105 protein-coding genes (2 of these 105 cut by a window edge) are annotated in these 114126 nt (G+C 64.7%); 26 read left to right on the forward strand and 79 right to left on the reverse strand.

The annotated features are described in order from the left end of the window. Positions 1-342, reverse strand: partial view of an ABC1 kinase family protein gene (locus H1D44_RS06490; RefSeq protein WP_181514028.1) — the start only. Its footprint begins 903 nt before the window's first position; only the first 342 of its 1245 coding nucleotides appear in the window; it begins with the start codon at positions 340-342; its stop codon lies beyond the left edge, outside the window. A gap of 152 nt (positions 343-494) precedes the next feature. On the opposite strand from H1D44_RS06490, the gene H1D44_RS06495 reads away from it, so the two are divergent. From H1D44_RS06495 to H1D44_RS06505, 3 genes are all read left to right on the forward strand, one after another. After that, a complete protein-coding gene (locus H1D44_RS06495; protein WP_181514029.1) occupies positions 495-2423 on the forward strand; it encodes a DNA topoisomerase III in 1929 nt (642 codons plus the stop codon). A gap of 68 nt (positions 2424-2491) precedes the next feature. Continuing rightward, positions 2492-3382 carry a ketopantoate reductase family protein gene (locus tag H1D44_RS06500; protein WP_181514030.1) on the forward strand — a complete coding sequence of 297 codons (891 nt, stop codon included), beginning with the start codon at positions 2492-2494 and terminating at the stop codon, positions 3380-3382. Positions 3383-3558: 176 nt separating this feature from the next. Next, positions 3559-4236: a hypothetical protein gene (locus tag H1D44_RS06505; RefSeq protein WP_238984421.1), complete on the forward strand. Its 678-nt coding sequence runs from the start codon at positions 3559-3561 to the stop codon at positions 4234-4236. A 57-nt stretch (positions 4237-4293) separates the two neighbouring features. On the opposite strand, the gene ppc is transcribed toward H1D44_RS06505, so the two are convergent. From ppc to cysM, 5 genes are read right to left on the reverse strand one after another with little or no spacing between them, the layout of a single operon-like run. After that, positions 4294-6942, reverse strand: a complete 2649-nt coding sequence (gene ppc, locus H1D44_RS06510; protein ID WP_181514032.1) for a phosphoenolpyruvate carboxylase — start codon at positions 6940-6942, stop codon at positions 4294-4296. Further along, positions 6939-7835 carry a nucleoside triphosphate pyrophosphohydrolase gene (gene mazG / locus H1D44_RS06515; protein ID WP_181514033.1) on the reverse strand — a complete coding sequence of 299 codons (897 nt, stop codon included), beginning with the start codon at positions 7833-7835 and terminating at the stop codon, positions 6939-6941. The genes ppc and mazG overlap by 4 nt, the downstream gene beginning before the upstream one ends. Beyond that, positions 7832-10108, reverse strand: coding sequence for a GTP diphosphokinase (relA, locus tag H1D44_RS06520; protein WP_181514034.1), 2277 nt, complete (start codon positions 10106-10108; stop codon positions 7832-7834). Before relA ends, mazG begins: the two co-directional genes overlap by 4 nt. A 4-nt stretch (positions 10109-10112) precedes the next feature. Continuing rightward, on the reverse strand, positions 10113-11531 hold the full coding sequence (locus H1D44_RS06525) for a TRAM domain-containing protein (RefSeq protein WP_181514035.1): 1419 nt from the start codon (positions 11529-11531) through the stop codon (positions 10113-10115). 1 nt (position 11532) lies between these two features. After that, positions 11533-12429: a cysteine synthase CysM gene (gene cysM / locus H1D44_RS06530; protein ID WP_181514036.1), complete on the reverse strand. Its 897-nt coding sequence runs from the start codon at positions 12427-12429 to the stop codon at positions 11533-11535. Between the two features lie 116 nt (positions 12430-12545). On the opposite strand from cysM, the gene H1D44_RS06535 reads away from it, so the two are divergent. Next, positions 12546-15275: a response regulator gene (locus tag H1D44_RS06535; protein WP_181514037.1), complete on the forward strand. Its 2730-nt coding sequence runs from the start codon at positions 12546-12548 to the stop codon at positions 15273-15275. Positions 15276-15364: 89 nt separating this feature from the next. Here H1D44_RS06535 and pdxJ read toward each other — a convergent pair whose 3' ends face one another. From pdxJ to rpoE, 10 genes are all read right to left on the reverse strand, one after another. After that, a complete protein-coding gene (pdxJ, locus tag H1D44_RS06540) occupies positions 15365-16153 on the reverse strand; it encodes a pyridoxine 5'-phosphate synthase (protein WP_181514038.1) in 789 nt (262 codons plus the stop codon). Between the two features lie 32 nt (positions 16154-16185). Next, positions 16186-16887: a DNA repair protein RecO gene (gene recO / locus H1D44_RS06545; protein ID WP_181514039.1), complete on the reverse strand. Its 702-nt coding sequence runs from the start codon at positions 16885-16887 to the stop codon at positions 16186-16188. A 27-nt stretch (positions 16888-16914) separates the two neighbouring features. Further along, positions 16915-17814 carry a GTPase Era gene (gene era / locus H1D44_RS06550; protein ID WP_181514040.1) on the reverse strand — a complete coding sequence of 300 codons (900 nt, stop codon included), beginning with the start codon at positions 17812-17814 and terminating at the stop codon, positions 16915-16917. After that, positions 17811-18503 carry a ribonuclease III gene (rnc, locus tag H1D44_RS06555; RefSeq protein WP_181514041.1) on the reverse strand — a complete coding sequence of 231 codons (693 nt, stop codon included), beginning with the start codon at positions 18501-18503 and terminating at the stop codon, positions 17811-17813. The genes era and rnc overlap by 4 nt, the downstream gene beginning before the upstream one ends. Positions 18504-18527: 24 nt before the next feature. Continuing rightward, positions 18528-19331: a signal peptidase I gene (gene lepB / locus H1D44_RS06560; protein ID WP_181514042.1), complete on the reverse strand. Its 804-nt coding sequence runs from the start codon at positions 19329-19331 to the stop codon at positions 18528-18530. Between the two features lie 13 nt (positions 19332-19344). Continuing rightward, entirely contained in the window at positions 19345-21162 is a 1818-nt protein-coding gene (gene lepA, locus H1D44_RS06565; RefSeq protein WP_181514043.1) for a translation elongation factor 4, read from the reverse strand. A gap of 195 nt (positions 21163-21357) precedes the next feature. Continuing rightward, entirely contained in the window at positions 21358-22776 is a 1419-nt protein-coding gene (locus H1D44_RS06570; protein WP_181514044.1) for a DegQ family serine endoprotease, read from the reverse strand. A gap of 125 nt (positions 22777-22901) precedes the next feature. Next, positions 22902-23894 carry a MucB/RseB C-terminal domain-containing protein gene (locus H1D44_RS06575; protein ID WP_181514045.1) on the reverse strand — a complete coding sequence of 331 codons (993 nt, stop codon included), beginning with the start codon at positions 23892-23894 and terminating at the stop codon, positions 22902-22904. Beyond that, the gene (locus tag H1D44_RS06580) at positions 23894-24601 is read right to left on the reverse strand and encodes a sigma-E factor negative regulatory protein (RefSeq protein ID WP_181514046.1); all 708 of its coding nucleotides are present in this window, start codon (positions 24599-24601) and stop codon (positions 23894-23896) included. Before H1D44_RS06580 ends, H1D44_RS06575 begins: the two co-directional genes overlap by 1 nt. Before the next feature lie 178 nt (positions 24602-24779). Next, complete coding sequence (gene rpoE, locus H1D44_RS06585; RefSeq protein ID WP_181514047.1) at positions 24780-25385, reverse strand: RNA polymerase sigma factor RpoE; 606 nt, start codon at positions 25383-25385, stop codon at positions 24780-24782. A gap of 298 nt (positions 25386-25683) precedes the next feature. On the opposite strand from rpoE, the gene H1D44_RS06590 reads away from it, so the two are divergent. Beyond that, complete coding sequence (locus H1D44_RS06590; protein ID WP_181514048.1) at positions 25684-26760, forward strand: 3-deoxy-7-phosphoheptulonate synthase; 1077 nt, start codon at positions 25684-25686, stop codon at positions 26758-26760. Positions 26761-26835: 75 nt separating this feature from the next. Here the strand turns inward: H1D44_RS06590 and dinG are convergent, their stop codons facing one another. Together dinG and rhlB are read right to left on the reverse strand one after the other, a co-directional pair. Further along, entirely contained in the window at positions 26836-28989 is a 2154-nt protein-coding gene (gene dinG / locus H1D44_RS06595; protein ID WP_181514049.1) for an ATP-dependent DNA helicase DinG, read from the reverse strand. Positions 28990-28994: 5 nt separating this feature from the next. Next, positions 28995-30269, reverse strand: a complete 1275-nt coding sequence (rhlB, locus tag H1D44_RS06600; RefSeq protein ID WP_181514050.1) for an ATP-dependent RNA helicase RhlB — start codon at positions 30267-30269, stop codon at positions 28995-28997. Between the two features lie 143 nt (positions 30270-30412). Between rhlB and H1D44_RS06605 the strand changes: the two genes are divergently transcribed. Further along, entirely contained in the window at positions 30413-30673 is a 261-nt protein-coding gene (locus H1D44_RS06605) for a hypothetical protein (protein WP_181514051.1), read from the forward strand. Then, positions 30670-31503, forward strand: coding sequence for an exodeoxyribonuclease III (gene xthA, locus H1D44_RS06610; RefSeq protein ID WP_181514052.1), 834 nt, complete (start codon positions 30670-30672; stop codon positions 31501-31503). Before H1D44_RS06605 ends, xthA begins: the two co-directional genes overlap by 4 nt. Positions 31504-31531: 28 nt before the next feature. Here xthA and H1D44_RS06615 read toward each other — a convergent pair whose 3' ends face one another. From H1D44_RS06615 to H1D44_RS06640, 6 genes are read right to left on the reverse strand one after another with little or no spacing between them, the layout of a single operon-like run. Further along, complete coding sequence (locus tag H1D44_RS06615) at positions 31532-32611, reverse strand: tetratricopeptide repeat protein (protein WP_238984420.1); 1080 nt, start codon at positions 32609-32611, stop codon at positions 31532-31534. Between the two features lie 4 nt (positions 32612-32615). Beyond that, the gene (locus H1D44_RS06620) at positions 32616-33377 is read right to left on the reverse strand and encodes a TonB family protein (protein ID WP_181514053.1); all 762 of its coding nucleotides are present in this window, start codon (positions 33375-33377) and stop codon (positions 32616-32618) included. Beyond that, positions 33374-33781 carry an ExbD/TolR family protein gene (locus tag H1D44_RS06625; protein WP_181514054.1) on the reverse strand — a complete coding sequence of 136 codons (408 nt, stop codon included), beginning with the start codon at positions 33779-33781 and terminating at the stop codon, positions 33374-33376. Before H1D44_RS06625 ends, H1D44_RS06620 begins: the two co-directional genes overlap by 4 nt. Beyond that, positions 33774-34322, reverse strand: a complete 549-nt coding sequence (locus H1D44_RS06630; protein ID WP_181514055.1) for a MotA/TolQ/ExbB proton channel family protein — start codon at positions 34320-34322, stop codon at positions 33774-33776. Before H1D44_RS06630 ends, H1D44_RS06625 begins: the two co-directional genes overlap by 8 nt. Further along, positions 34306-35685 carry a MotA/TolQ/ExbB proton channel family protein gene (locus H1D44_RS06635; protein WP_181514056.1) on the reverse strand — a complete coding sequence of 460 codons (1380 nt, stop codon included), beginning with the start codon at positions 35683-35685 and terminating at the stop codon, positions 34306-34308. Before H1D44_RS06635 ends, H1D44_RS06630 begins: the two co-directional genes overlap by 17 nt. Then, positions 35682-36455, reverse strand: a complete 774-nt coding sequence (locus tag H1D44_RS06640; protein ID WP_238984419.1) for a DUF3450 domain-containing protein — start codon at positions 36453-36455, stop codon at positions 35682-35684. The genes H1D44_RS06635 and H1D44_RS06640 overlap by 4 nt, the downstream gene beginning before the upstream one ends. 187 nt (positions 36456-36642) lie before the next feature. On the opposite strand from H1D44_RS06640, the gene H1D44_RS06645 reads away from it, so the two are divergent. Together H1D44_RS06645 and H1D44_RS06650 are read left to right on the forward strand one after the other, a co-directional pair. Continuing rightward, on the forward strand, positions 36643-37047 hold the full coding sequence (locus H1D44_RS06645; RefSeq protein ID WP_181514057.1) for a hypothetical protein: 405 nt from the start codon (positions 36643-36645) through the stop codon (positions 37045-37047). 163 nt (positions 37048-37210) lie between these two features. After that, a complete protein-coding gene (locus H1D44_RS06650; protein ID WP_181514058.1) occupies positions 37211-39343 on the forward strand; it encodes a TonB-dependent receptor domain-containing protein in 2133 nt (710 codons plus the stop codon). Between the two features lie 137 nt (positions 39344-39480). On the opposite strand, the gene H1D44_RS06655 is transcribed toward H1D44_RS06650, so the two are convergent. From H1D44_RS06655 to H1D44_RS06665, 3 genes are all read right to left on the reverse strand, one after another. Beyond that, positions 39481-40092 carry a superoxide dismutase gene (locus H1D44_RS06655; RefSeq protein ID WP_181514059.1) on the reverse strand — a complete coding sequence of 204 codons (612 nt, stop codon included), beginning with the start codon at positions 40090-40092 and terminating at the stop codon, positions 39481-39483. A 187-nt stretch (positions 40093-40279) separates the two neighbouring features. Continuing rightward, positions 40280-41206, reverse strand: coding sequence for an electron transfer flavoprotein subunit alpha/FixB family protein (locus tag H1D44_RS06660; RefSeq protein WP_181514060.1), 927 nt, complete (start codon positions 41204-41206; stop codon positions 40280-40282). 68 nt (positions 41207-41274) lie between these two features. Beyond that, entirely contained in the window at positions 41275-42024 is a 750-nt protein-coding gene (locus tag H1D44_RS06665; RefSeq protein WP_181514061.1) for an electron transfer flavoprotein subunit beta/FixA family protein, read from the reverse strand. 358 nt (positions 42025-42382) lie between these two features. Between H1D44_RS06665 and H1D44_RS06670 the strand changes: the two genes are divergently transcribed. After that, a complete protein-coding gene (locus tag H1D44_RS06670; protein WP_181514062.1) occupies positions 42383-44053 on the forward strand; it encodes an electron transfer flavoprotein-ubiquinone oxidoreductase in 1671 nt (556 codons plus the stop codon). Positions 44054-44123: 70 nt separating this feature from the next. Here the strand turns inward: H1D44_RS06670 and H1D44_RS06675 are convergent, their stop codons facing one another. The 7 genes from H1D44_RS06675 to H1D44_RS06705 all read right to left on the reverse strand — a co-directional run bounded on the left by H1D44_RS06675 (position 44124) and on the right by H1D44_RS06705 (position 52328). Next, positions 44124-45212: a DegT/DnrJ/EryC1/StrS family aminotransferase gene (locus tag H1D44_RS06675; RefSeq protein ID WP_181514063.1), complete on the reverse strand. Its 1089-nt coding sequence runs from the start codon at positions 45210-45212 to the stop codon at positions 44124-44126. Between the two features lie 15 nt (positions 45213-45227). Next, positions 45228-46202 carry a Gfo/Idh/MocA family oxidoreductase gene (locus H1D44_RS06680; protein WP_181514064.1) on the reverse strand — a complete coding sequence of 325 codons (975 nt, stop codon included), beginning with the start codon at positions 46200-46202 and terminating at the stop codon, positions 45228-45230. Between the two features lie 91 nt (positions 46203-46293). Beyond that, entirely contained in the window at positions 46294-47115 is an 822-nt protein-coding gene (locus tag H1D44_RS06685; RefSeq protein ID WP_181514065.1) for a sulfurtransferase, read from the reverse strand. Beyond that, entirely contained in the window at positions 47112-49340 is a 2229-nt protein-coding gene (locus H1D44_RS06690; RefSeq protein WP_181514066.1) for a UvrD-helicase domain-containing protein, read from the reverse strand. The genes H1D44_RS06685 and H1D44_RS06690 overlap by 4 nt, the downstream gene beginning before the upstream one ends. Then, positions 49337-49894, reverse strand: coding sequence for a DUF1285 domain-containing protein (locus tag H1D44_RS06695; protein WP_181514067.1), 558 nt, complete (start codon positions 49892-49894; stop codon positions 49337-49339). The genes H1D44_RS06690 and H1D44_RS06695 overlap by 4 nt, the downstream gene beginning before the upstream one ends. Positions 49895-49928: 34 nt before the next feature. Further along, positions 49929-50774 (reverse strand): TatD family hydrolase, encoded by an 846-nt coding sequence (locus H1D44_RS06700; protein WP_181514068.1) that lies wholly within the window; start codon positions 50772-50774, stop codon positions 49929-49931. Between the two features lie 99 nt (positions 50775-50873). Then, positions 50874-52328, reverse strand: coding sequence for an anion permease (locus tag H1D44_RS06705; RefSeq protein ID WP_181514069.1), 1455 nt, complete (start codon positions 52326-52328; stop codon positions 50874-50876). 265 nt (positions 52329-52593) lie between these two features. Here H1D44_RS06705 and frdA point away from each other — a divergent pair, with 265 nt between their 5' ends. The 4 genes from frdA to frdD are packed head-to-tail and all read left to right on the forward strand — an operon-like array spanning position 52594 to position 55893. Beyond that, positions 52594-54396: a fumarate reductase (quinol) flavoprotein subunit gene (gene frdA, locus H1D44_RS06710; protein ID WP_181514070.1), complete on the forward strand. Its 1803-nt coding sequence runs from the start codon at positions 52594-52596 to the stop codon at positions 54394-54396. Continuing rightward, on the forward strand, positions 54393-55112 hold the full coding sequence (locus H1D44_RS06715) for a succinate dehydrogenase/fumarate reductase iron-sulfur subunit (protein ID WP_181514071.1): 720 nt from the start codon (positions 54393-54395) through the stop codon (positions 55110-55112). Before frdA ends, H1D44_RS06715 begins: the two co-directional genes overlap by 4 nt. A 20-nt stretch (positions 55113-55132) precedes the next feature. Continuing rightward, positions 55133-55528, forward strand: coding sequence for a succinate dehydrogenase/fumarate reductase transmembrane subunit (locus tag H1D44_RS06720; protein ID WP_181514072.1), 396 nt, complete (start codon positions 55133-55135; stop codon positions 55526-55528). After that, entirely contained in the window at positions 55525-55893 is a 369-nt protein-coding gene (gene frdD / locus H1D44_RS06725) for a fumarate reductase subunit FrdD (protein ID WP_181514073.1), read from the forward strand. The genes H1D44_RS06720 and frdD overlap by 4 nt, the downstream gene beginning before the upstream one ends. A 21-nt stretch (positions 55894-55914) precedes the next feature. Here frdD and H1D44_RS06730 read toward each other — a convergent pair whose 3' ends face one another. The 12 genes from H1D44_RS06730 to H1D44_RS06785 form a co-directional block, all read right to left on the reverse strand. Beyond that, complete coding sequence (locus H1D44_RS06730; protein ID WP_181514074.1) at positions 55915-56250, reverse strand: PilZ domain-containing protein; 336 nt, start codon at positions 56248-56250, stop codon at positions 55915-55917. Positions 56251-56272: 22 nt separating this feature from the next. Further along, positions 56273-57274, reverse strand: a complete 1002-nt coding sequence (locus H1D44_RS06735; RefSeq protein WP_181514075.1) for a DNA polymerase III subunit delta' — start codon at positions 57272-57274, stop codon at positions 56273-56275. Next, a complete protein-coding gene (gene tmk / locus H1D44_RS06740; RefSeq protein WP_181514076.1) occupies positions 57265-57918 on the reverse strand; it encodes a dTMP kinase in 654 nt (217 codons plus the stop codon). Before tmk ends, H1D44_RS06735 begins: the two co-directional genes overlap by 10 nt. 51 nt (positions 57919-57969) lie before the next feature. Further along, positions 57970-58974, reverse strand: coding sequence for an endolytic transglycosylase MltG (mltG, locus tag H1D44_RS06745; protein ID WP_181514077.1), 1005 nt, complete (start codon positions 58972-58974; stop codon positions 57970-57972). A gap of 53 nt (positions 58975-59027) precedes the next feature. Then, complete coding sequence (gene pabC, locus H1D44_RS06750; RefSeq protein ID WP_181514078.1) at positions 59028-59846, reverse strand: aminodeoxychorismate lyase; 819 nt, start codon at positions 59844-59846, stop codon at positions 59028-59030. A 9-nt stretch (positions 59847-59855) separates the two neighbouring features. Then, positions 59856-61097 carry a beta-ketoacyl-ACP synthase II gene (fabF, locus tag H1D44_RS06755; protein WP_422671655.1) on the reverse strand — a complete coding sequence of 414 codons (1242 nt, stop codon included), beginning with the start codon at positions 61095-61097 and terminating at the stop codon, positions 59856-59858. Between the two features lie 186 nt (positions 61098-61283). Continuing rightward, positions 61284-61517, reverse strand: coding sequence for an acyl carrier protein (acpP, locus tag H1D44_RS06760; RefSeq protein ID WP_008956801.1), 234 nt, complete (start codon positions 61515-61517; stop codon positions 61284-61286). Positions 61518-61638: 121 nt separating this feature from the next. Continuing rightward, positions 61639-62382 carry a 3-oxoacyl-ACP reductase FabG gene (fabG, locus tag H1D44_RS06765; RefSeq protein WP_181514080.1) on the reverse strand — a complete coding sequence of 248 codons (744 nt, stop codon included), beginning with the start codon at positions 62380-62382 and terminating at the stop codon, positions 61639-61641. Positions 62383-62478: 96 nt separating this feature from the next. Further along, positions 62479-63432, reverse strand: a complete 954-nt coding sequence (gene fabD / locus H1D44_RS06770; RefSeq protein ID WP_181514081.1) for an ACP S-malonyltransferase — start codon at positions 63430-63432, stop codon at positions 62479-62481. 30 nt (positions 63433-63462) lie between these two features. Continuing rightward, complete coding sequence (gene plsX / locus H1D44_RS06775; RefSeq protein WP_181514082.1) at positions 63463-64476, reverse strand: phosphate acyltransferase PlsX; 1014 nt, start codon at positions 64474-64476, stop codon at positions 63463-63465. A gap of 34 nt (positions 64477-64510) precedes the next feature. Continuing rightward, a complete protein-coding gene (gene rpmF, locus H1D44_RS06780) occupies positions 64511-64681 on the reverse strand; it encodes a 50S ribosomal protein L32 (protein WP_021820795.1) in 171 nt (56 codons plus the stop codon). A gap of 31 nt (positions 64682-64712) precedes the next feature. Then, a complete protein-coding gene (locus tag H1D44_RS06785) occupies positions 64713-65240 on the reverse strand; it encodes a YceD family protein (protein WP_181514083.1) in 528 nt (175 codons plus the stop codon). A 117-nt stretch (positions 65241-65357) separates the two neighbouring features. Here H1D44_RS06785 and H1D44_RS06790 point away from each other — a divergent pair, with 117 nt between their 5' ends. Continuing rightward, positions 65358-65954, forward strand: coding sequence for a Maf family protein (locus H1D44_RS06790; RefSeq protein WP_181514084.1), 597 nt, complete (start codon positions 65358-65360; stop codon positions 65952-65954). Here H1D44_RS06790 and sppA read toward each other — a convergent pair. Genes sppA through H1D44_RS06805 form a run of 3 tightly spaced genes read right to left on the reverse strand, consistent with a single transcriptional unit; the run spans position 65939 to position 68721 of the window. Beyond that, entirely contained in the window at positions 65939-67057 is a 1119-nt protein-coding gene (gene sppA / locus H1D44_RS06795) for a signal peptide peptidase SppA (protein WP_181514085.1), read from the reverse strand. The two genes, H1D44_RS06790 and sppA, sit on opposite strands and share 16 nt — an antisense overlap. A gap of 23 nt (positions 67058-67080) precedes the next feature. Beyond that, positions 67081-67731 carry an HAD-IA family hydrolase gene (locus H1D44_RS06800; RefSeq protein WP_181514086.1) on the reverse strand — a complete coding sequence of 217 codons (651 nt, stop codon included), beginning with the start codon at positions 67729-67731 and terminating at the stop codon, positions 67081-67083. 42 nt (positions 67732-67773) lie between these two features. Beyond that, the gene (locus H1D44_RS06805) at positions 67774-68721 is read right to left on the reverse strand and encodes an RluA family pseudouridine synthase (protein ID WP_181514087.1); all 948 of its coding nucleotides are present in this window, start codon (positions 68719-68721) and stop codon (positions 67774-67776) included. 569 nt (positions 68722-69290) lie between these two features. Between H1D44_RS06805 and rne the strand changes: the two genes are divergently transcribed. After that, a complete protein-coding gene (rne, locus tag H1D44_RS06810) occupies positions 69291-72389 on the forward strand; it encodes a ribonuclease E (protein WP_181514088.1) in 3099 nt (1032 codons plus the stop codon). Between the two features lie 81 nt (positions 72390-72470). Here the strand turns inward: rne and murB are convergent, their stop codons facing one another. From murB to H1D44_RS06855, 9 genes are read right to left on the reverse strand one after another with little or no spacing between them, the layout of a single operon-like run. After that, positions 72471-73490 carry a UDP-N-acetylmuramate dehydrogenase gene (gene murB / locus H1D44_RS06815; protein WP_181514089.1) on the reverse strand — a complete coding sequence of 340 codons (1020 nt, stop codon included), beginning with the start codon at positions 73488-73490 and terminating at the stop codon, positions 72471-72473. Beyond that, positions 73487-73966: a low molecular weight protein-tyrosine-phosphatase gene (locus H1D44_RS06820; RefSeq protein ID WP_181514090.1), complete on the reverse strand. Its 480-nt coding sequence runs from the start codon at positions 73964-73966 to the stop codon at positions 73487-73489. The genes murB and H1D44_RS06820 overlap by 4 nt, the downstream gene beginning before the upstream one ends. A gap of 9 nt (positions 73967-73975) precedes the next feature. After that, entirely contained in the window at positions 73976-74749 is a 774-nt protein-coding gene (gene kdsB, locus H1D44_RS06825) for a 3-deoxy-manno-octulosonate cytidylyltransferase (RefSeq protein WP_181514091.1), read from the reverse strand. Then, positions 74749-74958, reverse strand: coding sequence for a Trm112 family protein (locus H1D44_RS06830; protein WP_181514092.1), 210 nt, complete (start codon positions 74956-74958; stop codon positions 74749-74751). The genes kdsB and H1D44_RS06830 overlap by 1 nt, the downstream gene beginning before the upstream one ends. Positions 74959-75010: 52 nt before the next feature. After that, a complete protein-coding gene (gene lpxK / locus H1D44_RS06835) occupies positions 75011-76012 on the reverse strand; it encodes a tetraacyldisaccharide 4'-kinase (RefSeq protein WP_181514093.1) in 1002 nt (333 codons plus the stop codon). Continuing rightward, the gene (gene msbA, locus H1D44_RS06840) at positions 76009-77766 is read right to left on the reverse strand and encodes a lipid A export permease/ATP-binding protein MsbA (RefSeq protein WP_181514094.1); all 1758 of its coding nucleotides are present in this window, start codon (positions 77764-77766) and stop codon (positions 76009-76011) included. Before msbA ends, lpxK begins: the two co-directional genes overlap by 4 nt. Continuing rightward, a complete protein-coding gene (locus H1D44_RS06845) occupies positions 77763-78191 on the reverse strand; it encodes a biopolymer transporter ExbD (RefSeq protein ID WP_181514095.1) in 429 nt (142 codons plus the stop codon). Before H1D44_RS06845 ends, msbA begins: the two co-directional genes overlap by 4 nt. Continuing rightward, entirely contained in the window at positions 78188-78856 is a 669-nt protein-coding gene (locus H1D44_RS06850; protein WP_181514096.1) for a MotA/TolQ/ExbB proton channel family protein, read from the reverse strand. Before H1D44_RS06850 ends, H1D44_RS06845 begins: the two co-directional genes overlap by 4 nt. 33 nt (positions 78857-78889) lie before the next feature. Beyond that, entirely contained in the window at positions 78890-81169 is a 2280-nt protein-coding gene (locus H1D44_RS06855) for a DNA internalization-related competence protein ComEC/Rec2 (protein ID WP_181514097.1), read from the reverse strand. A gap of 133 nt (positions 81170-81302) precedes the next feature. On the opposite strand from H1D44_RS06855, the gene H1D44_RS06860 reads away from it, so the two are divergent. Beyond that, entirely contained in the window at positions 81303-81842 is a 540-nt protein-coding gene (locus H1D44_RS06860) for a DUF2062 domain-containing protein (RefSeq protein WP_181514098.1), read from the forward strand. A 30-nt stretch (positions 81843-81872) separates the two neighbouring features. Here H1D44_RS06860 and H1D44_RS06865 read toward each other — a convergent pair whose 3' ends face one another. Together H1D44_RS06865 and H1D44_RS06870 are read right to left on the reverse strand one after the other, a co-directional pair. Further along, entirely contained in the window at positions 81873-82607 is a 735-nt protein-coding gene (locus H1D44_RS06865) for an ABC transporter ATP-binding protein (protein WP_181514099.1), read from the reverse strand. Further along, a complete protein-coding gene (locus H1D44_RS06870; protein WP_181514100.1) occupies positions 82600-83841 on the reverse strand; it encodes a lipoprotein-releasing ABC transporter permease subunit in 1242 nt (413 codons plus the stop codon). Before H1D44_RS06870 ends, H1D44_RS06865 begins: the two co-directional genes overlap by 8 nt. Positions 83842-84149: 308 nt before the next feature. Between H1D44_RS06870 and H1D44_RS06875 the strand changes: the two genes are divergently transcribed. Further along, entirely contained in the window at positions 84150-85211 is a 1062-nt protein-coding gene (locus tag H1D44_RS06875) for an agmatine deiminase family protein (protein ID WP_181514101.1), read from the forward strand. Next, entirely contained in the window at positions 85208-86110 is a 903-nt protein-coding gene (locus H1D44_RS06880) for a carbon-nitrogen hydrolase (protein ID WP_181514102.1), read from the forward strand. The genes H1D44_RS06875 and H1D44_RS06880 overlap by 4 nt, the downstream gene beginning before the upstream one ends. A gap of 177 nt (positions 86111-86287) precedes the next feature. Here H1D44_RS06880 and H1D44_RS06885 read toward each other — a convergent pair whose 3' ends face one another. From H1D44_RS06885 to H1D44_RS06900, 4 genes are all read right to left on the reverse strand, one after another. Beyond that, entirely contained in the window at positions 86288-87247 is a 960-nt protein-coding gene (locus H1D44_RS06885) for a Nudix family hydrolase (RefSeq protein WP_181514163.1), read from the reverse strand. An 88-nt stretch (positions 87248-87335) separates the two neighbouring features. Next, positions 87336-88565, reverse strand: coding sequence for a bifunctional glutamate N-acetyltransferase/amino-acid acetyltransferase ArgJ (gene argJ / locus H1D44_RS06890; protein ID WP_181514103.1), 1230 nt, complete (start codon positions 88563-88565; stop codon positions 87336-87338). Between the two features lie 93 nt (positions 88566-88658). Continuing rightward, on the reverse strand, positions 88659-91391 hold the full coding sequence (gene secA / locus H1D44_RS06895) for a preprotein translocase subunit SecA (RefSeq protein WP_181514104.1): 2733 nt from the start codon (positions 91389-91391) through the stop codon (positions 88659-88661). A gap of 76 nt (positions 91392-91467) precedes the next feature. After that, positions 91468-91842 (reverse strand): hypothetical protein, encoded by a 375-nt coding sequence (locus H1D44_RS06900; RefSeq protein WP_238984418.1) that lies wholly within the window; start codon positions 91840-91842, stop codon positions 91468-91470. 97 nt (positions 91843-91939) lie between these two features. Here H1D44_RS06900 and H1D44_RS06905 point away from each other — a divergent pair, with 97 nt between their 5' ends. Further along, positions 91940-92368, forward strand: a complete 429-nt coding sequence (locus H1D44_RS06905) for a DUF721 domain-containing protein (RefSeq protein ID WP_238984417.1) — start codon at positions 91940-91942, stop codon at positions 92366-92368. A 36-nt stretch (positions 92369-92404) separates the two neighbouring features. Here the strand turns inward: H1D44_RS06905 and H1D44_RS06910 are convergent, their stop codons facing one another. Beyond that, positions 92405-92671: a hypothetical protein gene (locus tag H1D44_RS06910; protein ID WP_181514106.1), complete on the reverse strand. Its 267-nt coding sequence runs from the start codon at positions 92669-92671 to the stop codon at positions 92405-92407. Positions 92672-92855: 184 nt separating this feature from the next. Between H1D44_RS06910 and H1D44_RS06915 the strand changes: the two genes are divergently transcribed. Beyond that, a complete protein-coding gene (locus tag H1D44_RS06915) occupies positions 92856-93158 on the forward strand; it encodes a winged helix-turn-helix domain-containing protein (RefSeq protein WP_181514107.1) in 303 nt (100 codons plus the stop codon). Continuing rightward, complete coding sequence (locus tag H1D44_RS06920) at positions 93155-94165, forward strand: alpha/beta hydrolase (RefSeq protein WP_181514108.1); 1011 nt, start codon at positions 93155-93157, stop codon at positions 94163-94165. Before H1D44_RS06915 ends, H1D44_RS06920 begins: the two co-directional genes overlap by 4 nt. A 111-nt stretch (positions 94166-94276) precedes the next feature. Here the strand turns inward: H1D44_RS06920 and H1D44_RS06925 are convergent, their stop codons facing one another. From H1D44_RS06925 to H1D44_RS06945, 5 genes are all read right to left on the reverse strand, one after another. Continuing rightward, on the reverse strand, positions 94277-96088 hold the full coding sequence (locus H1D44_RS06925) for an acyl-CoA dehydrogenase C-terminal domain-containing protein (protein WP_181514109.1): 1812 nt from the start codon (positions 96086-96088) through the stop codon (positions 94277-94279). Positions 96089-96266: 178 nt separating this feature from the next. Further along, positions 96267-96719, reverse strand: a complete 453-nt coding sequence (locus tag H1D44_RS06930) for a MarR family winged helix-turn-helix transcriptional regulator (RefSeq protein ID WP_181514110.1) — start codon at positions 96717-96719, stop codon at positions 96267-96269. Positions 96720-96810: 91 nt separating this feature from the next. Further along, positions 96811-97578 carry an SDR family NAD(P)-dependent oxidoreductase gene (locus tag H1D44_RS06935; protein ID WP_181514111.1) on the reverse strand — a complete coding sequence of 256 codons (768 nt, stop codon included), beginning with the start codon at positions 97576-97578 and terminating at the stop codon, positions 96811-96813. Between the two features lie 55 nt (positions 97579-97633). After that, positions 97634-99304 (reverse strand): AMP-binding protein, encoded by a 1671-nt coding sequence (locus H1D44_RS06940; protein ID WP_181514112.1) that lies wholly within the window; start codon positions 99302-99304, stop codon positions 97634-97636. A 218-nt stretch (positions 99305-99522) separates the two neighbouring features. Further along, complete coding sequence (locus H1D44_RS06945) at positions 99523-100104, reverse strand: TetR/AcrR family transcriptional regulator (RefSeq protein WP_181514113.1); 582 nt, start codon at positions 100102-100104, stop codon at positions 99523-99525. Between the two features lie 160 nt (positions 100105-100264). Between H1D44_RS06945 and H1D44_RS06950 the strand changes: the two genes are divergently transcribed. Both H1D44_RS06950 and H1D44_RS06955 read left to right on the forward strand, forming a co-directional pair. After that, positions 100265-101452, forward strand: a complete 1188-nt coding sequence (locus H1D44_RS06950; RefSeq protein WP_181514114.1) for an acetyl-CoA C-acyltransferase — start codon at positions 100265-100267, stop codon at positions 101450-101452. Beyond that, the gene (locus tag H1D44_RS06955) at positions 101452-102228 is read left to right on the forward strand and encodes an alpha/beta fold hydrolase (RefSeq protein ID WP_181514115.1); all 777 of its coding nucleotides are present in this window, start codon (positions 101452-101454) and stop codon (positions 102226-102228) included. Before H1D44_RS06950 ends, H1D44_RS06955 begins: the two co-directional genes overlap by 1 nt. A gap of 51 nt (positions 102229-102279) precedes the next feature. Here H1D44_RS06955 and H1D44_RS06960 read toward each other — a convergent pair whose 3' ends face one another. Further along, positions 102280-103083: an ABC transporter permease gene (locus H1D44_RS06960; protein ID WP_181514116.1), complete on the reverse strand. Its 804-nt coding sequence runs from the start codon at positions 103081-103083 to the stop codon at positions 102280-102282. Further along, positions 103074-103691, reverse strand: a complete 618-nt coding sequence (locus H1D44_RS06965; RefSeq protein WP_181514117.1) for an ABC transporter ATP-binding protein — start codon at positions 103689-103691, stop codon at positions 103074-103076. Before H1D44_RS06965 ends, H1D44_RS06960 begins: the two co-directional genes overlap by 10 nt. A gap of 189 nt (positions 103692-103880) precedes the next feature. On the opposite strand from H1D44_RS06965, the gene arsB reads away from it, so the two are divergent. Both arsB and H1D44_RS06975 read left to right on the forward strand, forming a co-directional pair. Continuing rightward, on the forward strand, positions 103881-104957 hold the full coding sequence (gene arsB, locus H1D44_RS06970) for an ACR3 family arsenite efflux transporter (protein ID WP_181514118.1): 1077 nt from the start codon (positions 103881-103883) through the stop codon (positions 104955-104957). A 55-nt stretch (positions 104958-105012) separates the two neighbouring features. Continuing rightward, positions 105013-106218, forward strand: a complete 1206-nt coding sequence (locus tag H1D44_RS06975) for an MFS transporter (RefSeq protein ID WP_181514119.1) — start codon at positions 105013-105015, stop codon at positions 106216-106218. 27 nt (positions 106219-106245) lie between these two features. On the opposite strand, the gene H1D44_RS06980 is transcribed toward H1D44_RS06975, so the two are convergent. From H1D44_RS06980 to H1D44_RS07010, 7 genes are all read right to left on the reverse strand, one after another. Continuing rightward, positions 106246-106590 carry a metalloregulator ArsR/SmtB family transcription factor gene (locus H1D44_RS06980; protein WP_422671656.1) on the reverse strand — a complete coding sequence of 115 codons (345 nt, stop codon included), beginning with the start codon at positions 106588-106590 and terminating at the stop codon, positions 106246-106248. A 103-nt stretch (positions 106591-106693) separates the two neighbouring features. Then, positions 106694-107452: a phosphate ABC transporter ATP-binding protein PstB gene (gene pstB / locus H1D44_RS06985; protein ID WP_238984416.1), complete on the reverse strand. Its 759-nt coding sequence runs from the start codon at positions 107450-107452 to the stop codon at positions 106694-106696. Positions 107453-107575: 123 nt separating this feature from the next. Then, positions 107576-109252, reverse strand: coding sequence for a phosphate ABC transporter permease PstA (gene pstA, locus H1D44_RS06990; RefSeq protein ID WP_181514121.1), 1677 nt, complete (start codon positions 109250-109252; stop codon positions 107576-107578). Positions 109253-109267: 15 nt separating this feature from the next. Beyond that, positions 109268-111556 (reverse strand): ABC transporter permease subunit, encoded by a 2289-nt coding sequence (locus H1D44_RS06995; RefSeq protein WP_181514122.1) that lies wholly within the window; start codon positions 111554-111556, stop codon positions 109268-109270. Positions 111557-111690: 134 nt separating this feature from the next. Beyond that, entirely contained in the window at positions 111691-112647 is a 957-nt protein-coding gene (locus tag H1D44_RS07000; protein WP_181514123.1) for a PstS family phosphate ABC transporter substrate-binding protein, read from the reverse strand. 149 nt (positions 112648-112796) lie between these two features. Continuing rightward, positions 112797-113531 (reverse strand): sulfite exporter TauE/SafE family protein, encoded by a 735-nt coding sequence (locus tag H1D44_RS07005; RefSeq protein ID WP_181514124.1) that lies wholly within the window; start codon positions 113529-113531, stop codon positions 112797-112799. After that, on the reverse strand, positions 113524-114126 hold the 3' portion of the coding sequence (locus H1D44_RS07010) for a multidrug effflux MFS transporter (protein WP_181514125.1). 582 nt of this gene lie beyond the right edge of the window; 603 of the gene's 1185 nt are visible here — the last part of the coding sequence; its start codon lies beyond the right edge, outside the window; it ends in the stop codon at positions 113524-113526. The genes H1D44_RS07005 and H1D44_RS07010 overlap by 8 nt, the downstream gene beginning before the upstream one ends.

The following is a 114126-nucleotide window of genomic DNA, read 5'->3' on the forward strand; positions in this document are numbered from 1 at the left end:
GGAGGCACTGGCGAACGGATGCTGCTCGATCTCGCTGAAGCGTGCATCGAGGTCGCCGTATTGTTCGACCAGGGACCGGCGTATGCCTTCCCATGGCATGGGTTGTGCCTGGCGCTGTAGGCGAGCCAGTTCTTCGGCGAGATCCGCCGGCAGCAGGTCATCCCACTGGGCCATGATCTGGGCCAGCTTCATGGCGGGCCCCTTGAGTTCGGAGAGCCCCTCGAACAAGGCCTCGCCGAGTGCACGCCAGTCGGCCTCGCCACCCAGGCGGCTGCGCAGCAGGGTGCCACCAGCGCGGGCACCCAGGCCAAACAGGCGCCTTGTCCTTCCTCGTTCTCGCATGGGGATGCTCTCCTTCTCCCTGCGGGTCATGGACTGCTGAACTCACTTTGATATAGGGATTGTACAGCTTTTCCAGGCCGCGGCATCTGGCCTTGAGCCAGGATTACTGTAAGAATATCCACTTACCGAGTGCCACGAGGCCCACTAGCGTCATGCGTCTGATCGTTGCCGAAAAGCCCAGCCTGGCCCGCGCCATCGCCGATGCCCTGCCGGGCAGCATACGTCGCGAGGAGGGCGCCCTGCACGCGGGCGACAGCGTCGTGACCTGGTGCCTGGGCCATTTGCTGGAACAGGCGCCGCCCGACGCCTACGACCCAGCCTACAAGCAGTGGCGCCTGGATCACCTGCCGATCGTGCCCACCCGCTGGCAGCTTGCCCCACGGCCCAAGGCCAGGGGTCAGCTCAGCGTGATCCGCAGGCTACTGAAGCAGGCCGGCGAAGTAGTGCACGCCGGCGATCCGGACCGGGAGGGCCAGTTGCTGGTGCAGGAGGTCATCGAGTACCTGGGCTGGAAGGGTCCGGTGGCGCGCCTGCTGATCAGCGACCTCAACCGGCCCGCGGTCCAGCGGGCACTTGGCAGGCTCGAAGACAACGCCCGCTACCAGCCCCTCTATCGCGCCGCCGAGTCGCGCTCTCGTGCCGACTGGCTGTATGGCATCAACCTGACGCGGGCCTGGACTCTGACCGGACGCCAGGCCGGCCATGACGGCGTGCTTTCAGTAGGCCGGGTGCAGACCCCGGTGCTGGGCCTGGTAGTGCGCCGCGATGCCGAAATTCGAAACTTTTCACCCTACCCCTTCCATGTGCTGTGGGTGGACCTGGCGGTGGCCAACGGCCAGCTGCGCGCCTGGTGGCAGCCGGGCGAAACGCAGCGACTCGACGACCAGGGGCGCCTGCTGGAGCGCGCTCCGGCCGAGGCGCTGGCTGCACGTCTGCCCGGCGCCGAGGGGCAGCTCAGCGCCCTCGAGAACCGCCAGAAGCGCCAGTCCGCTCCGCTGCCCTACTCCCTGTCGGCACTGCAGGTGGACGCTGCGAGACGTTTCGGGCTCTCCGCCCAGGCGGTGCTGGACATCTGCCAGCGCCTCTACGAGCGCCACAAGCTGATTACCTACCCACGCTCGGATTGCCGCTATCTCCCCAAGGAGCACCTGGCCCAGGCGCGCAGCACCTTGACGAGCGCCTGTGGCCAGGACGAGACCCTGCGCGGCTGGCTGGCCGGCGCCGACTTCACGCTGCGCTCCAGGGCGTGGGACGACAAGAAGGTCGGCGCCCACCACGCCCTGGCACCTACCGGCAAGCCGGCCGAACCTGGACGGCTGGAGCAGGCAGAGGCGGACGTGTTCCGCTTGATTGCACGCAATGTGCTGGCACAGTTCTACCCGCCGCTGGTCGCTCGCGAGGTGAAAGCGGAGTTCACGATACTCGGCGAGCGCTTCCGTTCCAGCGGGCAGGAGTTGCTGCAACCCGGCTGGAAACCGCTGTTCACCACCCGCGACGAGGCGCCTGCGCTGCCCAGCATGACCGAGGGCGAGGCGTGCCGGGTCGTCGACTGCGGCATCGAGGACCGCGAGACCCGCCCACCGGAACCCTTCACCGACGCCAGCCTGATCAAGGCGATGATGAACATCGCCCGCTACGTCGATGACCCCGAGGTCAGGCGTACCCTGCGCGAACACGACGGGCTGGGCACCGAGGCTACCCGGGCCGGTATCATCGAGACGTTGATCGATCGCGGCTATCTGGTGCGGCAAAAGAAAACGCTGCGTGCCACCCGCCTGGGCGGCGGCCTGATCGCCTCGCTTCCCGAGGCCGCCTCGCGCCCAGAGCGCACCGCGCTGTGGGAGCAGCGACTGGCAGACATTGCCGAGCGCGACGAAAACCCCGCGCCCTTTCTTGCCTCTCTCATCGAGGATCTTGCGGGGCTTCTGGCCAGCGCCGATGCCGACCGCCTGCGCCAGGCCCTCTCGGCAGCCCAGGGGGAAGCCGCCGCAGCGCCTATGCCGAGGCGACGCAAGACAACCGGCAAGCGCAGGCGAAGCCCTGCCGGTCGCACTCGTCGCAAGCCGCGAACCAGCGGTTGATGACATGAGGTCTGGCAACCGACGGGCAGGCATCGCTATGCTATTCGTGTTTTCTCCCAGGGCATCCCATGAACAGTCATACCCACCTCATCGTCGGCCCCGGGGCGCTGGGCCGTCTGCTGGCCCTGTCCCTGATGGAGCATGCCCCTGTGCTGCTGGCCGGCAGACGTAAGCTGCCTGCGGAGCAGCGCTTGACCACACCGGAGGGCAGCCGCCTGTCCCGACGCCCCGAGATGGCACTGACTGCCACGCTGCCGCCGGTCACACCGGCCTTCCTGCACCTGACCACCAAGGCCTATGCGACCACAGCCGCCTACACGGCGGTCATGGACCGGCTATCCGTAGCGCCAGTGCTGGTGCTGTGGCAGAACGGCTACCAGGTCCAACCCGAACTCACTGCCTGCCATCCCGCAGCGGTGCTGTGTGCTTCCACCACCGAGGGTGCCTGGCTGGAGAGCGATGCCGGGGTCGTGCATGCCGGCCGCGGCATGACCCATATCGGCGATATCGGCAACCGTCACCGCCACCAGAGTGACGCATTGGCGGCCCAGCTCAACCGAGCGGGCCTGGCCGCCGAAGCAAGCGCGGATATCAAGACCCGACTGTGGTACAAGCTGGCGGTAAATGCGGCGATCAACCCGCTGGTGGCTCGCTTTCGTATTCGTAACGGCCAACTCCGCGACCGTCCTTTCCGCCCCATGGTAGAGCGCATCATCAAGGAAGTGGCGGCGATCATGGCCGCCGAGAACATCGCTCCGCCGCAGGAAGGTTGGCATGCGCTGGTTTGGCAGGTAGTGGCGGCGACTGCCGGCAATCGCGCCTCGATGCTACAGGACGTCCTGGCCGGAAGACCGACGGAGCGCGAGGCCATTCTCGGCCCCCTGCTGGCCGCCGCCAGGCATCATGGCATTCCCGCGGATCGACTCGCGGAACTCGATGACCAGCTCTCCCGCGCTTGACCGGGCGGCGTTGGACGAGCGCCTGGCGGGCGGCGTGACGGGCTGCTAGGCTAGAGGGAGCCTTAAGCACTTGGAATGACGCTAAGCTGCAGGTCGCGTTCCTTGCTTCACTACAAGCCAGACGCAACGCAGCATAACGCACAGGGACCACGGGTCAGGGGACAATGAATGCTTGCATGAGGTATGCCTTGGGTATGGTAGCCAGCCTTACGCTATTGCCGCACTTGGCCATGGCGGAGGAGGTGGCGCCGCATGCGCTTCATGACAGTCTTCACGCCAGCCTCCGGGACAGCCCACCACTGGATTACACCGAGGCGCCGCGCCAGTATCTGGTTGCCCTGACCCCGGCCTACCTCGATCCCCCCTCCTATGCCAGCAAGACCAGTGACCTGATGCATCTCGACAATGGGCTGATTCTCGAGGGCAGTGACCTGCAGACACCCGATGGCTACACTTCCGGGTTTCGCGTCACGGCTGGCTTTTCACCGACCAACATGCCACGTGTCGACCTCGGCGCAGAATTTACCTATCGCGAAAGCGAGGAAGTCCCCACGCGCCTGGCCGACCAGGCGCTGCTGGTCAATACGACCACCCTGGGCGGCAGTCTGCTGGCCGGGGTTCGCCTGGGTCAGTTCGGCCTGTACGCCAAGTCGGGTTTCGCCGAATGGGAAGGCGATCCTGTGACCCAGGGCGAAGCACTCTACATGGCAACGGCGGGCACCGCTCGCATCCAGGGCTTTGGTGCCCGGTTGCAGCATAACCGTCTGGTGAGCCGGCTGGAGTTCGAGGAAATCGATGCTCCCAACATGGCCCACCTCAATCTGGTGACCGCTTCGCTTCACTTCGCCTTCTAGATTCCCCACCCTGACCCGCCTGGCCATGGCGCCCTGGCAGGCCTGCGGAGTTCAGGCTCAGCCGGTATTGCGCAAGCCCGCTGCAATACCCGCCATGGTCACCATCAACGCGCGTGACAACTCTCCGCTGATGGCGCCATCAGCATCACGATTACGCTGCAGCAGTTCCGCCTGGAGGCCGTGCAGCGGGTCGATGTAGGGGTTGCGCACCTCGATGGCCTGGCCAATCAGCGGGGTCTTCTCGAGCAGCTCGGGCTGGTCGAGGATGCTCAGGAGTACCGACTGCAACCGCGTGAACCGCTGGCGCAGCTGCGTGCCCAGCTCCTTGAGCGCGGGCTCGTCGACCAGGCGCTGCTCGTAGTACGAGGCGATGCCCACGTCGGCCTTGGCCAGCAGCATCTCCAGCATGTCGAGGTAGGTGCCGAAAAACGGCCAGCGATCGCGCATCTCGCGCAGCACCTCCAGCCCACCCTCCTCTTCCATTCGCAGGGAGAAAGCTTCGCCGCTGCCCAGCCAGGCCGGCAGCATCAAGCGAATCTGGGTCCAGGCGAAGATCCAGGGGATCGCACGCAGCGTCTCCACTCCACCGTCCTGACGCCGCTTGGTCGGACGCGACCCCAGCGGCAGGTGCCCCAGCACGCCCTCTGGCGTCACCGCACGGAAATAGGGTACGAAGTCCGGATCTTCGCGCACCAGGCCGACGTAGGCGCCATGTGCGATCTCGGCCAGTCGATCCATCTCCTCGCGCCAGTGCGGCTCCGGTGCCGGCGGCGGCAGAAGGCTCGCCTCCAGCACCGCGCAGGCATAGATCTCCATGGAGCGCAGGGCGATATCGGGCTGGCCGAACTTGAAGCGGATCATCTCGCCCTGCTCAGTCACCCGCAGGCTGCCGTTCACCGAGCCCGGAGGCTGCGACAGGATTGCAGCATAGGCCGGGCCGCCGCCGCGGCCGACTGCCCCGCCACGACCGTGAAACAGGGTCAAGGCCACGCCATGACGGCGACACACCTCGACCAGGCGCTCCTGAGCGCGGTATTGCGCCCATGCCGCGGCGAGCTGTCCGGCATCCTTGGCCGAGTCGGAATAGCCGATCATCACCTCCTGGCGATCGCCCGCCAACTCCCGATACCCTGGCAGCGCCAGCAGGCGGTCAATGACATCTCCGGAGCGATTGAGGTCGTCCAGGGTCTCGAACAGCGGCGCGATGGGCAATGACACGGCCCCCCCGACTTCCTTCATGAGCAGCGCCACCGTCAACACGTCGGAAGGCTGGGCAGCCATCGATATGATGTAAGTACCGAGCGCCTCGGACTGCTCGCTGGCAATGACCATGAAGGTGTCGAGCACCTCGCGAGTCTCGGCCGAGCACTCCCAGCGGCGTGGGATCAGCGGCCGGCGGGACTCGAGCTCGGCAAGCAGGAACGCCTGGCGTTGCTCTTCGCTCCAGTCGCGGTAGTGGCCGAGCCCCAGAGCGTCGGTGAGCTCTTCCATGACCAGCGCGTGCCGGCTCGCCTCCTGGCGGATGTCGAGCTTGGTCAGGGTCACGCCAAAAACCGCGACCCGGCGCAGGGTGTCGAGCAGTGCACCGTTGGCGATGGTGTCGAGGCCCACGTCGCACAGCGAGCGGTAACAGGTCAGCAGCGGTGCGTAGAGCTGATCGCTGTTCTCGATGATCGGCCCGCCCTCGTAGCTCCTGCCGTCGAGCTGGGCCTTGGCCCAGTCGCGAGTGGCCTCGACCCGCTGAAGCAGCCGCTTGAGCAGCTCACGGTAGGGCTCGGCCACGCTGCCGACTTCGGCCCGCAGCGCGCTGTTGCACTTCCACATCGAGAGCTCGGCCTTGAGCTGTTCCAGGTCGCGCAGGTAGAGGTCGGCTGCCATCCAGCGCCCCAAGAGCAGCACTTCACGGGTCACCCGGGAAGTGACGTTGGGGTTGCCGTCACGGTCCCCCCCCATCCAGGAGGCAAAGACGATCGGCGCAGCATCCAGCGGCAGGCGCTCGCCGGCAGACTCGAGCAGCAGGCTGTCGAGGTCGCGGTGAAAGGCCGGTACCGCCTGCCACAGCGAGTTCTCGATGACCGCAAAGCCCCACTTCGCCTCGTCCACGGGGGTGGGGCGTTCGTGGCGAATCTCGTCGGTATGCCAGGCCTGGCTGATCAGCTCCTCGAGGCGGCCGCGAGCCCGACTGGCCCGCTCGGGATAGTCAAGGGAGGACTCGATGACGGTAAGGCACTCGTCGATGGCGTCGTATTTCTGAATCAGGGTTCGACGAATGACTTCGGTCGGGTGAGCGGTCAGCACCAGCTCGACGCGCATGTCGGCCAGGCTCTCGACCAGCTTGCGCGGCGCGTGACCGGCGTCGCGGGCACGCTGCAGCAGCTCCGAGAGCACCGGCTGGGAACCGGGTTTGTAGTCCTCGACCCGGCGGAAGCGAGCCCGGTAGTGCTGTTCGGCGATATTGGCCAGGTTGAGGAACTGGTTGAAGGCACGGGTCACCGGCAGCAGGTCGCGGTCGGGCAGCTTGCGCAGGTAGTCGATCAGCTCACGACTGCTCTGTACGTCGCCCTGACGGCCACGCTTGGCCAGGCCGCGGATGGTCTCGATGCGGTCGACGAAGCCCTCTCCCAGATCATCGGCAATGGTGCGCCCAAGGCTGTCGCCGAGGATGCGTACGTTGTCGCGTAGCGATTCGTGCAGGTCGCCGCTCATGGCCGATCTCCTCCTGAAGGCGCTTCGGAATGTCCTGATGATATTGGGGAAACTTGACGCTCCAGCCGCTTGGCCTCCTGCCAGTGGAACTCCATGGTGTCCAGGTCGACGTCGCGGGTGGTCATGCCACGCTGGGCAAGGGCCTGCTCGACATGGCGAAAGCGGCGCTCGAACTTGGCGTTGGTATTGCGCAGGCACTGCTCGGGATCGGCCTTGAGGGTTCGCGCGAGATTGGTCACGGCGAACAGCAGATCACCCACCTCGCTTGCGGCATGCTCGCGATCGCCCGCGTCCAGCGCCTGCTCGACTTCATCGAGCTCCTCGCGGATCTTGGCAATTACTCCCCTGGCATCGGGCCAGTCAAAGCCGACCCGGGCGGCACGCTTGGAGAGCTTGGCCGCGCGCGACAGCGCCGGCAGTGTACGCGGCACGTCATCGAGCACCGAGGCGGGGCTGGCGTCGTCGGCACGCTCGGCACGCTCCTCGGCCTTGAGTGCCTCCCAGCGACTGTTGACTTGCCGCGTCTCGACCTGTTCGGCGCTGACGCCGACGGGTCGGCGTGACGCCAGGGTGCCGTCGGGGAAGACATGCGGATGACGACGCAACATCTTGGCGGTCAGGGTATGCACCACGTCGCGAAAGTCGAAGCGCGCCTCTTCGTTGGCAAACTGGCTGTAGTAGACCACCTGGAACAGCAGGTCGCCGAGCTCGCCCGGCAACTCGTCCCAGGCGCGCCGTTCGATGACATCGGCAACTTCATAGGCCTCTTCCAGGGTATGCGGCACGATGCTGTCCCAGCCCTGCTTGAGGTCCCACGGGCAACCCTGCTCGGGATCGCGCAGCACCGCCATCAGTGTCAGCAGGTCGTCGATGCCGTGGCGGGTCTCGCTCATGTGCTGCTCCCCTTGCGCTTCATGCCCTTGGCTCCCGTCCTCAGGCGCTGGACTTCGATCACGTTAGACAATTGCTGGATGCGGGAAAAGAGCCTGCCCAGGGTTTCAAGGCCATCGACTTCCACGGTAATGCGCATGCGGGCAATGCCGTCGCTGGTATCGGTCAAGGTATTGACCGACAACACGTTGACCTTCTCGTTGCTCAGGATGCCGGTAACATCGCGCAGCAGCCCTGAGCGATCCCAGGCCTGGACTTCGATGTCCACGGGGTACTGGGTGCGGGCGCGCTGGCCCCACTCCACCTCGATCACCCGCTGCGGCTCGTCCAGGCGAAGCTGCAGGATATTGGGACAGTCCTGCCGGTGAACGGTGACGCCGCGCCCCTGGGTGATGAAGCCGACGATCGGCTCACCGGGCACCGGGTGGCAGCAGTTGGCCATGCTGGTCTTCAGGTTGCCCACGCCAAGCACGGTGATATCGCTGCTGCCGCCCTTGCCCTGGTCGCGCCGCGGCTTGGCCAGCAGGCGGTCGAGCTGTTCCTGGTCATCGGTCTCGCCAAACAGCTGCTGAGCCTGGTGCAGCACCTGGCCAATGCGCAGGTCTCCGGCCCCGAGAGCGGCGTACATGTCCTCGGGGTTGGTGTAGTTGACCTTGCGTGCCAGGGTGTCGAGATCCATGTCTTCCACGTCGAGGCGGCGCATCTCACGTTCGAACAGCGCCTTGCCCTCCTCCACGTTCTGCTCGCGAGCCTGGTGCTTGAACCAGGACTGGATCTTGGCTCGCGCCCGCGAGGTGCGTACGTAACCGAGACTGGGGTTGAGCCAGTCGCGGCTTGGGCCGCCCTTGCTGGCGGTGAGAATCTCGACCTGCTGGCCGGTCTTGAGCTTGTAGGTCAGCGGCACGATGCGGCCGTCGACCTTGGCTCCGCGACAGCGATGGCCGACCTCGGTATGCACGCGGTAGGCAAAGTCGATGGGTGTGGCAATACGCGGAAGATCGATGACATGACCGTCCGGCGTGAAGACGTAGATACGGTCCGGCGCCACATCGCTGGAGAGCCCTTCGCGCAGGTCGCCGAACTCGCCGACCTCGTCCTGCCACTCGAGAACCTGACGCAGCCAGGCAATCTTCTCCTCGTAACTGGAGCTCTTGCCGCCAGTGTCGTGCCCCTTGTAGCGCCAGTGGGCACAGACGCCCAGCTCGGCCTCGTCGTGCATGGCGAAGGTGCGGATCTGGATTTCCAGTACCTTGTTCTCGGGCCCGAGTACGGCAGTGTGCAGCGACTGGTAGCCGTTCTTCTTGGGGTTGGCGATGTAATCGTCGAACTCGTTGGGCACATGGTGCCAGCGCGAGTGCACCAGCCCCAGCACGGTATAGCAGTCGGTCACTTCCGGCACCAGGATGCGGACGGCGCGCACGTCGTTGACCTGGGAGAAATCGATGCGCTTGCGCTTCATCTTGCGCCAGATCGAGTAGATATGCTTGGCGCGGCCGTTGACCTCGTACGGGTCGATGCCCTGGGCCTCCAGCATGCCCTTGAGCACCTCCACCACGTCGTGGATCCAGCGGTCGCGATCCAGGCGCTTCTCGGCCAGCTGGCGGGCAATCGCCTTGTAATCATCCTCATGCAGATAGCGGAAGGAGAGATCCTCGAGTTCCCACTTGACCTGGCCGATGCCCAGGCGGTGCGCCAGCGGCGCATAGATATCGAAGACCTCCCGTGCCACCTGCATACGCTTTTCACGCGGCGCATCCTTGACCTGCCGCAGGGCGCAGGTGCGCTCGGCAATCTTGATCAGCGCCACGCGCACGTCGTCGATCATGGTAACCAGCATCTTGCGCAGGTTGTCCTGCTGATCATGCTGTACCAGGCCCTGGCTCGGCGTCTGGATGTTGCTGATGGCGGCCATCTGCAGCACGCCTTCGATCAACTCCGCCACTTCCTTGCCGAACCTGCGGGCAACGGCATCACGGGAGATCAGCCCCTCGCGCACGGCGCGATAGAGTACGGCTGCCTCGAGCGCGGACTGATCGAGCTTGAGCAGGGCCAGGATATCGGCCATCTCAAGGCCCATGCGGTAGGTGGTATCCTTCGGCAGCCAGGCCTTGTGGGGGCGGTCGGCATCCATCACCAGTCGCTTGGCAAGCTCGCAGGCCTCACGCATCTCGTCGGGGTCGCGCAGCTTGACGTCTTCCTGCAACCGTTCCAGCCAATGGGAGATATCGACGTCACCATTGTCGGTCAACGGCTGATCGTCGCGGACTTTGACCATCTTTCTAGACTCCTTGAAATGACGGCTGCCCTGCACCATGTTCGAGCAGAAGCGCGCACTCCAGGTGCGAGGTGTGCACGAACATGTCGGCTACCGCCACCCGGACGATTCGATAACCACCATGCACAAGACGTGCCGCATCACGTGCCAGCGTGGCAGGATCGCAGGCGATGTAGACCAGCTTCGATACGGGCCGCTCGACCAGCGCTCGAGATGCGGCATCGGCACCGTCGCGGGGCGGGTCCAGCACCACCGCAGCGGGATGGGATGTCGCGAGCAGCGCCGTCACGGCCACCTGGTCGGTGAGATCGGCCTGCCGTCCCGAGACGGCGAGCGCATTGGCACGTGCATTGGCTTCGAGTCGCCGCACCATGGCGGGACTCCCCTCCACCGCCATGACCCGGGCACCGTCGGCGGCCAGCGGCAGGCTGAAGTTGCCGATCCCGGCGTAGAGGTCAAGGATATCGATGCCGGAAGCCGGAGACAGCCACTCTCGAACCGTCCTCACCAGCTCACGATTGATGGCTTCATTGACCTGTACGAAATCGCCGGGGGCAAAGCCAAGCTGCAAGTCAGCGTCACGCCCAGGCAGCCGGTAATGCAACGCCGGGGCCTCGCCCAGCCATTCGAGGACAGGCTCATCACGCCCCAGCAAACAGGCCACGGCAACGCCGTTGGCTTTTCCGAACCGGCGCCAGCGCTGCAGGTCCGCAGGGTTTTCGCGCAATTGACGCACTACCACCGCGCGATTCGCCTCGGCGGCAATCAACTCCAGGTGCCCAACGTGGCGCGGTGCATCGAGAAGAGACAGCTGCTCGCGCAGCGGTTCGATCAGGGTCGACAGCTCGGGCAGCATCACCGCGCAGGCCTGGATATCGATCAGGCGACTGGTATGACGGACACGAAAGCCAAGGTGGACATTGCCTTCGGCGTCGACCTTGACGCCAAGCCGCGCACGGCGCCGATAGCCTAGCGGCTCACCCGTCAGCAGCCTTGGGGGCTCGCTGAGCTCGATACCTTCACGAAAAAGCAGGTCCACCAGGACTTCACGCTTGTGCTCGCGCTGAGCCGCAACGTCGAGATGCTGCAGGTCACACCCGCCGCACTGACCGTAGTGCCTGCAAGGGGGGGCGCTGCGCTCGGCCGCGGGCTCGAGCAGGGTACGCACATGCCCCTCGTCGAAGCGCTTGCGCGTACGGTGAAAGGCTACCTCGACCCGCTCTCCCGGCAGCGCCCCTTCCACGAACAGGGTCTTCCCGCTGGCAGCGCGAGCCACCCCGCGCCCGTCGTGGGCCAGGCGCTCGATGGTGACCGCCTCTTCACCGGACGGAGAGGCGACGGGATGCCCTTCCCCGCGCTGCCGGTGCAGCCCTGAGACGCCGGAACGCTGGCGCGCCGGCCGTCGTTTGCCAAGCATTGCCACCTCAAGCCTCCGGGGCGAACAGCCCGGTCGAAAGGTAACGATCGCCACGGTCACAGACGATGAAAACGATCACCGCGTCCTCGACCTCCTCGGCAATACGCAGCGCACCGGCCAGGGCGCCACCGGACGACACCCCAGCGAGAATACCCTCCTCGCGCGCCAGGCGACGCATGTGCTCTTCCGCTTCGAACTGGCCAATATCGAGCACCCGGTCGACACAGGTGGCATCGAAAATGCTCGGCAGGTACTCCTTCGGCCAGCGCCGGATACCGGCAATGCTGGCACCGTCCTCCGGCTGCAAGCCGATGATCTGGATCGCCGGGTTGCGCTCCTTGAGATAGCGCGACACGCCCATGATGGTGCCGGTGGTACCCATGGAACTGACAAAATGGGTCACGCTGCCGCCGGTCTGCTCCCAGATCTCCGGGCCGGTGCCCTGGTAGTGGGCGAGGGGATTGTCAGGGTTGGCGAACTGGTTGAGGGGCTTGCCCTCGCCGCGCGAGATCATCGCCTCGGCCAGGTCGCGCGCCTCCTCCATGCCACCCTCCTTGCTGACCGTAATCAGCTTGGCACCGAAGGCGGCCATGGCCTGCTTGCGCTCGCTGGATGCGCTTTCGGGCATGATCAATACCATGCGATAGCCCTTGATTGCCGCCGCCATGGCAAGCGCAATGCCGGTATTGCCCGAGGTGGCTTCGATCAGCGTATCGCCGGGGGCAATATCGCCGCGGGCTTCCGCCCGCTCCAGCATCGACAGCGCCGGGCGATCCTTGACCGAGCCGGCAGGGTTGTTGCCCTCCAGCTTGGCGAGCAGGGTGTTGTTGCGCCCGGCCGTGATACGCTTCAGGCGTATCAGCGGCGTGTGGCCGATGATGTCCTCGATGGTGGGAAACTGCATGTAGCCGTCCTTAGGGAAACTCTTTTCGATAGTATATCCGTGCCACCATTCACTGGACAGGCATGCCCAGCCAATGTGGCATACTCGGCGGTACGGCTCGTGACCAAGGATTACCAATGTCGCTCGGAAATCGCCTGACGCTATGGATTCTGTGTTTCCCCCTGCTGGTGCTTTTTGTCGCGGTGGTGTTCGTTCTCCAGCAGGACACCGAGTGGCGCAAGTCGGCACTCCGTGAGCGCGTCATCACCGCCGCCGAGCAGCAGGCCCCCGAGCTGGCACGTGCCATGGCAGAGGAGGCCGAGGGCAGGCTCGACAGCATGGCCAGACGGCTGCTGGAAATCGATGAGGCGCATGGCGTCGGGATCTATACCGACAACGGCATGTTCCAGCTTGAACTGGGGCGCAATCGCGCCCAGGTCGCCACCTCGCCGCCGAACGACACCGTACTGGATACCCGTGGAGACTTGTGGCGTCTGATGGTGCCCCTGGCCCCAGCCGAAGGCGCCTGGCCAGGGCAGGCCTGGCTGGAACTCGACATCGACAGCCGTGCCTTGACCCTGGACTATTACCGGCGCCTGGCCACGGCAGGGCTGGGGTTGTTGCTGCTGGGGCTGCTGCTGTTCCTGATCGGCTCGACCCTGGGTCGGCGCGTGGATGCCAGCTTGAACGATACTGCCGAGGCGTTGAGACGCCTTCGCAGCGGTGACCTGGAGGCCCGCGTACCGGAGGAAGGGGCACCCGAACTGCGCCGCCTGGCGCGCCATGTCAATGCGCTGGGCGACGAAATGCAGCAGTCGCGCGAGAACATGCGGCGCCAGATCGAGCAGACCACCGCCGAACTGGAAGAGTCGATGGAAACCATCGAGATCAAGAACATCGAACTCGACCTGGCACACCGCAGGGCGCTGGAAGCCAACCGTATCAAGTCGGAATTCCTGGCCAGCATGAGCCATGAGATCCGTACGCCGCTCAACGGTATCGTCGGTTTCTGCCGCTTGCTGGGACGCTCGCGCCTGGAGCCTCGACAGCGTGAGTGGCTCGACCAGGTGCATGTTGCCTGCGACAACCTGCTTGCCCTGGTCAACGACGTGCTCGATTTCTCGCGCATGGAGGCTGGCAGGCTCGAGCTGGACCGTGCCGAGCTGGACATGGTTTCACTGGTGGACGAGGCGCTTGGCCTGCAGGCACCGCTGGCCCACCAGAAGGGGCTGCACCTGCTGGGCCTGGTCTACGATGACGTACCGTCACCCCTGAGAGGCGACCCGCTGCGTATTCGCCAGGTCCTCACCAACCTGACCCACAACGCCCTCAAGTTCACCGAAAAGGGTGAGGTCATCGTGCGTGTCATGGTCGAAGAACAGAGCGAGCAGGGCCACGTCCTGCTGCGTATCAGCATCAGCGATACCGGCATCGGACTCACGACACAGGAACAGCACAACCTGTTTCAGGCCTTTCGCCAGGCCACCGCCAGCCACTCCCGCCAATACGGTGGGTCCGGGCTGGGCCTGGCTATCAGCCGCCAGCTGGTGGAGCAGATGGGGGGACAGATCACCGTCGAAAGCGAGCCATCCCAGGGCTCCACGTTCTCCTTCACCCTACCTCTGGATGTCGTCGGTAGCGGCGAAGTCATCCCCGAAGTCATCTTCGATGGCGACCGGGTGGCACTCTACGAGCCTCACGCCCCGACTCGCCACGCTCTCAGCCACCTGCTGACGCTGTGGGGCGGGGTGGTAGAAGAGGCTTCCCAGCCAGACCTGTCGCCACCCTATCCTGCCCTCTGGGTGGCTGCGCTGCCCGCCGAGCTGAACGACACGGTAATCGAGGAGTGGCGTGAGCGGCTCCAGGCCTGCCCATGCCCGGTACTGCTGCTGGTCAACGTGGCGCCCTTGGAGGTGCCCGAACTGAACCTGCCCAGCGGCTGCGAGATCCTCAGCAAGCCTGCCTCACGCCAAGCGCTGGCCGACGCCCTGCGCCGCTGCAACTCGGCGAAACGACGCCCTGCCCCCATGAAGGAGCGCACCTCATGCGCTCGTGTCATGGTGGTAGACGACAACGCAATCAATCGCCGATTGCTGCAGGAACTGCTGCAGCGCCCCAACCTGGAGGTGGTCGAAGCCGAAAGCGGCGAAGAGGCCCTGGCGCTTGCAGAAGGCGCCCCGTTCCAGCTCGTGCTGATGGATATTCGCATGCCCGGCATGGATGGCATCGAAACCACCCAGGCGCTGCGACGGCTGGATGAACGCTGGAAGCACTGCCCTATCGTCGCGGTAACCGCACATGCTCACGACAGCGAACGACAGAAACTCTACGCTGCCGGCATGCAGGAGGTACTGGTGAAACCGGTGGATTCCAACCAGCTCGAAGCCCTGCTGCAACGACATCTAGGCCAGGTGGCGCCATTGCCGGCTCCCTCGCCTGCGCTGGCAGCGCCAGCGAGCCGGGAAAGTGTCGTGGCAAGCGACCTGGCAGTAGTGGACATGGCCCTAGGGACCAGGCTGGCGAACGGCAACGAGAGCCTGGCACACGAACTGTTGGAGGAACTCGTGGCCTCACTGCCGAAAACCCTGGAGGAACTGCGTTCGGCCATCGCCACAGAGGATCCCGAGGCGCTGCTGGACGCCGTACACGCGCTTAACGGCGCCTGCCGCTACTGCGGTGCGCCGGAGCTCGCATTGACGGCGGAAACCCTGGAAACACGGCTGCGCTCGCGCGGCATGGCGAAAGTCGATCCGCTGATCGATGAGCTGTTCCAGGCCATCGAACGACTGCGCGAATGGCACGCCCAAGGGCAGGACGAACTTCCCGGCCAGAACCATGCCGGCTCTGCTTCGTCACGCAGCGATTAAGGCATTCCCCGCGCCCGCTGCGGGATCTGAGCGTCAGACTCCGAAGGCGGGCGCGAATGAAGCTGAGGCAAGCCGGTCGCTGCCCAGGTTCAATCGAACTCCTCGTGGGAGTGATCGTGCTCCTCCAACGAAGCAATGAACCCAGCCTCCTGGCCGGCAATGACCAACCGCTTCATCTCGGCCACGGCCTCCTTGAGTCCCACGAACAGTGCCCGGGCAATGATCGCATGGCCGATGTTGAGCTCATGTAGCCCCGGGATAGCCGCTATCGCCTCGACGTTGTGGTAGTGCAGGCCATGACCGGCATTGACCGTCAGGCCCAGCTCGAGGGCCATTTCCGTCGCAGCCGCAAGGCGTGCATGCTCCTCGCGGGCAGCCTGGCCGGTCTGCTCGGCATAGGCCCCGGTATGCAGCTCGATCACCGGCGCCCCGGCACGCTTGGCGGCCTCGACCTGTACCGGCTCGGGGTCGATGAACAGTGAAACTTCGCAGCCGGCAGCCGCCAGACGCCGGCAAGCCGTGGCAATCGCCTCGAAATTGCCGGCCACATCCAGACCGCCCTCGGTGGTCAACTCCTCGCGCTTTTCGGGCACCAGGCAGACATGCGCCGGACGCACCTCCTCGGCCAGCGCCAGCATCTCCTCGGTGACCGCCATCTCCAGGTTCATGCGAGTATTGAGCACGTCGGCGAGGATGCGCACGTCGCGCATCTGGATGTGACGTCGATCCTCACGCAGGTGCACGGTAATGCCGTCGGCTCCCGCCTCCTCTGCCAGCAGCGCTGCCTGGACCGGATCGGGATAGCGAGTGCCACGGGCCTGACGCAGCGTGGCAATGTGGTCGATATTGACGCCAAGCAGAATGCGCGGGGGATGCATGAGGGTCTCCAGCTGCGAATGAGAAAGGACAGTCAGTGTGAGGGGGAGCGGCGCCGTTCGGCAAGCTGGCGCATCAGCTCCCGTGAGCGCAGCGGGCGGGCGCCCAGCAAGGGGGCCAGTGCGGCACGTGCCACGGCCTTGGCCGGCCCTGCCAGACCCGGTGCCGCCCAGTCGCCGCCGGCCAGCAGGCGCAGGGTGCGCCCGTCGAGGCCCGCCTCGCCGGGGACGAAGGCCCGCGACGCGGACTCGAAGCGATAACGTGCCTGCGGGTCCAGCTCTCCCCCCTCCGGAGTGGTGAAGCGCGGCGCAGCGTCCAGCAGTTCGAGCAGTGCGAACTCCAGGCGACGCAGCGCCAGGGCGCGACCGTCAGGCCGGGGCAGGTCGTCGAGCAGCGCGGTATAGAAGGCGAATACCTCGCCTGCAGGCAGCTCGACCGGCAAGGTGCGGGTCAGCAGTTCATTGGCATACAGCCCACAGAGCAGCCCCTCGCCCGCCAGCAGGGCCGCGGCCCCGCGGCTCTCCATCAAGCGCAGGCGCTTGAGCTCACCCTCTCCCACCCAGGTAACATGCAATGGAGCGAAGGGCTGCAGCCTTCCGCGCGAGCGTGAGCCGGGACGCTGCACGCCCTGGGCCACCGCACGCACCCGGCCATGCTCGAGGGTCAACAGCTCGACCAGCGCGCTGGTTTCGCGATAGGGACGCTTGTGCAGGAGAAAGGCCGGCTGTGGCTGCATGGTCAGGTGCCTGACAGAGAGAAACGGTCAGTCGAGATCGTATCCCAGGCTCTTCAGGGCCCTCTCGTCGTCCGACCAGCCGCGCTTAACCTTGACCCACAGGTTGAGCATGACCTTGGCATCCAGGGCGCGCTCCATGTCGAGCCTGGCTTCACGGCCAATGTTCTTGATCCGCTCGCCCTTGTCGCCGATGAGGATCTTCTTCTGACCGGCGCGCTCCACCAGGATCAGGGCACTGATATGAATCACCTTGCCCTCGTCGCGAAACTCCTCGATCTCGACCGTGACCTGGTAGGGGAGCTCGTCACCGAGCTGGCGCATGATCTTCTCGCGTACCAGTTCGGCCGCGAGGAAACGCTGGCTTCTGTCCGTGATCTGGTCTTCGGGAAAGTGGTGCATGCCTTCGGGCAGGTGCTTGGCCACTTCGGCTTCCAGTTCCGGCACGTTGATACCGTGCTTGGCGGAAATGGGAATGATGGCCGCAAATTCGCGACGCGCCCCGACCTCTGCCAACCAGGGGAGCAGCGTGCTCTTGTCCTCCAGCCTGTCCACCTTGTTGACGGCCAGAATCACCGGCGCCTGGACATGCTCCAGGCGCGTGAGCACCACCTGGTCTTCTTCGCTCCAGCGCGTCCGGTCGATGATGAACACCACGCAATCCACATCGCGCAGCGCCTGGGTCGCGGCCTGGTTCATGAAGCGATTGATCGCCTTGTTGCGATCGCGGCCGAGGATATGAATGCCAGGCGTATCGACATAGATGAACTGTGCGTCACCTTCGGTCTTGATGCCCATCACCTGATGCCGTGTGGTCTGCGGACGACGCGAGGTGATGGAAACCTTCTGGCCGAGGATCCGGTTCATCAGGGTCGACTTGCCAACGTTGGGACGTCCGACGATGGCGACGAAGCCACAGGTCTCGCTCATGATATTTTGCCCTTGCGGTTTTCCAGCTGAAGCAGCGCCAACTCGGCGGCCTGCTGCTCGGCATGGCGACGACTGGAGCCGCTGCCCAGGGTATGTGAATCGAGCAGTTGGATGTGGCATTCGACCGTAAACGTCTGGTCATGGGCCTCGCCCTCCACCGACACCACTTCGTAGCGCGGCAGTGGGGACTGACGCGACTGCAGGAACTCCTGCAAGCGTGTCTTGGGATCCTTCTGGGTGTCCTGAAGGTCGATCGACTCCAGGCGTTCGGCATACCAGGCCAGAACCCTGGCTCGCGCCACGTCCATGCCGGCATCCAGATATATCGCGCCAAGCACGGCTTCGACAGCATCGGCGAGGATGGAATCGCGCCGATGCCCGCCGCTTTTCATCTCGCCGGAACCCAGGCGGAGACACTCGCCAAAGGCCATCTCCCGAGCCAGTTCGGCCAGGGTCTGGCCTCGCACCAGACGCGCCCTGAGACGAGAAAGCTGCCCTTCTCGGGCCTGCGGGAAGCGCTCGTAGAGCGCCTCGGCAATCACGAAATTGACGATGGAGTCGCCGAGAAACTCCAGCCGCTCATTGTTCTGCCCTCCGAAGCTGCGGTGGGTCATGGCCAGCTCCAGCAGGGATATGTCACTGAAGGCATGGCCGATGCGGCGGCTGAAAGTGGTAAGGGTTTTACTCACGAAATTCCTGTTATTTCTGTTCCATCAATGGATGCGGCGAGCCTGGGTAAAGCTGGGCAAGCCTCCGTCCCAGTGCATCCACACGGCGAAAGCCCTGCCGACGATGTTCTCCTCGGGCACGAAGCCCCAGTACCGGCTGTCGTTCGAGTGGTCGCGATTGTCACCCATGGTGAAAAAGTGCCCATCGGGCACGACGATCTCACGCACTTGGGGACCGGGGTCACGTGGATTATTGTAGATACGATGGCTGACCTCGCCCAACTGTTCCTCCAGCAGCCACTCGCCTGGCGCCGTGGCAGGCGCTTCGTCCAGCAGGCGCTTGGGCACAGGCTCGCCGTTGACGTAGAGTTGCTTGTCCTCGTAGCGCACGGTATCGCCCGGCAGGCCCACCACCCGCTTGATGAAGTTCACCGAGGGCTCGCTGGGAAAGCGGAAGACCATGACATCGCCGCGCTCGGGCTCGCCCAGTTCGACGAACCGGGTATGCGTGACCGGCAGACGCAGGCCATAGGCATACTTGTTGACCAGAATGAAATCGCCCACTTCCAGGGTCGGGCGCATGGAGCCGGAGGGAATCTGGAACGGCTCCACCAGAAAACTGCGCAGCACGAGTACGACCAGCAGCACCGGGAAAAAGGAGCGAGCGTAATCGACCGGCCAGGGCTCCTTCATGGCACGCTCGCGAGTGGCCTCGTCGACCCCCTCCGTGGTGCCCGATTCGATGGCAACCAGTTTCTGGCGACGCGCCGGGCGCCACCAAACCAGATCGAGCAGCCAGATCAATCCTGTGATGGCCACGGCCACCACAAGCAAAAGTGAGAAATCCATAGTATCGCCGGTCCTAGTCGTTCACCTTGAGTACGGCCAGGAAAGCGTCCTGGGGAATCTCCACCCGACCGACCTGTTTCATGCGCTTCTTGCCTGCCTTCTGTTTCTCGAGCAGTTTCTTCTTGCGCGTGATATCACCACCGTAGCACTTGGCGGTAACGTTCTTGCGCAGCGCCTTGACCGTGGAGCGCGCCACGACCTGACCGCCGATGGCGGCCTGAATCGCCACGTCGAACATCTGCCGCGGGATCAGCTCCTTCATCTTCTCGACAAGCACTCTGCCACGTCCATGGGCATGATCCCGATGGATAATCACCGCAAGCGCATCGACCCGGTCACCGTTGATCAGCACATCCAGGCGCACCAGCTTGGCCGCTTCAAAGCGCTCGAAGTTGTAGTCCAGCGAGGCGTAGCCCTTGGAAATCGACTTGAGACGATCGAAGAAGTCCATCACCACTTCGCTCATCGGCAGCTCGTAGGTAAGCTGGATCTGGCTGCCGAGGAACTGCATGTCGAGCTGGTTACCGCGACGGTTCTCGCACTCCATGATCACGTTGCCGACGAACTCCTGGGGCACCAGGATGCTGGCCCGCACGATGGGCTCGCGCATCTCCTCCACGTCGGCCATGTCGGGCAGCTTGGAGGGGTTGGAGACATAGCGCACGTCGCCGTTCTTCATCGCCAGCTCATAGACCACGGTGGGAGCCGTGGTGAGCAGGTCCAGGTCGTACTCGCGCTCGAGCCGCTCCTGGATGATCTCCATGTGCAACGTGCCGAGGAAACCGACGCGGAAGCCGAAACCCAGGGCATCGGAGTTCTCGGGCTCGTACTCCAGCGAGGCGTCGTTGAGCGCCAGCTTCTCCAGCGCGTCGCGGAAGTCTTCGTAATCGTCGGCGCTGACCGGGAACATGCCGGCGTAGACCTGAGGCTTGACTTTCTGGAAGCCTGGCAGGCGCTCGACGTCCGGCGTCTTGGCGTGGGTGATGGTATCCCCCACCGGGGCACCATGGATGTCCTTGATGCCGGCCACAACGAAGCCTACCTCGCCGGCGCGCAGGATGTTGGTCTCCTTGCGCAGCGGCGTGAAGATGCCCACTTCGTTGGCCTGCCAGTCACGGCCAGTGGACTTGATGCGGATCTTCTCGCCCTTCTTCAGGGTGCCGTCGAAGATGCGCACCAGCGACACCACGCCAAGATAGTTGTCGAACCAGGAGTCGATGATCAGCGCCTGCAGCGGCGCCGCCGGATCGCCCTTGGGCGGGGGAATGTCGCGCACCAGGCGCTCCAGGAGCGCGTCGATGCCCAGCCCGCTCTTGGCCGAGACCTGGCAGGCATCGGTGGCGTCCAGGCCGATGATCTCCTCGACCTCATGGGCGACCTTGTCCGGGTCGGCCTGGGGCAGGTCCATCTTGTTGAGTACCGGCAGCACCTCGAGCCCCTGCTCGATGGCGGTGTAGCAGTTGGCCACCGACTGCGCCTCGACGCCCTGTGCGGCGTCGACCACCAGTAGCGCGCCCTCGCAGGCATAGAGCGAGCGCGAGACCTCGTAGGAAAAGTCCACGTGGCCGGGGGTATCGATGAAATTCAGCTGGTAGGTGTTGCCGTCCTGGGCGTGATAGTCCAGGGTCACCGACTGAGCCTTGATGGTGATGCCGCGCTCGCGCTCGAGGTCCATCGAATCGAGCACCTGCTCCTTGAGTTCGCGCTCCGTCAAGCCTCCACAGCTCTGGATCAGACGATCTGCCAGAGTCGACTTGCCGTGGTCGATGTGGGCGATTATCGAAAAATTCCGAATGTGATTCAGTTTTCCGTTGCTTGCTTCGTTGCTCATCTAGCCCAGTCCGGTGTTCGACACGAGCGCGGCGGCGGCATGACCGGCAGCCGTTCACGTCATATGAATTCAATGGCCGGTATTGTACCGGCATGGCCGAGGGTTGGACAGCACAGCCGCAGATTACCGGAAAACGAAGACACCCCCCGCCATCGACGGGGGGTGCCTCGACCCTTGATCGCTTGTCGAGTCGCTCTAGCTCTGACCCAGCCGCAGCGCTACGAACAGCGAGCGACCTTCGCGATACAGCCGCACCGGCACGGCACGATCCGTCGGCAGCTCCTCGATGAGCTCGCGAAGCTTGCTGGCGCTTTCGACGGCATGATGATCGATACTCACGATGACATCGCCGCCGCGAATACCGGCCTCGGCCGCCGCCCCTTGGGGATCGACCTCACGCACCATCACTCCACCGTCGATGCCGAGACGCTGACGCTCAGCCTCTTCGAGCTCGGCCACCGCGATCCCCAGGCGAGCCTGGGCATCTGTCTCACCGGGGCGATCCTGTTCCGGCTGATCGGAGTCGGGCCAATCGCCAATGGTCACGTCAATGGTCTGGCGCTCGCCGTCGCGCATGATGGTCAGCCCGGCCTCGTCACCCGGTGCGATCCGGCCGATCAGCCGCGGCAGGTTGCGAGAACGCTCGACTTCCTCGCCGTCGACCTCGAGCACGATGTCGCCCGCACGCAGGCCGGACAGAGCCGCCGGCCCCTCGGGATCGAGATCCGCGATCAGGGCACCGCTGGCGCTGTCCATGCCGAAGGATTCAGCCAGGTCGCGAGACACCGGCTGGATCATCACGCCCAGCCAGCCGCGACGGACGCGGCCGTCATCGCGTAGCTGGCTGGCCACATCCATGGCAACGTTGATGGGGATGGCGAAAGACACCCCCATGAAGCCGCCGCTGCGGGTAAAGATCTGGGCATTGATACCGACCACTTCACCATCGAGATTGAACAACGGACCGCCCGAGTTGCCCGGGTTGATGGCTACATCGGTCTGGATGAAGGGTACATAGGCATCGCGTGGCAGGGTGCGGTTGATGGCGCTGATGATGCCGGCGGTAACCGAATGCTCAAAGCCGAACGGCGAACCGATGGCAGCCACCCACTCGCCAACGCGAAGCTGATCGGAATCACCCATCCTCAGCGTAGGCAGGTCGGTTGCTTCTACCTTGAGCAGCGCCACGTCGGTCTGGGTATCGGCACCAATCAGCTCGGCTTCGAGTTCACGCCGATCATTGAGGCGTACGAGGATCTCGTCTGCCCCATCGACCACATGCGCGTTAGTCAGGATATAGCCATCATCACTGATGATGAACCCAGAGCCCAGCGACTGCCGCTCCTGCCCACGCCCAGGTCCACCACCAGGTGGCGCCGGGAAGCGGTCGCCGAAGAAGTGGCGGAAAATATCCGGGATGTCCTGCCCACCGAAGCCCTCGAAGGACTGGGAGCGTTCCGGCATCACTCGTGTGGTGGAGATGTTGACCACTCCAGGCGCCGCCTGCTCGACCAGTTCGGTGAAGTCAGGCAGGTCGCGAGCATGGGCACTCTGCCATGACAGCATCATGGCCAGCAGCAACGCCCAGAGAGAAACCCGTCTCGTCAATGGCATAATAAAAGCTCCTGCATCAGCGTGTCGTTCGTTCTCGGCAATTCACGGCCCACCAGGCTAAGCTCGGGGCTCTTGCGTCGTTCTTCAAGTTGCTGCCCTACCGGTTCGCTCAGGATCGCCGCCCGTCACTCCCGGCTATCCCCTGCCCCCTCCCAGGCCATGCTTTCCGCCACCTGGACGAGCACCCGGGGAGGCAGCTCACCCATGGTCACGACCTGCATGGGGCGGCCCTCGACCATGACATGACGTACCACGGCCAGCGAGATCCCCAAGCGATGCAACCCCGGAATCAATCGTTCGCGGCCTTCCTCGATGGGGTCGACGAACAGGCTCAGCGTCGAAAGACCATCACTGTACAGGCGATGTGCGACCTCCTGCTGGTCACCAGGCGTAGCGACCGGCTGTTCCAGGAAGCCGTTGGGCAGCCACTCTGGCCCCCAAGTCTCCGGTGGCAGCGAGCGATTGACATCCATCACTACCCCACCTTCATGGAGTTGCGGTGATTGAATCTCGGTCAGTTGGAAGGTCTCGACCACCCTCCCGCGGTCGTCGATCAGTTCACGCTTGAGCGCGAGGGCCGTTTCTTCGTCAAGCCACAGGCGGTGGCCAAAGCGGAGTCCGTCGAGCGGCTCGATATCGAGACGTACTGCGCTGCGATTGGCAATGCGTTCGCCGCCCCCGATGGAAAGACGATAATGCTGCGCGACATGCTGGGAGATGCCCGCTGGGGAGACAGGCAGCTCACTCTCTTCGCTGGACCAACTCAGACGGCCGATACGCCCTTGGCGCTCGAACAGCACGGGAGGGCCATCGAGAAAACGTGCCATTTCACGCTCGACACCGTCATGGATATCACGGGAAAGTGCCAGGGTGCGCACACCATCGATACCGATGCGAACGGCGCGGGCCTGGAAAACGTGGCAGTGGCCTGCCCAGAGGCTGCGCTCGAACCAATCCAGCGGTGTTTCAGGCGGATCCCACTCGGCCATAAGCCGACAGTCGAGTTGCTCGGCCTCCGCCTGTCCAACCTCGGTTTCGGCAAATCCAGGAGCGGCCAGCACCATCAGTGCAATTCCGCCAAAGGCCGCCAGGCGCACTGCAAGACGCCTGCCCGCCATCAACGCTGCCCCAATGTCTCGTTACCCGAAGCCCGCAGCAGCGGCATCCAGACATCGCCACTCAGGTAGGTGGCACCCTCGGAGTGACGGTCCAGATAGGATTGCAGCAGGCGAGCCTGTTCCTGATCGGAACTGCGGGACTGCCGCGGGTTGGGCGTCAGGAACAGAGGGCTGTCGATACTGGCTCCTACCGGCATCATTCCCGACTGGCCACCGGAAACGACGGGAGAGAACTGCGGCATGCCCACGGTGGCGGCCTGTCCACCACCCAGGTTTTGCGTGGCAAGGCTGCGCTGCGGCTGGGCGGAGGTGGAGCGCGTATCGCCATCGGCCAGTTGGGTGGCATCACCCGAGCGGGTAAAGTTGTTGCCGTTGTAGAACTGCACGCCGGTGATCACCATCAAGGTGACGGCGGCGGCCACTCCTGCACTGCGGGCCATGGAGTGAGAGCGACGCGGTGCGATACGTGACTCTTCCACGCCGGGTGCCGGCTCATCCTGCAGTCTCGCCATGATACCGGCAGAGAGGTCCGTGCTGACATCGACGTCATGATCCCGATGCATCAAACTGCGTATCAGATGATAGCGCCGCCAGGCATCCGCCGTGTCAGGCTCATCATCGAGCGATTTCAGCGCCCGGCGCAGCTCGAGATCATCACCTTCGTTGTCCATCAGGGCAGAAAGCGATTCCCGTGCATTCTGACTCATTCTCACACCCCCACATCGACAAGGCACCCTGCCTTGCAACCAATGTTTTCCGACATTCCCGAACGCACCCAGTCGGGATGTCGACAGCCCAAGTTGTCCGCCAATACGCAGCGGTCATTGCTTCAGACGTCATCGGCGCAAGACAGTTCAGCGCCGAGGCGAAAAGTTGTCGAAAACTTCACTCAGTGACCGACTCCCGGGTCCGGGAGGTCGCCACCAAGGGTTGAATGTGCTGGTCCACTGCCTCCCGTGCGCGAAAGATTCTCGAGCGCACCGTGCCCACCGGGCACTGCATGATATTGGCGATATCTTCGTAGGAAAGCCCATCGAGTTCACGCAGGGTAATCGCCGTACGCAGGTCATCGGGCAGATTCTCGATAGCTTCGAAAACCGCTGTCTCCAGCTGGTCTCGGGCCAGCGAGGCTTCAGGCGTCTCGATGTCGGAGAGCCGACCGCTGTGATCGAGCACCTCGGCATCGACGATGTCGAGGTCGCTGCCGGGTGGGCGCCTGCCCCTGGAGACCAGGTGATTCTTCGCCGTGTTGATGGCAATGCGATACATCCAGGTATAGAAAGCGCTCTCGGCGCGAAACTTGCCCAGCGCTCGATAAGCCTTGATAAAGGCTTCCTGGGCTACGTCCTGCACCTCGGCATGATCCTGAATATAACGCCCAATCAGCCCGATGATCTTGTGCTGGTACTTCTTCACCAGCAAGTCGAAGGCGCGCGTATCGCCCTTCTGAGCCCGTTCCACGAGCTGCTGGTCGGTTTCCCGGTTGCCCATTCACACCCTCCCCGTCCGGGCATCGCCCAGAAGCGGGATGAGAGAAGAATGCGTCATTGAATAATCTGCCTGCATGGTATCAACCTGGAGCCCGTTGGCCGTTGTATGTCCTTGGGCGATCTCGCCCTTTGCGCTAAGTGTTCCCGTTTCTTCGCCGCGCATCAAGCTGACCGCCATGCCGCCGGCGCTGTGACAAGCCAGTCAGCGTCGGGTTCCGTTGCGATTGCCGTTTTATCCCTCGGCGGGTGTATAGTAGTTCATTCTCTTGCCATCAACGCATCACGACACGGGTAGCAACATGTCAGACCAGCAGGTCAGCAACCTCAACGTCCTCTCCCAGGACGTACTGATCACCCCTGAAGCGCTCAAGAACGAGATCCCCCTCAGCGAAACCGCAGAGAAGACGGTGATCGAAGGGCGCCGCACGATCCAGAACATCCTCGACGGCACCGATCCACGACTGCTGGTGGTGATCGGGCCCTGCTCGATCCACGATGTCGATGCCGCCATGGACTATGCTCGTCGCCTTCGCTGCCTGGCCGACGAGGTAAAGGACAGCTTGTTCATCGTGATGCGTGTCTACTTCGAAAAACCCCGCACCACAGTGGGCTGGAAGGGCTTGATCAACGACCCGCACCTCAACGGTTCTTTCGAGATCGAGGAGGGCCTGCACATCGCCCGCAAACTGCTGGTGGATCTTTCCGAGCTCGGCCTACCGCTGGCCACCGAGGCACTGGACCCGATCTCGCCGCAGTACCTCCAGGACTGCATCAGCTGGTCGGCGATCGGTGCGCGCACCACAGAGTCCCAGACTCACCGCGAAATGTCCTCCGGCCTGTCCAGCCCCGTCGGCTTCAAGAACGGCACCGACGGCAGTCTCGACGTGGCCATCAACGCCCTGCAGTCCGTTTCTCACCCGCACAATTTCCTGGGCATCAATCAGAGCGGCCAGGTGGCGATCATCCGCACCCGCGGCAACGCCTATGCCCACGTCGTGCTGCGCGGCGGCAATGGCAAACCCAACTACGACAGCGTGAGCGTGGCCCTGGCCGAACAAGAGCTCAGGAAAGCCGGAATCCAGCCCAACATCATGATCGACTGCTCACACGCCAACTCCAACAAGGACCCGGCGCTGCAGCCGCTGGTGATGGACAATGTCACCAACCAGATCCTCGAAGGCAACCGTTCGATCATGGGCCTGATGGTCGAGTCCAATATCGGCTGGGGCAGCCAGAAAATTCTCGATGACCACAGCCAGATGCAGTACGGGGTCTCGGTCACCGATGCCTGTATCGACTGGCCGGCCACCGAGGAAACCCTTTCCCGCATGGCACAGAAGCTCGCCCCGGTGCTTGCCGAACGCCGCCAGGATTAAGGCCAGACGATGACCGGAAGGCCCTCGGTGGCCTTCCGCTCGCCGCTGTGCACTTGCGGCGTACACCTCACGAACTCACCCTCGCGCAGGAATCTGGACCCCGTCGATCTCCCTGACGAAAGGCGGCAGTGAATCAAGCAATGCCTGACCGTAGCGCCGCGTGAGCACTCGGCGGTCAAGCAGTGTAATACGCCCCTGGTCGGCCTCCTTGCGGATCAAGCGCCCGCAGGCCTGCACCAGCTTGATCGAGGCATCCGGTACGCTGATCCGCATGAAGGGGTTGCCGCCACGGCTCTCGATCCACTCGGCCAGGGTCACACCCACGGGATCATCGGGCACGGCAAAAGGCAGTCGAGTGATGACCACATGGGTCAGGTAGTTGCCGGGCAGGTCGATGCCCTCGGCGAAGCTTGCCAGGCCGAAGATCACGCTACCCTCGCCGCCATCCACTCGGGCCCGGTGGCGTTCGATCAACTCGCGCTTGGGCAGCCTGTCCTGCGCCAGCACCCGCTCGCGCCACTTCGCCGGCAGCGCCTTCTCCACCGCGCGCAGCTGGGCCCGGGAAGAGAACAGCATCAGCACGGCCTCCCCGTCATCCAGCCCGGTGACAAAATCGACAATGGCCCGCTCATGGGCGTCGCGATCACCGGGATCGACGGCCAGGCTCGGCACGCTGAGCACGGCGCGAGAGTAATCGAAGGGGCTTGGCAGACGCTGGTAGCGGTAGCGATTGGCCAGCCCGGCACGCTCCTGCAGCCGCTCGAAGCGCCCTAGCGCTGTCAAAGTGGCCGAGGTCACCACCGCCCCGAAGCAGCTGCCCCACAGGGTCCTGGCCAGGGTCGGCGCCGCCGAGACCGGACTCGCCGAGAAGGTCAGTTCGGGCTCGGAGCCGAAGCGTTCGAGCGTGAGCCAGCGCGCTCGTGGCGCTTCTCCCTCTACATCGCTCTCGGCGTAGGCCTCCCACAACCCGTGGGCCTCCAGCGCGCGGCCGTGCAGCAGCGCCAGCAACGGCAGCCAGGCCTCTGCCTGCTCCCGGGGGAGGCCGGTATGCTTGTCGGGGTCGAGACTCTCGCGCAGGATATCGCTCATGGTCTCCAGCGTTCGGGAAAGCTCGGCAAAGCCGACAAGCAGGTTACCGGCATGCTCGCGCAGAGCCTCTGGCACACGCCCCATCTCGAAGCGGAACTGGTGGTTCTCCTCGCCTTCCTCCAGCCCATGCTGCCGCCCACCCAGCTGATGTCCCAGCGAGAAGGCCTCGCCCAGGCGCGGTTCGAGCGCAGCGATGGCTTCAGGCAGGCCCGCCAGCAGCCGCGCCAGGGTCGGCTGGACGGCCAAGGCCTGGTTGAGCTCGGTCAGCGATTTCTTCAAGTTGCCCAGCCAGCGCAGCGTGCCGTTGATGCCCACGCGATGGGCAAAGTGGTTCAACGCCTTGTCCGGCAGGTGATGGCCTTCGTCGAACACATAGATGCAGTCGCCGGGCGGGGGCAACACCACGCCGCCGCCCAGCGACAGGTCGGCCAGCACCAGGTCGTGGTTGGCGACGATGATGTCGGCGCTCTCGAGGTCGCGGCGGGCGCGAAAGAAGGCACAGGCGGCGAAGTGCCCACAGCGGCGATTGGTGCACTGACGGTGGTCGATGGTCAATCGCCGCCAGTCACCTTCGTCAATGGCCGCAGGCCAGCTCTCGCGATCTCCCTCCCAGCGGCCGCTGCCGTAGGCCTCGGCCATCTCCTGAACCAGCGCCTGGAAGTGATCGCCGGCGCCCTGGGTCAGGCTCTGCTCGAACAGCGACAGCGTCGGGTTTTCCTCGATGCCATCGAGGGCCTGCTCCAGCCGCGTCAGGCACAGGTAGCGACCGCGCCCCTTGGCCAGGGCATAGTCGAAGTCGAGGCCGCTGTGGGCCTTGAGCGTGGGCAGGTCCTGCAGTAGCACCTGCTCCTGCAGGGCAATGGTGGCCGTGGCAACCACCAGGCGCTTGCCCCTGGCCTTGGCCACAGGCAGCGCTGACAGCAGGTAGGCCAGCGTCTTGCCGGTACCGGTGCCCGCCTCGAGCACGCAGACATGCTCGTCGGAGACCCGCTTGCCAGCATCGTCGGCCTCGATGCCGGCAAGGGTGCGGGCGATCTCGGCGATCATCAGCCGCTGGCCGTAGCGTGGTGTCAGGCCCTGGGCCTCCAGCACACGACGGTAGGCGGCCTGTATCTCACCCTTGAGGGCCTCGTCCAGCATGGGCGTTACAACAGCCCCTCGGGCGGGTGCTCGCAGGGCAGCTTGTCCTGGATGTAGCGCTCGATCTCGGGCAGCGAGAAGGCGTCCTCCTCGCCGACGAAGCTGATCGATACCCCGGCGGCCCCAGCACGGCCGGTACGGCCGATACGGTGGACGTAGTCCTCCGGGTCCTCGGGCAGGGTGTAGTTGATCACGTGGCTGACATCCTCGATATGGATGCCGCGGCCGGCCACATCGGTGGCCACCAGCACCTGTACCTCACCTTCGCGGAAGCGCTCGAGGGTCTTGATACGCTGATTCTGTGGTACGTCGCCGGAGAGCATGGCGACGTTGATATCGGCCTTCTTCAGCAGGCCCTCGAGCTTGCGCACCAGGTCGCGGCGATTACCGAACACCATCACCCGGTCGAAACTCTCCTGCTTGAGCAGGTTGACCAGCAGACGCTGCTTGTCGTCATCGCCGACCATGTAGACGCGCTGGTCGATGTTGGCCTTGTTGTCCACCGTGACTTCGATCTCGACGTGGGTCGGCTGGTGGGTCCACTGGCTGGCCAGGTTGAGGATGTCCTGGGAGAAAGTGGCCGAGAAAAGGAAGGTCTGGCGCTCCTCCTTCTTCGGCGTATGGCGAATGATACGCTTGACGTCGGGAATGAAGCCCATCGACAGCATGCGATCCGCCTCATCGAGCACCAGCACCTCGACCTGGGTAAGGTCGACGTCGCGCTTCTCGTGGAAGTCGAGCAGGCGACCGGGAGTGGCCACCAGAATGTCAACCCGCTTGCCCAGGTGCTCGCGCTGCTTCTGATAGTCCATGCCGCCGACCACACTGGCCACGTTGAGTTCGGTGAAACGCGCCAGCGCCTTGGCGTCCTTCTCGATCTGCAAAGCCAGCTCACGTGTCGGCGCCACGATCAATGCCCGCGGGGCGCCAGGCTTCTGACCATCCGGGACTTCCTCTTCGAGGAAATAGGCCAGGATCGAGATCAGGAAAGCGGCCGTCTTGCCAGTTCCGGTCTGGGCCTTGCCTACCACGTCGCCACCCAACAGGGTGTGAGTCAGCGCCTCGGCCTGGATCGGTGTGCAGTACTCGAAGCCCAGGGCATGGATGGCGCGCATCAGCGGCAAAGGCAGGTCAAAGTCGTGAAAGCGCCACTTGCCCGCCTCGACAGGCACCTGAAACTGGCGCAGATCCCAGTTCGACTGACGGCGACGCGGCTTGCGGCGACGACGCTTGGGCTTGCGGTTCTCGGCCGGGGCTGTGGTCTGTTCCGACTCGCTCATAGGCTGTATGTCTTGTCCGTTGCAATGGGGTGAACTTCGTACAGCCGCATATTGTACCAGCCTATGGCGCCGAGGGCGCGCCTCTTGCATCGGACTGGTAGAATGCCCACTCATACAGTTCAGAAAGATCAGGAGTCCGGCCAATGACACGCCGCAAGAAGACCCGCTCGCTGGCCGACAAGGTGACCATTCGCACCGGCAAGCGCAAGGATTACAAGAAGTGGCGCCACGAGAATCCCGACCAGGTGGCCTCGTCACGCCGCTTCACTCAGAAGAAGCGCCAGCAGCGCAAGCTGCAGGCGGCACGCAAGCTGGCCCGCCAGGAACAGGGCGCCGGCATCGCCATCCATCCCGCCCCTGCCTCGAAACAGAGTGCAACGACTCGCGAGGAGCATGACGAGTGACACGCCTTGTCTCGTTCAACATCAATGGCCTGCGCGCCCGGCTGCACCAGCTCGAGGCGCTGATCGAAGCCCACCAGCCGCTGGTGATCGGCCTGCAGGAAACCAAGGTGCATGACGACGAGTTTCCCCGCGAAGCGGTCGAGGCCATGGGCTATCACGTCCACTACCACGGCCAGAAGGGCCACTATGGCGTCGCGCTGATGTGCCACAAGACGCTCTGCCCGAACGGGCCGGAGGAAGTCTTCTTCGGCCTGCCTGGAGATGGCGAGTCGTCCCAGCGCCGCCTGATCGGTGCGCGCCTGCGAACCGCCGACGGCGAGACGCTGACCGTGTGGAACGGCTATTTCCCCCAGGGCGAGAACGTCGACCACCCGACCAAGTTTCCCAACAAGCGCGAATTCTACGCGCAGTTGATCGAGCTGTTGCGGGAGCGGCATCGCCCCGACGAGCGGCTGGTGGTGATGGGGGATTTCAACATCTCTCCCGAAGACATCGACATCGGCATCGGCGAGGCCAACCGCAAGCGCTGGCTGCGCGAGGGCAAGACCAGCTTCCAGCCGATAGAGCGTGAGTGGCTCGGCACGCTCAAGGCATGGGGACTCAGCGACAGCTATCGGACACGTTACCCAGAGGTAGACGACCGCTTCAGCTGGTTCGACTACCGCTCCCGTGGTTTCGAGCGCGAGCCCAGGCGCGGCCTGCGCATCGACTATATCCTGGTCACGGCACCGCTTGCCGAGCGCGTGCGCGACGCTGGTATCGACTACGACCTGCGTGGCATGCAACGCCCCTCCGACCATGCGCCAGTGTGGACCGAGTTCGAGTTCTGATGCTTTTTGATCTCTGGCTCTTGGCTCGCTAACGAGTGGAGAGCCAGCGTGGGTCGATTTCAACTCCACGGCGCTGGGCTTGCCGCATGGCCTCCCGCGCCAGCTCCGCCCGCCCCCAAGCGTGAGCCAGCAATCCCAGACGGCGCCAGTCTGCGCCCTCCTCGCTGCGCTGTGCCACCTCGCGCCAGGCAGCGAGCGCCCGTTCGCGGTCGCGGGCCTGCTCCCAGGCACGGGCCAGCAGGCGCCGGTTGTCCAGGGTATCGGGCAGCGCTTCGTCGACCAGTGCCGCTTCGAGATGCTCCGCGGCCCGGGCCGGCGTGCCGGCAATCAGGTGCAGCTCGATGCGCTGACGTAGGTCCGCCTCTTCATTCAGCACTCCCAGCCGCCAGCCGGCCTCCCAGATGGCCGCGGCCCGCTGCGCATCGCCCGCCCCCTGAGCCAAGGACGCCGCCCGCCGCCAGGCCTCGGGCGGTGCCTCGGCCCCCAAGGCAGCCTCCAGCCTGGCCAACGCCTGCTCGCCGCGCCCGGCGTGCTGGAACACGCTGGCAGCCAGCATCTGACGTCGCTCGTCGGGAGCGGGGTCGTCCGCCAGGGCACGCTCGACCCAACCCGCGGCATCTTCCCAACGCTCCAACTCTGCCAGGGCACGGGCCAGGCGCCAGCGGTCATCGGTACTGCCGTCGTGGCGTTCATGCCAGTCGAGCCACAGCGCCACCGCCTCTTCGGTATGCCCTGCCGCCAGACGCAGGCGTGCCTCTTCACGAAGCCAGCGATCACGCTGACGCGACGGCGCCTCCTGCACCCGGCGTGCCTGACGCAGCTGATCGGCAGCAGATTCGCTGCGCCCCATATCAGCTTCGGCCCCCGCCGCCAGCTGGCGATACAGCGCACCGGCCCAGCGGTCGGCGGCATTGCCGCCCTCCAGGCGCTGCGCCTGAGAGCGTGCGTGCTCGGCGACTCTGTCATGCTCGCCCTGCTGCAGCTGACGCTGGAGCTGCTCCAGGTCGGCAATGATGTCCCCGGGAAGTGCCGGCGCATCGGCATGGGCAACGACGGTCAGCAGCAGGCCGGCACAGGCGATCAGACGAATTGCAGCGCGCATCCTCATGGCCTCACCTCAGTTGGAACTCGAGACGCTGCCGCGCCCGACGCACGCCGCTAGCCGGCTCGAACTGCCAGCGCGCCACGGCCTGCTCGGCGGCAGCATCGAAGACGTTACGCGGCTGCGACTCGACCACACGAATGGACGAACGATCGACGCTACCGTCGGGACGGATCAGGAACTGCAGCTCCACATGCCCTTCCAACCCTCGACGCTGGGCGCGGGAGGGATATTCCGGCGGCACGCGGCTGGTCGGCGCTATTTCACCCACATCCACCGGGCCCGACTCGGCAGGCGCCGCCTGCTCGGTGGTCGGCCCCTCCTGCGCAGCGCTGGGCGCTGCCGCAGGCGGGCTCGGAGCAGGTGCTGGTTCGGGAGCCGGCTGTGGCGCCGGCTCGGGTCGCGGCTCCGGCCTCGGCTCAGGCGGCGGTTCAGGCTGCACCTCGGCAAGCTCGGGCAGGGTGGTGTCGAGTTCCACCGTCTCCTGCGGCTCTGGCGGCAACTCCGGCTCCGGCATGGCAATCGAACTCTCCAGTGGCGGCAGCGGCTCCGGCTGCGGCGGTGGAGTGGCCTCCACCTGCGGCGGCGGCTCGGCGCTGGACTCGACCGTCTCCTCCTGCACCGGCTCCGGCGCCTCGACCATGCTCATGGTCATGCTGACATCGGCGACGTCGAACTCCTCCTCTGGAGGTGTCACCAGCAGCGCCAGCAGCCAGAACAGCAGCAGCGCCAGCGCCACGCCACCCAGCGAAGAAAAAGGGATGCGCGTCACGACCGACTCCGGCTGGCGGCGACGGCCACCTGCTCCACGCCGGCCTCGCGAATGCGGTCCATCACTTCGATCAGCAGCCCGGTGGTGGAGTCGCGATCGGCCTGGATCACCACCGAGCCGTCTTCGCTCACCAACCCAGCCACCTCGTTACCCACGCGGTGCAGGTCGACGGCACGGCCATCGACCCATACCGCGCCTTCGGGCGTGATGGCGACCATCACCTGGGCATCGGGTCGCGGCGTAGCGGCGCTGGATTCGGGCCGCTCGATCTCCACCCCGCTCTCCTTGATGAAGCTGGTGGTGACGATAAAGAAGATCAGCATGATGAAAACGACGTCCAGCATCGGGGTCAGGTTGACCTCGCTGGCCTCGCCGTCTTCTGTGCCCACTCGGCGTCTACGCATCGGACTCCTCCACGGCGCGGGCCAGGCGGTCGTGCAGCCGCTGGTCTTCGCGCCGAATGATCTGCTCGAGGCGACTGGTGAACAGCAGCCCCACTACCGCCACGGCCATGCCGGTCAAGGTCGGCAGGGTCGCACGTGCCACCCCATCCGCCATGGCGCGGGCCTGGCTGGTATCGGTCATCGCCAGGCTGTCAAACACGGCGATCATGCCGGTCACGGTGCCCAGCAAACCGAGCAGTGGGCACAGCGCCACCAGCAGCTTGAGCCAAGGCAGCGGGCGGCGCAGCCGTCCGATCAGCTCACGTGCCCAGGCCTCGCGCAGGGTCAGGGCGCTCCAACTCAGGTGGTCCTGGCGCGCCGCCCAGCGTGCGATAAGGGCACGCCTGGCCCGGCGATAGGTGAGGCGGAAATACCACACCCGCTCCAACGCCAGGCTGAACAGCACCATCGCTACCAGGGCAATCACCACCAGCACCGAGCCGCCGGCCTCGACCAGGCGCTCCAGCGGTTCAAGGCCTCCTATCTCAAGCCAAGGCGGCATCGCGACGCGCGCTCCCTGTGACGCCGGAGGGCCCCTGTGGGCGCTGTTCGAGCTGCTCGGCCAGGGCCGCACTGGCCTGTCCCTCGACCAGACCCGCCAGATGACGGCTGCGACCGGCAAGAGCGGTGTATGCGAAGAGTAGCGGCACGGCGGTGATCAGCCCCAGCACTGTCGTCACCAGCGCCTGGCTGATACCGCCCGCCATCAGCTGCGGGTCGCCGGTGCCGAACACGGTAATGGCCTGGAAGGTGACGATCATGCCGGTGACGGTGCCAAGTAATCCCAGCAGCGGCGCCACCGCTGCTAGTAGCTTGACCAGCGGCTGGCCACGCTCCAGGCGCGGCAGCTCGGCCAGCACCGCTTCGTCGAGGCGCGCTTCCAGCGCTTCCGGCACGGGATCGTCGTGCAGCGCACGGAAGCGCTGCAGCACGCGGCCGAGCGGGTTGTCCTCGCGCAATTCGGAGAGGTCGCGCAATTGGCGACGCATGGCCAACGTGACCCGCAACAGGTAGGCGTACTGCAGCAGCGCGACCAGCAGGCCGAGAGCGCCGAGCCCCACCACCACGTAGCCGACTGCTCCACCCTGGTGGAAACGCTCGATCAGGCTCGGACGTTGAGCCAACGCCGAGATGACCTGCCCACGGGTAGGATCGAGCGCCAGCAAGCGCGACTCTCCGCCATGGAACGCCGCCAGGCTGGCAGCTACTTCCCGCGGCGTGCGCTCGATCACCGACAGCGTCTGGCCATCGGCGCCGCGGCGCAATAGCTCACCCTCGGTGAAGGCGGCAAAATCCCCCAGTCGCACGACGCTTCGTGACTCGAGCTCACCGCTGACCGACGCCACCGGCGCCTCGAAGCGGACCACTCGAGCGGTATCGGCGGTCAGCGCCACTAGGCGGTCGGCGAACACTTCAAGGTGCTCGAGTTCGAGCACCTCGGCATCGTCGAGCCGCGGCGGCAACGCCGCGCCCCCTACCGTCAACCAGCTATCGGCCAGGTCGTCGCGCAGCTCGCCGCTGTGGCGGGCAAGCGAGGCCAGCACGGCTTCGAGATCGTTGCCCTGCTCCTGCTGGCGGGCTTCAAGCTCGGCCTGGCGCTCACCCAGCGCCTGGGCCTCGGCCTGCAGCTCGGCGTGGAGAGCCTCCGCCTGATCGTGGGCAGCTCGCGCCTCCTCGAGGGCAGCTTCCAGAGCCCCGCGGTCATCGAGAAGCTCGGCCAGTCGCGCCCGGTCCCGGGCTTCGGCGGCTTCACGCTCGGCACGCAGGGTGGTCAGCGGCTCGGACTGAGCCATGACCGGGGCTGTCAGAAAGATGGCGATAAGCAACCCCGCCGTGAGAGAAACCCAATAGCGCAGCGCCTTCATGCGTCATCCTCCCGACTCTGTTCGACCGGCTGCGAAATTGGCAGCGTAAGCAGCTCAGGCGAACGGCGATCCCGGGCGATGCGCAGACCGTTGCGCACTTCACGACGCTCGGCCTCTTCGAGCGGTGCCCAACTGCCGCTGTCGGCACGCCAGACTCGGCCTGCACGGCCGTCAGGCGTCAGGTAGTAGAAGCCCACGCGCCCAAGACGCAGGTAGTCCACCTCGCGGCGCGAGTCGCCCTCGCCGAGATAACCGCGCCAGGCATCGACCTCACGACCGTAATCCAGCTCGGCACGCCATGCAGAGACGATCCGCTCCCAGCGCTCGGCACTGGATAGCTCATCGCCCTGGGAGCGCAGGCTGGCGACCCGTGCCAACCGCTCTTCGCGCAGGAACGGCATGTCGCCATCGACCCACTGCTCGAGCCGCTCGATCAAGCGCTCCTTGAGCACCGGCAAGGCCTCGCGGGTTTCCGCCAGGGTATCGAGTGCCGCCTCACGGCGATCCAGCGTCTCGACCAGGCGCTCATTGCGCGGTGCGAGTTCGGCGTTCTCCCGCGTCAGGCGGCGCTCGGCACGCTCGAGCTCGCGCAGCTCCTCGAGCATGGCACGGGCTTCGTCATCGGCGGCGCCGATGCTCGCCTGAAGCTCGGCCTGGCTGCGCTGGGCCTCACGCGACTCCTGGTACAGCTCGGGGTCGGCGGACGCCGAGGCGACGAGACCCAGCCAGAGAATGGCTCCCAAGAGGCATTGTTGGCGAAACGATCTCACGTATGAACTCCCAATTCCTGAAGGCCACCAAGTCGTGGTGACGCCGCTTGACGATAGCATGAATGATAAGCGTTATCGAAAGAGAAACCCACCCTGTCGCGCCGAATGGGTCACTGGTCGTTTGACGACGTCACCGAAAACACATAATAATGCTAATTCTTCTCATTAACATCCGTCAGGTGACGTCATGAACGCAGAACGCTCTCAGCTGTACTATTCGTGCGTCTTTCTGCATGTCTCCTTCCAGGCCATCCAGCACAAGGTGGCCATGTCCCGCACCCGAGACGACACCCCTTGCTGGCTGGATGCGCAGATGCTGCGAATGCTGCTCAGCGAGCTTAAACGCTGCCGCTGGGAAGCCTCTCCCTACAAGGAGGCGAGCCGAGCGCTGGACACTGCCGTCTACCACTGCGGCCTGCTCATGGCTCAATGCCCGGCCGGGCTCAACCGCCAACTATGCCAGCACCATCTCGACGCCATCATGACGCCCCTCAAGGAGGCGTCTGCACAGCTCTCGGGCAAGGCGGCTCGCACCCTGGCGGGAAAGGGACCAGCGCCCGCGCAACGGCTGCGCAGCTGGTTGGGCTGGTGACTTGGCACCGACGCCTGACCACTCCCCCAGGTCGTAGCCAGACGCACTCCAGACGATAACGATTACCAATTGCAACAACTGTCGCAATAGGGCATCATCTCTCACGAGATAATCGTAATACCAATACTTCTCATTAAAATCAGAATTACTAGGGATCATCACCATGCAACACCCGCGTCAAGTGCTACGTCGTACGCCTCTGGTCGCTGCCCTCGCTGCCCTCGCTGCCGCCATGGCCCTGCCAGCCCACGCCGAAGAGCTGGATACGCTGGTCATTTCTGCTAGCGGCTTCGAACAGACCATCGAATTGGCGCCTGCCAGTATTTCGGTCATCACTCGTGAACAGCTCGAGGAGCGCAACGTCACCAACCTGGCCGACGCCGTGCGTGGTATCGAAGGTGTCAACAGCCGACCGCTGGACGCTCGCTCCGGCAAGACCGGCAACCAGACCGTCAGCCTGCGCGGCCTGCCCAGCGAATACACGCTGGTATTGATCAACGGCGTGCGCCAGAACGTCTCGGCCACGGTCGCCCCCAATGCCTTCAACGACTCCCAGTCCACCTTCATCCCGCCGATCGCCGCCATCGAGCGCATCGAAGTCATTCGCGGCCCCATGTCGACATTGTACGGTTCGGATGCCATCGGCGGCGTGATCAACATCATCACCCGCCGCCCGGGTGACGAGTGGCGTGCTTCCGGCTCTGTGCAGACTGAGTATTTCCGTGATGCGGATTTTGGCGGCACGACCATCACTGAGGGCTATGTCAGCGGGCCGGTCTCTCAGCATGTCGGCGTGCAGTTTTACGGTCGCCTGCTGGAACGTTCCGCGTCCAATATCGACATCCCGGGTACCGAACCCAGCCTGACCGACAACCGCACCATGGGTCAGAATCCGAGCAAGGCCAATGTCGAGACCTTCGGCGGCGAGCTGGTATTGGCACCGGTCGATGCTCACGACATCAGTTTGCGCTTCGATACCAGTCGCCAGACGCTGGACAATCGCCAGGGTCAAGTGGGACGTCTGGAAGGCACCGGCACGACGCCGGCGGACTTCACCCGCGGCTATGGTAGAGAACTCGAGTTCTCACGCGACCAGTTCCGCCTCAGCCATCGCGGCGACTTCCTGTTCGGCCAGCTCGACACCTCGCTGACCCGGGACATCGTCGAAACCGAGGGCCGCACCATCAATGCCGGGGCGGTACCCGATGCCGACCGCTTCGGCACCCCGCGTCAGCTCAAGCTGACCACCGATATCCTCGACACCCGACTGACCAACGTTTTCGGCGATCACCTCGTGACAGTAGGTGGTCAGTACATCGATGCCACCTTCGAGGACGGCATCCTGCCCGATGATGTGACCCGCGATCAGTACAGCCTGTTTGCCGAAAATGAGTGGCAGACAACCGAGCGCCTGGCGCTGACCGGCGGCCTGCGCTACGACAAGTACCAAGGCATCAGCGGCGAATTCACACCCCGCGCCTATGCAGTGTTCGAGGCCACCGACGAGTGGACCTTCAAGGGTGGCGTCGGTCGTGGCTTCCGCGCGCCGCTGATGGAGCAGACCTTCGACGGCGTCGTCGCCTTCGGAGATGGTGGCAGCACCCCACTCTTCGGCGACCCCGACCTCAAGCCGGAGCGCAGCACCAACTATGAACTCTCGGCCCGCTATGACAACCGCCAGGGCTTCATGACCCAAGTCACCGTGTTCCACAACACCCTGAAGGACAAGATCGAGCGCGCCACGGGCGCCAGTGATCGCACCAATGCCAATATCGGCGAGTCGCGCATCCAGGGTCTCGAGTTGGCAGCGGCCTACGACCTCACCCGCGATATCACCCTGTCGGGCAATTACACCTATACCGACAGCGAAGTGAGAGAGGGTGAGACAACCGCCAGCTTCATCGGCGACCCGCTGGTCAGCGTGCCGGATCACATGCTGAATGCGCGCCTCGATTGGCAGGCCACTCCTCAGCTGAATACCTTCCTGGGCGCCGAGTATCGCAGCAGTGCCTTCCGTCCGCGCAACTTCCACGAACCACAAAACGGTGGCAGCTCACAGGGCGCCTACGATGCACTGGGCGACTTCCACAGCACCACCATGATCAACCTGGGCGCACGCTATCGGGTCAGCGAGCACGTGTCGGTCAACGGCGTAGTCAATAACCTGCTCGACCGAGACTTCAAGGACTATCGCCCCTATGTCCGCGAAGACGATGGCAACATTGCCTATAGCAATGTCTACAACAACCTTTATGGGCCCCGTTCGTTCGTGGTCTCACTGAACGTCGATTTCTAACGCATCGCCCTTCGCGAGCTAGCTGTATCGATCCTTATTGAGCCGACGTCATGCCGGCTCTTTTTTGTTCGTGCCTGGTGCGAAAAAAAACCGCAGCCCAGAGGCTGCGGCACTAACGCATGCTATTGGCTTGAGCCTCAGGAGGCGGCCTGCTGGTAGCGACGCTCCACGTCCTCCCAGTTGACCACGTTGAAGAACGCCTCCACATAGTCGGGGCGCTTGTTCTGGTACTTCAGATAGTAGGCGTGTTCCCACACGTCCAGGCCCAGCACGGGGATGTTGCCATGCATGTGCGGGCTGTCTTGATTGAGGGTATTTTCCACCACCAGCTTCTTCTCCGGCGTCACACTGAGCCAGGCCCAGCCGCTACCGAAACGCCCGAGAGCCGCTTTGGTGAAGGCTTCCTTGAAGGCATCGAAACCGCCCAGTTCGCTGTCGATGGCCTGGGCCACTTTGCCTTGAGGCTTGCCACCTCCGTTGGGCGACATCATCTGCCAGAACTTGGCGTGGTTGGAGTGGCCGCCTCCATTGTTGATGACCTCTTGCCGCTTCTCTTCCGGCACACGGTCGATGCTGGCCATCAGCTCATCCACCGGCACGTCTTCCAGTCCGGTCCCCTCGAGAGCAGCATTGAGCTTGTCGACATAGGTCTTGTGGTGACGCGAGTGGTGGATCTCCATCGTCATCGCGTCGATGTGGGGTTCCAGCGCATCGTAGGCGTAGGGAAGCTCGGGCAGTGTGTGCGGCATGTTTACTCCTCCATGAAATGAGTCGACCTTGGGGAACGATTCCCCGTTACTGCATCCACCCAGCATGGCAAACAGAGTCGAATCACGCTAATAGCCATTACGCAGCAGCCATATAGCCACTGACGATGATGCCGCATAAAAGCGGAAGCCGGCCCTAGGGCCGGCTTCCGCTGGTGCACTCGCGTGCTTACAGCTTGCTCTCGAGCTCCGGCAGGATCTCGAACAGGTCACCCACCAGGCCATAATCCGCGACCTGGAAGATCGGCGCCTCCTCGTCCTTGTTGATGGCAACGATCACCTTGGAGTCCTTCATGCCGGCCAGGTGCTGGATGGCACCGCTGATGCCCACGGCAATGTAGAGCTCCGGCGCGACGATCTTGCCGGTCTGCCCCACCTGCATGTCGTTGGGCACGAAGCCGGCGTCCACCGCCGCCCGCGAGGCGCCGATGGCGGCACCCAGCTTGTCGGCGATGCCGTCGAGCAGCTTGAAGTTCTCGCCGCTGCCCATGCCGCGACCACCGGAAATGACCACCTTGGCGGCGGCAAGCTCGGGACGATCGCTCTCGGCCAGTTCCTGCTTGACGAAGGTGGATTGGGCGTTGTCGGCGACGAAATCCACCGCTTCGATGGCGGCACTGCCGCCCGCGGCAACCGCATCGAAGCCGGTGCTGCGCACGGTGATCACCTTGAGGCTGTCGGCACTCTTCACCGTGGCGATGGCGTTACCGGCGTAGATCGGACGCTTGAAGGTGTCGGCATCGACCACTTCGACGATCTCGGAGATCTGGCTGACGTCCTTCAGCGCGGCGACGCGCGGCAGCACGTTCTTGCCGGTGGTGGAGGCAGCGGCCAGCACGTGGCTGTAGTCGCCGGCCAGCTCGGCCAGCAGCGCGCCCATCGGCTCGGCCAGCTGGTGGGCGTAGACGGCGTGGTCGGCCACGCGGACCTTGGCCACGCCGTCAAGTTTGGCGGCGGCTTCGGCCACCGCACCGACGTTCTCGCCGGCGACCAGGATATCGACGTCTCCACCGATGGCCTTGGCGGCGGCAACCACGTGGGCGGTGGCGCCGACCAGAATGCCGTCGTGATGTTCGGCAAGGACCAGTACGCTCATGGATTCCACTCCTATCAAAGCTCTGTCTTCAAAGAACCGTTGTCAAAGGTCTGCTGGCAAAAGCTGCGTTACAGAACCTTGGCTTCGTTCTTCAGTTTGTCCACGAGCTCGTCCACGGAGCCCACCTTGATGCCGCCCTTGCGCTCGGCCGGCGATTCGACCTTGAGCAGCGTCAGCTTGCTGGCCACCTCGACGCCGAGATCGGCCGGCGACTTGACGTCCAGCGGCTTCTTCTTGGCCTTCATGATGTCGGGCAGCTTGGCGTAGCGCGGCTCGTTCAAGCGCAGGTCGGTGGTGACGATGGCCGGCAGGGTCAGCTCGACGGTCTGCAGGCCGCCATCGATCTCGCGGGTCACCTGCAGCTTGTCTCCCTCGACCGCCACCTCGGAGGCGAAGGTGCCCTGGGGCAGGCCCGCCAGCGCGGCCAGCATCTGCCCGGTCTGGTTGTTGTCGGTATCGATCGCCTGCTTGCCGAGAATGACCAGCTGCGGCTGCTCCTCCTCCACCACCTTGGCCAGCAGCTTGGCCGCGGCCAGCGACTCGACGCGCTCCTCGGTCTCGACGTGAACGGCCCGATCGGCACCCAGCGCCAGTGCGGTACGCAGCTGCTCCTGGGCGGCCTTGGGACCGATGGTCACGGCCACCACCTCGGTGGCGACCCCGCGCTCCTTCAGGCGCACGGCCTCTTCCACGGCGATCTCGCAGAAGGGGTTCATGGCCATCTTGACGTTGGTCAGGTCGACGTCGGAGTGATCCGCCTTGACCCGGATCTTGACGTTGTAGTCGATGACGCGTTTGACCGCGACAAGTACTTTCATGGTGTCCTCGCTTGGTTCGATGGGTGAACCTATTAGTTAGGGAGTCGTTGACGCTGCCCTGCGGCAGGCAAGGTCAACGCCTCCTCGGAACCGGTGGCATGCCCCTGTTCATCTAATGCAAGCCGTTTCATGCAAGCGTTTGATAGGTGTCGCATCAAAAAACCCTGCCAATGTGCCACAGGCCTACCGGAAGCAACAATCCCTTCTTCGCTTCGCGGCGTCATGGAACATTGCCATCGTAGGGGTGTCCTGAGTCGTTTATTATGCCTATCATGGAGAATATCGAGAAGCAAACGACCGTTTTATTTTCATTCGACGTTGGTGACAACGACGCCGAAGCCGAGGGAGGAGCAACTGGATGTCTGAGCAAGTAGAACGCGATTCGATGGACTTCGACGTAGTGATTGTCGGCGCCGGCCCCTCGGGCTTGTCAGCGGCCTGCCGGTTGATGCAGCAAGCGACCGAGGCCGGCCAGGAGCTCACGGTGTGCGTGGTGGAGAAAGGCTCCGAGGTAGGTGCCCATATTCTTTCGGGTGCCGTGTTCGAACCCCGAGCCCTGCAGGAGCTGTTCCCCGATTGGGAAGAGCGCGGCGCACCGCTGAGCACTCCGGCCACCCGCGATGAGGTCTACCTGCTCAAGGACGCCCAGAAGTCACAGAAGCTGCCCAACGCCCTGGTGCCCAAGAGCATGCACAACACCGGTGGTGACATGCCGCGCTACGTGATCAGCGCCGGCAACCTGTGCCGCTGGCTGGCCGAGCAGGCCGAGGCACTCGGCGTCGAGGTCTTCCCCGGCTTCGCCGCTCAGGAAGTGATCCACGACGAGGATGGCACCGTTCGCGGCATCCTCATCGGCGACATGGGCGTGGCAGCAGACGGCTCCCCCAAGGACAGCTTCATGCCGGGCATGGAGCTGCGCGCCAAGTACACGCTGTTCGCCGAGGGCGCTCGCGGCCACCTCGGCAAGGGCCTGATCTCGCGTTTCAAGCTCGACGAGGGCAAGGATCCCCAGCACTACGGCATTGGACTCAAGGAGCTGTGGGACATTCCGGCAGAGAAGCATGAGCCGGGACTGGTGCTGCACGGCTCGGGCTGGCCGCTGGCCAAGGATACTCACGGCGGCTGGTTCCTCTATCACGCCGAGAATAATCAGGTAGTGGTCGGCCTGATCATGGACCTCTCCTACCAGAACCCCTGGCTCTCCCCCTTCGACGAGTTCCAGCGCATGAAGCACCATCCGGTGCTGGCCAAGCACCTGGAAGGTGGCAAACGCGTGGCCTACGGCGCGCGGGCCATCACCAAGGGCGGGTTGAACTGCCTGCCGAAGATGACTTTCCCCGGCGGTCTGCTGATCGGTTGCGATGCCGGCACGCTGAACTTCTCCAAGATCAAGGGCCTGCATACCGCGATGAAATCGGGCCTGGTGGCGGCCGAGGCGGTGTTCGAGGCGATCGCCGCCGGCGACGAGGGCGGCCAGGAGCTCACCGCGTTCAGCGACAAGTGGGAGCAGAGCTGGGCCTATGCCGAGCTCAAGGAGAGCGCCAGCTTCGGTCCGGCGATCCACAAGTACGGCACCGTCGGCGGCGGCGCCTACAACTTCGTCAACCAGCTGCTCGGCGGCAAGCTGCCCAACCTGCATGACACCACCGCGGACCACGCTGCCCTCAAGCCGGCCAGCGAGTTCGAGAAGATCGACTATCCCAAGCCCGACGGCAAGCTATCCTTCGACAAGCTCTCCTCGGTGTTCCTGTCCAACACCAATCACGAGGAGGATCAGCCGAGCCATCTGAAGCTGCTGGACCCGGAGATCCCCATCCAGGAGAACCTGCCCAAGTACGCCGAACCGGCACAGCGCTACTGCCCGGCCGGGGTCTACGAGGTGGTCGAGGACGACGACGGCAAGCCGCGTTTCCAGATCAACTTCCAGAACTGCGTGCACTGCAAGACCTGCGACATCAAGGATCCGGCGCAGAACATCCAGTGGGTGGCACCGGAAGGCGGCGGCGGCCCCAACTATCCCAACATGTAACGACCACGCGCTCTAGCAAGAAGGGCATGCCTTGCGGCATGCCCTTTTGCGTAGGGGCAGGTGCGAAAGATCAAGTCAGGGCTTTCACCAGGGCAGCGACCACCTGCTGCTGCTGCTCTTCCTGCAGATAGGGATGCATGGGCAGGCTGATGATTTCCCGACACACGGCTTCGGTAACCGGCAACTGGCAGGCCGGATCTGCCATGGCGGGCTGCCGGTTGAGAGGTATCGGGTAGTGCACGGCGGTCGGTACGCCTGCCTCGGCAAGCCGCGATTGGACCTTGTCACGGTTCGCCACGCGGATGCTGTATTGGGCGTAGACGCTGGTGTTGCCAGAAGCGATATGAGGCGTGCCGACGATCCCGGCGTCGCCCAGCAAGCGGTCATAGCGTTCCGCAACCTGCCGGCGCAGCTCCACCTCTTCGTCGAACAGTTCGAGCTTGGCCAGCAGGATGGCGGCCTGCAGCGTATCCAGGCGGCTGTTCATGCCGATTCGGGTGTGATGATAGCGGCTCGCCTCGCCGTGGCGCGCCACCAGCCGAACGGCCTCGGCCAGGTCGTCATCGTCGGTGAACACCGCGCCGCCATCCCCGTAGGCTCCCAGCGGCTTGCTGGGAAAGAAGCTGGTGCAGGCGATGCGCGACAGGCTCCCTGAGCGGCGCCCATGGCGGGTGGCACCAAAGCTCTGGGCGGCATCTTCCACCACTGCCAGGCCGTGCTCGATCGCCAAGGCTTCGATCGCCTGCATATCGGCACACTGGCCGAACATCGATACCGGCATCACGGCGCGAGTACGCGGGCCTATTGCCGCCTCGATTCGTTCCGGGTCGATCAGGTAGGTCTGCGGATCGATGTCGACGAACACCGGCGTGGCGCCAGCCAGCACCACGCTCTCGGCGCTGGCGATGAAGGTGAAACCGGGCACGATCACTTCGTCGCCGGGCCCGATGTCCAGCGCCATCAGCGCGATCTGCAGGGCATCGGTACCATTGGCGCAACCGATACAGTGCGCCACGCCGACATAGTCCGCCAAGCGGCGCTCGAGCTCGGCCACCTCCGGCCCCATGACGTAGCGGCCGTGCTCGAGCACGGTCTGGATAGCGGTGTCCAGCCGCGGCCTGATACGCGCCTGCTGGGCAGCAAGATCGATGAAATGCATGTATCTATCCTCTGCTCAGCGGCTCGCCGCGGCGCGGGTCGGGACCGACTCGATACGCGACAGCTGCGGGTGGGCCTCGCCTTCACGCGGTGCCTCCGGCGTCGCCATGCCCAGCTGGTAGACGGTCTCGACACAGTGACGAACGGTTTCGATACCAAATCCACGACCGGCGAGTATCTCGCGATAGCTGACGGTGTGGAGGTCGGAGAAGCCACTCGAGAACTCGAATTCCTCGCCGTCGCAGGTGATGTTGCGATAAGTGGAGTGCTGGCCGCGCACACGCTCCGGAAGATCTTCGGCATCAATGGAAAGGAACCAGCGCACCCTGGCCTTCTCGTATTCCAGATAGCCGGCCGCCTTGTGCTCGTCGTGGTAATGCAACACCTGGTGCTTCAGTTCCCCGAAGATGACATGCAGCATGTCGAAGAAATGAATGCCGATTTCCGCCATCACCCCGAACGACTTGCGCGGATCCCCCTTCCAGCTGGCCAGGTACCAGGGACCGCGGGCGGTAATGTAGGTCAGCTCGACGTCGTACTGCCCTTCACGCTGCTCGGCAAGCACCTTGTCTCGCAGTTCGTGGATGGCCGGGTGATGCCGTAACTGCATGATGCTGTACACACGCCGGCCGGTCTCCTCCTCGACGCTGCGCAGTTCATCGAGCTGAGCCGGGTTCGACACCAGCGGCTTTTCGCATATTACGTCGCAGCCCAGATGCAGACCCGCGGTGATATGGGCGCTATGGAAGTGGTTGGGGGAACAGACGACCCAGTAGTCGATGGCTCTCTCCCGCTCCCGCTTCAGGCGCCAGGCGTGTTCCAGAAAATATTCAAACTGGGTGAAGAAGGAACAATTCGTCGAAATGGAGTCGATGATGCCCACCGAATCGTTGATGTCGTAGGCCGACACCAGGGCATGCCCCGTATCCTTGATGGCCTGCATGTGACGAGGCGCGATATACCCGGCTGCTCCGATGAGCGAAAAATTCATGCGTTCTCCCCTAGATTCCCTTGCGTGACATTTCCATGAACCCAGCGGCTGAAATTACCTTCGACTCACCAGGCGATTCAAGCCTCTCTAGTCAAGCACGTGCCACCGGTCTTGACGGATCGCGAATCCATTCGCTCCATGAACCCGGGTAGAGCCTCGGCAAGGCTCGGCCGGCAATGGCGTAAGCCAGGATATTGTGACAGGCCGTGACACCAGAGCCGCAGTAGGCGATGACGGCATCGCTGCGCGGCAGCTCTGCATCGAGTGCTTCAGCAGACTTGAAGCGTCCTGCCTCGGTCAGGTTGGCGGCACTGGGGCGACACACCGCACCGGGAATATGACCGGCTACCGGGTCGATGGGCTCGGCCTCACCGCGAAAGCGCTCCTCGCTGCGGGCATCCACCCTGAGCTCCCGGCCGGAAAAGATCTGGTCAGCATCGACCCAGGCACCGTCGTCGAACACAGGCTGCCACTGGCTCGGCTCAAGCGCCACTTCCCGTCCCAGCATCAGCTCACCACCGGCCTCCTGCCAGGCGCTCAACCCACCGTCCAGCATGCGCACGTCGGGATGCCCCGCCCAGACAGCGAGCATCCACCAGGCCCTCGCCGCGGCCAGCTGTCCGCCCATGTCATCCAGCACCACGATCGGCTCGTCGGGTGTGATGTCAAGACGACACAATGTAGCGGCAAACGCCTCAGTCGAAGGCAGCGGATGACGACCTCCTTCACCGGGAGCCGCTGCCAGATCGCGGTCGAGATCAAGATGCACGCTATCCGGCACATGACCTGCTTGCCAAAGGCGGCGACCGGCATCCGGGTCGCCCAGCCGCGCTCGGCAGTCAAGCACCCTGGGTGGGCGGTTGCCTTTGAGTGACTCGGCCAATTCATCAGCCGCGATCAGCAATTCGGTCATGCTTGTTCTCCTTGGACAGGCTCATGGAGCGTCTCGCCCGGCAGCAGTTCGATGGGGGCACGGCAGGCCAACAGACGCCGGCGGCCGGCCTGAGTGAAGTTTACCTCGATCACTGGATCGGCGGGGTCTCCTTCCACTACCACGACTTCGCCCTCACCAAAGACCGCATGACGCAGCTTCAGACCGGGGCGATAGGCCACGGAAACGTAGCCGGGAGAGGCCTCGCCAACCGCTTGGACCCGCTGCGTCGGCCGCATCGAATCATGGCCCACTGCCGACAGGTAGCGTGAGATCAGCTCGGGCGACTCCACCACCACGGTCGCTTCCGACTCCCCGACGTCCTCCAGGCGTGCCGCGATGCAACGACAGTCCTGCCAGGCCGTCTCGGCCAGGAATCGGCTGGGACGGTGCTCACCGCTGTCATGCAGTAGCAGAAGGCGGTCCCGGGCGCGGGTCACACCGACATAGAAGAGCCGTCTCTCCTCTTCCAGGCGTTCCGCGGTAAGCGGGTTGTCGCGACTGTAGTGAGGAAAGTCCTCTTCGTTGACCCCGGCGACAATCACCAGCGGCCACTCCAGCCCCTTGGCGCCGTGCACGGTGGTGATCAGGATGCCGCCGGCATGATTCTCTACCGGACGCTCGAGCAGCTCGATGAAGGTGTCGATGTGTCGGGTCTCGTCGGCTTGCTCTATCAGCACGTCGAGCAGGCGCACGTCCTCTTCCCCCTTCTCGCGACGGGCGGCGGCACGCTTGAGCACTTTCTCGGCATCCAAGGCATCGACGATATGGGCCAATAGCCGCGCCGGAGGCCAACCGGCGAGACGAGGTAGTTCGCACAGCAGTGACCAGCGCCGCTTCAGGTTGCGCCGCTGGATGGGCTTGAGCCCGGCCAACAGGGGGTCGTCACGCTCGGGGTAGTGCTGTGTATGGGCCAAACGCTGGGCCAGAGCCGCCAGGCGTTCGCGAGCGACGAAGGGGGTCGGCTGCTCCAGCAGACGCAACAGATGACCCGGGTCGTGCAGCAGCGCCGGGGTTTGCGAGAGCCGTAGGTAACCCGCCAGCGCCTGCACCAGCGGCAGACGAAAGACGAAGCGATCCTCCCGGGACAGGCGAAACGGGATTCCGGCCTGCAACAGCTGCAGCTGAACGGGTACCGAGAGCGCCCAACTGCGTACCAGCAGACACGCCTCGTCCAGTCTCCTGCCCCCACGCTGCCACTGCTCCAGAGTCGCCAGCAGCGCGGCACTGCCCTGCTCGACGGCAAGCTCGGTGCGTGGATTGCCTGGGGCGGCCAGACACAGCTGGTCCGGGCGGCGGCGATTGGCGGCAATGGCATGATTGGCCAGCAGTGCCAGCGAGTGACCGTGGCGAAAGGTGATCGAGAGCGGGTAGTCGGCCGCTGCGCCGAAGGTGGCGTTGAAGTGTTCCCGCATGGTATCCGGGTGAGCACCGCGCCATTCGTAGATGCACTGGTTGGCGTCCCCCACCGCCATCACCTCGGCACTGCGTCCGGCGAGCAGCGCCAGCAGGCGCAGCTGGGCCTGGTTGATGTCCTGATATTCATCGACGATGGCATGGTCAAGATAGCCCTGCACTCGCCCCGCCAGCGCTGCGTCTGCCTCCAGCGCACGCAGCGGTCGGTAGAGCAGGTCCGAATAGGTCATCAGGCCATGCTCCTCCAGCAGCGACTCGAGGCGTTCGAAGGCTGCGGCAAAATGTTCGCTGCCTTCGGCCAGATCCAGCCGCTCCAGCAGGCTGGCCGCCGGCACCATCTCGGCCTTCACCAGGCCACAGAAATGCGCCAGCGACTCCAGGGTATCGGTTTCCAGCGCCATGTCACGATGCTCACCATCCTCGAGCACTTCCAGCGTCGCTTGTCGCAGCAGGCGTTCCACCTGCCAGTCAGCGGAAATCAGTCGGCGCGGGGCCAGCGCGCCCCAGCGGGTGAGGCTCTGGGTCAGGCGATGCCCCAAGGAGTGGAAGGTACGCACGTCGGGCATGCGCTGACCGGCGGGAGCCATATCCAGCAGGCGCCGCTGGAAATCCTCGCGAGCGGAGCGGTTGAACATGAGCACCAGAATACGCTGCGCCGGGACGCCGCGCTCCAGCAGGTGCAACACGCGTGCGACCAGGGTGGTGGTCTTTCCAGCGCCCGCCACGGCTGCCACCCGGGCGTGTCCGTCGCCGTGCTCGACGACGGCACGCTGCTCCGCCGTCAGCCTCACGACCCCTCGGCGGGCAGCTCGCCCAGCGGATGCCAGCTGCCGGCACTGGTCAGGCCGAGTTCGACGGTGTCGTCGCCCCTCGGGCGCTGTTCGGCGGCTTCCACCAGACGGTAATAGACGTTACGGCCCAGGCGAGCCGCGAGACCGAAGCGCACCGGCACCTCGGGCACCTGCACGCCATCGGGAGTGGTGCTGAGCCGTAGCCGATGCGCTTCGTCCAACCGCAGGCGATCGCCGGCATTCGTGGTCAGCCACCAGCAGCCCGCGGCATCGTCGAAGTCGGCATCCACCACCACGAAGGGGCGGTCGACCACGCGAATGCGCTGCTTCTCCACCGGCGTCACCAGGTAGTATTCACCGTCGTCCTCACGCCGCAGCAGCGTCGAGAGCAGGCGAACCAGGCGCGGCCGCGTCATTTCGCTGCCTTCATGAAACCAGCGCCCGTCGGCGGAGATCTCCAGCTCCATCACGCCTGACTGCTGCGGCTGCCAGCGATCGACCGGTGGAATCTCGCCATCGGACTCGACGTGATTGAGCAGTGGGTCCAGGTTCATGTTCGCCCCTTTGCCATGGAATTCGCCTTGCTGGCTACACCAGCCCGGCTCGCGCCAGGATATCGCGCGTCTCGGCGCTGGGCTCGGGTGCGGCACCGCGAAACAGATGATAAAAATTGGCCGTCGTCTGCATCGCGACCTCATCCACGCTGATACCACGCGCCTGGGCGATACACTGCGCCACTTCCACCACCCAGGCCGGCTCGTTGGGCTTGCCGCGATGCGGCACCGGCGCCAGATAAGGGCTGTCGGTCTCGATCAGCAGTCGGTCGAGGGGCACACGACGGGCGACCTCGCGCAGCGACTCGGCATTACGGAAAGTCGCGATACCCGACAGCGAAATATAGAAACCGTGACGCACCGCCTCCCGCGCCATCTCGAGATCCTCGGTGAAACAGTGCAGCACCCCGCCGATGGCCGGATCGCTGTGCTCACGTATCAGCTCCAGCGTCTCCTCGCGAGCATCGCGGGTATGCACGATCACCGGCAGTTCGAGCTCGGCGGCGGCCACAAGCTGACGCCGGAAACGCTCGCGCTGCACCTCCCGCGACGGCACCCGGTCAGGGGTCTTGTCGAGATAATGATAGTCCAGGCCACACTCGCCGATGGCGACCGCGCCGTAGCGATCGGCAGCCTCCTTGATCGCCTCGACATCCGGTTCGGAGTCCAGCACGTGAAGTGGGTGCACACCGGCGGAGATAGCCACGTCGTCGTGCTCGCGGGCTATGGCGGCGAGAGTCGGCAGGTCATCCAGCGTGACGGCAACGGCGAGGAATTGGCCTACGTCGCGAGCCCGGGCTGCCTCCAGCGTAGCGGCAATGCTGCCGTCGTGGGTGTTGGGGTCGAGGCGGTCCAGGTGGCAGTGGGAATCGACGAACATGAGCGGCCGGATCTTCCTCTGGGATGTCAGGGGAGAACGAGAGTATACGAAAACGCCACTCCACGTCGATGTGGAGTGGCGCGAGCATGGCCAGTCAGGTCACAGGATCAGCAGCAGCCAGGGTACGCCCACCGCCAGCCAGACCAGCAGGAACAGCAGGCCGAAGATTGCTCCGAGGCGCCACCACAGCGGACCCGGCAGATAGCCGCTGCCGTAGTAGACCGGACTCGGCCCGGTGCCGTAAGGCGTCAGGATCCCCATGAAGCCCAGGGTCGGCAGCAGCAACAGGACGAACATCTGCATGTCGAGACCCGGGATACCGGACGCCGCAGCCAACATGACGGGCAGCAACGCCGTGACATGGGCCGTGATGCTGGCGAAGAAATAGTGCAGTACGTAGAAAATCACCGTCAGAGCCAGCATCGCCATCAGCGGATCGAAGTGGCTGATGCGTGCGCCCACCAAATTGCCGAACCAGCCGACGAAACCGACCTGACTGAGGCCACCGGCGAGCGCCACCAGGGTCGCGAACCAGACGAAGGTGTTCCAAGCCGGCTTGTTGGAGAGGATATCGTTCCAGCTCAAGACTCCGAGCAGCAGCATGGCACAGATCACCACCAGCCCCACCAGGGAGGCCGAAATCACGTCACCGCCGAAGATCCACAGCATCAGGGCCATCAACACCAGTACCACCAGCACCACCTCGTTGCGCGTCAGCCGCCCCAGACCTTTGAGCTCGCTTTCGGCCCAGTCGGACACCGCGCTGCCCGACTTCACCTCCGGTGGGCAAAGCCAGTAGCACAGCAGTGGCACCACCAGCAGCAACAGCACCCCGGCAGGCGCCGCGGCAAGGAACCACTGCCCCCATCCGATGCGTACCCCGGTGGCGGTTTCGGCCAGGGCGACAGCCAGCAGATTGGGCGCCATGGCCGTGAGGAAAAGCGAGCTGGTGGCACAGGTCGAGACGATGGCAGTCCACATCAGGAAGCTGCCCATTCGCTTCATGCTGGGATCGTTGGGCTGCGAATCGTAGAGAGGCGGCAAATTCTGCAGCACCGGATAGATAGTGCCCGCGCTGCGTGCAGTATTGGAGGGAGTGAACGGGGCCAGGATGGTGTCGGCAATCATCACCGCATAGCCCAGTGTGAGGGTGCGACGCCCCATGCTCTTGACCAGCCATAGCGCGATACGCCGGCCAAGCCCGGTCTTCTCGTAACCCAGCGCGAACATGAAGGCGCCGAAGATGAGCCAGACCACCGAGTTGTTGAAACCCGAAACGGCCCAGGCAAAAGCACTGTTGGGCACGTTGAAGCCGGGGGCGGCCATCTGCTCCGGCGAGAACAGCACCCACGGCGCCAGCAGTGCCGCCACCGTCACGCCGATCAGGCCAATCACCGCTCCCGGCAAAGGCTCGAAGATGAGTCCGACCACGCAGCCAAGAAAAATGGCAAAGAAGTACCAGGCGTGGGGTGCCAGGCTCTCCGGCGCCGGCAGCAATGCCACCAGCAAGGCGACCAGCAGCGGCGCCAGGGCCTTCCACGAGAAGTAAGACATCCATTCAGGCATCGTGAGTCGCCCTCGGTATCGTTGTAGTGAATAATTTGCACCGCGCATGACGGCGTGGCCGTGAGGTTAATCGCCGGCCGAAAAATAGCATAGCAACTACGGAAGCTTTCGAAGTTTCGGTTGATGTGAGTCAAGCAATATTGCAGGCCTGTTTCGAGGCGCTGGCCGCTCCTGGTGGCGAATGCTAGGCTGCTACGCAAACGAGCGTTTCGGCAGCCCTCAAGCCGGCTCAGGTACAACCACGGAAGCGTCCATGCAGGAACGAGATTTCGATATCGTCATCGTGGGCGGCGGCGGCGCCGGATTGCGCGCCGCCATTGCCGCCGCTGAACAAGCCCGGAAGAACGGCACCCATCAGCGCATCGCCCTGCTCTCCAAGGTCTACCCCATGCGCTCGCACACGGTCGCCGCCGAAGGGGGAGCCGCGGCGGTAACCAGCGCCGAGGACAGCCTGCAGGCACACTTCGACGACACTGTGGCCGGCAGCGACTGGCTGGCCGAACAAGGCGTGGTCGACTACTTCGTGCACCATGCCCACCGCGAACTGGTTCAACTGGAGCGTTGGGGCTGCCCCTGGAGCCGCCAGCAGGACGGCAGCATTCAGGTGCGCCGCTTCGGCGGCATGAAGACGGCACGCACCTGGTTCGCCGCCGACAAGACCGGTTTTCACCTGCTGCATACGCTGTTCCAGACCTCGCTCAAGTATGCCGAGATCGAGCGGCTGGATGAGTACTTCGTGCTCGATATCGCCGTGCACGACGGGAGCGTGATCGGCGTGATTGCCCTGCAGGTCGCCAGCGGCGAGCTGACCCTGCTGCGCACCAAAGCCGTGGTACTCGCCACGGGCGGTGCCGGACGCCTGTTTCGCTTCAACACCAACGCCGGAATCGTCACCGGCGACGGCATGGCCATCGCCTACCGCCACGGCGTGGCGCTGCGCGACATGGAGTTCGTGCAGTACCATCCCACCGGCTTGCCGGGCTCGGGCATTCTGATCACTGAAGCGTGCCGAGGGGAAGGTGGCATTCTGCTCAACAAGGATGGCTACCGCTACCTGCAGGACTACGGCCTTGGCCCGGAAACCCCGCTGGGGCAGCCGCAGAACAAGTTCATGGAACTTGGCCCGCGGGACAAGCTGTCTCAGGCCTTCTGGCAGGAGCAACAGGCAGGCCGTACCGGCACCTTTGCCGGCAGCGACGTGGTCTATCTCGATCTTCGCCATCTCGGCGAGGCCGTGCTCAAGGAGCGACTACCCTTCATCTGCGAGCTGGCCAAGTCCTACATCAACGTCGACCCGGTGCGCGAGCCGATTCCGATTCGCCCGGCGGTGCACTACACCATGGGCGGTATCGAAACCGACGCCGAGTGCGAAACGCGGATCAAGGGGCTGTTCGCCGCCGGCGAGTGCGCCTCCGTGGGGCTGCACGGGGCCAACCGGCTCGGTTCCAACTCGCTCACCGAGCTGCTGGTGTTCGGGCGTCTGGCGGGCGAACGAGCCAGTCAGCAGGCCGCACAGCGCGACTTTGCCGACCCGCACCTGATACAGGAGCAGGCCCACAGACAGCAGAGGAGTCTGGCCACGCTGTGCCAGGGCAAGAGCGAGGAGAACTGGGTCGCCGTCAAGCGTGAGCTGATCCAGACCATGGAGAGCGGCTGCGGGATCTACCGCACCGAAGCAGGCATGCGAGCCGCCCTGGACAGCGTGCGCCGGCTCCGCGAGCGCTATCGCCAGGTGCGGGTCAACGACAAGAGCCGCATCTACAACACCGAGCTGCTCGAGTGCATCGAACTGGGCTTCGGTCTGGATATCGCCGAGGCAACCTGTCTCGGGGCCCTGGAGCGACGTGAATCCCGCGGTGCCCACCAGCGCCTCGACCAGGACATGCAGCAGCGTGACGATACACGCTTCCTCAAGCACAGCCTGGTCTTTCATCACGGCGACGCTACCGCGGAGCTGCAATGGCAGGACGTCGACGTGCGCTTCTCCGCGCCCGCCGAGCGTGTCTACGGCGAGGCTGGCAGCAACACCGAGGGTCAACGAGGAGCGCGTTCATGAGCACCAAGTCGATCCGTATCAAGCGCTATTTACCGGAGCAGGCGGAGGAAGCGTTCTGGCAACGCTACGAGGTGCCCGTCGATGACAGCACCTCGCTGCTCGATGCCCTTAACCACGTCAAGGAGGAACTGGACAGCAGCCTGAGTTACCGCTGGTCCTGCCGCATGGCGATCTGCGGCTCCTGCGGGGTGATGGTCAACGGCATTCCGAAGCTCGGCTGCAAGACCTTCCTGCGCGATTACCCGGACGAGGTTCGCATCGAGCCGCTGGCTCACTTCCCGGTTCGTCGCGACCTGATGGTCGACATGGAAATCTTTCTGGAACATCTGGCCGCCGTCAAACCCTGGTTGATCGACGAGGCTTCGAACGCAGCGGAACCCAACCGCCAGACGCCAGCCCAGTTGGCCCGTTACAAGCAGTTCGCCAACTGTATCAACTGCGGCCTGTGCTATTCCGCCTGCCCCCAGTTCGGGCTCAACCCCGAGTTCCTGGGGCCTGCGGCCATCGCCCTCGCCCATCGCTACAACCTCGACAGCCGCGACCACGGCAAGGCACAGCGCATGCCTGAGCTAAACCGACACGAGGGCGTGTGGAGCTGTACCTTCGTCGGCTTCTGTTCCGAAGTGTGTCCCAAGCACGTGGACCCGGCGGCAGCGGTGAATCAGGGCAAGGTCGAATCGGCCAAGCACACCCTGATTGCCCTGTTCAGGGGTTAGGAATGAGGTTAGGAGACGGTATGCACCCAAACGAACGATTGCCCCCGCTACCCCGCAGCTGGTGGCTCAAGCATCGCTATTTCATCGCCTACATGGTGAGAGAGGCAACGGTGCTTCCCTTGCTGTTCTTCGCCGTCTGCCTGCTGGCGGGATTGATCGCGCTGCTGCGGGGTGAGGCCAGTTGGATGAACTGGCTCGCCTTCATGGGCAGCGCTCCCGTGCTTCTGCTCAACGGGCTGGCCCTGGCAGCAAGCCTCTATCACGCCTGGACCTTCTTTCAGCTCTTCCCCCGCGTGATGCCGCTGCGCATCGCAGGACGCCCATTGCCCCATCAGGCCGTGGTGGCCGCACAGTGGGCCGGCGTGGCGGTCGTCACACTGATATCGCTGTGGTTGTTCATGGGAGGTGCACGATGAGCGACAAGCCGTCACGCCGACAGGCATTCGACGAGCCGCTGTGGTGGGGGCTGTTCAGTGCCGGCGGCGTCTGCTTCGCCGTGTTCGTGCCAGCCGCGATCCTGTGTCTGGCCCTGCTGGCACCGCTGGGAGTCGTTCCGCTCGATGCCGAGCGTGCACGATCAATGCTGTTCAGCCTGCCCGGCTTGCTATTCGTCGGCGCCGTGATCTGCCTGCCGCTGTTCCATGCCGCCCACCGCATCCGCCATGGCTGTTTCGACCTGCGCCTGGGGCACGACGGGGTCAACAAGTGGCTGACCTATGGCAGCGCCGCCTCGCTGAGCGCCGCTGCCTTGACGGGTGTGCTGATCGGTATGCTGATGTAGCGGTACGAAATACAGCCACGCTTAGAGCGTGTAGGTCGATGTACCCTTGCCCAGTTGCCCGGCCAGCAGCGTCTCGATACGGTCGCGTACGGCCTGGTCCTCGGGGCTGAAGTGAATGCCGATACCTGGGACCCGGCGCCCTGCCACGCCGTCGGGTGAAACCCACACCACCTGGCCCGTGACCGGAACCCGATCGCTTTCGCCGGGCAGGGTCAGCAACAGGTAGACCTCCTGGCCCAGCTCGTAGCGCTCACGGGTCGGAATGAAAATACCGCCCCGTTCGAGCAGCGGCATGTAGGCGGAGAGCAGGGTCTGCTCGTCCTGGATCGTCAGCGACAGGGCCTTCTGCGGTGCCATGTTGTCTCCTCCCTTCCCTGCCTCAAGAGCGCAGCAAGGTCGACCAGCGTACCAGCCAGGCCTCGAGGACCAGCTGTGGGTTGGGGTTGCCGCCCGCCGCCAACAGGCGACGCTGCTCGCGGGCGAAGTCCAGCAGCCGAAACCAGTCCTGCACCCTTGCGTTCTTTGCCGCCTGGCGATAAAGCGGCAGCAGATCGGGGTTGCGAACCTGGCCAGCCGCTCCCGAAAGTCCCAGGCGAATCAGGTCCTCGAGCCAGGCAATACCGTACCACAGTATCGCTTCCAGCGACTGGCGGTCGAGGCGGGCCGCCTCTGCCACCGGCTCGGCCCCGCGCACCAGGGCATCGAAGGTTTCATGCAGCTGCTTGCGCAGCGACCTGGCTTCGGGCGCGGCCAGTTCGACGGCAAGCAAGGGCAAGCCGCCCGAGACCTGGAACCAGAACTCGGCCTCTTCCCGGCTTCCCAGTGAGCTGGCCAACCACTCGATGCTCTGCTCGTGCTCGGGCAGCGGCAGGTTCCAGTGCTGACAGCGTGAGCGGATGGTAGCCAACATGCGCGAAGGGATATCCGCCAGCAGCAGGAACTGAGTGCGTGCGCCCGGCTCCTCCAGGCTCTTGAGCAGCGCATTGCCCGCCGCCACGTTCATTGCTTCGGCCGGCGAAAGCAGGATGACACGATGGCCACCCTGCTGAGCGGTCTGGCCAACGAAGGCGTTGACCTCACGAATCGGATCGATGCGAATCTGGCGCTTGCCCTCTTCCGGGGAGATGCGCAGCAAGTCGGGGTGGTAGCCGGAAGCCAGCATGCGACAGCCGTGGCACTCCCCGCAGGCTGTCTCCCCGGGATCGGCACACAGCAGGTAACCCAGCAACGCCTCCGCGAAGCGCTGCTTGCCGACGCCGTGGGGGCCTGACAGCAGCAGCGCATGGGGTAGTCTTCCGCTGGCATGCAGGGCCAGGAACTGGCGCCACAGCGGGGCCTGCCAGGGTAGTGGGGTCGCCGGAAAAGGCTCGTTCACCGCCATGCCCGCGTCCGCTCGTCGAGGCACGCCGTGAGCTGCGCCTGCACGTTGGCCAGCGGCGCATCGGCGTTGATGACCGCCACCCGCCGAGGCGCCGCGGCAGCGCGTGCCAGATAGGCTTGCCGAACCGCCTCGAAGAAGGCCAGGTGCTCTCTCTCGAAACGATCACGACTCTGCCCTCCGGCCGCCAGCCGGCCCTGAAGTCGCCGCTGCGCGGCCTCGACCGGCATATCGAGCAGCAGGGTCAGGTCGGGCTCGAGGCCGCACTGGACGAAACGTTCCAGCTCGCCGATGCGGCTGGCGTCGATGCCGCGGCCACCACCTTGATAGGCATAGGTGGCATCGGTGAAGCGATCACACAGCACCCAGGCACCGCGCTCCAACGCCGGGCGTATCCGCTGAGCCAGATGCTGGGCGCGGGCGGCAAATACCAGCAGCAGCTCGGTATCGCCATCGAGGGGCTCATCGCACTCCGTAGAGAGCAGCAGTTCCCGTATGGCCTCGGCCCTCGGCGTACCGCCCGGCTCACGGGTCCGAACCACCTCGATACCCTGCGACGTCAGCCAATCGGCCACCCACTCCAGGTTGGTCGATTTGCCCACGCCCTCCCCGCCTTCCAGGGTGATGAAGCGTCCTCGCTGTTGCATCCAGGCTCCTGTGCGTCCGGCCGCGCCCGCCTTCCACTCGGCGAGTGTCGCTCAACGGTTACGGATGTAGCGGTTCACGGCATTGTTGTGCTCGCGCAGTGTACGCGAGAAGTGATGAGTCCCGTCGCCGCGCGAAACGAAGTAGTAGGTATCACCGGGCAGCGGGTCGACCGCTGCCTCGAGCGAGGCACGCCCCGGCATGGCGATAGGCGTCGGCGGCAGACCGTTGATCACGTAGGTGTTGTAGGGCGTGGCTTCCTGCAGGTCCGCACGGGTGATGCGACCCTCATAGCGTTCGCCCATGCCGTAGATCACCGTGGGGTCGGTCTGCAGCCGCATGCCGGTTTGCATGCGACGCTTGAACACCCCGGCGATCTCGCGACGCTCCTCGGGGGCGCCGGTTTCGCGCTCGATCAACGAGGCCATGATCAGCGCCTCGTAGGGAGACTCGATGGTCAGGTCGTCGCTGCGCCCCTCCCACACTTCCTCCAGCACTCTTTCCATGCTAACCAGCGCCTGGCGCAGGATATCGAGGTCGCTCATGCCCTTGTGATAGCGATAAGTATCGGGAAAGAACCAACCTTCAGGGTGCCGCCCTTCACGATCCAGCAGCGCCATCACCTCTTCGTCACTGAGGCCTGCGGTCAGGTTCTCGAGCTTGGGGGCACTATCGATCCGCGCGCGCATCTGGCGGAAGGTCCATCCTTCAGGGATGGTGAGGGGATAGGTAACGACACGATCGCTGCCGAGCAACTCGATCAGCTCACGCCCGCTCATGCCCGGCTCGAGCATGTACTCGCCGGCCCTGAGCCGGGGGATCGCTTCCGGCTCGATTCGCGTCAGCAGGCGAAACGCCCATTCGTCGTCGATCAGGTCACGCGAGGCCAGGTCCGCGATCACTCGGTTGTAGCCTGCCCCTCGCGGCACTTCATAGAGGGTCTCTTCCTCCACCGCAATGGGTGCATCGAGCCGGGATTCCCAGTAGCGATAGCCGGCGAAGGCCGCCACGGCTGCCACGATGATCAGGAGGAACAGAAACTTCATCAAACGCAGCATACGCCTACCTCGTCACATGCTCTCTCTACGTACGCAACGTTACGCTGCGACAGTCAGCTCTTGGGTACCACCGGGTAGCCCAGCAGTTCATGAGCGATATCCTGCAACGCTCGATGCTCGCGCTTCAGCTGCCAGCGATACTGCAGGTTGCCTTCGGCATCATCCAGCCGTACCACCGGCCATAGCCCCTGGACGGAGTTACCCAGCCAGACGCACTCGGCTTCGGCGAGAACCTCGGTCCCCATGCTGACTTCCTCGATGCGCAACCGCTCCATCAGGGCATCTCGCAGGGTACCGGCAACGCCGCAGCGGTCCAGCCGCGGCGTTTCCCAACGTTCCTGGCGCCACCAGAACAGGTTCATGCTGGTGGCCTCGACCAGATCGCCCTGGCTATCGCAGAGCAACCCTTCGGCCACATCGGGGTCATTCCACTCGCTGCGCGCCAGCACGTTCTCGAGCCGGTTGAGATGCTTGAGCCCCGCCAAGGCTGGCTGAATACCCAGACGCAGCCGGCACAGCCGCACCTTGATCCCTCGCTCCCAGCGCACCGGCTGGGGCGCGAAGTGGGACAGCTGCCACAGCAGCCTGGGCTTGGCCGGGTACGGCGCCGCATAGCCTGGCCCGCCGCTGCCACGGGTCAGGATCAGCTTCAGCACCTTGAGCCCCGCGCCGGCCATGCCGGGCAGCCGGTCGAGCTCGGCGTCACTGGGGACGGGCAGGCCGAGAATCTCGGCCCCACGGCTCATGCGCGCCTTGTGTCGCGACCAGAGCAGCGGCGTCCCATCACGCACCAGCACGGTCTCGAAGAGACCGTCTCCATAGGCCAGGCCACGATCGTCGATCGGGACCCAGGCTTCGACTGGCCGACTCATGCCACTCGCTCAGTGCACCCGGGAGAAGACCAGCGTGCCGTTGGTACCACCGAAGCCGAACGAGTTGGACAATGCCACATCGATCTTCATTTCGCGCGCGGTATGCGGCACGTAATCCAGGTCACAGCCCTCCTGGGGATTGTCCAGGTTGATGGTGGGCGGCGCCACCTGATCACGGATGGCCAGAATGCTGAATACCGCCTCGACGGCCCCAGCAGCCCCCAGCAGGTGCCCGATCATGGACTTGGTGGAGCTCACTGCAACACTGTGTGCAGCCTCGCCCATCACTTTCTTGACCGCGCGGCTTTCGGCCAGGTCACCGGCCGGCGTCGAGGTGCCATGCGCGTTGATGTAGTGTACCGCCGAAGGGTCGAGGCGGGCATCGCGGATGGCGTTGCGCATGGAGAGCGCCGCGCCGCTGCCGTCCTCGGGCGGCGCGGTCATGTGGTAGGCGTCGTCGCTCATGCCGAACCCGGTCAATTCGGCGTAGATGTTCGCCCCGCGAGCCTTGGCGTGCTCATACTCCTCCAATACCAGGATGCCGGCACCGTCGGAGAGCACGAAACCGTCGCGGTCACGGTCCCAGGGACGGCTGGCGGCCTGGGGGTCGTCATTGCGCGTCGACAGGGCGCGAGCCGCAGAGAAGCCGCCTAGCCCCAGCGGGGTGGTGGCCATCTCGGCGCCGCCACAGATCATCACGTCGGCATCGCCATAGGCAATGGTGCGGGCACTGTAGCCGATGTTGTGGGTACCGGTGGTGCAGGCCGTGGTGATAGCGATGTTGGGGCCCTTGAAGCCGTACTGAATGGCCAGGTTGCCGGAGATCATGTTGATGATCGAGCCGGGCACGAAGAACGGCGAGACACGCCGTGCACCGCCCTTGTTGAGCGCATTGTGGTTCTGCTCGATCATCGGCAGCCCGCCGATGCCGGAGCCGATCGCCACACCGATGCGTTCGGCATTCTCCTCGCTGCACTCGATGCCGGCGTCACTGATGGCCTGCGCACCTGCTGCCACCCCATACTGGATGAACAGGTCCATCTTGCGCGCATCCTTGGGGTTCAGGTACGGACTGATGTCGAAGTTCTTCACCGAACCGCCGAAGCGGGTGTTGAAGCCGGTCGCATCGAAATGCTCGATGGAGGCGATACCGCTCTTGCCCGCCAGGATGTTCTCCCAGCTCTCCTCGACGGTAGTGCCCACTGGCGTGACCAGCCCGAGCCCGGTCACCACAACTCTACGAGCCATCAGTTTTCCTCCAGACAACCTTGATGACACGGCCCATCCGCAGGCCGCCATTGCGCGCATTATACCGGACATGCTCCTCGCTTGGGCAGCCATGGCCTTGCATAACGCAAAAAGCCGCCCTGTGACTCAGGACGGCTTTTCCAGGCCTTTCGACAGGCCTCACCTCAGCAAGCGGAGACGATTGCGCCCTTACTGATGGGCATTGACGTAATCGATGGCTTCCTGAACGGTAGTAATCTTCTCGGCTTCCTCATCGGGAATTTCGGTATCGAATTCCTCTTCGAGCGCCATGACCAGCTCAACGGTATCCAGGGAATCGGCGCCCAGGTCCTCGGTGAAGGAGGAGCTGTTCTGGATGTCCTCTTCCTTGACGTTCAGGCGCTCGGCAACAACCTTCTTCACGCGCTCTTCGATGGTGCTCATTATCTGTACTCCAGTCGTTCAAGTTAGCCGTTCAGATGACCAGCCGTTGGGTCCGCGAACTCAAGCTGCGGGTAGTTTATAGACGCCCCTCGGTCGGCGCAACCGCCGACCCGAGCGAGCTTCAACGCATATTCATGCCACCGTTGACCTGCAGCGTCTCGCCGGTAATGTAGCCGGCATTTGCGCTTGTCAGGAAACCGACGGCAGCAGCAATTTCCTCCGGCTCACCGAGGCGCGCCAGCGGAATCTGGGTCAGCAGCGCCTGATGCTGCTCTTCGGGCAGGGCCCGCGTCATGTCGGTGGCAATGAAGCCTGGCGCCACGGCATTGACGGTAATCGCCCGAGAGGCCACCTCACGGGCCAGGGCTCGCGTAAAGCCTTCCATGCCAGCCTTGGCGGCAGCATAGTTGGTCTGGCCGAGGTTGCCCATGGTCGCCACCACCGAACTGATATTGACGATGCGCCCGAAGCGAGCCCGGGTCATGCCGCGCAGGCATGCCTTGGTGACGCGATAGACAGACTTGAGATTGGTGTCGAGCACCGAATCCCACTCATCTTCTTTCATGCGCATCAACAGATTGTCGCGAGTGATGCCGGCATTGTTGACCAGGATGGTGGGCGCCCCGAACTCTTCGGTAACGGCCTTGACGAGAGCATCGACACTGGCCTGGTCGGTGACGTCCAGCGCCCGGCCACCCCCCTCGAGTCCATGGGCACGTAGATCTTCATCGATCCTTGCAGCCCCGGATTCGGTAGTAGCGGTACCGATCACCACATGCCCCTGCCGTCCCAGCTCGTGGGCAATGGCCCTGCCAATCCCGCGACTTGCACCGGTCACCAGGGCGATCCTGCGTTCGCTCGTCATAACCTATTCCCGCTCCAATGCTGTTTGATTCCGGGGGCTGAACGCCCCTCCTTGTCGTTGCCGCCGACCAAGCAGGTAATGCCCGCCGGACAAGGCTTACTGGCCAGCGGCTTCACGCGCCAGGCCAAGCGCCGCCTCCAGGCTATCAGGATCGTTGACGGCGAGCCCCTTGCTACCCTTTGCGATGCGCTTGCCAAGGCCGGTGAGAACCTTGCCGGGCCCGCACTCGATGAAGACCCTGGCCCCACCCGTCTCCATGGCTTCGACACAGGCGGTCCAGCGCACCGGCTGATAAAGCTGTTCGACCAGGCGCGTACGTAGCGTCTCGACGTCGGCGTGCGCCTGGGCATCGACGTTCTGGTAAACGGTATAGCGCGGCGGCCGCATCTCGAGCTCCGCCATCGCAGCCTGGAGCCGCTCGGCTGCCGGCCGCATCAGGGCACAGTGAGAAGGAACCGAGACCGGCAGCGGCATGGCACGCTTGGCTCCGGATTCCTGGCACAGGACAATGGCCCGCTCCACGGCACCCTTGCTGCCGGCTATCACCACCTGGCCCGGCGCATTGTAGTTTACCGCGGCCACTACCTCGTCCTGCGCGGCTTCCAGGCATGCCTTTTCAACGGTGGCATCATCGAGCCCCAGGATCGCAGCCATGCCGCCCTGTCCCATGGGCACAGCCTCCTGCATTGCCTCACCGCGCAGACGCACCAGGCGTACTCCATCGGCAAAGCCCATTACGCCAGCGCAAACCATGGCGCTGTACTCACCCAGGCTATGCCCCGCCATGGCACCGGGACGGGGGCCTTCGAGCTCCTGCCAGACGCGCCAGATGGCCACGCTGGCAGTCAGCAGCGCCGGCTGAGTACAGGCAGTGGCATTGAGCGACTCCTCAGGCCCTTCCTGAACCACTTTCCACAGGTCATAGCCCAGGGCATCGGCAGCTTCCTCGAACGTTGTCCGCACAACGCTGTAGCGTTCCGCCAGCTCCCGCAGCATACCTACCTGCTGGGAGCCTTGCCCGGGAAACACGAGGGCAAGGGGTTGAGTCATGTCATTCACCATTACTCTTGTTGAGTGCTGTCAATGCCGGCCGCCCAGCTCGAAGGCCAAGCGCTCGGGCAAGCCCCGACTGACCTCCTGCGCGGCCCGCAGCACGGCATAGGAGAAGCCGGTGGCATCGGCACTGCCGTGGCTCTTGATCACGATGCCGTCGAGTCCGAGCAGGCTGGCGCCATTGTAGCGCACCGGATCGAGCTCGCCTTTCAACCGAAGCAGCGCCGGCCTCGCCAGCATGCCGACCAACCGACTCCCCCAGTGCGACTCGAAGGTCGCCTGGACTCGCTCGATCAGCATGCGCGCCAAGCCCTCGCTGGCCTTCAGCACCGCGTTGCCGACGAAGCCGTCACACACCACCACGTCAGCGGATCCGGCGAAGATGCCATCACCCTCGACGAAGCCGGTATAGTTCATCGAGCCCATTTGAGCCAGCAATGCATCCGCCTCACGCACCGTCTCGCTGCCCTTGGTTCCCTCGCTACCCACGTTGAGCAGCGCCACACGCGGAGAAGAGAGGCCATCGACGTGTCGCGCCATCACCTCCCCCATGCGGGCGAAGTCCACCAGCCGGCTGGCGCTGGCATCAACGTTGGCGCCCAGATCCAGCAGATAGCAGCGACCATCGCCGCGGGTGGGGATCGCGGTACAGATCGCCGGACGCGGGATGCTCGCCACCGTGCCGAGCGCACGTCGCGCCAAGGCCATCAGCGCCCCCGTATTGCCCGCACTGACGCCAGCCGCAGCGCCATTATCGGCCACGTGATCCAGCATCAATGCCATGCTCGTCTGTCCACCTCGTCTCAATGCGTCGGACGGCCGCTGATCCTGACGGATCAAGCCTGGCGCATGATGGACCGACAGATGCGAACCGGCCGCGGCGAGACGCCGCGGCAGGTTCTCGAGCTCGACTGAAAGCTGGTCAACCGGGCCGAACAGGTCGATGGCCAACCCCGGCCATGCCAATACGGCAGCAGCTGCGCCATGAACGGCGGCAGCAGGACCGGCGTCCCCGCCCAGCGTATCGATGGCTATCCGCACGTTCAGGTGCCGATGGTCATCGAAGCGGGTCGGCTCAGGCGTCGACTACCTTACGACCGCGATAGAAGCCGTCGGGAGAGACGTGGTGACGCAGATGAGTCGTGCCGGTCTCCTTGTCCTGGGACAGGGTCGGTGCGCTGAGCGCATCGTGGCTGCGACGCATGCCGCGCTTGGAACGAGTCTTACGGTTCTGTTGAACTGCCATGGGTGTCACTCCGAAGTGAGACGATAAACAATCAGGATTTTCCCTTCAGGTGTCGTAGCACCTCGAAAGGACTCGCGGGAGCAGGCTCGTCAGATTCAGCCTCCTCGCCGCTGCTCAGCTGGTCGCGCGAGACACGGCAATGTGCCTCGTCGTGGTAAACCACCTGGGGCAGACTGAGGATCAATTCATCCTCGATCACCTCCAGCAGGTTCAGCTGTTCGTTTTCCACCAGCACCGGCTCGTGGGTACTCGGCAGCTCTGCCGCCAGTGCATCGCTCGTGACCATGCCCAGCAGGAACTCGCTCTCGACATGCTGAGCCATCGGCTCGAGACAACGCCGGCAGGGAAGCTGCAGTTCGGCGGCAAGACGGCCGCGAATCTCACGGCGGCCCTGGGCGTCGACACCGAAATCCAGCCACACCTGGCAGTCGCCAGTCTGCAGCCCGACCTGAGCGGACAGGCGATCGAACTGATCGAGCGCAATCAGGCCGGCAAGGGATTCGGCGCGAGCGGCAAGCCGATAGGGCTCGACCCTGTTGGGAAGTCGTGAGGTCAACATAGGCGCGCAATGATAGGCACTCGCCCTCCCCCTGTCAAAGCCGCTATGTCAGCAAGTTATAATATCTCTGATGGAACTTGCGCAGGACTCTCACTTCTTCCCCTTCAGGAGCGCATCATGCCTCGACTCGTCCTCGCCTCCGGCTCGCACTGGCGGCGCCAACTCCTCGACCGACTCGGCATCCCCTACACCTGGGTCAGCCCCGATATCGACGAGACACCCGTGGAGGGTGAATCCCCCCAGGCGCTGGTGCACCGCCTGGCCCTGGCCAAGGCCAGCCGTGTCGCCGACGACCACCCCGACCACTTGATCGTGGGCTCGGATCAGGTAGCGGTTTTCGAGGGCGACATCCTGGGCAAGCCGGGTGACGCGGCAACGGCCCGGGCCCAGCTGGCACGCTTCTCGGGGCGCCGCGTGAGCTTCCTGACCGGCCTGGCGCTGATTGACACCGCCAGCGGCCGCCACTGGGTATGCCACGAGCGCTATGACGTGGTCTTTCGCCAGCTTCGCGACGACGAAATCTCCCGCTACGTGCAACGCGAGCAGCCGCTTGACAGCGCCGGAAGCTTTCGCATGGAAGGGCTCGGCATCACCCTCTTCGAGAAACTCGAGGGCGATGACCCCAATGCGCTGATCGGCCTGCCACTGATTCGTCTTTGCGCCCTGCTGCGCGAGGCGGGCCTCGACCCGCTGTGCGATCAGGGCAGCTGGTAGCGCACTGGCGACTGGCCGACGCCCACCCCCATCCACTCCGCGGCAACACGGCCAAACTGGCGCGTCAGGCGTTCGAAGGGATCCAGCCGCGGTGTGTAGTCGTGCAGGCGCACCTCACCGAACAGCTCCCGGCTCAGCTCGTCGAGGCTGCTGATGCCATCGACCAGGCCCAGCTCGAGCGCCTGCTCGCCGCTCCAGACCAGGCCGCTGAAAATTCGCTCGTCCTCGGTCAGGCGATCGCCACGCCCCAGGCGAACGGCTTCGACGAACTGCCCATGGGTCGTGTCCATTACCGTCTGCCAGAATTCACGCTGCTCTGGCCGCACCTGGGAAAACGGATCGAGGAAGCCCTTGTGCTCGCCGCTGACGAAGACGCGGCGCTCGATCCCCAAGTTGTCGATGGCCTCCTCGAAGCCGAAGCTGGCGAAGATGACGCCGATCGAGCCCACCAGGCTCGACGGTGCCGCGACGATTTCGTCGGCCGCCGCCGCCATGTAGTAAGCGCCGCTGGCGCCGACATCCTCGATCACGGCGATCACCGGCTTGTCGCCCTCCTCGCGCAGGCGCATGATCTCGGCATAGACGCGCTGCGACTGCACCGGACTGCCCCCAGGGCTGTCGATATGCAGCACCACCGCGGCGGCAGTGCGCGATTCCCAGGCGCGGTTGAGCCCCTCGATGATGCGCTCGGCGCTGGCGGGTGACTCGCTGTCGATCACGCCGCGCACGGTGACCACGCCCAGATGCTGACGCTCCGGCGTGCGATCGGTATCGACGAACATGGAATAGAAGAAACTGCCCAGGAAGGCCAGCAGCAGGACCAGGAAGAGCAGGCGGAAGAAGATCTTCCAGCGCCGCGTACGGCGCTGCTCGACCATTACGCTGCCAATCCAGCGGTCGAGCATTTCCTGCTGCGCCAGGCGCTGCCGCTCGCGCAGGGCCTCGGCACTCTCGGGTGGCGGCGCGGGCTTCTCGCTCTTCTCGCGCCGCACTTCCCGGGCCTGTTCGGGGGTCAGCTCCGGCCCCTCGGTCCAACGGTCGTCGCGCCCCTCGGCCTCATCGCCAGCTTCGCGCTTGTCGTCCTGTCGCTTGTCGTCGCTCATCGGCTCGTTTTCCCTCTCGCCTGCTATCGATTCAACCAGTCGAACAACTCCGCCACCGCCCCGGCAGTATAGACGGGGCGGCTGGGCACCAATCGCTCGGGGGCGTGCACCCCCCAGGTCACCGCCACCCGGTCCATACCCAGGGCACGGGCCATCTCCAGATCGTACTCGGTATCCCCCACCATCACCGCCTCCTCGACCGGCACGTCGAGCTCGACCAGCAGCTCCTCGAGCATCTGGGGATGGGGCTTGGAGCGGGTCTCGTCGGCAGTGCGGCTAGCATCGAACCAGCCACCGCTGCCACTTTCGCGAAACACCCGGTCGAGCCCCCGGCGACTCTTGCCTGTCGCCACCGCCAGACGTCGCTCCTCTTGTGCCTTGAGCATCGCGATGCCCGCCTCGACACCCGAGAAGAATGGCATCGGGATGCGGCTGCCCTCGACGAAATGGTAGGCGTATCGACTGCGCAGCAGCTCGAAACGTTCGGCGTCTATACCCGGGCAGAGCCGGTCGATGGCCTCGGGCAGGCCCAGCCCGATGATGTCCCGTACCGCAGCTTCCTCAAGATGCCCCCAGCCGGCATCGTGGGAGGCGGCCTGCATGCAGGCGACGATACGGGAAACGGAATCCATCAGGGTGCCGTCCCAGTCGAAAATTACCAGTCGGTAGCGCATGGAGGCTCCGGTCGAAAAGTTGGATGAGTCGGCGAGGATGACTCAGCGCGTCTCCCGCGCACGCACGAGCACTGCCTCGAGCTCGTCAGGCAGCGGCGCACGAATCTGCACCGGACGCCCACTACTCGGCTCAGGGAAAGTCAGCGACTCGGCGTGCAGGAACAGGCGCGACAGTCCCAGCCGCCTTGCCAGCGCCTCTCCCTCGCGGGAGCCGTACTTGTCATCCCCGAGCAGTGGGTGACCGGCATGGGCGGCATGCACCCGAATCTGATGGGTCCGCCCTGTGACCGGCTCGGCTTCGACCAGCGTCGCCCTGGGGAGTGCCTCGCGGGTGGCAAAGCGCGTGCGTGCCACCTTGCCGGATGCGTCCACCCTCACCCGCCGCTCGCCGTTTCCGGCATCGAAGCGGTCCAGGCGCGCACTGACGAACTCGCGGCGCGCGGGCCAACGTCCGGCCACCAGTGCCAGGTAACGCTTGTCCATCCGCTGCTGCTTGAGCGCCTCATTGAGTGAGAGCAGCGCTGGACGCGACTTGGCCAGCAGCAGGCAACCCGAGGTATCGCGATCGAGACGGTGCACCAGCTCGAGAAAGTCGAGATCTTCCCGGACCTGACGCAGCGCCTCGATCAGACCGATCTTGACCCCGCTACCGCCATGCACGGGCAGGCCCGCCGGCTTGTTCATCACCAGCCAGCCTGGCCCCTCCACCAGCACGCTGCCGGCCAGCAGGTTGCGCAGGTTGTCGCTGACCTGCTTCACCGCCTCGCGGGGTGCCAACCTGAGCGGCGGTATACGCACCATGTCGCCCACCTGCAGACGATAGTCTGCCTTCACGCGCTTCTTGTTGACCCTTACCTCGCCCTTGCGCACGATGCGATAGACCAGCGTGCGAGGCACCCCTTTCAAGCGTGTGATCAGGAAGTTGTCGACCCGCTGACCCGACTGGCCTTCGGCCACTTCCACCCACTGCACGTCGCGACCTTCGGCCATGACACTCCTGCTGAAAAATCTGTTGTGAGGCAGCATTCTAACGCACTCGACGACGCGCTGCGCCAATTGCTGCGCATTGTCATTACTGCTATATTGCCAGCTCGCTCGGATGGATCCCTTCGGTCCCATGGCGCCTGCACGACAGACACGCAGGCCGGAGCGACGAAATCGGGCCGCGACGACCCGGGATACGGGTCCCGCCGCCGACGAGTGATAGATGCAAGAACTTGACAAGTAAGTAGTGACGCCACGCCCGGACCCGACTCGCGACAGCAGCAGGCGAGCGGTGGCCACGGGAATCGTTCAACATCGTGCCGGTGGCCGGCGTTGGCGAATCGATGAATGCCAGGTGTCTGGCGGTGACCGCAGGGCCGGATGGGAGTAGCCCCACCGAGACATGTCCTGCCTCCGCCGCGTACTCAACATGATCATGTCGTGTCGGGCTCCTTATGGGCACCTGCACGATCGGGCGCCACTGCGCATCCGCGACATGCGCTGAGCACAAGCACGCAGCACCCAGAGGTTCGCCTTCTTCGATGCCCACCGGCGCGTCCAGATTGCGAGACAACATGAAACGGATGCTCATCAATGCGACCCAGCCGGAAGAGCTGCGGGTCGCGCTGGTCGATGGACAACGGCTGTATGACCTGGACATCGAATCCGGTGCCAGGGAACAGAAGAAAGCCAATATCTACCGCGGCAAGATCACCCGAGTAGAGCCCTCTCTCGAAGCCGCCTTCGTTGATTTCGGCGCCGATCGCCATGGCTTCCTCCCCCTCAAGGAAATTTCTCGCGAATACTTTCTGAAGGACACTTCGGGGCGCCCCAGCATCAAGGAGGTGCTCAAGGAGGGCCAGGAAGTCATCGTTCAGGTCGACAAGGAGGAGCGCGGCAACAAGGGAGCGGCGCTGACCACCTTCATCAGCCTGGCCGGCCGCTTCCTCGTGCTGATGCCCAACAACCCCCGGGCCGGGGGCATTTCGCGCCGCATCGAAGGCGACGAACGCACCCAGCTCAAGGAGGCCATGGGCCAGCTGACGGTGCCGGAAAAGATGGGCGTGATCGTGCGCACCGCCGGCATCGGTCGCAGCAGCGAAGAGCTGCAGTGGGACCTCGATTACCTGGTACAGGTATGGGAGTCGATCACCGAGGAGGCCGGCAAGCGCCCTGCCCCGTTCCTGATCTACCGCGAGTCCAACGTCATCATTCGCGCCATGCGCGACTACCTGCGCCAGGATATCGGCGAGGTATTGATCGACAGTGCCGAGGTGCACCAGGAGGCGCTGACCTTCATTCGGCAGGTAATGCCCTCGTACCAGCAGAAGATCAAGCTCTACGCTGACGAGGTACCGCTGTTCTCGCGTTTCCAGATCGAGTCCCAGATCGAGACCGCCTACGAGCGTGAAGTGAAACTGCCCTCCGGCGGCTCCATCGTCATCGACCACACCGAGGCGCTGGTCTCCATCGATATCAACTCGGCACGGGCCACCCGTGGCAGCGATATCGAGGAAACCGCCCTGCAGACCAACCTGGAAGCGGCCGACGAGATCGCCCGCCAGCTGCGCCTGCGCGATATCGGCGGCCTGGTGGTGATCGACTTCATCGACATGAGCCCAGCGCGCAACCAGCGCGAAGTCGAGAACCGCATGCGCGATGCACTCAAGCTCGACCGCGCGCGGGTACAGATCGGCCGCATTTCCCGTTTTGGCCTGATGGAGATGTCACGCCAGCGCCTGCGTCCCTCGCTGGGCGAGACCAGCGGCGTGGTCTGCCCCCGCTGCAACGGCCAGGGCACCATTCGCGACGTGCGCTCGCTGTCGCTCTCGATCATGCGCCTGATCGAGGAAGAGGCAATGAAGGAGCGCAGCGCGCAGATCCGCGCCATCCTGCCGGTGCCCGTCGCCACCTACCTGCTCAACGAGAAGCGCGCAGTACTGGCCGATATCGAGAAACGCCAGGGCGTGCGGGTCGTAGTTCTGCCCAACCCCGAAATGGACACCCCGCACTACGATGTCCAGCGTCTGCGCGATGACCATGTCGAAGAGGAAGGCGAGCAGGACAAGTCCAGTTTCGAGCTGTCGGTCGACACCGATATCGGCAAGGAACCGGACACGAGCATCGCCAGGCCGGTAGCCCGCTCCGAGGCGGCCGTCAAGACGGTCATCCATAACGAGCCGGCTCCGGCTTCCCTGCAGCAGGACTCCAGTCCTCAGCCGAGCGCGCCGGCAGGAGCTCCTCCTGCGGCGGGCATGCTTGGTCGCCTGATCAAGGGGGTCAGCAAGCTGCTCGGCGGCGCCGAGCACGAGCCCGTCAAGCCTGCAGAAACCCGCAAGCCCACCCCTCCTCAGGAACAGGCTCGCAGCAGCGACAGCGAGCGTGGTGGCCGCCCACGTCGGCGTGCGCGAAGCGAAACCCCAGAAGAGAGCCGCGGTCAGCGCGGACAGGCGCGCCAGCAAGAGAGCGCCCGTTCCGATTCTCGCCAGGACTCTCGCCAGGACAGCGGCGCTGGACGAGGCGGTCGTGGTCGCGGCCAGGCACGTGCAGACAAGTCACAAGCCAGCGAAGAGGGGCGCCAAGGCAAGCCGCGCAGCCGCGACGAAGCCCCCCGCCGCAAGAAGGCCGAGCCCCAGGAAAAAGCGGCTGAGCCAATGCCCGAGCAGGCCAAAACGGACGATGGCAAGCCCAAGCGCACGCGCAACAACCCGCGCAACCGTACACGCCAGCATGCCATCAACCCGCAGGCCGAGGCCGAGCAAAAGCGCCTTCAGGCCGAAGCGGCTGAGCCGGCTGCGGCAAAGCCCGAACAGCCCAAGCCGGCACAGACGCCCCCCGAGCCGGTGAAAGCCGAGGCGCAGAAAGCCCAGGCGGATACGCCCAAGCCCAGCGACAAGGCCGCGGAGACACCCGTAGAGCCGGCCAAGGCCGAAGCGCAGAAAGCCCAGGCGGATGCGCCCAAGCCCAGCGACAAGGCCGCGGAGACACCCGCGGAGCCGGCCAAGACCGAGGCACAGAAAGCCCAGGCGGATGCGCCCAAGCCCAGCGACAAGGCCGCGGAGAAAACCGCCGAGCCGGCCAAGACCGAGGCGCAGAAAGCCCAGGCAGATGCCCCCAAGCCCAGCGACAAGGCCGCGGAGAAAACCGCCGAGCCGGTGAAAGCCGAGGCGGATGCGCCCAAGCCCAGCGACAAGGCCGCGGAGAAGCCCGCCGAGCCGGTGAAAGCCGAGGCGCAGAAGGCCCAGGCGGATGCGCCCAAGCCCAGCGACAAGGCCGCGGAGAAGCCCGCGGAGCCGGTGAAAGCCGAGGCGCAGAAAGCCCAGCCGGATGCCCCCAAGCCCAGCGACAAGGCCGCGGAGAAGCCCGCGGAGAAGCCCGCGGAGCCGCAGAAAGCCGAAGCATCCAAGGCCGATGCCCCCAAGCCGGCGGAAAAGCCCGCCGGGCCGGTGAAAGCCGAAGCGCCCAAAGCGGAAGCCCCCAAGCCGGCGGAAAAGCCCGCCGGGCCGGTGAAAGCCGAAGCGCCCAAGGCTGTGGATGAGCCCGCCGAGCAAGCGAAGCCTGAAGAGGCCAAGCCCACGGAACAGGCCGCCTCCCGACGCCGTCGCCGCGCACACAACGACCCGCGTGAGATTCGTCGGCGCGAGCAAGAAGGCCAGAAAGGCAGCCAAGGCTGACCCTGGCATGTAAAGCACTGGCCCGCGCAATGCGCGGGCCATTTTTTTCGTCTTGCCAGAGGGTGTCGAGGGGCAGAGGGGCTAGGGGCTTTCGATGGCCAGCCTGGGCTCGCGCTCGAGCGTAACGCCGAAACGCGCCTGAACGCTCTCGGCAACGTGGTCGGCAAACAGAAGAAGCTCTCCCGCATCACCGCCACCGAAGTGAACCAGCACCAAGGCTTGGCGAGAATGCACGCCAAAGTGCCCCTCACGCCACCCCTTGAGTCCGCAGCGCTCGATCAGCCAGCCGGCAGCCAGCTTGATCTGACCATCGCCAACGTCAAAATGCGGCATATCCGGGCAGTCTTCCAACAGCTCCAGGGCCTGGTCACGGCTCACGATGGGATTCTTGAAGAAGCTTCCGGCATTGCCCAGCTCTACCGGGTCAGGCAGCTTTTCCCGACGAATGGCACACACCGCCTGGGCTACCTCGAGGGGGCTGGGATTCGCACCGACACGCCGAGCCAGGTCGCCATAGGCGAGCCGGGGTGCTGCCTCACGGGAGAGGCGCAAGGACAGCCCTGTGATGACCACCCTGCCCTCCAGTTCTCGCTTGAAGATACTGTCACGGTAGCCAAAGGCACACGCCTCAGGCGTGAGGACCGCGCTGCTTCCATCTTCGATGAAAAGCACGTGCACTGCCTCGATCACTTCACCAAGCTCGACACCATAGGCACCGATATTCTGAATCGGAGCGGCGCCACAGTGGCCCGGGATCAGCGCCAGATTCTCGGTGCCCCACAGACCTCGGCCAGCCAGCGCCATGACCAACGGGTGCCACTCGACGCCGGCGCCGACATGCACCAGCACGCTGTCGCCGCGGCTCTCCAACCACCAGTGGCGCAGCGCAGGTTGGAGCACCAGCCCGGGCAGATGCGCGGGAAGGATCAGGTTGCTGCCCCCTCCCAGCAGCGTCAGCGGCCAAGCTTGCTCTGAGGCCAGACGCAACAGGCGGCGCAACGGCTCGATGGCAGCCGGCGCCGCAAAATGCTCGGCACGGCATGGCAGCCCCAGGGTATTGGCTCGGGAGAGGTCGTGATCGGCCAGCAGGATTTCGCTCAACGCCGCTGACCTTCGAGCCGTAGGGCGATCTCCTCGATCAGCCCGCGAGAAGCGGCCTCGACCAGATCCAACACTTCCTCGAAGCCCTGGTCGCCGCCGTAGTAGGGATCTGGAACCGGACGATCACGATGACCGGCAAAGTCGAGGAACAGGCCGAGATGAGCTCGACTCCCCTCAGGACACTGTGCCTGCAGTGCCGCCAGGTTGTCCTGATCCATGGCCAGCAGGTAATCGAAGCGCTCGAAGTCTTCACTCGATACTTGCCTAGCCCGCAGTCCGCTGAGGTCGATCCCGCGCTTGCGAGCCGCAGCGGCGGAACGAGGATCGGGAGATTTTCCCACGTGCCAGTGGGCAATGCCGCAGGAATCGACTTCGACGCGATCAGCCAAGCCCGCCGACTCGAGCTCGCGGCGAAACACACCTTCAGCGGTGGGTGATCGACAGATATTGCCCAGACAGACGAACAGCACACGCATGGCTTTCTCCTACGGGTTCGTTGACAGCAATGTGCGAACACGCTCCAGGTCCGCGAGCGTATCGACGCCGGCGGGATTCGGCTCGGCGGCCAGTGCGACCTGGACGGCATGGCCGTGGTGCAGGGCACGCAGCTGCTCGAGCTGCTCCAGTTGCTCGAGTGTGGAAGGCGCCCAGTCGCGGTACTCCGCCAGGAAACCCGCACGGTACGCGTAGATGCCGATATGCCTCAACCAGGCATCGGTTTCGAGCCACTGCGGACGCGTGGCGAAGGCCTCACGGTCCCAGGGGATGGGGGCACGCGAAAAGTACAGGGCACGCCCGGAGAGTGCCCGCACCACCTTGACCACGTTGGGGTTGAACAGCGTCTCGATGTCGCCGATCGGCTCGGCAAGGGTCGCGATGGAGGCCTCCGGGTCGTCATGCAGGCGTCGGGCCACCTGATCGATCAACTGCGGCGGGATCAGCGGCTCATCCCCTTGTACATTGACCAGCACGGCATCGTCGGCCAGCCCGAGCCGTTCGGCCACCTCGGCCAGGCGGTCGGTGCCGGAGGGGTGGTCGGCACGAGTCATCACCACCTCGGCACCCACGGGCAGCAGGGCATCGCGAATGCGTGTGTCGTCGGTCGCCACCACGACGCGACTGGCAGCGCTCTTTCCGGCTTGCCGCCAGACATGAGCCACCATGGGTTCACCGGCGATGTCGAGCAAGGGCTTGCCAGGCAGCCGCGAAGAGCCGAAGCGGGCGGGAATGACGGCAATGAAGGCGTTCTGCTGCGCCATTATGTCTCCCCGGTGCGACCGGGTGACGCTGGCAGCTTTTCATCGACACCCATTCGCCGCGCCTCTTCCGGCAGCATCACCGGGATGCCGTCGCGAATGGGATAGGCCAGGCCATCGTACTTGCACAGCAGCTCCTGGGCGTCGCGGTCATACTTGAGCTTGCCCTTGCACAGCGGGCAAACCAGCATGGCCAGCAGTTCCTTGTCCATCGTTTCACCTCTATCGTCCACAAGAATTGGCTCCGCCTGCTTGATCTTTCGGTTATCTCAGCTCAGCCAGGCGTCTGTCCAGCCAGGCCGCGAAGTCTCCCGGCGGCTCGGCTTCCACTTCCAGCACCCAGGCATTGCCGAGCCCCAGGCTGGCGCATTTTTCGGCATCCTTGGCCGTCATCACCACCGGCAGGCCGTCATCGAAGGCCAGGTCCTGCGCAGTGAAGCGATGATGATCGGGAAAAGCGTGCGGTGTCGCATCCACCCCCAGCGCGGCCAGGGTGGCAAAGAAGCGCTGAGGATGGCCGATCCCGGCGACGGCATGCACCGGTCCGTCAAAGGGCAGCGGCTCCAGGGCAGCCGGCTCACCTTCCTGCAGCGGGCGCCAGTGCGTCGGCACCAGGCGAAAGACCCAGGCATCCACGGGCGGAGTGAAGGACGGCTCGCCGTTGACCAACATCGCATCCACTCGTGCCAAGCGCGACAGGGGCTCGCGCAACGGCCCCGCAGGCAGACAGCGAGCATTGCCGAAACCGCGCTTGCCATCCACAACGACCAGCTCGATATCGCGCCCCAGCGCCAGGTGCTGAAGGCCATCGTCACTCAGCAGGATATCGCAGCCCAGCTCGAGCAGCGCCCTGGCACCGCGCGGTCGGTCGGGATCGACCACGACCGGCAATCCGGTCTGGCGCGCCAGCATGCGCGGCTCATCACCGCTATGCTCGCTTGGCGTCTGCGCCGTGACACGCAGGGGGTAGCCGGCCTGCCCCGCCTTGCCACCATAGCCGCGCGCCACGATGCCCGGCCGCCACCCCTGCTCTGCCAGATGGCGAGCCAGCCAGGCTACCAAGGGCGATTTGCCGGTCCCCCCCAGGGTCACATTGCCAACCACGATTACCGGGACACCGGCATGCCATGCCGTCCTACGCCCGTGCGCATAGGCCGCCCTACGACGCTCCACCACCCAGCGGTAAAGCGCCTCGAGAGGTCTCAGCGCCCTGAGCCAGGCAGCATCGTCGTAGGCTGCCTTCAACCAGCGGTCGCCCAGGCTCATGACACCGAGGTTTCCTGAAACTGCAGGCGGTGAAGGGCAGCATAGGCGCCGTCACGCTGCAGCAGTTCGGCATGGCTGCCCTGTTCGACGATCCTGCCCTGCTCCATGACCAGAATACGGTCGGCACGCTCGATGGTGGAGAGACGGTGAGCGATGACCAGAGTCGTGCGTCCCCGGCAGACCACCTCGAGAGCCTGCTGGATGTAGCGCTCCGACTCGGTATCCAGCGCCGAGGTCGCCTCGTCGAGCACGATCAGCGGCGCATCCTTGAAAATCGCCCGGGCGATGGCCAGGCGCTGGCGCTGGCCGCCGGAGAGCATCACGCCGTTATCGCCGACGATGGTGTCGTAGGCATCCGGCAGGCGGGCGATGAACTCGTGGGCATAGGCCGACATGGCCGCTGCCTCGATCACGTCGCGCTGCGCTTCCGGTACTCCGTAGGCGATATTGTCGGCCACGCTGGCGTTGAACAGCGTTACCTGCTGCGACACCAACGCAATCTGGCGACGCAGTGGCGCCAGGCGATAGTCATCGATGGGCACGTCGTCGATCAGCACCTGGCCGGATGTGGGTCGATAGAAGCGTGGCAAAAGGCCCGCCAGGGTCGACTTGCCGCTGCCCGAACGCCCCACGATGGCCACCATCTCGCCTGGCTCGACGACCAGGTCGATTCCCTTCAGCACTTCCGGCTGATCCTCAGCATAGCGGAAGTGCACCCCACGCAGCTCGACTCTACCCTGCAGGCGCTCGGGTTCATGTGTGCCCTCATCGGGCTCCAGTGGCACCTGCATCAGGCCGAACAACTCGCCAGCAGCGGCGATGCCCTTCTGGATCTCGCTGTTGATCTCGGTGAGCTGGCGTACCGGCTTGGCCATCAGCGATGCAGCGGTGATGAAGGCCACGAATTCCCCGGGGGTCATGTCGGCCAGCAGCGCCGGTGACATCGCAAGCCACACCAGCACGGCCAGCGACACGGCGATCAGGAGCTGTATCACCGGCGTGCTGATGGCCTTGGTCAGGGCTTCCTTCATCTTCTGCTGGCGGTTGTACTCGCTGGCCCGGGCAAAGCGCGCTTTCTCGAAGGCCTCTGCCCCGTGGGTACGCACCACGCGGTAGCCGGTCAAGGCCTCGGAGGCGACGTGGGTCACGTCACCCATGGAATCCTGAATGCGCTGGGAGATACGCCGAAAACGCTTGCTGGCATAGCTCACCACGGCACCGATCAGCGGCGTCACGGCAACGAACAGCAGGGTCAGCATCCAGTTCGTCCACAGCAGGTAGGACAGCAGGCCAATCACGAACAGCCCTTCACGCAGCAGGATGGTGATGGCGTTGGTCGCGGCACCGGTCACCTGCTCCACGTGGTAAGTGACGCGCGACACCAGGTGCCCGCTGGAGTGCGAGTCGAAGAAGCGCCCGGGCAGATGCAGCATATGGTTGAACACGTTACAGCGCAGCGCATGCACCACGTTGCGCGCCACGTTGCTCATGAAATAGGTGCCAAGGAAGGTGCCGAGCCCCCGGGCGGCAAACATGAAGACCACGAACAGCGGCAGCAGCAGGCGAAAGGCGGCATCGGGGTCCTGGATACCATCGATGAGCCGCTTCATCATCTCTGCCAGTGCCGTGCTGGAGGCCGCATAAAGGGCATAGCCGACGATCGCCAGGGCGAAGGAGACCCAGTGAGGCTTCACATAAGCCAGCAACTGCTTGTAGAGGGCCCAGCCCGAGCGTTGGGTCCGGTCTTGAGTCACGGTGTCTCCGCTTGCATGGATGTTGCCTGTGTTTCGCGCGTGGCAATGCGCACCTGGTGAATGCCGTGCACGCCGGCCTGATCCAGGGCACGAACCACGTCGGCATGCGCCGCCCGGGCATCGGCCTCGACCACCAGGCCGTGCTGCCGGGCCTGCTCGGCCTCGGCGGAGAGCGCCTGGCCGAGTTCACCGGCGCTGAGCTCACGCTCGCCAAGCCGGTAGCGGCCCTGCTCGGTAACCACCAGGGTCACCGGTGACACCTCCAGGGCGACACCGGAGACGCTGTCGGGAAGGGTAAGCTCGAGGGCCTGACGTGTCTCGAAGGTGGTCGAGACCATGAAGAAGATCAACAGCAGAAAAACCACGTCGATGAGCGGGGTGAGATTGACCTCCACCGGGTCGCGGCGACGGCGAACGAACTTCACGAGGCCTTCGCCTCCGCGGCGTTTCGTTCGCCATCACGCTGCTCGCTGAACCCCACTTCGCCGCGGTAATGGGCCAGGAACTCGACCACCTGGCCTGCCTGCTCTTCCATGCGCACGGTGATGTCCTCCACCCGACGCTGGAAATAGCGGTGGAACATCAGCGCCGGTATCGCCACGGTGAGACCCGCAGCGGTGGTCACCAGGGCACGCGAGATGCCGCCGGCCAGTTCGGCGGTTCGTCCAGCGCCATCGGCGGAGACGATCACGGCGAACACTTCGATCATGCCTACCACGGTACCCAGCAGCCCGATCAGCGGAGTAATGGCGGCGATGGTGCCGAGCGGACTCAGAAAACGCTCCATGTCGTGGATCACCGCAGTGGCGGCTTCCTGCAACCGCGCCCTGACCTGTTCGTGCCCCAGGCGCGCATTGCGCAACCCGGCAGCCAGCACGCCCCCAAGCGGCGAATGACCCTCCAGCCAGTAGAGGTTGACCTGGCCGCGCGCCACCAGCGAGCAGACTTCCTGCCCCAGGCCGTAGGGTGCAATACGCCTGGCACGCAGGGTCCAGAGGCGCTCGATGATGATCACGGTGGCCAGCAGCGAACACCCCAGCAGGGGGATCATCAGCCAACCACCGGCAATGAGCGCATCCATCATGTCCATGCTATTCCCCTCTTCACGCAACGACCGTCGCGATCAATGGCGCGATTCTACCGCATGGCAGCCCCCTTCGACACCGCTGCGGCGCCAGGGCATGCGCCGCTCGGCACCAACCAGCAAGGGCTCCGGTCCCCCCAGCCAGAAGGTCAGTGCGCCATCCTGGGCAGTACTCCATTGACAGCTTCCGGCATGGCGGAAGCGCCTGACCACCTCGGCATGGGGATGGGCGAAGACGTTATGACGACCGGCGCTGTAGATCACGTGGTCAGGTTCGAGCATCTGGACCAGCTGCGGGCCGGAGCTGGTGCGGCTGCCATGGTGACCCGCTACCAGCAGCGAGACCGGACGATCCACGTCCAGCAGGAAGTGGCGCTCTATCTCGCGACCTACGTCGCCAGTAATCAACAGACGCTCGCTGCCGACCGTTACCTCGAGCACGCAGGAACGGTCGTTGCTGGAGAGCGCCGCCGTCTCCTCGGGCGGCCAAAGCACCCGATAGGAAATTCCGTCTCGCTCCCAAGACTGGCCGCGCAGGCAGAGCTCGAAGGGTACGCCGATCGACTCTCCCGGAGGCGCCAGAAACCTTCCCACCGCATGACTCTCGGCCAGCACGGGTACGCCCCCGGCATGATCGAGATCGTCATGGCTGACCATCACGTCATCGAAGTTCTGGCCTGTCGGCCAGAGCGTACTCAGCGGTGCAAACCCCGAGGCAAAGCGCGGACCGGTATCGTACAGTAGACGATAGTTGGCACTGCGCAGCTCGATGAGCTGCCCCTGCCCCACGTCGTAGATACGCACTCGCAGCGAGCCTGGTTCGGGGGCAGGTGCTGCCAGCCCCAGCATGGCCGGGACCAGCAGTAGAGCCCCTCCCACGCGAAGCCCTCTTCCCAGCCCTGGGAGCGCCCAAAGCGCGGCCATGAGGATGAGCATGACCGCTAGCGGCAGAACGAGCTCCGCAGACGGCCACCACAACGGCAGTGACTTGACGGCAAACGCGAGCAACTGGATCAGCACCGCTGCGGCCTGCTCGAACAGCCACCAGCAGAGTGGCCCAACAAGCGGCAGGGGGGCCAGCAGCCAGCCAAGCAGGGCGAGGGGGACCAGCACCAGGCTGACCAACGGTACCGCCACAAGGTTGACCAGCGGTGCCGCGGGGGCAAGGCGGGCGAAGGCCAGGAGCACGGCAGCGGCCATCAGCGGAGCCAGCATCGCCTGGGTACGCACCAGCCCCCAGGCCCAGCCCCCGATGCCGCTTGGCCGGCGCCGTCCCTGCCAGATCAGAATCAACAGCGCCACGGCGACGAAAGAGAGCCACAGGCCCGGGCGCCAGAACGACAGCGGATCGACCATCACCACCAGGCCCAGCGCCAGCCACCAGGCCTGCCACGGACCAGGAGCGTGTCGCCCGCTGGCCACCCAGAGCCCCACCAGGGTCATGATCATGGCGCGCATGGCCGGTGGCTGCAGGCCCGCCAACCAGGCGTAACCAATGGCCGCCGCTCCGGCCAGCCACCAAGGCCAGACCGCCAGGCGCCAGTGCCGGGGCGTCACCAGGCGAGCCAGGCCACGCCCCAACAGCAGCGTAAAGGTGGCTACCAGACCCACGTGCAGGCCGGAAATCACCACCAGATGGGTCGTACCGCTGGCATTGAGCAGGTCCCAGTCGCTGCGCTCCAGTCGATCGCCCGCGCCCAGGGAGAGAGCCGCCAGCCAGCGCCGAGCCTGCGGGGAGAGGTCCTGTCGGTCGAGATGAGCAAGTGCGCGATCGCGCAGCGTGGTGGGCGCTGCCGCCAGTCGCTCGGCGGCGGGCTCGCTGCGTACGTAACCGGTTGCTTGGATGCCCTCGCGCCATAGCCAGGCGCCATAGTCGAAGGTGCCGGGATTGGCAAAGCCCGCTGGCGGCCGCAAGCGCACCGTCATGGCCCAGCGTTCGCCCGGCTGCATCTCGGGAGCCTGAAAGTAGCTGACTCGCACCCGGCGCAGGGAATCACAAGGCAACCGGCCGGCTTCCAGGGGGCGGCAGGCTTCGACACGCACCAGCAGGCGGCTGAGCCGTTCTTCATCGTCGACGGCTTCGATACGCCCTTCCAGCAACAGGTCGGCCCTGAGCAGCCCATCAGGCAGGACGGCACCTTTGGCCAGCAGAACCTGGGCTGCAGTAAAGGCCACCACCCCCATCAAGAGCATGCCGCGCTGGTGCCCAGCGCCGAGTACCAGCAACAGCCCGAGCGCCCACAGCTCGAACAGGCCAGCCGGTGCCCAGCGGCCGAGCCCAACCCCCAACAGTGCCGCCAGTGCCAGCGGCATCGCCATGCCCAAACGCACTCCCTTGCCCCCGAATCCTTGCCCTGGCTCACTGCGTGGCGCCATATTCCGCATGCGGCATAGCCGGCCGCGCCCCATCCATGGATAATACCCGGGTCCCGAAGCAGCGAGCCACTTCGACATGCCGCGCCGATTCCTGCAGCGCTACATGCCTAACCCCGATACGCTCAGGCGCCAGCGCTCGCTGCGCTTCATGAGTCGTATGATTGGCGACCCCGGCCTGTGGGTGTTGTCACGGCGGACCGTTGCCAACGCCTTCTCCATCGGCCTGTTCAGCGCCATGCTGCCGATTCCTTTCCAGATGGTGGTGGCCGCCTTTGGTGCCTGGCTGCTGCGCTGCAACCTGCCGCTGTCGGTCGGACTGGTGTGGATCACCAACCCACTGACCATGCCGCTGATCTTTTACGGCAACTACCGTATCGGTGCCTGGGTGATGGATACGCCGGTGCGCGAGGCCCCTGCCCGCCTGTCGACCCACTGGATCGCCTCGCGCATGGCCGACATACTGCCTGCCCTCGCGGTGGGCTCGGTGGTGTCGGCCATCGTGTTGGCCATCGTTGGCAACCTGCTGGTGCGCCTGGTGTGGCGCTGGCACATCTCGCGCAGCTGGAAGCAGCGCGCTACCAGGCGGCGGCTGCGCCGCCTGGAACTGGAGGACTGACCCCCATCGAGGGGCCCGGAAAGTAGGCTTTCAGAGCTGCTCGGTCAGGCGACCGCCATCCAGTTTCATCACCCTGTCCTGATGCGCGGCCAGTGACGTATCGTGGGTGACTACCACGAAAGCGCACTCCGTCGTCCGCGCCAGCTCATCCATCAAGGCCAGGATGCTGGCTGCGGTACTCTGGTCCAGGTTGCCGGTCGGCTCATCCATCAGCACCAGGCTGGGGTCGGTGACCAAGGCTCGGGCGATGGCCACTCGCTGACGCTCGCCACCCGAAAGCTCCCCCGGCTTGTGATCGGCACGGTGCTCGATTCCGACCTTGACCAGCAGCTCACGCGCGCGCGCCTCGGCGGCCTTCTTGCGCAGACCTCGCACGATGAGCGGAAGCGCAGCGTTCTCCAGGGCAGTGAACTCCGCCAGCAGATGGTGGAACTGATAGACAAAGCCGATATGCCGGTTACGAAACTTGCCCAGCGCCGCCTCCCCCAGGTCCAGCAGCGACTCTCCCGAGATGCAGACCTCACCGCGGGTGGGACGGTCGAGTCCACCCAACAGGTTGAGCAGCGTGGTCTTGCCCGAGCCCGAGCTTCCCACTACGGCGACCCGCTCGCCGGCACGCACCTCGAGTGAAAGCCCATCGAGCACAACGACGTCCTGGGGACCCTCGTGGTAGATCCGGGTCAGGTCACGGCAAGCCAGCATCACCTTGCCGCTGGCAGTGCGCTCCATCAGCTTTTCCTTGTTCACGGCGGCTGAATCATTCATAGCGCAATACCTCGGCGGGCTGCACGCGTGAGGCGCGCCAGGCCGGATAGAGGGTGGAAAGGAAGGTCAGGCCAAAGGCGGCGGCGATGATGTTGCGTACGTCACCCCAGTGCAGGCGCGATGGGAGATCGCTGATGAAGTAGACCCCGGCGTCGAGGAATTGGATGCCCAGCGCCGACTCCACCCAGCCGATGAGGTCGGAAATGGTCAGGGCCAGCACGATCCCCAGCCCCACGCCTACGGCAATACCGATCACGCCGATCGCCAACCCCTGGACCACGAAGATGCCCATGATCGAGCGCGGGGTGGCACCGATGGTGCGCAGGATGGCGATATCGGCATGCTTGTCGGTCACCACCATGACCAAGGTCGAAACGATGTTGAAAGCGGCCACGGCAATGATCACCGTGAGCAGCAGCGCAATCATGCGCTTCTCCATCTGTATGGCCTGGAACAGGTTGCCGTGGGTGAAGGTCCAGTCAATGCCGCGATAGTCGCTGCCCAGCTCGTTGATGATCGCCCGCGTCTCCGGGGCGGCCTGGAAAAGGTCGTCGAGCTCCAGGCGCAGCCCGCCCACGGCGTCGCCCAGGCGCGCCAGGGTCTGCATGTCCTCGATGTTGGCATAGGCCAGGTTGGCATCGAGATCGGCACCGACGCTGAAGATACCGCTCACCGTGAAGCGCTTTAGCCGGGGAAAGACCCCGGCCGGGGTGATCGAAGCCTCCGGTACCAGCAGGGTGACCCTGTCGCCGACTCCCACGCCCAGGTGGCGCGCCAGCAGCGAACCCAGCACGATATTCCACTCCCCAGGCTGCAGGTCATCGAGGCTGCCCCGCTGCATGTGTCGGCCGATGATCGAAACGCGATCCTCCCATTCGGGATGGATACCGTTGACCATCGCACCTTCATTGCGACCAGCCGCGGAGAACATGCCCTGCTGCTGGACATAGGGTGCGGCGCCGATCACGCGTTCCCGCTGCGTCAGCTGCTCGGCCAAGGCCTCCCATTCGACCAGGCCGCTGCGCGCCTCGATCTTGGTATGCGGCACCATCCCGAGGATTCGTGTGCGCAGCTCGTGGTCGAAGCCGTTCATCACCGAGAGCACCAGGATCAGCACCGCCACGCCCAGCATCAGGCCCAGCATGGAGGTCAGAGAAATAAAGGAAATGAAGTGGTTGCGGCGCTTGGCGCGCACATAGCGCAACCCGATCAGCAGTGGCAGGCGGTCGAGCATCATCGCGTTCCTTGTCAGAGGAGGCCATGGTACGGTTTTTTGCGTCGTCCTGCATCGGCTACACAATCATTCCGCGAAGCTTGCATCATTGGTGGGGCGGGCCTACATTGCGCGACTCACTATTCGGCACCGTTCTAAGGAAGCACTGCACAAATCGGCGAGCGAGATGAAGCGCAAGGCGCACGGAGCACAGGAACCGGAGCATATGGGGTATATGTGAGGATTCCGCGCACCGCGCAACGCAGCGATTCGCTCGCGTAGGTATTTGTGCAGCGCTTCCCCATGACGCGACTCAAGAGGCTCAGCTCATGGCCAACCGCCTGCTTCCCGAATGGCACCCCCAGGATGCCATCCAGCTCACCTGGCCCAGCCCGCAAAGCGACTGGGCGCCTTTGCTCGAGCGTATCGAGGCCACCATGGAGGCCATGGTTGTCGCGATCACTCGCTATCAAGATGTGCTGATCGCAGTACCTGATGCCGCTATCCGGACCCACCTGGTAAAGCGCTTCGCCAACCTGGGAGTCGATGCCGCGCGCCTGCATCTGGTAGTGGCAGAGTCCGACGACACCTGGGCACGAGACCACGGCCCCATCGCCATTGAGCGCGACGGCCGCCCGGTGCTGCTCGACTACGTCTTCACCGGCTGGGGCGGAAAGTTCGACGCCCGGCGCGACAACCAGCTGACCGGCAGGCTGGCCGAGGCCGGCGCCTACGCCTGCCCGGTGGAGAGCCGCGAAGTGATACTCGAGGGCGGCGCCATCGACACCGACGGCGAGGGTACTCTACTCACCACTGAGGCCAGCCTGCTCAATCCCAATCGCAATCCACAGCTCGACCGCGAGGCAGTGGAAGCCCTGCTCGAGGCCGACCTCGGTATCAATCGCGTGCTGTGGCTGGCCAGCGGACATCTGGAAGGCGACGATACCGACAGCCACGTCGACACCCTGGCGCGCTTCTGCGACCCGCACACCATTGCCTACGTGCGCTGCGACGACGAATCCGACCCCCACTACCCGGCGCTGGCCGCCATGGAGAAGGAGCTCGAGGCGCTGCGCCGCGCCGATGGCGAGCCCTATCGCCTGGTGCCGCTGCCCTGGCCGCGCCCTTGCTACGACCCGGTGGACGGGCATCGCCTGCCGGCCACCTACGCCAACTTCCTGATCGTGAACTCCGCGGTACTGGTGCCTGTCTATGGGGACGCCGCCGACAGCCGGGCGCTTGGCGCCCTGGCCGACGCCTTCCCCGGTCGCGACATCGTGCCGATCGACTGCCTGAGCGTGATTCGCCAGCACGGCAGCCTGCACTGCCTGACCATGCAGCTCCCCCGGGGCAGCCTGAACGTCGCCACTCAGCAAGGAGAGACATCATGACCCGCACCCTCAAGGTCGGCCTGGTCCAGCAACCCGCCTGGCCCGACAAGAGCAAGAGCCTGGCCGAGAGCGAAGCCGGTGTGCGCGAACTGGCCGCCGCGGGCGCCGAGCTGGTGCTGCTTCAGGAGCTGCATGCCACCCACTATTTTTGCCAGTACGAGGCCACCGAGCTGTTCGACCTGGCCGAGCCGCTGGATGGCCCTACCGGGCAGCGCCTGGCGGCGCTTGCCGCGGAGCTCGGCATCGTGCTGGTGGGCTCGCTGTTCGAGCGCCGTGCACCGGGGCTCTACCACAACACCGCCGTGATCTACGACGGCGACCGCGGTCGGGTCGGCCTGTATCGCAAGATGCACATCCCCGACGATCCGGGCTTCTACGAGAAGTTCTACTTCGCCCCGGGGGATCATGACGACAGCCGCCAGCAGGGCTTCCAGCCTATCGATACCTCGGTGGGTCGACTCGGCTTGCTGGTATGTTGGGACCAGTGGTATCCCGAAGCGGCGCGCCTGATGGCCCTGGCCGGGGCGGAAGTGCTGCTCTACCCCACCGCCATCGGCTGGAGTCCCTCAGACGACGACGGCGAGAAAGCACGCCAGAAGGAGGCCTGGACGCTGATCCAGCGCAGCCACGCGGTGGCCAACGGCTTGCCGGTGATCGTCGCCAACCGCACCGGCCACGAGCCCGACCACTCCGGGGTGGGGGAAGGCATCGACTTCTGGGGCGGCAGCTTCGTCGCCGGCCCTCAGGGTGAGCTGCTGGCTCACGCCGGCACCCAGGCCGAGCGCTTGCTGGTCACGCTCGACATGAGCCGTGGCGAGGACGTGCGGCGCATCTGGCCGTACCTGCGCGACCGCCGCATCGATGCCTATGGCGACCTGACCCGGCGCTACCGGGACTGAAGGGAGCCGTGAGCCACGCACCAGTATAAGCGGCTCTGAAGACAAGCCGGAGAGGAGGTGTGTTGCTTTCCCTCAGATCAGCCGCGAGTAAAGCCCACAGAGACTTATCAGATACGACTGATAAAGAAAAACCCACCGCTGCCACAGCATGCGGTGGGTTTTCGTTTAGCGCCAGGTTCAGGCGTCCGGCGCTTTCCAGAAATCGCGGATCGAGGCGATGCCCTGGGCACCCACCGCGCGGGCGTGGTTGGCGTCATGCCGGGTCATCCCGCCCAGCGCGAACACCGGCATGGCGGCACGCTCCACCAGCTGCTGGAAGTCGTGCCAGCCCATCGGCGCCACCTCAGGGTGCGACGGCGTGGTACGCAGCGGCGAAAGCGTGACGAAGTCGCAGCCGATACGAGCCGCCTGGCCGAGCTGCTTGCGATCGTGGGTCGAGGCCGCCAGCCACTTGTCCTCGGCGATAGGACGACGTTCCAGGCTCATCAGCCGCTCGCTGGTGAGGTGGATGCCGTCGGCGTCGACCCTGTCGAGCAGCGTCGGCTCGGCATTCAGCAGCAGGCGGGCCCCGTGCTGGCGGCACAGCGCCAGGGCACGCTCGGCGCGGGCCAGGTAGGCAACTTCATCCAGCGTCTTGGCGCGCAGTTGCACCAACCGTACGCCATCCTCCACCAAGGCACGCTCGAGGCAGGCATCAAAGACCGTTTCATCGGCCTCCTCGGCGGTGATCAGGTACTCGGTAGGCAGCATCACCGCCTGCAGGATCGGCAGGTTGGCAGCCGGAAACGGGTAGTTGACCAGTTCCTCCAGCGGCACCCAGCGCACTGCCTGGCCCTCGCGCCCGAAAGGCTCGCCGTTGAAATCATGGACCTGCCAGACATCCAGCAGAATATGCTTGTCTGGATACTCGTGGTGGACACGAATCAGCGGCTGGGCACGCCTGATCTCCACGCCAAGTTCCTCGTGAAGCTCACGCTTGAGGCCTTCCAGCCCGGTCTCGTAGGGCGCCAGCTTGCCCCCCGGGAATTCCCAAAGGCCGCCGTGGTCGACGTTGGAGGGGCGACGAGCGATAAGCGCTTTCCGGCCATCGCTGCTGAGGATGGCGGCCGCCGCCACGTGCACCCTTCTCTTCACCATTACGTTCATTGACTCCTACCCGCTTGTCCCGCAACGTCATGCGCGTTGCGGGGGTGATGTTCTTGCCTTGCGGCCCTTTCCAGCTTGCCTAGCTGCGATAGTCGGCGTTGATGCTGACGTACTCCTGAGAAAGGTCGGTGGTCCACACCGTTGCGCTCTCTTCGCCTCGCCCCAGGTCGATACGGATGGTGATTTCTTCCTCACGCATGATCCGGCTCCCCTGCTCCTCGGTGTAGCCGTTGGCTCGTCCACCGTTCTCCACCAAGCGTACGTCACCCAGATCGATGGTCACCCGGGACACGTCGAAATCGCTCACCGGAGCCCGTCCCACTGCTGCCAGTATACGCCCCCAGTTGGCATCGGAAGCGAACAACGCCGTCTTGACCAGCGGAGAATGCGCCACGGTAAAGCCCACCTCCAGTGCTTCCTCCCGGCTCGCTGCTCCCTGCACCTGCAAGGTGACGAACTTGGTGGCGCCCTCGCCATCGCGAACGATGGCCTGGGCCAGCTCGGTCATCACCCGCTGCAAACCGTTGCGGAAAATGACGATCTCCTCGTCGCTCGTCAGCGTGGCGCCGCGCCCCGTGGCGATCAGCATGCAGGCGTCGTTGGTGGAGGTATCGCCATCCACGCTGATGCAGTTGAAGGAGCGCTCCACCGTCTCGCGCAGCAGCGAATCGAGCAGGGGTTGCTCGATCGCGGCATCGGTGGCGACAAAAGCCAGCATGGTAGCCATGTTGGGCTTGATCATGCCCGAGCCCTTGCTGATGCCGTTGATGGTCACCTTGCGATCACCTAATTCCAGCTCCACGCTGGCGCCCTTGGGGCGGGTGTCGGTGGTGAGAATGCCCTCGCCGGCGTGCCTCCATGCCTCGCTGTCTTCCGCCAGAGAATCGAGCGCCGGGGCGAGCCCGGCCAGCAGCCGCTCCATGGGCAGCGGCTCACCGATTACCCCGGTGGAAAACGGCAGCACACTGTCAGCCGGCACACCGGCAAGCCTGGCCAGCTCGGCACAGGTGGCATGCGCATCCCGTAGACCGATCTCGCCGGTACCGGCATTGGCGTTGCCGGTATTGATCACCAGCAGGCGAGGCCCCTCGCCGCGCGCCTGGCAAGCGGCAAGCGATGCCTTGGCCACGCTGACAGGAGCCGCGCAGAAGGCGTTGAGCGTGAAGCTTCCCGCCACCCGCGCCCCCTCGGGAACCTGGATCACCACCAGGTCACGGCGCCCGGACTTCTTGATGCCTGCCATGGCAGTTCCCAGGCGCACCCCTTCGATGACCGGCATGACCGGAAAACGTGTCTCACCCACTGCCATGGAACGCTTACTCCTCAGTTAATTGGGTCGTCAACCTGCCGAGTGACCAAGCGCCCGGGATGTACCGCAGGCGCATGAAGCTCAGGCATCGATTCAGCTCAACTGGCCGCAGCACTGCTTGTACTTCTTGCCAGAACCGCAGGGGCAGGGATCGTTGCGCCCCACCTTGGGCCCCTCACGACGCACGGGTCGGCCGTCACTACCCGGCGCCGCTGCCGGCTGGGTCTCGTCGTCGACCGCTACGTCCTCGCGGCGGCTGTCGGCGGCGGCCTTCTCCCGCTCCAGGGCCTCGCGGCGCTGGCGCTCGAGCTCGTCCACCTCTTCCGGGCGACGCACCTGTACATGGCTGGTGATGCGAGTGATATCGGACTTGATGTTGGTCAGCAGCGACTGAAACAGCTCGAAGGACTCGCGCTTGTACTCCTGCTTGGGGTTCTTCTGCGCATAGCCGCGCAGGTGAATGCCGCGACGCAGGTGGTCCATCGATTGCAGGTGCTCCTTCCAGCGCGTGTCGAGCACCTGGAGCATGATCTGCTTTTCAAAGCGGCGCATCAGCTCGACACCGGCAGTGTCGATCTTGTCCTGATAGGCCTTGCGGTGCATTTCGTGGAGCCGCTCGCGCAGCTGTTCCTCGTGGAAACGCTCGTCCTGCTCGGACCACTCCACCACCGGGGCGTCGAGATTGAACTCGGTCTTGAGATGCTCCTGCAGGCCGGGAAGGTCCCACTGCTCAGGAAGGCTCTGGGGTGGCACGAACTCGCTCACGGCAAGGTCGAGCACCTCGTTGCGAATGCCCAGCACGTTCTCGGAGACGTCCTCGGCAGCGAGAATCTCATTGCGCTGCTCGTAGATCACACGGCGCTGGTCGTTGGCCACGTCGTCGTATTCGAGCAGCTGCTTGCGGATATCGAAGTTGCGACTCTCGACCTTCTTCTGCGCCCGCTCAACGGCGTTGGTGACCATCTTGTGTTCGATGGCCTCGCCGCGCTCCAGGCCCAGCGCCTTCATCATGCGCTGCACCCGATCGGAGCCGAACAGGCGCATCAGGCTATCTTCCATGGAGAGGAAGAAGCGCGTGGAACCCGGGTCGCCCTGGCGACCGGCACGACCACGCAGCTGATTATCGATGCGCCGCGACTCGTGACGCTCGGAGCCGACCACGTGCAGGCCGCCGGCTTCCAGCACCGCCTCGTGGCGCATCCGCCACTCCTCACGCAGCTGGTCGAGCTGCTCCTGGGTGGGATTCTCGAGCTTGGCGGCTTCCGCCTCCCAGTTGCCGCCCAGCACGATGTCGGTACCGCGGCCGGCCATGTTGGTGGCGATGGTAACGGCGCCCGGCCTGCCGGCCTGGGCGATGATCTCGGCCTCGCTCTGGTGCTGCTTGGCGTTGAGCACGTTGAAATCGATCCCCGCCTGCTTCATCAGCCCCGCCAGGTACTCGGAGGTCTCGATGGAAGCGGTACCCACCAGTACCGGGCGACCGGCCTCGGTCTCGGCCTTGACGTCGTTGATGATGGCCTCGAACTTCTCCTCTGCGGTGAGGTAGACGAGGTCATTGAGGTCGCGACGCACCAGGGGCCGATTGGTGGGAATGACGATCACGTCCAGGCCGTAGATCTGGCGGAATTCGAAGGCCTCGGTGTCGGCGGTGCCGGTCATGCCGGCCAGCTTGTCGTAGAGGCGGAAGTAGTTCTGGAAGGTGGTCGAGGCCAGGGTCTGACTCTCGCGCTGTACCGGCACCCCTTCCTTGGCCTCCACCGCCTGGTGCAGGCCCTCGGACCAGCGACGCCCCGGCATGGTGCGGCCGGTATGCTCGTCGACGATCACCACCTGGTTGTCGGAGACGATGTAGTCGACGTCGCGATGGTAGAGGTGGCGTGCGCGCAACGCCGAGTGCATGTGATGCAGCAGGTTGAGGTTCTGCGCGGCGTAGAGCGAATCCTCTTCACCCAGCAGACCTTCGGCGCGCATCAAGTCCTCGACCTTGTTATGGCCGGCCTCGGTGATCTCGACCTGCTTCTGCTTCTCTTCGAGGGTGAAGTCGCCGGTGACAGGAATGTCGGCATCCTCGGAGACTTCGCCTTTCTCGAGCTGGGCTGCCAGCCGGTCGACCACCTTGTAGAGCTCGGTGTTCTCATCGACTGCGCCGGAAATGATCAGCGGCGTACGCGCCTCGTCGATGAGGATCGAGTCCACTTCATCGATGATGGCGTAGCTCAGGCCACGCTGGACCTTGTCCTCCAGCGAAAAGGCCATGTTGTCGCGCAGGTAGTCGAAGCCGTACTCGTTGTTGGTACCGTAGGTGATGTCGCAGGCGTAGGCAGCACGCTTCTCTTCTGAGGTCTGGCCGGCATAGATGGTGCCCACCGTCAGCCCCAGGAATTCATAGAGCGGGCGCATCCACTCGGCGTCGCGCCGGGCCAGGTAGTCGTTCACGGTCACCACGTGCACGCCATCGCCGGGCAGCGCATTGAGGTAGACCGCCAGCGTGGCCACCAGCGTCTTGCCCTCCCCGGTCTTCATTTCGGCGATGCGCCCGCGATGCAGGGTCATGCCGCCGACCATCTGCACGTCGAAATGGCGCATGCCCATCACCCGCTTGCTGGCCTCGCGCACCGTGGCGAAGGCCTCGGGGAGCAGGGTGTCCAGGCTCTCGCCAGCTGAGAGGCGCTCGCGGAGCTCCACCGTGCGGGACTGAAGCGCGGCATCGTCGAGCGCTTCGAACTGCGGCTCCAGGGCGTTGATCTGCAAGACCTGGCGCTGCATGCGCTTGACTTCGCGGTCGTTCTTGGAGCCGACGACCTTACGTAACAATGTATTGATCATGGAACGTCCATTCTTGGTGTCACATTCAGCCGGCACTGCACTGGGCGGATCCCAGTCGTGGCCGACAGTTTTCATTTCAATTGAAGCGTGACACCAGCGGTGGACCTCGGCGGGTCAGGACGTCATGGGCGGCAGCCCAGCGGTAGCGCTGCGGCGGCCTGCGCGGCGGCTCGCTGCGTCTTGCCGAGGCCAGCGGACGCCGCCGCGGCCAGTGGGGCAAGGCACGCCGTCTCGCCACATAGCGGCAGCGGGCGCGCATCAAGGTCGGAGCAAGAATGCAGGTCTGAACGACGCGCTCTGCCAGGCGCAGGGTTTCGGCCTGGGTCAGGCCTGCCGGCAACAGACAGCTTACCAGCAGCCCGGCGAGCCACCAGCGCGACCGTTGGCGACTGCGCATCGCCGCAGTCGAGGGGCCGGCGGCGCTACGATCCTGTGGCTGGGCGGCGGTCATGCTGTCGCTGATCTCCGGGCATGCTAGGCTTGGCGAGTTGGATTGGCCGAGAAACAAGCCCATGAGTATAAAGGTTAAGCGCTCACGAGCACAGCCCATGTCTCGCCTGTTGGGGGGGAATGGCGAGCTCGCGCCACTGATGCGCACGGCGAGGCTGATTGCCAAGGCGCAACAGTATCTGCGCGATCACCTGCCGGAAGAGGTGCGCGAGCACCTGTTCGTGGGCGGCTACCGCGACGGCAAGCTGACGCTGCTCACCGACCGCGCCGTATGGCTGACCTGGCTGCGCTACGAGCAGCCTCGGCTTCTCGAGCTGCTGCACCAGCTACCGGAATTCGCCGCAGTGAGCGGTTTCACCCTCAAGGTGCGCCCGGTGCGCCCGCTCAAGGTACCGCCGCGGCAGGTACGCACCCTGCCGGCCCCGGCCGCCGACGAAATTTCCGCCTGCGCCGCCGACGTCGAGGATCCGCGACTCAGGCGCGCCCTGGAGCGGCTCGCCTCGCATGCCGAACGCGGTGAGGAGTAGCCCCAGGGCTACCTTGGCCTCAATCAAGATGCTCCCTCACCCCTCCTCCAGCCGGTAGGTAATGCCGTCAACTTCGACCTCCTTGATCTCGTTATAGGAGACGGTGACCCCGTTGATGTCCCCGGGCGCTCCTTCGTGCTCCAGCAGATCGGTTTCCGGGACCACCTTCACCCCGGTCGCCCCGACGTGCTGGACACGGGCCGAGAAACGCCTGCCCTCGTGCTCGATCAACAGCCGCTCGCCGAACATGCAGCGCCCTACCTGAGCCAATAGCTCCGCCTCATTCACCTGTTTGACGGTCATCGCTCTCCTCCCTGTGTGATGTATCGGCCCATGCCGGGCCGGTGGGTCCCTCTCTCTGACCTTCACTGTAGGAGATGATGGCACACACGACATCCTGGGCGTTTCCCTGCACTGGTGGGAAGCCCGGCAACAACGCTATGCTTGAGCACTGCATGCATCGACACGACTCTTCCCCGGGACCACCATGACCCTCAGCAAGACCCAGTCCAGCTTCTACCGTCGCCTCTATCTCGCCCACCTGATCGAGCAAGGCATCGCCAGCGTGCCGGCTATCGTCGACGCCACCGGCATGCCTCGACGTACCGCCCAGGACACCCTGAAGGCGCTCGAGGAGTTGGACATTCGCTGCGAATTCCGGCCGGCGCCGGGCGAGCGCCACAACAGTGGCAACTATGAAATCGTCGACTGGGGACCCATCGAGCGCACCTGGGTGGCGCAGCACGCCGACAGGATTCGCCAGGCACTCGGCTATCCTACGCTGACATGAAGCGACTCGGCTGCTGTCTCGGATTGCTGATCGGCCTATCCCTGCCGCTGGCCGGCTGCACCGCGCCCATGGTGCAAACGCCGGGGCCGGCCGACAGCGTGCCGCAACTGGCCGCCTATCAGGTCCTTGCCGACGACGGCTATCGACTTCCGCTGCGCCACTGGCCTGCCAAAGGCGAGCCCGGCGCGGTAGTACTCGCCGTGCACGGCTTCAACGATCACGCCGGCAGCTTCGAAGTCATGGCACGGGCCCTCACCCCGCACGGCATCGAGGTCTACGCCCACGACCAGCGTGGTTTCGGCACCACCGACCAGCGCCGCGTGTGGGCGGGTCACGAGCGCCTGCGCGACGACGTGATCCTGATCGCGGAACTGCTCAGGGAGCGCCACCCCGACTCGCCGCTCTACCTGATCGGCAAGAGCATGGGCGGCGCGGTATCGCTGCTTGCCCTGACCGCCGAGAAACCGGTGCCGGTGGACGGCAGCGTGTTGATCGCCCCCGCCGTCTGGGGCCAGCAGGCCATGCCCTGGTATCAGCGCGCCGGTCTCTGGCTCGGCGTACGCCTGATACCCCAGGCCAGCTTCTCGATACGCACTACCCGCCGCCTGGGCATCGAGCCCACCGACGACGACGAGATCAAGCGTCAGCTCGCCGAGGACCCGCTGATCCTGCGCAGCGCGCGCATCGATACCCTCGACGGCCTGACCCGTACCATGGGGCTGGCCCTGGACGCGGTCGCCGACCTCCCCTCGCCCGCGCTGATCATGTACGGCGACGAGGACCAGGTCATTCCCATGGAAGCCTACTGTGCGCTGCTCGAACGCCTGCCGCAGGATGATGCGATCCGCCTGGCGTTCTATCCCGGCGGCTATCACATGCTGACTCGCTACAGCCAGCGTGACCGGACCGAACAGGACTTGGCGGCGTGGCTGCACGACCCCACCGCGGCGCTGCCCTCGGGACTCGAAGTGGCGCGCGAGATTCCGCTGTCCACGCTGTGTGATTGAGCGTTGTTCGCCCTACGGCATGAGGTTGCCAGTCGACGAAAAAAAGCGGCGGGCAAGGCCCGCCGCAAACCACCGATCAGTCGCACTGACCGAGAGAGATGCTTGGTGATGTCAGATCTCGAAACCGAGTCCGAATGCTTCCGGTGAGAGCGCCATCAGCGGCTCGGCACCGGCCTGGATCATGCGAGCATGAGCCAGGGTGCGTGGCAGCAGGCGCTGGAAGTAGAAGCGCGCGGTAGTGATCTTGGCCTGATAGAAGGCGGCGTCGTCATCGCCCTCGGCAAGCGCGGCATTCGCCTGCTTCGCCGCCCGGGCAAAGAGGTAGGCCAGGGTCACGTAGCCGGAGTACATCAGGTAGTCGACGCTGGCCGCCCCCACTTCCTCGCGATCATTCATGGCCTTCATGCCGATGCCCATGGTCAGCTCGCCCCACTCGGCGTTGAGCTTGGCCAGCGGTGCGACGAACTCGGCAAGCGCGGCGTTACCCTCTTCGGCCTGGCAGAACTTGTGGATCTCCTTGGTGAAGACCTTGAGGCTCTCGCCCTGGCTCATCAGCACCTTGCGACCCAGCAGGTCGAGGGCCTGGATACCCGTGGTGCCTTCATAAAGCCGGGTGATGCGCGAGTCGCGCACCAGCTGCTCCATGCCCCACTCCTGGATGAAGCCATGGCCACCGAAGACCTGCACGCCCTCGTTGGTGGCTTCGAAGCCGGCCTCGGTCAGGAAGGCCTTGACGATGGGCGTCAGCAGGCCCAACAGGGTCTCGGCGCGCTCGCGCTCGGCAGCGTCCTGACCGTGCTCGACGACATCGAGCATCTGCGCGGTATACAGCACCAGCATCCTACCGCCCTCGGCGAAGGCCTTCTGGGTCAGCAGCATACGGCGAACGTCAGGGTGCACGATGATCGGGTCGGCGGGTTTCTCGGGGGCCTTGGGTCCGGAGAGTGCGCGCATCTGAAGGCGATCACGGGCATAGGCCAGGGCGTTCTGGAAACTCGCCTCGGTCAGGCCCAACCCCTGGATGCCTACACCCAGGCGCGCAGCGTTCATCATGGTGAACATGCAGGCCAGCCCCTTGTTGGGCGGGCCGACCAGGTAGCCACGAGCGGAATCGAAGTTCATCACGCAGGTAGCGTTGCCGTGAATACCCATCTTGTGTTCGAGCGAGCCGCAGCTCACCCCGTTGCGCTCACCCGGGTTGCCCTCGGCGTCAGGCAGGAACTTGGGCACCACGAACAGCGAGATGCCCTTGGAGCCTTCCGGCGCATCCGGCAGCTTGGCCAGTACCAGATGCACGATGTTCTCGGCCAGGTCGTGCTCGCCGGCAGAGATGAAGATCTTGGTACCGCTAATGTCGTAGCCGCCGTCATCAGCGGGCACGGCGCGGGTCTTGATCAGCCCCAGATCGGTGCCACAGTGCGGCTCGGTCAGGCACATGGTGCCGGTCCATACGCCTTCCACCAACTTGGTCAGGTAGGTGGCCTGCTGCTCCTCGGTGCCGTGGTGTCGCAGGGCATCGGCGGCACCATGGGAAAGGCCCGGATACATGCCCCAGGCCAGGTTGGTGGAGCAGACCATCTCATTGAGCACCATGGCCAGGGAGTGCGGCAGGCCCTGACCGCCATGGGCGGGGTCGGCAGCCAGGCTCGGCCAGCCGCCCTCGACATACTGCTGGTAGGCAGCCTTGAAGCCCTTGGGCGCCTTGACCTCGCCACCCTCCAGCAGGCAGCCCTCCCGGTCGCCGCTCTGGTTCAGCGGCAACAGAACCTCGCGCGCAAAGCGGGCGCCCTCCTCCAGGATGGCCGCGACCACATCTGGCGTTGCCTCCTCACCGCCCGGCAGCCGGGCATAATGAGCGGGATAGTCCAGCATTTCGTCCATCACGAAGCGAAGGTCGCGCAGGGGGGCCTGATAATCGGGCATCTCTACTCTCCACAAAAGGTCGCCACAAAGGTCGCCTGAAGTCGGTGTTCAGGAAAGCAGCGGCAGCCGCTTTCAAACATGCGTTTGAAACTAGCTCGCACGCGCCTTTGAGTCAAGCGCTCGTTTTAATTCTTTTATCCAGAACACCCTTCACGCAGTGGAAGGAAGCAAAGCGAGCCTAAGGCATGGCCTCTTGGAGCCTGCTCCGCAGCGTCTCCAGCCGCGCCTTGAGCTCGTCGAGCTCCTCCAGGGGCTGGCCGCTGGCCATGGTGACGCAGTCGGGGATCTCCCGGGCCTGTAGCTGAAGCGCCCGACCCCGCTCGGTGAGGAACAGCTCGACAACCCGCTCATCCTGGCGACTGCGCACTCGCTTGAGCAGGCCGTCAGCTTCAAGGCGCTTGAAAACGGGAGTCAACGACCCGGTATCGGTCATCAGTTGACGGCTGATGGCTCCGGCACTCAGGCCATCCTCCTGCCACAGGGTGAGCAGGACGAGATACTGCGGGTAGGTGAGGCCAAGCCCCTTGAGCAGGGGCTTGTAGAACTTGGTCATCAACAGCGAGGTGGAATACAGCGTGAAGCAAAGCTGGCTATCCAGCCTGAGCGCGGAGCCGATTTGCTGGCGGGTCATGGCAGGCTCTCCCTGGTACTTGTCATGCAATCTTGTTGTGCGCCTTACGCTAGCGCGCCAGCCAATGCCTGCCAAGTGCCACGACCAACGCTCACTGCATTCGGATGCCGCCGTCGAGGCGGATCACCTCGCCATTGAGCATGGGATTGGTGATGATCTGCTCGGCAAGCCGCGCGAACTCATCGGCATGGCCTAACCGTTTGGGAAACGGCACCGATGCCGCCAGCGCCTTGGCAGCCTCGTCGGGGATCTCGCTCATCATCGGCGTCTGGAACACCCCGGGTGCGATCGCCATTACGCGAATGCCGTGCCGCGACAGCTCACGTGCCGCAGGCAGGCTCATTCCCACCACCCCGGCCTTGGAAGCGCTGTAGGCGCACTGCCCGACCTGGCCGTCGAAGGCGGCGATGGAAGCCGTGTTGATGATAACGCCGCGTTCACCGTCCTCGCCCGGTGCGTTCTTCGCCATCGCGGCAGCGGCCAGGCGCATGACGTTGAAGGTGCCGACCAGGTTGATCTGCACGGTACGCGCATAGGCTTCGAGGTCAGCGGGATTGCCCTCACGGTCGACGAGCTTGGCTACGCTGACCACGCCGGCACAGTGGACCACGCCAGCCAGGCCGCTGTTGCCACCCAGGGCCACGGCGGCATCCACGGCGGCCTGCATGTCAGCTGCCGAGGTCACGTCGCCACGCAGCGCACGGGCAGCGTTCCCCAACTGCTCGGCGTGTGCCTCGACGGCCTCGCTCAGGTCACACAGCACCACCCGGCCCCCGCCGGCAACGATGCGCTCGGCGGTAGCCGCCCCCAGCCCGGAGGCGGCACCGGTAATCAAAAAGCTACGATCCTTCACTTGCATATCGAATTCCTAAAGTTGACGGCTGAGCTCCCGGTGCCTCTCGCTTCAGAGGGCGTCATTGCGCAGCGCCGGTTTCGGCCTTCTCGGCGGCATCGGCGCGCAGCTTGAAGCGCTGGATCTTGCCGCTGGGCGTCTTGGGCAGGGTGTCGACGAACTCGATTACCCGGGGGAAGGCGTGGGTGGAGAGACGCTCGCGAACCTGCTGACGAATCTCGTCGGCCAGCGCGTCGCTCGCCTCGAAGCCCTCGCGCAGCACCACATAGGACTTGATGATCTCGCCGCGGATCTCGTCAGGCTGGCCCACCGCGGCAGATTCCGCCACCGCCGGATGCGTCAGCACGGTGTTCTCCACGTCGGTGGGCCCCACCCGGTAGCCGGCGGTGGTAATGATGTCGTCGTCGCGGCCGGCGAACTGGAAGGTACCGTCCTCGTTGCGGATCACCACGTCGCCGGTGAGGTAGTAGCCCTTGGCGAAGGGGTGTTTCTCCTGCCAGGTGTAGCCCTGGAAGAAGTGCGCCGGCGAGCGCTCGATGTCCACCGCCAGCACGCCCGGCTCCCCCGGCGGCAGCTCGTTGTACTCGGCGTCGAGGATGGCCAGGCGATAGCCGGGCATGGGCATGCCCATGGCTCCGACGTGCTTGGGATGCTCCAGCGCGTGGTGGTTACAGCAGGTCATGCCGGTTTCCGTCTGGCCGTAATGGTCCATCACCGGGCAGCCGAGCGAGCGTTCGACCCAGGTCACCACTTCGGTATTGAGCGGCTCGCCGGCGGAACTTGCCACGCGCAGATCGAGCTTTTCATGCGCGTCGTCGAACAGCCCCGAAGCCTTCATCAGGCGATAGGCGGTAGGCGCGGCGGCGAAGTTGGTGATGCGATGGCGCTGCATGAAGGCCAGCGCCCCTTCCGCGCTGAAGCCCGCCTCGCAGAAGTGGGTGGTCACGCCCAGCAACAGCGGGCCGGCAATGGCGTAATAGAGGCCGTAGGCCCAGCCCGGGTCGGCCATGTTCCAGAAGCGGTCGCTCTCGCGCAGGTCGATGGCGAGCTCCATGTAAATGGCAAAGGCCGGCATACCGGCAAGCGGTACCGCCACCCCCTTGGGCTTGCCCACGGTACCCGAGGTGAACATCTGCAGGAACGGTAACTCCGGGGAGAGCCGCGGCGGATTGGCCTCGATCGGCGAGTGGGACAGCGCCTCACTCCAGTCGAGGTCATCGCCGTGCCCTTCGCTGGGGCCACCCACGGCCAGCACCGGCGGGCACTGGGAGAGACCGTCGAACTTGAAGCGGTTGTCGTGATCGGTGATTACCAGCTTGGTGTCGGCACGGCCTAGCCGATAGTCGACGGCGTCGGGACCGAAGGCGGTGAACAGCGGCTGGTAGACCGCGCCGATGCGCCAGGTGGCCAGCACCGCCACCAGCAGCTGGGGCGAGCGCGGCAGCATGCAGGCGATGCGGTCACCCACGCCCAGGCCGCGCTCGGCGAACCAGCCGGCCAGCTTCGCGCTCTCGGTCTCCAGCTCGGCGTAGGTAAGGCGGCTGACGTGGCCCTGGGCATCCTCGTGGATCAGTGCCGGAACTTCGCCACGCCCGGCGCGCAGGTGGCGTCCGCAGCAGGATTCGTAGGCATTGAACTTGCCGTCGGCGTGATCGTCGAGCCGGGCGATGACCTCATCGATGGAGAAGCGCTCCATGAAGGCGGAATACCCGGGAAGCGATTGCGTGCTCATTGACTGCCCTCTTGTGCCTGATTGTGCTTGTTGTTGAAGCGCCGCCTCGACATCGCCGAGGTCGGGTCGCCGTTCCATTCCGCTTGGATCATTTCTAATTAGATACCGTTGACGTAAGCGTCAACCTATCAAGCGCTAGGTACAAGCTAGAAGCAAAGCCCGTGCGGGGCAACCCCCGGGGCTGGCGACGTGGGCTAGACCTTGGTCGGGGGCTCGAATCAGGGACGGGCGGAAGGGGTAATCATGGCCACCAGCTCGTGGGCCAGATCCTCGGGCTTGCGGGGGCCTTCGGGGTCGTACCAGCGCACGGTCCAGTTGAGCGCGCCCATCACGAAGCGCGACACGAGGAATCGGTCGCCGTGGATCAGGCCGGCGGCCAGGGCCTCGTCGATGACCTGCTCCCACAGCTCCTCGTAGGCGTCACGCAGATGGCTGAGATGGTCCCGCGCCGCCGCGTCGAGTCGCCGCCACTCGTAGAGGGCCACCACGTGGGCATTGCGATCGGTCAGCAGGGTCTGGAGATGCGCCCGGGCCATGGCGTGCAAGCGCGCCTCGGCGGAATCGTCGCATTCCTCCAGGGCCTGGCGAGCCAGCGTCAGGGCGTTCTGGGTGCCCTCCTCGATGACGGCGGCGAGAATCTCCTGCTTGTCGCGAAAGTGGTGGAACAGGCTGCCGGACTTGATGCCCATCTCCTGAGCCAGCATGCGCACCGTGGTACGGTCGAAGCCCTCCTGGACGAACAAATGCGCGGCCAGACGGGTCAATTCCTTGCGGCGGGGGGACTCGTTAACGACATTCATCGGGTTTACACTAGCGCTTGCTTGGTTGATCTTGAGAAAAACACAGCGGCGCAGAGAGGTCAACGCGCCCTGCCGCAGAATGCCCGGACGAGACGGTCGCAGGCCACTGCCAGGCCGGCTCATGACAAAGATAATCGGCTGAACCCAGGAGAGCGCCACCATGACCAGCCCCAACGATATCGTCTTCCTTTCCGCCACGCGTACGCCCATGGGCGGCATGCTGGGCAGCCTGTCGAGCCTAACGGCACCCGAGCTCGCCGCCACGGCGATCCGCGCCGCCATCGAGCGTGCCGGCATCGACTCCAGCGCCATCGACGAGGGCATCATGGGCTGCGTGCTGCCGGGCGGGGTCAAGCAGGGTCCGGCCCGCCAGGCGATGCGCCAGGCCGGCATTCCCGACGGCATCGGCGCCACCACCATCAACAAGCTGTGCGGCTCGGGCATGAAGGCCGCCATGCTCGCCCACGACCTGATCCGCGCCGGCAGCGGCGAGGTGGTCCTGGCCGGCGGCATGGAGTCGATGTCCAACGCCCCCCACGTGCTGACCAAGGCGCGTACCGGCTACCGCCTGGGCCACGGCGAACTCAAGGACCACATGTTCCTCGACGGCCTGGAGGACGCCGAGACCGGCAAGCTGATGGGGGTATTCGCCCAGGACATCGCCAGTCAGCGCAGCTACTCCCGCGAGCGCCTGGACGACTTCGCCATTGCCTCGCTGGAGCGCGCCATGGCGGCCACCAACGCCGGCCACCTCGCGGCCGAAATGGCGCCGGTCACCGTGACCAGCCGCAAGGGTGAAAGCGTGGTCGAGCACGACGAGCAGCCGTTCCAGGCCAAGCTCGACAAGATCCGTGAGCTGCGCCCCGCCTTCGCCAAGGACGGAACCATCACCGCGGCCAACTCGAGCTCGATCTCCGACGGCGCCTCGGCGCTGATACTCGCCAGCCAGGCCGCGGCGGACCGGCTCGGCAGCAAGCCGCTGGCGCGCATGCTGGGCCACAGTACCCACTCTCAGCACCCCAGCGAGTTCACCATCGCCCCGGTGGGCGCCATCGACAAGTTGATGAAGAAGCTGGGCTGGGGCGTGGCCGACGTCGACCTGTTCGAGATCAACGAGGCCTTCGCCGTGGTCACGCTGCTGGCCATGGACGGACTCGACATCCCGCATGACAAGGTCAACGTCTTTGGCGGCGCCTGCGCCCAGGGCCACCCCATCGGCTCTACCGGTTCGCGCATCATCGCCACCCTGATCCACGCCCTGCGCACCAAGGGCGGCAAGCGTGGCATCGCCAGCCTGTGCATCGGCGGCGGCGAGGCCACCGCGGTAGCGGTCGAGCTCATCGATTGATGGAGGCTTTCACCCTCGACTCGCCGGCGGGCGGCATCTTCGCCGCCCGCTGGCGGCCCGTTGGCGAGAGCACGCGCGGTCAGCCGATCGTGCTGCTGCACGACTCACTGGGCTGCGTGTCACTGTGGCGGGACTTCCCTGAACGTCTCGCCGCGGCGACGGGCCGCGAGGTAATCGCCTACGACCGCCTCGGCTATGGCCGCTCGGCCCCCTTTCCCGGTACCCAGCCCGGCAGTTTCATCGCCGACGAGCCTCGCGGCGCGTTCGCCACGCTTCTCGAGCAGTTGGGCCTGAAGGGCTTCGTGGCGCTGGGTCACAGCGTGGGCGGCGGCATGGCCGTGGAGGTGGCGGGCGCTTACCCGGGCGCCTGCCAGGCGCTGATCACGGTCTCGGCCCAGGCCTTCGTCGAGCCGCGCACCCTGACCGGGATACGCGAGGCGGAGCAGGCCCTGGTCGAACCGGGCGGCCTGTCGCGCCTGGCCAAGTACCACGGCGACAAGGCCGAGTGGGCGCTGCGCAGCTGGGTCGACAACTGGCACTCCGAGGCCTTTCGCGACTGGACGCTGGATGCCGCCCTGGCGCGGGTCGCCTGCCCTACCCTGGCGATCCACGGTGAGCATGACGAATATGGCTCCCTCGAACAGCCATGGCGCATCAGCCGCCTTACACCGGGCCCCCAGGCCCCCGCCATTCTCCCCTGTGGCCACGTTCCGCACCGTGAGTGTCCCGAGCGCCTGACCGCCCTGGTCGTCGACTTTCTGGCTGACACCCCCTGAACCCCGAGCCAGCGCGACCTGATAGAGGCTTGCCGCTGGCCAGCCTCGCTGTCAGCTGCGCGGTGATCCCAGGCGATCGAGACGCAGCCGCTCGCGGGCGTCGAACAGTCGCCGGCTGCCCGCCGCCACCGCGGCCAGGGTGCCGAATCCGGTGCCCAGGGTGATCGCGAACATGATCAAGATCTGATACTTCACCGCCAGCCCCGGCGCGGTGCCGGCCAGTATCTGCCCGGTCATCATGCCCGGCAGGCTGACCACCCCGGCGGCGGCCATGGCGTTGATCATCGGCATCAGCCCACTGCGCATCGCCTCGCGGCGAATATCGCCGATCGCGACCTGCCAGGGCTCTCCCAGCATCAGCCGGTTCTCGATCACCTGCCGCTGACGCCAGGCAGTGTCGGTGAGCCGGTCCAGCGCCAAGGCCACGCCGGTCATGGTATTGCCCAGCAGCATGCCCAGCAGCGGGATGGCGTACTGAGGCAGGTACCAGGGCTCGGGACCGATGATCACGGTCAGCGTCAGCACGGTGACGGTGAAGGAAGAGAGAAACATCGACAGCGTGCCGATGCCGAAGGCCCAGCCGCCCAGCAGCCGGCGCTTCTGGCGCGCCATCACCTCGCGCCCGGCGATCAGCAGCATCGCCATCGCCATCAGCGCCACCCACACCAGCCGCTCGGCGGCGAACAGCGCATCCAGAACCAGGCCCACCAGCGCCAGCTGCACGACGGTGCGCAGGGCCGCAATCAGCAAGCTGCGACTCATGCCCAGCCGCAGCGCGGCGGTGCAGCCGGCAAGCACCACGACCATCACGGCCGCCAGCGCCAGCTGCCACCAGGAGAGATCGATCACCTGCATGACACGGGCTCCTCCTCGAGGCGAGCGCCCACGATGCGCCAGTGGCGGCTGGCCACCCGGGCGATCTGATCGTGGTCATGGGCGACCCAGAGCGTCGGCCACTGCCGCACGCGTATGCGCTCGACCAACCAGGCTTCCACCCGCTCGCGGCTGGCGTCATCCAGGTTGGCGGTGGGCTCGTCGAGCAGCAGCGCCCTTGGCTCCCGGCTGACCGCACGCAGCAGTCCCAGGCGCTGTTTCTCACCGGTGGAGAGGCGGCCCACCTGCCATTCCAGAGTGTCCGGGCCGAAGCCCAGTGCCGCCAGCTCTGCCGTCACGGGGGGATCGATGAAATGCTCGCCCACCGTCTCTGCCCACCAGTGGCTCTCGGCCGGCACCAGCATCACCTGGCGGCGCCAGGCGTGGCCTGGGGTCTGCGACTGGGCCTGTTCGCCCAGCCACACCTCGCCAGCGTGGGGCTCGAGATCGGCCACGGCGCGCAGCAGCCGGCTCTTGCCCGAACCGCTGGCGCCGGAAAGGCAAACGATTTCACCCGGTCGCACGGCCAAGCTTATCGCGGCCAGCTCACCGATGGCGATGCCATCCAGCCGAAGGGAATCGGCACTCAAGGCAGGCTCTCCAAAATGGTAAAAGGGCTACAGTGACGCGACCCGGCTAGGCTGACAAGTCGGGAACGCCATGGCCGGCATGCTGCATTTGCACATATGGCAATCCATATATAATAATTCGAACTGCCAAGTCAGCCTTGTCGGCACCGTAGCTGGCTACCCATTTCTTATTACTTGCGAGCATTTGCCATGTCGGCACATCAGGATACCCAGGCGCCTCCTTCTACCGCAGGCATGGGCAGGTTCGAACGCTACCTCTCCGTGTGGGTGGCGCTGGCCATCGGTGCCGGAGTGCTGCTCGGCCAGTTGGCCCCGGCCATACCCGAGACTCTGGCACGTTTCGAAGTGGCCCAGGTGTCGATCCCGGTGGCAATCCTGATCTGGGCGATGATCTTCCCGATGATGGCGCAGATCGACTTCGCCGCGGTGCTCGGCGTTCGCCGGCAGCCCAAGGGACTGATCATCACGACCACGGTGAATTGGCTGATCAAGCCCTTCACCATGTTCGCCATCGCCTGGTTCTTCCTGATGGTGGTATTTCGCCCCTGGATTCCCGAGCCACTGGCCCAGCAGTACCTGGCCGGGGCCATCCTGCTCGGCGCCGCCCCCTGCACCGCCATGGTCTTTGTCTGGAGCTACCTGACCCGCGGTGACGCCGCTTACACCCTGGTCCAGGTCTCACTCAACGACCTGATCATGCTGTTCGCCTTCGCTCCCATCGTGGTGCTGCTGCTGGGAATCTCGAACATCCAGGTACCGTGGGATACCGTTGCCCTTTCGGTCTTTCTCTACATCGTTATTCCGCTGACCGCCGGCTATCTCGTACGCCGCATCCTCATCGCACGCCACGGGCTTGAGTGGTACGAGAACGTCTTCATGAAACGGATCGGCCCCATTACCCCCATCGGACTGATCATCACCCTGGTGCTGCTGTTCGCTTTCCAAGGCGATGTCATACTCAACAACCCGCTGCACATCGTGCTGATCGCTATCCCGCTGATCATCCAGACCGTGCTGATCTTCTTCATCGCCTACGGCTGGGCCAAGGCCTGGAAGGTTCCCCATAACGTGGCCGCCCCCGGTGCCATGATCGGCGCCAGCAACTTCTTCGAGCTGGCCGTGGCCGCCGCCATCGCCCTGTTCGGCCTGCAGTCCGGCGCGGCGCTGGCCACGGTGGTGGGGGTGCTCGTCGAGGTGCCGCTGATGCTGGCGCTGGTGCGCATCGCCAACCGCACGCGACACAGGTTCACCGCTGTCGGAACGTGATCCCCAAGACGAATGACGGCTTGCCACACCGAACGGGCGCGGTGAGTATGCAAGGATGAACGCCACTTCATTGCAGCGCCATGCACTTAGCGTCATCGTTCTTGCCCAGCTGTGCGGTACCTCGTTGTGGTTCTCCGTCAACGGCGTGGGTCTCTCGCTGTCGCGGGATCTCGGCTTCTCTGAGGTCGATCTCGGCCGGCTGACACTCGCCGTGCAGGCGGGCTTCATCAGCGGCACCCTGTTCATCGCCACCACCGGCCTGGCCGACCGCTTTCGCGCCAGCCGTATCTTCGCCGTCTCCTGCCTGGCGGGAGCGCTGGTCAATGCCGCCTTCGTGCTGGTGGCAGCCCAGTTTCCGCTGGCGCTGCTGCTGCGCTTCGTCACCGGGCTGTGCCTGGCCGGTATCTATCCGCTGGGCATGAAGCTGGTGATCGGCTGGACGCCCAAGCACACCGGAGCGGCGCTCTCCTGGCTGGTGGGTATGCTCACCCTGGGGACCGCCCTGCCCCATTTGCTGCGTGGCAGTACCCTGGGTATGCCGTGGGAGTGGCCGCTGATGGGCGCCTCGCTGCTGGCCCTGCTGGGGGGTGCCATGGTGCTGCGGCTGGGCGACGGCCCGCACCTGCCGCCTTCCGCGGGCAAGGCGCGTCTTGCCGAGGGGCTTGCCGCGCTAAGGGTGAAGCACTTTCGCGCCGTGGCCGGCGGCTACTTCGGCCACTGCTGGGAACTCTACGCCTTCTGGATGCTGACACCCTTTCTGGTCATGCGCGAAGTCGAACGGCTCGTGGCCTCCACCGATCTGGTGGCCTGGCTCTCCTTCGGTATCATTGCGCTGGGGCTGGCAGGCTGCGTGGGGGGCGGTGCGGTGAGCCGCCATTTGGGCAGTCTGTGGGTGGCGCGCTGGGCGCTGACGGCCTCCGGCATGCTATGCCTGGCCTATCCACTGCTGGCCTGGGCACCGCCGGGCATGCTGCTGGCACTGCTGTTCTTCTGGGGACTCACGGTGATCGCCGACTCGCCGCAGTTCTCGGCCCTAGCAGCGGCAACGGCGCCCCGTGAGCGGGTCGGCTCCACGCTGGCGGTGATGAACGCCATCGGCTTCGCGCTCACCATTCCCGCCATCTCGCTGACCACGACGCTGTGGTCGCTACAGGGACTCTGGGTGCTGTGGTGGCTGTTGCCGGGACCGATCCTCGGGCTGTGGGCGCTGCGTGGCGTGAGCGGCTCGCCCGAGCAGCCCGCGCCGGCACGCCAGGCATGAGGCCTGTTCGGATTTCTCATGCTGCGCCTAGCAGAGAGCGGCGCGCCGTTCGGGTCGGTTGCCCATCTCCCTTAGACGCTCTTGGAGGCTGGCCAGGCGCGGCGCCTCCCCTTTCTCCGCCGCTGCCAGCACCTCGGCCACCCAGCCCGGCAGCTCGTCCGAAAGTCGGTAGTAAACCCACTGTCCCTCACGGCGATCGCTAAGCAGGCCACAGCTGCGCAGCTGCGCCAAGTGGCGCGAGACCTTGGGCTGGGACTCCTCCAGGGCATGTGTCATCTCGCAGACGCAGAGTTCCTGCTCTCTGAGTATCAGCAGAGTCAGCGTCAGACGGGTTTCGTCACCCAGGCATTTGAGCAATCGGGCAGGTTCCAGCAAGGTCAAGGCGGTTCCCTTTGCAAAGTTGCTAAGAAGAATCATTTATTCTACTCCAACCCCTGCGGGACCAACAGCCACGCTTCCTTGAGCAGGGTCTGGCTCAACCATATCGACCGGTAATGTAATCCTCGGTCTGCTTCTTCTCCGGCTCGGTGAACAGCTTGTTGGTTTCATCGAATTCGACCAGCTCGCCAAGATACATGAAAGCCGTGTAATCGGAGACCCGAGCTGCCTGCTGCATGTTATGCGTCACAATGACGATGGTGTACTGCTCCTTGAGCTCATTGATCAGCTCCTCGATCTTGAGCGTGGAGATGGGGTCGAGGGCAGAGGCAGGCTCATCGAGCAGAATCACCTCGGGTTCGATGGCAATGGCACGTGCTATCACCAGGCGCTGCTGTTGCCCCCCAGACAACCCGAAGGCGTTATCGTTGAGTCGATCCTTCACTTCGTCCCACAGCGCGGCTCCACGCAGCGAGCGCTCCACCACTTCGTCGAGCACCGCCCTGCTGCTGACCCCCTGCAGTCGCAAGCCGTAGGCAACGTTCTCATAAATCGACTTGGGAAACGGGTTGGGTTTCTGAAAAACCATGCCAACCTTGCGGCGCAGCTCTGCCACATCGACACCTCGAGCATAGATATCCTCCCCGTCGAGTAAAATCTCTCCTTCGACGCGACACGCATCAACCAGGTCGTTCATGCGGTTGAAGCAGCGCAGCAGCGTCGACTTGCCACAGCCGGATGGACCGATGAAGGCCGTGACCCGGTTGCGTGGGATATCCAGGTTGATGCCCTTGAGCGCCTGGTCCTTGCCGTAGTAAAGGTCAAGGTTTCGTACCTTGAAGGTGACATCCTTCATGTCAGAAACGGATCCAACATGACTGGCGACAGGGCGTGGGGCGGTGGTCATCGAATTCATTGTCTCTCTCGTATTCCGGTAGCCGTGGGTATCCGCAGCTGCTGCATGGCCAAGGGCCGGGGGTCAGTCAGAGGCGGCACGATAGCGCTCACGTAAGCGGTTGCGAATGCTGATGGCAGTCAGGTTGAGGACCACGATCAACAGCACCAGCACCAGCGCAGTGGCATAGACCAGTGGGCGCGCAGCCTCGACGTTGGGGCTCTGGAACCCGACGTCGTAGATATGGAAGCCCAAGTGCATGATCTGACGATCCAGGTGAACGAAGGGAAAGGTCCCATCGATTGGCAGCGTAGGAGCCAGCTTGACCACCCCCACCAGCATCAGCGGCGCGACTTCGCCGGCGGCCCGCGCAATGGCCAGGATCATGCCGGTCATCATGGCAGGCGTTGCCAACGGCACCACCACTTTCCACAGTGTCTCGGACTTGGTGGCCCCCAGCGCCAGGGAGCCTTGGCGGATACTGGTGGGGATCCTAGCCAAGCCCTCTTCGGTCGAGACGATCACTACCGGCAGGGTCAGTAGCGCCAGGGTCAGCGAGGCCCAGACCAGTGCCGGGGAGCCGAAGGTAGGCGACGGCAACCTGTCCGAGTAGAAGAGTTCATCGATGGAGCCACCCAGGGTATAGATAAAGAACCCCAAGCCGAAGACGCCATAGACAATGGAGGGCACCCCGGCGAGGTTGTAAACCGAGATGCGGATCAGGCGCAGCATGGGCCCCTGCCTGGCATATTCGCGCAGATAGATGGCGGCCAGCACGCCGAAGGGACTGACGATCATCGACATCAGCAGCACCATGGTCACGGTGCCGAAGATCGCCGGGAAGATCCCGCCAGCGGTGTTGGCCTCGCGGGGCTCGCCGCTGACGAAAGCCCAGAACTGCTGTACATATTCAACCGTTTTTTCGCTCAGCGATAGACTATTGGGCTGTACGGCACGCACGATATCCCCGATGCGAATCTGCACCTCCTGCCCCCCGGTGACCGTCGCCACCAGGGTGTCTCGACGCAGCTCGCTACGCAGCACATCGATCTCTCCACGCAGCGTCCGGAACGCTTCCTGCAGGCTCTCCTGACGCGCCGCGATATTTTCCAGCTCCACCTCACGCACGCCCGGATCGATATCGGGATCACGCTGCAGGGCTCGCTCACGCAGGCGCAATTCCTCCATTTCCGCACTGATCGCCCCGACCTCGTTACGCTCGATCCGACGCAGCTCGCGGAACAGCGTATTGGCTCGCTCGACACGCACCTGCAGCGCGTCCCACAGCCCCTCGCCCTCGGCGACCACCTCACCCTCTTCCAGCACACGCAGCGGATAGCCGAAGAAATCCCCCCATTCGCGCCGCTCCAGGCGCATGGCATCCGGGGGAGCCTGCCACTCGGACATCTGCAGCTCCGCATACCAGGCGAAGTCTTGGCCGGTCACATCGCGATTGCCCTGCTTGATCAGATGTCGGGTAACCAGGTCGTCATCACCCAATTCCGGCGGCACGGAGATTCCAGCATCCCGCGCCACGGTTACCGGGATGGTCTCGGAGCGTACATGCTCCCCCATTACCATCTGACCGATACCGAGATCAGGATCGCCCACCTGAAACTCGACGATCTCGCTCGGATAGAAGTGACTCAGGCCACGCACGGCGATCAAGCCAATCAGGCCCAGCACCATGATGATGGAGACTGCCACCGCGCCGGCATTCAACCAGACCCAGGGGGCACCGCTTTTCCACCAGACTTTCATCGTACTCTCCCGGAATCAGAGGTTGCCGTAGCGCTTACGCAGCCGTTGGCGAATAATCTCGGCAAGGGTGTTCACCACGAAGGTCATGGCCAGCAGGACGAGGGCGGCCAGGAACAGGACCCGGAAGTGGCTAGACCCCACGGCGGACTCCGTAAGCTCGACGGCGATATTGGCCGACAGGGTGCGCATGCCCTCGAAGATGTTGAAGTTCATGATCGGGCTGTTGCCGGTCGCCATCAGCACGATCATGGTTTCCCCCACCGCCCGACCGAAGCCCATCATGACCGCGGAAAACATGCCGATGCTGGCGGTGGGCAGTACCACGCCAACCACGGTCTGCCAGCGGGTGGCCCCCAGCGCCAGCGATCCCTGGGTCAGATGCTTGGGCACGTTGAACACGGCATCCTCGGCGATGGAAAAGATTGTCGGAATCACCGCGAAGCCCATGGCGATACCCACCACCAAGGCGTTGCGCTGGTCATAGCTGATGCCGGTGTCGGTCAGCCACTGGCGCAAACTGCCGTCGAAGAACAGGATCTCCACATAAGGACTGGCGGAGACGCAGGCCCAGCCCACCAGGATGATGACCGGCATCAGAAGCACCGCCTCCCAGCCGTCCGGTACACGGGTCCGCAGCCCTTCGGGCAGGCGACTCCAGAGGTAGGCGAAGGCCAGCATGGCAATGGGCATCAGGAGCAGGATACTGAACACTGCCGGCAGGCGATTCTCGATGAAGGGCGCCAGCCATAGGCCGGCCAGGAAGCCGAGGATCACCGTGGGCAGGGCCTCCATCACCTCGATGGTGGGCTTGACCTTGCCGCGCAGTTTGGGCGACATGAAATACGCAGTGTAGATCGCCCCCATCAGCGCCAGCGGGGTGGCGAACAGCATGGCATAGAAGGCCGCCTTGAGGGTGCCGAGGGTCAGCGGCACCAGGCTCATCTTGGGCTCGAACTCATCGCCCCCCGCCGAGGACTGCCAGACAAAGCGTGGCTGGCTGCTCCCTTCGTACCACACCCGCTGCCACAGCGATGAGAAGGAGATATCGGGGTGGCGATTGCTTACGCTGGCCACCTGCAGCTGCTGATTCTCATCCACCAGCAGCGCCATTGAGTTGACCGGCGAGATGGCAATCCCAGAGAACGGCCCCTGAACCATCTGGGCATCGAAAACGTCGGCAGACGCCGTCGCGTGATGAATTCCCAGGTTCCCCCGGGCATCCCCGACCAAAAAGCCCCGCCGCGCGTACTCCGCCTCGATATGGGTAATCGGCGCATCATAGCGGGCAAAGTCGCGGATATGGGTCAGTTCGTGACGGTTATGGTCATCGCGAACCGGGAAGTACTGGCGCACCTGGCCATCCGAGGTTCCGGCAACGAGCGATACCGTGCCATTGAGCAGCGCCATTTCCGTGACGTAGCCGTTGCCGGAAACCTGAACCGCACCACGGTAGTCGGGATTGCTCAAGTTGCCGATATCGTAGTGATGGATGTTGCCTGTGTCATCGGAAACGTAGAGGTGACGAAAGCGGTTGTCGATCAGGATCTGGCGCGCCCGACCGTCAAACCCGGGAAGTTCGACCGTGGTCTGCTCCACGCTTACCTCTCCGGTCATGATGTTCTCCCGGCGCTCGAATGACGACACCAAGAGAGTGCCATCATCCAGCTCGGCTGCCGCGTAGATGCCGCGATCGCTTACCTGAAGCCCAAGCACCTGAATTGCACGCCCCTCCTCGTCCAGGGTCAAGGGCGACTCGCCGAGAGGAAACGTCAGCTCCGGCTCGATATGCCGCAGGTTATCGGGGTAGGTGATTGCGTACTCGATCTGGCCGAGGCTGAGCTCACCGCTATCATAGCCGTAGGCAAAGGAGCGTGTCGTGGCGAAGCCGGTAGCGAAGGCGGTCGTTTGCGCCGCCTCCGGGCGCGGAACCTCAAAAGCGGTGCGAGGAGAGCCATCCTCCAACTCGAAAAAAGTGATCCGCCCGGTGTCGGTGAAGCTTGCCCCCAAGGTGTCATGACGATCGATGGTCAGATGCTCCAGCGTCTCATCACTTTCCACCCCGGGCGTGGCATAGCTTTGCACGGTGGATACCTGAGCCGGCTTGAACAGCGGCATGATTTCAGAGAAGAGGTAGACAAAGATCATCCCCAGGGCGAACACGACGCCGATACCGGCGGCGCCGATACCGTAGCGAGAAGCGCCATCCCGAAACGCGCGTTTGCGCCGCAAGCGCTCGCGCTGTTCGGGGCTGGGCAGCAGTGATCTGCCTTTAACCGAGGCGGGGAGCTGGGACAGGTCAGTCATAATGGATGGGTTATCCCGACAGTAGAAACGATAGGCAGAGAGTAAGCAGGGTGCATGACAGTCATGTGACAGACCGGCCCAGAATGCCGAAGGGGCGCCGAAGCGCCCCTGGTCACACACTTAAGTTCAGGCGATCAGTCGAGGCCCAGCTCGCCACGCACCCGGCTGGCCACGCGCTCGGGCAGCGGAATGTAGCCATCGCGGGCGGTCACTTCCTGGCCCTGCTGGGAGAGCACCATGCGCAGGAATTCAGCCTGTTGAGGTGCAAGATCCTCATTGGGGTGCTTGTTGACGTAGACGAACAAGAAGCGGGACAGCGGGTAGTCCTCATGGTCCACCGGGTAGGCTTCCTCACCTTCATCGCGAGCCACCGGCACGGCACGTACCTGGGAAGTGATGTAGCCGATACCGGAGTAGCCGATACCATTGATCGACTCGCTCACGCCCTGCACCACAGAAGCGGAGCCCGGCTGCTCGTTGATGGCGTCCTTGAAATCACCGCCGCACAGAGCGTTCTCGGCGAAGAAGGCGTAGGTGCCGGAGACGGCGTTACGGCTGTAGAGGGTGAAGTCACGATTCTCCCAGGCGCCATCCAGACCCAGCTGGCCCCAACGGGTAATGTCCTGATCGTAGCCGCAGCGGCGGGTATCGGAGAAGATCGCGTCGACCTGCGGCAGAGTGATGCTCTCCAGGGGGTTGTCCTGGTTGACGTAGACTGCCAGAGCATCGATGGCCACCGGCACCATGGTCGGTGGATAGCCGAAGCGATCTTCGAAGGCCTGGATCTCCGAAGTACGCATCTCGCGGCTCATGGGACCGAACTGAGCGGTACCTTCGGTCAACGCCGTGGGGGCGGTACCTGAGCCGGCACCCTGAATCTGAATATTGATATTGGGATAGAAGCCGGCAAACTCTTCGGCCCACAGGGTCATCAGGTTATTCAGGGTATCGGAACCGATACTGGTCATGTTGCCCGAGATACCGCTGACGGGCTCGTATTCGGGGAGATCGGGATCGACACGATCCGCCAGAGCGGCAGAAGCAACGAATGAGGCACCGATGACAGCAGCGGCGATTACCTTCAGTTTCATCTTTGTCTCCACATTTTTTCTAGCGCTGTAGTTGCAGCGTTGGGGGTCGATCACGCGTCTCGTGACTCGATGGCTGTGACTATAGGGAGACGAAATGACACTTAGGTGACATTGGCGCGAGGTTTGATGAACCTTCTGTGACAGTCGCGCTAGATCAATAGCCCAAGTGCCGCCAGCGTGCACAGCGCCAGTGAGGCGCCCTGCAGAAGGCGCCGGTCGAGGCGATGGGCGATACTTGCGGCCAGGGCATTGCCGGCCAGCACAGCAGGCAGGAAGGTGAGCGCCAGCCCCAGGTGCCACAGGCGGACCTGGCCGGCCAGCGCGAGGGTGGCCAGGGTCATCAACGAGGTGACGATGAAGAAGGCAGAAAGGTTGCCGCGTAACCGATCAGGCGACAGGCCATGCAACAGCAGCACCAGAGGAGGCCCGCCGATGGCGGCCACGGTGCCGAAGATCCCCGAGAGCACGCCGGCACCGAACAGGCTGGCCCGGTTGACCGGCAAGCGAAAGCGAAACAGGGTCACCGCCACGGCGAACAGCACGCTTGCGGCAATGAACTTCTCCAGCACGACCATGGGTGCGGCCAGCAACAGCCACAGGCCGAGCACGTTGCCGGGAAGCCTGCCGACCAATGCCATGCCGATCTCGCCGATACGCACTTCCTGTAGGTAATGTCGCACCATCATCAGTGACACGGTGAGGCCGAACAGCACCAGGATCACCGGCACCAGACGCGGCTCCAGCATTAGCAGCAGCGGCGCGCCTACCACCGCCAGGCCGAAGCCGGTGGCACGCTGCACGAAGGCACCCAGGGCGAGCACCAGCGCACAGCCGAGCCAGATGGTCGGCGGCATGTCGAGCCAGTGCAGGAGTGCATCAGGCATATGCGGTGCGCCCGGCCAGTCGCGACAGCATGATATTGCCGAACAGCGAGGCCACCACCATGGTCAGCGCCATGGGCCACAGGTTCTCGATCTCGAAGGCCCCTACCATGACACCGGCCAGCGCTGCCGCGCCGAACTTGGCCGCCCCCATCAGCGCCGTGGCCGTAGCGCTCATGTGGCCGAAGTGATCCAGCAGCAGCGCCATGGCGTTGGGCGAAATCAACCCGATCATGCTCGAATAGAGCATCACCAGCACCACCACGACCGGCAGGCTCGCCAGGCCTGTGGACACCGCTATCACCAGCAGTACGCTCGCCACCAGCTGCACGGCGAGCCCGAGATAGAGGTTCTGCAGCGGCGCCCGGAACCTCAGCAGGTGGATGTTGATACGGTTCGAGAGCGCGATGAAGATGACGTTCACCCCAAGCACGAAGGGATAGCTGGCCGGCGACAGGCCGAAGTACTCCATGTAGACGAAGGGCGACGCGGTGACGAAGGCGAACAGGCCGCCAAACGAGGCCGCCACGGCGCAGATATACCCCAGCCCCTCCCTGTGGCGCATTACGCTGGAATAGTTGCGCAGCACCTGGGCAAG

It is taken from the genome of Billgrantia kenyensis, from assembly GCF_013697085.1.
Classification (GTDB): domain Bacteria; phylum Pseudomonadota; class Gammaproteobacteria; order Pseudomonadales; family Halomonadaceae; genus Halomonas; species Halomonas kenyensis.

Excerpts from the sequence above, each read along its gene's own strand:
- H1D44_RS06495 (WP_181514029.1), top strand. The coding sequence starts at position 495 with ATGCGTCTGATCGTTGCCGAAAAGCCCAGCCTGGCCCGCGCCATCGCC.
- H1D44_RS06500 (WP_181514030.1), top strand. The coding sequence starts at position 2,492 with ATGAACAGTCATACCCACCTCATCGTCGGCCCCGGGGCGCTGGGCCGT.
- H1D44_RS06505 (WP_238984421.1), top strand. The coding sequence starts at position 3,559 with ATGAGGTATGCCTTGGGTATGGTAGCCAGCCTTACGCTATTGCCGCAC.
- ppc (WP_181514032.1), bottom strand. The coding sequence starts at position 6,942 with ATGAGCGGCGACCTGCACGAATCGCTACGCGACAACGTACGCATCCTC.
- mazG (WP_181514033.1), bottom strand. The coding sequence starts at position 7,835 with ATGAGCGAGACCCGCCACGGCATCGACGACCTGCTGACACTGATGGCG.
- relA (WP_181514034.1), bottom strand. The coding sequence starts at position 10,108 with ATGGTCAAAGTCCGCGACGATCAGCCGTTGACCGACAATGGTGACGTC.
- cysM (WP_181514036.1), bottom strand. The coding sequence starts at position 12,429 with ATGCAGTTTCCCACCATCGAGGACATCATCGGCCACACGCCGCTGATA.
- H1D44_RS06535 (WP_181514037.1), top strand. The coding sequence starts at position 12,546 with ATGTCGCTCGGAAATCGCCTGACGCTATGGATTCTGTGTTTCCCCCTG.
- pdxJ (WP_181514038.1), bottom strand. The coding sequence starts at position 16,153 with ATGCATCCCCCGCGCATTCTGCTTGGCGTCAATATCGACCACATTGCC.
- recO (WP_181514039.1), bottom strand. The coding sequence starts at position 16,887 with ATGCAGCCACAGCCGGCCTTTCTCCTGCACAAGCGTCCCTATCGCGAA.
- era (WP_181514040.1), bottom strand. The coding sequence starts at position 17,814 with ATGAGCGAGACCTGTGGCTTCGTCGCCATCGTCGGACGTCCCAACGTT.
- lepB (WP_181514042.1), bottom strand. The coding sequence starts at position 19,331 with ATGGATTTCTCACTTTTGCTTGTGGTGGCCGTGGCCATCACAGGATTG.
- lepA (WP_181514043.1), bottom strand. The coding sequence starts at position 21,162 with ATGAGCAACGAAGCAAGCAACGGAAAACTGAATCACATTCGGAATTTT.
- H1D44_RS06570 (WP_181514044.1), bottom strand. The coding sequence starts at position 22,776 with ATGCCATTGACGAGACGGGTTTCTCTCTGGGCGTTGCTGCTGGCCATG.
- H1D44_RS06575 (WP_181514045.1), bottom strand. The coding sequence starts at position 23,894 with ATGGCGGGCAGGCGTCTTGCAGTGCGCCTGGCGGCCTTTGGCGGAATT.
- H1D44_RS06580 (WP_181514046.1), bottom strand. The coding sequence starts at position 24,601 with ATGAGTCAGAATGCACGGGAATCGCTTTCTGCCCTGATGGACAACGAA.
- rpoE (WP_181514047.1), bottom strand. The coding sequence starts at position 25,385 with ATGGGCAACCGGGAAACCGACCAGCAGCTCGTGGAACGGGCTCAGAAG.
- H1D44_RS06590 (WP_181514048.1), top strand. The coding sequence starts at position 25,684 with ATGTCAGACCAGCAGGTCAGCAACCTCAACGTCCTCTCCCAGGACGTA.
- dinG (WP_181514049.1), bottom strand. The coding sequence starts at position 28,989 with ATGCTGGACGAGGCCCTCAAGGGTGAGATACAGGCCGCCTACCGTCGT.
- rhlB (WP_181514050.1), bottom strand. The coding sequence starts at position 30,269 with ATGAGCGAGTCGGAACAGACCACAGCCCCGGCCGAGAACCGCAAGCCC.
- H1D44_RS06605 (WP_181514051.1), top strand. The coding sequence starts at position 30,413 with ATGACACGCCGCAAGAAGACCCGCTCGCTGGCCGACAAGGTGACCATT.
- H1D44_RS06615 (WP_238984420.1), bottom strand. The coding sequence starts at position 32,611 with ATGAGGATGCGCGCTGCAATTCGTCTGATCGCCTGTGCCGGCCTGCTG.
- H1D44_RS06625 (WP_181514054.1), bottom strand. The coding sequence starts at position 33,781 with ATGCGTAGACGCCGAGTGGGCACAGAAGACGGCGAGGCCAGCGAGGTC.
- H1D44_RS06630 (WP_181514055.1), bottom strand. The coding sequence starts at position 34,322 with ATGCCGCCTTGGCTTGAGATAGGAGGCCTTGAACCGCTGGAGCGCCTG.
- H1D44_RS06635 (WP_181514056.1), bottom strand. The coding sequence starts at position 35,685 with ATGAAGGCGCTGCGCTATTGGGTTTCTCTCACGGCGGGGTTGCTTATC.
- H1D44_RS06645 (WP_181514057.1), top strand. The coding sequence starts at position 36,643 with ATGAACGCAGAACGCTCTCAGCTGTACTATTCGTGCGTCTTTCTGCAT.
- H1D44_RS06650 (WP_181514058.1), top strand. The coding sequence starts at position 37,211 with ATGCAACACCCGCGTCAAGTGCTACGTCGTACGCCTCTGGTCGCTGCC.
- H1D44_RS06655 (WP_181514059.1), bottom strand. The coding sequence starts at position 40,092 with ATGCCGCACACACTGCCCGAGCTTCCCTACGCCTACGATGCGCTGGAA.
- H1D44_RS06660 (WP_181514060.1), bottom strand. The coding sequence starts at position 41,206 with ATGAGCGTACTGGTCCTTGCCGAACATCACGACGGCATTCTGGTCGGC.
- H1D44_RS06665 (WP_181514061.1), bottom strand. The coding sequence starts at position 42,024 with ATGAAAGTACTTGTCGCGGTCAAACGCGTCATCGACTACAACGTCAAG.
- H1D44_RS06670 (WP_181514062.1), top strand. The coding sequence starts at position 42,383 with ATGTCTGAGCAAGTAGAACGCGATTCGATGGACTTCGACGTAGTGATT.
- H1D44_RS06675 (WP_181514063.1), bottom strand. The coding sequence starts at position 45,212 with ATGCATTTCATCGATCTTGCTGCCCAGCAGGCGCGTATCAGGCCGCGG.
- H1D44_RS06680 (WP_181514064.1), bottom strand. The coding sequence starts at position 46,202 with ATGAATTTTTCGCTCATCGGAGCAGCCGGGTATATCGCGCCTCGTCAC.
- H1D44_RS06685 (WP_181514065.1), bottom strand. The coding sequence starts at position 47,115 with ATGACCGAATTGCTGATCGCGGCTGATGAATTGGCCGAGTCACTCAAA.
- H1D44_RS06695 (WP_181514067.1), bottom strand. The coding sequence starts at position 49,894 with ATGAACCTGGACCCACTGCTCAATCACGTCGAGTCCGATGGCGAGATT.
- H1D44_RS06700 (WP_181514068.1), bottom strand. The coding sequence starts at position 50,774 with ATGTTCGTCGATTCCCACTGCCACCTGGACCGCCTCGACCCCAACACC.
- H1D44_RS06705 (WP_181514069.1), bottom strand. The coding sequence starts at position 52,328 with ATGTCTTACTTCTCGTGGAAGGCCCTGGCGCCGCTGCTGGTCGCCTTG.
- frdA (WP_181514070.1), top strand. The coding sequence starts at position 52,594 with ATGCAGGAACGAGATTTCGATATCGTCATCGTGGGCGGCGGCGGCGCC.
- H1D44_RS06715 (WP_181514071.1), top strand. The coding sequence starts at position 54,393 with ATGAGCACCAAGTCGATCCGTATCAAGCGCTATTTACCGGAGCAGGCG.
- H1D44_RS06720 (WP_181514072.1), top strand. The coding sequence starts at position 55,133 with ATGCACCCAAACGAACGATTGCCCCCGCTACCCCGCAGCTGGTGGCTC.
- frdD (WP_181514073.1), top strand. The coding sequence starts at position 55,525 with ATGAGCGACAAGCCGTCACGCCGACAGGCATTCGACGAGCCGCTGTGG.
- H1D44_RS06730 (WP_181514074.1), bottom strand. The coding sequence starts at position 56,250 with ATGGCACCGCAGAAGGCCCTGTCGCTGACGATCCAGGACGAGCAGACC.
- H1D44_RS06735 (WP_181514075.1), bottom strand. The coding sequence starts at position 57,274 with ATGGCGGTGAACGAGCCTTTTCCGGCGACCCCACTACCCTGGCAGGCC.
- tmk (WP_181514076.1), bottom strand. The coding sequence starts at position 57,918 with ATGCAACAGCGAGGACGCTTCATCACCCTGGAAGGCGGGGAGGGCGTG.
- mltG (WP_181514077.1), bottom strand. The coding sequence starts at position 58,974 with ATGCTGCGTTTGATGAAGTTTCTGTTCCTCCTGATCATCGTGGCAGCC.
- pabC (WP_181514078.1), bottom strand. The coding sequence starts at position 59,846 with ATGAGTCGGCCAGTCGAAGCCTGGGTCCCGATCGACGATCGTGGCCTG.
- acpP (WP_008956801.1), bottom strand. The coding sequence starts at position 61,517 with ATGAGCACCATCGAAGAGCGCGTGAAGAAGGTTGTTGCCGAGCGCCTG.
- fabG (WP_181514080.1), bottom strand. The coding sequence starts at position 62,382 with ATGACGAGCGAACGCAGGATCGCCCTGGTGACCGGTGCAAGTCGCGGG.
- fabD (WP_181514081.1), bottom strand. The coding sequence starts at position 63,432 with ATGACTCAACCCCTTGCCCTCGTGTTTCCCGGGCAAGGCTCCCAGCAG.
- rpmF (WP_021820795.1), bottom strand. The coding sequence starts at position 64,681 with ATGGCAGTTCAACAGAACCGTAAGACTCGTTCCAAGCGCGGCATGCGT.
- H1D44_RS06785 (WP_181514083.1), bottom strand. The coding sequence starts at position 65,240 with ATGTTGACCTCACGACTTCCCAACAGGGTCGAGCCCTATCGGCTTGCC.
- H1D44_RS06790 (WP_181514084.1), top strand. The coding sequence starts at position 65,358 with ATGCCTCGACTCGTCCTCGCCTCCGGCTCGCACTGGCGGCGCCAACTC.
- sppA (WP_181514085.1), bottom strand. The coding sequence starts at position 67,057 with ATGAGCGACGACAAGCGACAGGACGACAAGCGCGAAGCTGGCGATGAG.
- H1D44_RS06800 (WP_181514086.1), bottom strand. The coding sequence starts at position 67,731 with ATGCGCTACCGACTGGTAATTTTCGACTGGGACGGCACCCTGATGGAT.
- H1D44_RS06805 (WP_181514087.1), bottom strand. The coding sequence starts at position 68,721 with ATGGCCGAAGGTCGCGACGTGCAGTGGGTGGAAGTGGCCGAAGGCCAG.
- rne (WP_181514088.1), top strand. The coding sequence starts at position 69,291 with ATGAAACGGATGCTCATCAATGCGACCCAGCCGGAAGAGCTGCGGGTC.
- H1D44_RS06820 (WP_181514090.1), bottom strand. The coding sequence starts at position 73,966 with ATGCGTGTGCTGTTCGTCTGTCTGGGCAATATCTGTCGATCACCCACC.
- kdsB (WP_181514091.1), bottom strand. The coding sequence starts at position 74,749 with ATGGCGCAGCAGAACGCCTTCATTGCCGTCATTCCCGCCCGCTTCGGC.
- H1D44_RS06830 (WP_181514092.1), bottom strand. The coding sequence starts at position 74,958 with ATGGACAAGGAACTGCTGGCCATGCTGGTTTGCCCGCTGTGCAAGGGC.
- lpxK (WP_181514093.1), bottom strand. The coding sequence starts at position 76,012 with ATGAGCCTGGGCGACCGCTGGTTGAAGGCAGCCTACGACGATGCTGCC.
- H1D44_RS06850 (WP_181514096.1), bottom strand. The coding sequence starts at position 78,856 with ATGGACATGATGGATGCGCTCATTGCCGGTGGTTGGCTGATGATCCCC.
- H1D44_RS06855 (WP_181514097.1), bottom strand. The coding sequence starts at position 81,169 with ATGGCGATGCCGCTGGCACTGGCGGCACTGTTGGGGGTTGGGCTCGGC.
- H1D44_RS06860 (WP_181514098.1), top strand. The coding sequence starts at position 81,303 with ATGCCGCGCCGATTCCTGCAGCGCTACATGCCTAACCCCGATACGCTC.
- H1D44_RS06865 (WP_181514099.1), bottom strand. The coding sequence starts at position 82,607 with ATGAATGATTCAGCCGCCGTGAACAAGGAAAAGCTGATGGAGCGCACT.
- H1D44_RS06870 (WP_181514100.1), bottom strand. The coding sequence starts at position 83,841 with ATGCTCGACCGCCTGCCACTGCTGATCGGGTTGCGCTATGTGCGCGCC.
- H1D44_RS06875 (WP_181514101.1), top strand. The coding sequence starts at position 84,150 with ATGGCCAACCGCCTGCTTCCCGAATGGCACCCCCAGGATGCCATCCAG.
- H1D44_RS06880 (WP_181514102.1), top strand. The coding sequence starts at position 85,208 with ATGACCCGCACCCTCAAGGTCGGCCTGGTCCAGCAACCCGCCTGGCCC.
- H1D44_RS06885 (WP_181514163.1), bottom strand. The coding sequence starts at position 87,247 with ATGGTGAAGAGAAGGGTGCACGTGGCGGCGGCCGCCATCCTCAGCAGC.
- argJ (WP_181514103.1), bottom strand. The coding sequence starts at position 88,565 with ATGGCAGTGGGTGAGACACGTTTTCCGGTCATGCCGGTCATCGAAGGG.
- secA (WP_181514104.1), bottom strand. The coding sequence starts at position 91,391 with ATGATCAATACATTGTTACGTAAGGTCGTCGGCTCCAAGAACGACCGC.
- H1D44_RS06900 (WP_238984418.1), bottom strand. The coding sequence starts at position 91,842 with ATGACCGCCGCCCAGCCACAGGATCGTAGCGCCGCCGGCCCCTCGACT.
- H1D44_RS06905 (WP_238984417.1), top strand. The coding sequence starts at position 91,940 with ATGTCTCGCCTGTTGGGGGGGAATGGCGAGCTCGCGCCACTGATGCGC.
- H1D44_RS06910 (WP_181514106.1), bottom strand. The coding sequence starts at position 92,671 with ATGACCGTCAAACAGGTGAATGAGGCGGAGCTATTGGCTCAGGTAGGG.
- H1D44_RS06915 (WP_181514107.1), top strand. The coding sequence starts at position 92,856 with ATGACCCTCAGCAAGACCCAGTCCAGCTTCTACCGTCGCCTCTATCTC.
- H1D44_RS06920 (WP_181514108.1), top strand. The coding sequence starts at position 93,155 with ATGAAGCGACTCGGCTGCTGTCTCGGATTGCTGATCGGCCTATCCCTG.
- H1D44_RS06925 (WP_181514109.1), bottom strand. The coding sequence starts at position 96,088 with ATGCCCGATTATCAGGCCCCCCTGCGCGACCTTCGCTTCGTGATGGAC.
- H1D44_RS06930 (WP_181514110.1), bottom strand. The coding sequence starts at position 96,719 with ATGACCCGCCAGCAAATCGGCTCCGCGCTCAGGCTGGATAGCCAGCTT.
- H1D44_RS06935 (WP_181514111.1), bottom strand. The coding sequence starts at position 97,578 with ATGCAAGTGAAGGATCGTAGCTTTTTGATTACCGGTGCCGCCTCCGGG.
- H1D44_RS06940 (WP_181514112.1), bottom strand. The coding sequence starts at position 99,304 with ATGAGCACGCAATCGCTTCCCGGGTATTCCGCCTTCATGGAGCGCTTC.
- H1D44_RS06945 (WP_181514113.1), bottom strand. The coding sequence starts at position 100,104 with ATGAATGTCGTTAACGAGTCCCCCCGCCGCAAGGAATTGACCCGTCTG.
- H1D44_RS06950 (WP_181514114.1), top strand. The coding sequence starts at position 100,265 with ATGACCAGCCCCAACGATATCGTCTTCCTTTCCGCCACGCGTACGCCC.
- H1D44_RS06955 (WP_181514115.1), top strand. The coding sequence starts at position 101,452 with ATGGAGGCTTTCACCCTCGACTCGCCGGCGGGCGGCATCTTCGCCGCC.
- H1D44_RS06960 (WP_181514116.1), bottom strand. The coding sequence starts at position 103,083 with ATGCAGGTGATCGATCTCTCCTGGTGGCAGCTGGCGCTGGCGGCCGTG.
- arsB (WP_181514118.1), top strand. The coding sequence starts at position 103,881 with ATGTCGGCACATCAGGATACCCAGGCGCCTCCTTCTACCGCAGGCATG.
- H1D44_RS06975 (WP_181514119.1), top strand. The coding sequence starts at position 105,013 with ATGAACGCCACTTCATTGCAGCGCCATGCACTTAGCGTCATCGTTCTT.
- pstB (WP_238984416.1), bottom strand. The coding sequence starts at position 107,452 with ATGAAGGATGTCACCTTCAAGGTACGAAACCTTGACCTTTACTACGGC.
- pstA (WP_181514121.1), bottom strand. The coding sequence starts at position 109,252 with ATGAAAGTCTGGTGGAAAAGCGGTGCCCCCTGGGTCTGGTTGAATGCC.
- H1D44_RS06995 (WP_181514122.1), bottom strand. The coding sequence starts at position 111,556 with ATGACTGACCTGTCCCAGCTCCCCGCCTCGGTTAAAGGCAGATCACTG.
- H1D44_RS07000 (WP_181514123.1), bottom strand. The coding sequence starts at position 112,647 with ATGAAACTGAAGGTAATCGCCGCTGCTGTCATCGGTGCCTCATTCGTT.
- H1D44_RS07005 (WP_181514124.1), bottom strand. The coding sequence starts at position 113,531 with ATGCCTGATGCACTCCTGCACTGGCTCGACATGCCGCCGACCATCTGG.